The sequence below is a fragment of the Acinetobacter sp. KS-LM10 genome, assembly GCF_036896575.1.
GTDB lineage: Bacteria > Pseudomonadota > Gammaproteobacteria > Pseudomonadales > Moraxellaceae > Acinetobacter > Acinetobacter avistercoris.
In genome coordinates, this window is sequence record NZ_CP145906.1 from 634,386 (window position 1) to 749,728 (window position 115,343).

The following is a 115,343-nucleotide window of genomic DNA, read 5'->3' on the forward strand; positions in this document are numbered from 1 at the left end:
CCGCTTGTTTAAGCGCTTGGTCTAATGCATAGACTCCAGAGCCAGTGTTGATTTTTACTTGAGTGGCATCACCTTGTTTATTGACTTTAAAGGTGAATTTAATTTTTCGGTTATGCCCATTTAAATCATTGGACGTTATATTGAGCTGTGGTTGGTTTAAATAGGTAAATGCGGTTTTCTTTTGCGCTTGTTGTGCTTGCCAGACTTTAGAGTTGAAGTTCAGTGGGCAGTTTTCAGTATCTTCATTCAGTTTTAGACTAAATGTTTGATAACCAATAATTGAAAGTTCATTCCCATCTTTTTTAAAGGGTTTGGTTTTTGCTGCATAAACTGCTTTTAATAGCATTTGGTCTAATTTCTGAATGCCAGTACTTTCCTTCACTGAAGCATCGACTACTTTGCCAGACTCATTTGCTTTAATGCGGACAATCGCATAGCGATCTAGGGATTTTAAATCAGCATCTTCAAATTGTAGCTGAGGAAATTTAGTCCACTGAATTCGAGTTGTTAAATGTGCAGGTTCAGCAACCGTAGTTTGGGTGCTCAATTGCGTTGATGTTGTGCTTTCTAAGCTATAAGCCGATGTTGAAGCAAGGCACATGAGGAAAGAACAGCAGAGCAGTGGTTTCATAATGTTATGTCTTAGAAATGATCTGAAAATGAATGTCGAATAAAGCAGTGCGAGTATTTACTGTATTGAGTTTGGCTGCAAGGATTTTAGTGGCTTTATTGGTTTGATCGGGTCGAACAATGAATTTAATGTTATTGCTTTTGTTTTAATCAAAGATGCTTTAGAATACTCGCTCCCTTACCTGCAGGTCGTTTTTGCAATGGTGCAGACGTTCCGAACAGGTGTTCAAAAGAGGTTGTTATGCCTAAGATGAAAACTCGCCGTGGTGCAGCTAAACGCTTTAAAGCGACTGCTAACGGTTTTAAGCGTAAACAAGCGTTCAAACGCCACATTTTGACCAAAAAATCTGCTAAGCGTATTCGTCAATTACGCGGCTGTGTAATGGTTCACGTTAGTGACGTTGCTTCAGTTCGCCGTATGTGCCCATACATCTAAGGAGATTTATAAATGGCTCGTGTAAAACGTGGTGTTCAGGCGCATCGTCGTCATAAAAAAATTCTTGCTCGTGCTAAAGGTTACTACGGCGCTCGCTCACGTGTTTATCGCGTAGCGTTCCAGGCTGTAATCAAAGCAGGTCAATATGCTTACCGTGACCGTCGTCAAAAGAAACGTCAATTCCGCGCTTTGTGGATTGCACGTATCAATGCTGGTGCTCGTCTAAATGGTTTGTCGTACAGCCGTATGATTTCTGGCTTGAAAAAAGCTCAGATCATCATCGACCGTCGCGTTCTTGCTGACATCGCTATGCATGACGCAGTTGCGTTTGCTGCTATCGCTGAAAAAGCGAAAAGCGCATTGGCTGCATAAGTCTTTATGACTTAAAAAAGACCGCTTTTAGCGGTCTTTTTTTTAAATAATCTGTAGTTTATTTTCTTGAATAATAAATTTCATATTAGTAAGCTTTTCCAGCATAGAAACAGAAATATTTAACTCATTAGAAATTTTTTCAACAGAAATGCCATCACTGATTACAATATTAATAGCATCTTGAAGTAGTGAAGGTGTCTCAATAGGCATACTAATGTCTTCAAACTCTTGTCTTGCCTCACCATTTACTCTTAAGTGAATAGCACCAGTTTTATACTGACCATCATCAATTAAGTTGAGTTGCTTAGCTCTGTATAGAATAGCTGCTTTGCTAATTCCCCAAATTTTCTTGAATTCACTCATTTTATTCCAATCAAATCGACCACCCTTGAATAAAATTGGAAAATTTGTTCTCAGCATCGCTTGTGGTAACAATAACGCACTAGAAAATCTATGTGCTTGGGACTCAGTTAAAGTATCGCCAGTAGTAACCCCATTGTGCAGTAGCATATGGCCAACTTCATGAGCTATATCAAATCTTTGTCTACATGCACTTTTTTTACTAGTGTTTCGAACAATTATAGGTCTTTGACAAATTAATGATAAAGCATCAACTTCGCTCGAAATAGAGTCAAAGTCAGTTATAACGATGCCAATATCTTCACAGAATTCCGTTAAGTTTTCGATAGGAGCTAAATCTAAGTCAAATTGCTTCCTGAAGTCTTCGGCAATTTTCTCGATTTGATCTCCTGTTAATTGAGTGTGATCAGTCTCGATAGAACTGATTAGGTAGTCTGGTAAATCAACATTTTCTTCAATAAACCTAATTAATCTATTTAATTGTTCAGCTCTTGAAATTACCACTTGTTTTGCAAACTGTCTTGATGATTTAAGACTGCGGAAGTGAATTTGATCTTCCTGTAAAGGTGAATGAATTTGATAAAAAAAATTCTTTTTTACATCAAAAATATTACATAATTCAATTAACAGATCATCGGTTGGATAACCGAGACCCGTTTCAAGTTTATGTATATATTGTTTTGATTTACCAACTTTAACTGCTACATCTTCAAGAGATAACTCGTTGAATAATCTTAGTAGTTTAAGTTCGAGTCCATTAAAAGAATTAAACATTGTGTAACCTAATAATTGATTCAATTCTCTTCTGACTTGTCGGTATTATTGCGTTTACTTGATAAATTTCGAGTACGCTTTTTACCACTACTCTTTGGTGTAAACAAATCATCGGTTTGAATTGAAGGGGTGAAGCTAGATGAATTATATTCCCAAAGAGCAACGATATTTTCATTAATGTCGTAACTGACAAAAAGAACAGTTGCTAATGGAAACCCATCTTCATCAAGAGAATACATGAGTAAGAAATTTGAATAGCAGGGTAAACCGACTTCATTAAAGAGGCTCAATTGTTCAGTGAGAACAAATGCCCCTTTCTTTGTTGGATAAAAATAGTTTTTTTCTTCAAAAAAGCGACAAGGTGTTTGTCCCAGTTTGAAAATAAATTTGTTAGTCTTATCTAAAATTTCAATTTTATATGGACAGGCATCATTTAAGAACTCTCTTTTAAAACAATTATGAGTTCTTTTAAAGAAAACAGTACCAAAAGTATAATTGTCATCGTCTTGGTCGCGTGTATCTCTGAAACTTTTATCAAATGACTGAAGCATCAATTTTGCGATATAGGATAACTTATCATCCGTTAACTCTTTATCAAATGATGATGGGTGGGGGTATTTGGTCATATATAACGTATCCTTACTGAAAGTAATTGGAAAATCCTAAGTAGCGAAATTCCAATTTATTTCATATTTTTAATTACGTCAACCAACTTCTTTCTTTTTTTTGAATTTGTCACCCTGTGTTTTACTGAATAAATGTTTTGTTATCTAAATGCTATAATCCAAAATAGTATGCGCAAATACAAATCACCACGGTAATCACAATCAATGCAAAGACATTTGATTTAGCAGACTTATGTTCTGGCTTTATATTTGGTGCGTCGTTATTGAAAAAGCGATTTTCAGTGTGAATAGATTGCGCGTGCTCTTCCGATGGAATATTTCTTTCAACAGGAATTAAGCGAGCCGTTTTATAATGGTTCGCAACTTTGGTGACAAATTTCGCAGTTAAATCCTCAAGTTTATGTTTAAAGCGCTGAAGACTTACTCGCTCTTCATGACTTAAAGCATCTTCTTCAATGTGGGAGGTCTTAAGTTTTTGTGTGATGAATTGATCTAAAGCTTCGAGTCGAATCAAACTTTCATGTGCATACGTTGCATTATAGTCATCGGGTAATAGTGCTAAATTTAACTGATCTGCTGAACTTGTGGAGCTATGAGGTTCTGCTAAATTTTCGCGTGTATATCCATAGTAGGACTGTCCTAATAGATCAGGCGCTACAAAGCCTTGAGCGAGCGGTTGATCAAAGAGAACATTGTCTGTGTAAGTATGAATTACATCCCAGTTCGGTTGTTGCAGATCAACTTCGACTCGCTTAATCAGTTTGGAATTTAATTCATAACGCCAAAAATTTTCTATTCGTAAATCTGAACGTTGCTTTAATGGTGGCTGAAATTCATTATCACCGTTATACCACTCAGCCAGTTCTTTACCAAAAATCCATGCTGCATAAGACTTGCTGTGGTGGCTGACAATAAAGTGAGCATAAGGTAGAAGTTCAACATTTGGGTTGGGATTTTGCTCATCGAGTAATAGGCTTGAATTATGTAAGCTTATTCTGATTACCCCTTGTTTTTTGAGGCCTTCGAGCCAAACTTGGAAATGCTGTGCTAATAACTGTTGAGAAAGTAGATCACGAAAAGCGAACATATGCTGATTGAAAATCGGATGTTTTGCCCAGTGACTAAAACTCAAATTTTGGCTTAAATATTCATTGCCATAGCTGACGAGAGCAAGCTGTTGTTTCCAAATCGGGTCAAGTGCCATTGTTTATCTTCTTAGTGACAATGTGAATATCTTATACTTTTTATAAATCAAATTACTAATCTTATTGCATAACTTATCACTGTCCTGATTTTCCATCTTCTAAACTGCATACCAATGCGTAAAAACTGTTAGAATATATGGTTATATTATTTTTCTTAAATTGTTGCTTTGAGAGTTACTATGTCACTGGAAGCCCTGACCACTGAAGCGCTTGCTGCCATTGCAGCAGCAGAGGACCTTGCTACACTCGATCAAGTACGTGTGCAGTTTACGGGTAAAAAAAGCCAGCTCGCTGAACAATCGAAGTCGCTGGGCAAAATGAACCCTGAAGAACGTAAAGTTTTTGGTGCGCATATTCATGCCGTGCGTGAAGCCATTACTGGCGCATTAACTCAACGTCAAACGTTTTTGCATCAAGCGGCATTAGAACAAAAGCTCGCAAGTGAGCAAATTGATATTACTTTGCCCGGTCGTGGTCAGTTTGTCGGCAGTATTCACCCTGTAACACAAGTTCAAGATCGTATTTGCCAATTTTTTACCAGAGCTGGTTTTAACATCGCGACAGGTCCAGAAGTAGAAGACGATTATCATAACTTTGAAGCATTAAATATTCCGAGTCATCATCCGGCTCGTGCCATGCATGATACGTTTTACTTTGATGTGAATCATCTACTACGTACACATACATCTGGTGTCCAAATTCGCACGATGGAAACCTCGCAACCACCGATTCGTATTGTTTGTCCAGGTCGTGTCTATCGTTGTGATTCAGATCAAACACATTCACCGATGTTTCATCAGATCGAAGGTTTATACGTGGCTGAAAAAACCAGCTTCGCGGAACTTAAGGGTTTATTGATTAATCTTTTAAATGAGTTCTTCGAAAAAGATCTTCAAGTGCGTTTCCGCCCGTCTTATTTCCCGTTCACTGAGCCAAGCGCAGAAGTGGATATTATGGATGAGCGCGGTCGTTGGTTGGAAGTTTTGGGTTGCGGTATGGTACATCCGAATGTTCTTCAATCGGCAGGAATTGATCCTGAAAAATACACAGGCTTTGCATTTGGTCTAGGTGTGGAACGTTTTGCAATGCTTCGCTACGGTGTGAATGATTTGCGTATGTTCTTCCAAAATGATGTGCGTTTCTTACGCCAGTTTGCTTAAGACTTTTATTTAATCCTCTCTTGTGAAGCAAAGCTTCTCTTCAGCTTTATTGATTAAAAAGAATCGATTTAAAGCTGAATCTGAGTAGGGATTCTAGAGATTGAAATTACAGGTTTTTATAAATGAAAATTAGCGAAAATTGGTTACGTACATGGGTTAACCCAGCCATTGATAGCGATACACTTTCAAATCAATTGACGATGTTGGGTTTAGAAGTCGATGAGCTTTCTCCAGCTGCAAAGCCATTTACGGGTGTTGTTGTGGGTGAGGTTTTAACTGTAGAACAGCATCCTGATGCAGATCGTTTAAAAGTTACTACGGTAAATATTGGAACGGGCGAGCCTCTGCAAATTGTATGTGGCGCACCGAATGTGCGTGCAGGTATGAAAGCACCTGTTGCAACCATTGGTGCAGTATTACCAGGTGACTTTAAAATTAAAAAAGGAAAGTTACGTGGGATCGAGTCACAAGGCATGTTGTGTGGCGCATCTGAAATTGACCTTGAAGATAAACTTGATGGTCTGTTAGAGCTTCCTAGTGATGCAACTGTTGGTTTAAATATTCGTGAATATTTAGATCTTGATGATAATGTCATTGATATCAGTATCACGCCTAACCGTGGTGATTGCTTCAGTATTCGAGGGATTGCACGTGAAATTGGTGTGATCAATCAATTGCCTGTGACTGTACCGCATGTTGAAGATGTTACAGTAACTCTTGCAGATGAAAAGAACGTCATTGTGAGCACCGAAGGTTGCCCACGTTACCTCGGTCGTGTGATCAAAAACATCAATACTAAAGCAGTAACACCTGTATGGATGGAGCGCGTTTTGGCACGTTCAGGTATTCGTCAGCATAGTATTTTGGTCGATATCACCAACTATGTATTGATTGAATTGGGTCAGCCATTGCATGCATTTGACGGTGGCAAACTTCAAGGTTCAGTACAGGTTCGTCAAGCAACCGCACAAGAGAAGCTGGTGTTGTTAAACGAGCAAGAAGTTGAATTGACTGAAGATGTTATGGTCATTGCTGATGATGAAAAAGCATTAGCGATTGCAGGTATTATGGGCGGTTTGTCTTCTTCTGTGACCGATGAAACAACAGAAATTTTCTTAGAATCCGCTTTCTTTGCACCACTTGCGATTGCAGGTCGTGCGCGAAAATTTGGTCTACATACAGATGCATCGCAGCGATATGAACGTGGTGTAGATTTTGAATTGCCAATGATGGCAATGCAGCGCGCATCTCAATTGATTCAAGAGTTAGCTGGTGGTTCGTTCGGGCAAATCACGATTGCAGAAAATAAAGCATTATTACCAACACGCCAAGCGATTGAACTGAATCAAGCACAAGTCGATCAATTGTTAGGTTATCACGTTGATTCTACTTTCATTGTTGATGCATTGACTCGTTTAGATTGTAAAGTGACTGAAAAAACTGACGGGCAGTGGTCAGTAGTTCCTCCTTCACATCGCTATGACATGGCTATATACCAAGACTTAATTGAAGAAGTTGCACGTATCCATGGCTATGACAATATTCAAATTAGCTTGCCAGTGATTGAAACAAAGCTTGCGAAGTATCAAGATCAATTTGAGTTAGGTCAGTTGCGTCAAACGCTCGTCACTCTTGGATATCAAGAAGCGATTAGTTTTAGTTTTGCAGACTTGAAATTAGAGAAAATTTTAAATCCAGATGTAAATCCTTTGGCATTGGCAAACCCAATTTCAAGTGATTTAGCTGTGATGCGCTCTACTTTGTTATCTAGCTTAATCCCATGTGTTCAATACAACATTAATCGTCAACAAAGTCGTGTGCGTTTCTTTGAATTAGGTTTGCGTTTTGATTATCAAGATGCAGCCAATATTCATGAGTTGAAGCAAATCCCAACCTTGGCAATGATTGCGGTTGGTGCGAAAACCAATGAATCTTGGCATGCTAAACCTCAAGCTATGGATTTCTTTGATCTGAAAGGTGAAGTAGAAGAGGTCTTGGCCGCAGGACGTATCAATGCTGAATATGTTCGTTCTGAGCGCGTTTGGTTACACCCAGGACAATCTGCAGAGATTTTAGTGGATGGAAAATCGATTGGTTATTTAGGTCGACTACATCCATCATTAGAAGAAAAGCTTGATTTAGGTACAACTTGGGTGGCAGAACTTGATCAATTGGCTGTTTTGCAAACTTATGTATCTAATTTTACAGAATTATCACGATTTCCGTCGGTTAGACGTGATATTGCCCTTTTAATTAATGATAAGATTAATGTCAGTGAAATTCAGCAACTTATCGAAAAAGTAGGTGGTGAGTTATTAGACTCTACTTGGTTATTCGATGTGTATACGGGTCAGGGTGTTGAAGAGGGCAAACGCTCATTGGCATTTGCTATTTTATGGCAACACCCATCACGCACACTTGAAGATGCTGAAATCAAGTCCGGTATGGATAACATTATTCAAGTGTTGCAAGACACTTACCAAGCGACATTGAGGGCCTCATGACAGCATTAACAAAAGCAGAAATGGCTGATCATTTGAGTGAGCTCACGAGTTTAAATCGTCGTGAAGCTAAGCAAATGGTAGAGTTGTTTTTTGATGAAATTAGCCAAGCATTAATTGCAGGTGAACACGTCAAACTTTCAGGTTTTGGTAATTTCGAATTGCGTGACAAGCGTCAACGCCCAGGACGAAATCCTAAAACTGGGGAAGAGATTCCAATTTCCGCACGTCGCGTAGTGACATTCCGCGCAGGTCAGAAATTTAGACAACGTGTCGGTACTGAACAAGTTGACTAAGGTCGATCTTGTTTTATATCAAACCTCAAGTCTTTGTACTTGAGGTTTTTTTTAATCCAATTTTATAGAATTAAATGAATTTGAAGCTCAATCTTTTAGTTGAATCAACTAGAAACAAAAACAAGAGACGAAAAAAAAGAGAACCAAAGGTTCTCTTTTTCTGATAATAATCTAAGAGATTATTATTGAGCAGCAGAAGCAGTCGCAGTAGCGTCAGCAGCAGCATCAACAGCTACAGCAGCAGCATCAGTCGCTTCAGATGCAGCAGCATCAGCAGCAACAGCGTCAGTCGCTTCAACAGCAGCAGCATCAGCAGCTACAACAGCTTCAGATGCAGCTTCAACAGCTTCAGACGCAGCAGCGTTAGCATCAGCAGCAGCATCTTCAGTTTTTTTAGCACAGCCAACGAAAGCTAAAGTAGTAGCAACGGCAGCAGCAATAGCAATTTTTTTGAATAACATGGCATCACTCTCATTAAAATATATAGAGACAAAAAAAACCTGGTTAGCCTGTTGTGTGCTTTTATTATTCCTAACGTTAGTGAGGTTAATAACGCATGGAGCAGCCTAACTGGTATGCCAACATGCTATCACTCGGCATATTGAATTACTACTGGGTGATTTAAAATAATTGCTAAAAAAGGTTAAAAAACAGCATATTTTTAACAGATAATTACAATTGATTTTGAATTCTAAATTGGAAGAGTACAAAGTAAGTTATTAATATACCGCTATTTTTATTCACAGAAATGATATAAATCAATTAATTATATATAACTTTACATTTTTAATTGTCAATTGTGTATTTATGTAAAAAATGTCAACCATAAAAAAGACCACTATCAATAGTGGTCTTTTTTATTATTCGTGGTATTAGTTTGCAGCTTTACGCTTCATTTGATCGAAGAAATCATCATTGGTTTTGGTTTCTTTCATGCGATCCAATAAGAATTCCATTGCCGCTAACTCATCCATAGGGTGAAGAAGCTTACGAAGAATCCAAACTTTACGTAAGTTCTCTTCGCTCATTAAACGTTCTTCACGACGTGTACCAGATTTCTTGATATTCATCGCAGGGAAGACGCGTTTTTCAGCAATACGGCGATCAAGTGCAATCTCTTGGTTACCTGTACCTTTGAATTCCTCGTAAATCACTTCATCCATTTTACTGCCTGTTTCGATCAGTGCAGTAGAAATAATGGTCAGTGAACCGCCTTCTTCGATATTACGTGCTGCACCGAAGAAACGTTTTGGACGTTCTAGCGCATGTGCATCCAAACCACCTGTCAATACTTTACCAGATGATGGAATTACCGTGTTATATGCACGTGCAAGACGCGTGATTGAGTCAAGTAGAATAACGACATCTTTCTTATGTTCAACCAAACGTTTTGCTTTTTCAATGACCATTTCAGCGACTTGAACGTGACGCGCAGGCGCTTCATCGAATGTAGAAGCAATCACTTCACCGCGAACTGTACGTTCCATCTCTGTTACTTCTTCCGGACGTTCATCAATCAGAAGAACGATCAAGAAACATTCAGGATTGTTACGCACAATAGATTGAGCAATGTTTTGCAATAACATTGTTTTACCGGCTTTTGGCGGTGCAACAATGATAGAACGTTGTCCTTTACCAATCGGAGCAATAAGATCGACTACACGTGCAGTTAAATCTTCAGTTGAACCATTACCCAATTCCATCATTAACTGTTCAGTTGGGAATAATGGAGTAAGGTTTTCAAATAAAATTTTATTACGTGAGTTTTCAGGGGTGTCGTAGTTGATTTGATTTACTTTAAGTAAAGCAAAATAACGTTCGCCTTCTTTCGGAGGACGAATTGTACCTGTAATGGTATCGCCAGTACGTAAATTAAAACGACGAATTTGAGACGGGCTAATGTAGATATCATCAGGTCCTGCAAGGTAAGAACCCGCAGCAGAACGAAGGAAGCCAAAACCATCAGAAAGAATTTCAAGAACACCATCACCAAAAATTTCTTCGCCATTCATTGCATGACGTTTCAAAATGGCGAAAATGATATCTTGCTTACGGTTACGTGCCATTCCTTCAAGGCCCATAAACTCAGCAATTTTGATGAGTTCGCCTATCGGTTTTTTCTTGAGTTCAGTTAAGTTCATATATGGTCAGATTGAATATAAGATGTGTGGTGCATAATAGAAAAGAAGCAAAAGATATCCGCAGTGCAAGAAAAGAGTAGGAATTGATTTGCACAGTAACAAACTCAGAATCTAGTTAGTTCTTTCGAGGAGAAATGTGTAAAAACAATTTCTTTAGCCGAGCGGCGATCTTATGTTTTGTGTTTTGTAAGAAACGTGGAGAAGATGTCCAAGTGTTCCTTGAGCAAGCAATATAAGTCAGATTGCTTGCATTGTCAATTTAAGGATGAAAAAAGCGCCATGAAAACATGGCGCTTAAGCATCTAATCATTAAACAATGAGTTAAATGTTTTCTTCAATGAATGCAGCTAACTTAGACTTAGGTGCAGCACCTACTTGTTGACCAACCACTTCACCGTTTTTAAACATCAATAGTGCAGGAATGTTACGAATGTTATAGTTTACGGCAGTTGCTTCACAAGCAGTCACGTCCACTTTAACAATTTTCACTTTACCTTCATATTCAGTTGCAAGTACTTCAAGCACAGGTGCAATTGCTTTACAAGGCGCACACCATCCTGCCCAAAAATCAACAAGTACCGGTGTGTCAGAATTAATTACGTCAGCTTCAAAGTTAGCATCAGTTGTGTTTACAATATTAGCAGACATAAACGTTGCTCCAAATGTTTTTAAAGATGGTCTATCTATAATATAAGTATTACATAGACATCTTTAACAAAGTAGGGGGATTGTTATAATTTTCCGTGTTTATTGAGCGAATGTCCAATTGATGCTGGCGATATTGATGATCGGTGTAATACAACTGTCATATATGTTAAAAAAATAGCAGATCATCAAATTCCCTGCACAAATGGCTTTTAAATTACAGGTATGTGAATTAATCTAGGCAGAATTCTGGATATACTTGTCTAAATAATGTCTGATTTTTTAATTGATGAAGAATTACTTGCAGCCATCGATATGGGTTCCAACAGTTTCCATTTAGCAATTGCTCGTGTTGATCATGGTGAAGTAAAGAAAGTCGCTTCAATGTCTGAAAAAGTACAATTGGCTGCAGGACTAGATGAGAATAAAAATTTAACAGAAGCTGCTCAACAGCGTGGCTTAGCTTGTCTGGCTCGGTTTGTCGGGCGTTTGAGCTCAGTTCAATCCAATCGTTTACGTATTGTGGCGACCAATGCATTGCGTCAAGCCAAAAACGGACACGAATTCATTCAGAAAGCTGCTCTTATTTTACCAAAACCGATTGAAATCATTGCGGGTCGTGAAGAAGCACGTCTCATTTATTTAGGTGTTTCTCACAGCATGGAAAATAGCGGTCGTCGCTTAGTCATTGATATTGGCGGCGGTTCGACTGAATTGATCATCGGTGAAGAGTTTGAGCCTATTCACACTGAGTCAGTGCAAATGGGATGTGTGGCTTATACCAAAGCCTACTTTAGTGAAGGTGAAATCAATCAAAAAAGTATGGATAAAGCCATCGTCGCTGCTCGAAAAGAGTTGTCAGGTATTGCCAATACGTATAAGGCTGCTGGTTGGGAAACGGTGGTTGGTTCAAGTGGGACGATTAAAGCGTGTCGCCAAATTGCAGTCAATATGGGCTGGAGCGATGATAAAGAAAATCTTACTCGCGAAGGTTTAGACAAGTTAAAAGAAAAACTACTCAAATATAAACACATCTCTGAAGTAGAGTTTGATGGTTTAAAAGAAGATCGTCGAGCTGTGCTTCCTGCGGGTATCGCCATATTGCATGCGGTATTCGATGTATTAAACATTGATAAATTGGTTTATTCAGATGGTGCTTTAAGAGAAGGCGTGATGTACGACCTTTTGGGGCGCTTTCAACATGAAGATGTTCGTGATCGAAGTGTTCAAGCGTTAATGGGGCGTTATGGGGCAGATCAGAAACAAGCGGAGCGTGTGGTCGATACAGCACAGCAATTGTTTAATGGTGTATCGCTTTCTCTACAATTGAATAGTGATGACAGTGATCTGTTACGCCGAGCGGCCTATCTTCATGAAATAGGTTTGGCGATTAGTCATGGTGGTTATCATCGTCATGGTGCTTATCTATTACAGCACTCAGATATAGCAGGCTTCTCTCAAATTGATCAGAATTATTTGTCACATTTGGTCGCTCATCATCGTCGAAAATTGCGTTCAGAAGCTAAAAATGACGTTTTTAAGGTCGGTGGAAGCAAGTTAGTTTATCTATGTTTGTTGCTTCGTTTAGCAATTTTATTAAATCACAGTCGCAGTGACGAGATGCTTCCTGCCATTGAATTAACGGTTGTAGATGAGCAACAATGGCAACTTAAAGTTTCTGGTGATGCCAAGCAATGGCCTTTGTTGGTTGCAGACTTGCATGATGAGCAGGTGCAATTTAGACATTGGGATATTGAATTGAATATTCAATCAGAACTATTTATCGATTAATTGATTTTCGATAACCAGTATTTTATCAATTCACTAAATGTGGGTTAATTTAGGGATATTCATTGACTTATGAAAAATAAAGCTGCTCAGTCTAAAGCATGGAAAACGGTTCAAATTGCTCGTCATCCAGAACGTCCACAATTTTTGGACTATGTAGGTGAAATTTTTACTGAATTTGATGCATTACATGGCGACCGTCTCTATGGTGATGATGGTGCCATGGTCGGTGGTTTAGCACGATTCAACGGACAAGCGGTGATGATCGTAGGTCAGCATCGTGGTCGTAGTACACGTGAGAAATTGCAATATAATTTCGGCATGAGTAATCCAGAAGGCTATCGTAAATCACAACGTCTATTGGATATGGCGGAGCGTTTTAATCTTCCAGTATTCACCTTTATTGACACAATGGGCGCATATCCAGGTGTAGGTGCGGAAGAACGTGGTCAAGCCGAAGCGATTGCAACCAGTTTGGCGCAACTTTCTTCTTTGAAAGTGCCTGTTATAGCAACAGTTTTAGGTGAAGGCGGTTCAGGTGGAGCACTGGGTATTGGTGTGGCGGATCGCGTAATCATGCTATCTCACAGTATTTATTCAGTTATTTCACCAGAAGGTTGTGCATCAATTTTGTGGAAAACTGCTGAAAAAGCGGAACAAGCGAGTGAAGCTTTGGCCTTAACTGCAGACAAGTTAACGGCTTTGGGTATTGTTGAATATGTTGTAGATGAAGGCGAAGGTGCACATTTACAGCCAGCTGAAGTTATGGAAAAGCTTAAAGTTGTTTTACAGCAAGCTCTTGATGAATTAACTCCAATGGATGCGAGCGAGCGATGCGAAGCGCGTTACCAACGTTTAATGAAGTTTGGCAGCAACAATTCAGGTCTAGCTTCTTAAAACAAAGCTCACAATTTAGTGATCAAACCACATTCTTAATCGGATGTAGCGGCGGCATGGATTCCATGCTGTTGCTTTTTTTGCTGTCTGAAATTTATCCTGATCGTATCCGAGCAATGTATGTCAATCATCAACTGCAGCGGGTGAGTAGCGATTGGGCTGAATTTATTCAAAGCTATTGTCATCAAAAAAATATTTCCATTGTTATACAGGATGTTGAGGTTCTACAGGGCAATGTAGAAAATCAAGCGCGTGAAGCGCGTTATGATGCGTTTAAACGTCATATCCAAAAAAATGAAATTTTGCTGTTAGCACATCATCAACAAGATCAAGCTGAAACACTCATGCTTAGACTTCTTTCTGGAGCAGGGGTGCAGGGCTTATCTGCCATGAAAGTTGTGGATGAACGTGAAGATTTTTGTATTTGGCGACCTTTATTAGATTTATCGCGTGAGCAAATTTGCCAATGGGTTGATCAATTACAACTCCCCTATGTTGAAGATCCAACCAATTTAGATACCTATTATGATCGAGCATGGTGCCGACATGAGCTTTGGCATATTTTGCAAAGCCGCTTTCCAAAAATGCAGCAATCCATCAGTCGAACTGCTTACTTAATGCAAGATGCTGATGAAGTTTTATCGGAAATTCTGCAACAAGATTTATTGTTATGTGGTGATGCCAATCAAATTGATTTAGTTCAACTCAGTCAATTGTCTCAAGCGAGACAGCGACAAGTACTTTCTTCTTGGATGCGTGGAGAAAGTACGTATAGACCTGCATTTAATATGGTGCAAAGACTTCAAGATGAAGTCATTCATGCCAAGGCAGATGCAAAGGCTGCATTGCATTGGAATCAACATTATTATGTTCGTTACCAAAAGACCTTATATCGTTTAACTAAAGCTGTATATTCAGCAGAGCAAACGCTTGATGCTACAGAGCGCTCTATTGGTTTGAGACTTCATCAGCAGCTTGAATTGCCTTCTGGTGTGTTTGAAATTCAACGTGATACTTTAGGTTTAAGTATCGATTTACTCGAACAAGAATTTACATTGACGCATCGTAGAGGCGGCGAAAAAATTCATTTGTATGGTCGTGTGGGTGCTTGGCCGCTCAAAAAAGCCATTCAAGATGCACAAATTTTTCCGTGGCTGCGTCATACAATTCAAATATTGAGCATAGATAATGTTATGCTTGGCGTATTTACGCCACACGGGTTTTGGTTGGCTCAGACCGATTACTGCACAGTAGGTGGTTGGCAACCGAAGTTAATTTCTTCGTTATAAGAAATGTAGAGTTGAGTTTGATTCATGAATGCTGCTTTAAATTGTAATATATGTTTCATCGGTGGTGGTAATATGGCTCAGGCCTTGATCGGTGGATTAATCAGCCGTGGCTTACCGACGACTCGAATTACTGTTGCAGATCCAGTTGAAGCAGTAAGAGAATTATTACAAGAAAAAGATGTGCAAGTCACTGAAGATAATCGTGCGGCAATTGTTCATGCAGATGTGGTTGTCTTGGCTGTAAAACCGCAGATGTTAGCAGCAGTATTATCGCCATTACACGGATTATTTGAAGGTAAGTTGATTGTTTCGATTGTAGCTGGTGCTGAAATTGAAACGATATCGAAACTGTCTGGTAGCTCGCTTGTTGTTCGAGTGATGCCCAATACGCCTGCACTGGTTCAAACTGGTGCTCATGGTTTATATGCAAATGATATCGTTGATCAATCTAAACGTGAATTGGCAAGCCAAATATTAGCTGCTACAGGTTTAACCATTTGGGTAAACTCAGAAGCAGAAATTGATGCTGTTACTGCTGTTTCTGGTTCGGGACCTGCTTACTTTTTCTATATGATGGAAAGTATGATACGTGCAGGTAAGAACTTAGGTTTAGATGAAAAAGTCGCAACTGCATTAACTTTGCAAACTGCACTCGGCGCAGCTCAAATGGCAATCACCAGTTCCAATACGCCAGCAGAGTTACGTAAAAATGTAACGTCTCCAAATGGTACAACTCAGGCAGCATTAGAAGTGTTTGACCGCGCTCAAATTTCGCAAAATATTCAAGCGGCTTTGGCTGCTGCGCAAAAGCGTAGCCAAGAGTTAGCGCAAGAATTAAGTGAAAGTGCTAAATAATCAAATCTATTAGGAAAGTTGAAGTATGGGTGCGAGTTCTGCGCTATTTTTTGACATTATCATTAATGTTGCAATTTTATTGGTTTTCTTCCGTTTCTTAATGCAGTTGGCGGGCGTGAATCCTTATAATCCTGTCGTGCTGTCTACGACCAAAGCCACTAAAATTGTGGATGTTTTTGGACGGATTTTGCCTACCATCGCTAACGGACGAGTCAATCTCGCCGCTTTGGTGTTGGTGATACTGCTCTATTTTTTGAAAGTATTCGGATTGAAGTATTTAAATGCTCAACCTACGGGTGATGCGTTGTACTTCATTGCATCTACAGTATTGGCGATGTTACAGGCATTGATTTCGATTTTGAAATACCTGTTGTTTGGCTATATTATTTGTAGCTGGATCGTAATGTTTTCGCAATCTCGTTCGCCTTATATCGAGGCAATTCAAGAGCTTGCTGAGCCGATGCTGGCGCCGTTCCGTAAAATTATGCCGAATATGGGCATGATCGATTTATCACCTATTTTAGCGTTCCTGACACTTTATATTGCTGAAATTATGTTGAGATCAATAGGCTAAAATTTTGAAGTTATAAAAAAGGACTCGAGTGAGTCCTTTTTTATGTGCTGTAGTTTTAGGAAGGTGTTGAGTGGATGCTTCAAGATATTAAAAATTCAAGATATTAAAAATTCTAGAAATTAAAAAAAATCAAAAATCATCTACCTTCACCTTTCGATCAGAAGCTGTTTCAGCGCTTAATGTGCCTCATCCCAATTTTGTCCTTTGCCGACTTCTACCAGTAACGGGACGGATATTTGCACCACATTTTGCATCGCTTCAGCAATTTTCACTGCCAATTCATCTGCGATATCCGCATCGACTTCAAATACCAATTCATCGTGTACTTGTAAGAGTAACTTTGCTTGGTTTTTAGGTAAGATTTTATCAACGGCAATCATTGCAAGTTTAATGATTTCAGCAGCGGAACCTTGCAGAGGAGCATTAATTGCAGCACGTTCTGCAGCTTTACGAATCATCATATTGCGTGCGCCAATTTCAGGCGTATATAAACGACGACCTAAAATAGTTTCCACAAAGCCTTGTTCTAATGCCACTTGACGAGTGCGCTGCATATACTCATAAATGCCAGGGTAACGATGGAAATATTGCTTAATATAATTTTGTGATTCTTCACGACTAAAACCAAGCTGACGAATCAAACCAAATTCAGACATCCCATAAAGTAGACCGAAGTTAACCGCTTTGGCTTGACGACGCTGATCGTTGGTGATGTCTTCTAAAGGTACATTCAATACTTCAGCGGCTGTACGACGATGGACGTCCTGACCGTGATGAAAGGCATCAACCAAGGCTTCATCCTGAGAGAAATGCGCCATTAAACGCAATTCAATTTGTGAATAATCGGCTGCTAGTAACACACGTCCTTCTGGCGCAACAAATGCTTTGCGAATTTGACGACCGATTTCCTCACGTACAGGAATATTTTGTAGGTTTGGATCAGTTGATGATAAACGACCTGTTGCGGTGAGTGCTTGATGATAACTGGTATGTACTCGATGAGAACCGTCATTGGCTTGCTTAAGTAAACCATCGGTATAGGTACTTTTGAGTTTTGACAGTCCACGATATTCTAAAATTAACTCTGCAATTGGATGATCAATTTTTTCTAAAATACTTTCGCTGGTGCTGTACTGTCCAGTGGCGGTTTTTTTCCCACCTTTTAAACCCAATTTATCAAAAAGGATTTCACCGACTTGTTTTGGTGAGCTGACATTAAAAGGTTGACCTGCGATTTCAATGATCTGATTTTCAAGATTCTGAATGGTGTCTGCAAATTCACAGCCCAATTGATCCAGAAAGGTGAGATCCAACGCAATGCCATTTTCTTCCATCGAGGTTAAAACAGTCGCTGTCGGTACTTCTATGTTTTGTAAAATATCCAGTAAAGGCGGAGTTTCTTTAAGTTTGCGATGCAAAACCTCATACAAACGATAAGTAACATGCGCATCTTCAGCAGCATAGTGTGCTGCAGTTTCAATCTCAATTTGATTGAACGTTTTTTGTTTCGCACCTTTACCTGCCACTTGTTCATAGGTCGTGGTCAGGTGGCTTAAATAAACACGAGCAACATCATCCATTCCATGACGGGTTGCGACTGCGTTCAAGACATAAGAGGCGAGCATGGTATCGAAGTACCAGCCTTGTAAATGAATGCCATGATTTTCTAAAATATGTGCATCATATTTTAAATGATGGCCAATTTTCTTCACTTCAGGATTTTCAAGAATCGGTTTGATTTGTGCAATTACGTCATCACGATTGAGTTGTTCAGGCGCACCTTCATAATCATGTGCCAATGGGATGTAATAGGCATCTTTTGCATCAAAAGCGACTGAAAAACCGACCATTTCTGCGACACGATAATCTAAACTGGTGGTTTCAGTATCAAATGCAAAGCAAGTTTCAGTACTGAAACGTTTAAAGAATGTTTCCCAATCTGATAGCGTCAGTACAGTATGGTATGAGGCTTCTCCCAATTGATCATCTATGCTGGTTTGCGTTGCTTGATCTTCAATTGCGTTAGCATTAGAGTCTTGAGGTGCAGCTGATTTTTCAATGACTTTGGCACTTTGTTTATAGGCGCTATTGTTCGGATTATTGGGATGATCTAAAGACTGTAATTGATTACGAAACTCTAGTTCAGTGTATAGACGACGCAGTTCATTAACATTCGGATCAACGACTCTCAAATCTTCATAGGTCAGGTTTAATTCTAAATCACAGACAATACTTGCCAATTGATGATCTAGCGTAATCCCTTCAACGCTGTCTTTGATATTTTGACCGACTTTCCCTTTGATTTTATCGACATTTTCTAAAATGCCACCAATTGAACCGTATTCAGTCAGTAATTTTGCTGCAGTTTTTGCACCGACACCGGGCACACCCATAATGCCATCAGAAGCATCGCCCATTAGGGTTAAGTAATCGATAATTTGATTGGGCCAAACGCCAAATTTTTCAAAGACACCATTTACATCCATCGGTTTATCTTTAAAGCTGTCTTCAAGGGTCACTTTATCGGTGACCAATTGAGCCATGTCTTTATCACCCGTAGAGATGAGGACTTGATAGCCTTCTTTTTCAGCGCGTTTTGCTAAAGTGCCAATAATATCATCCGCTTCTGCACCCGGAAGCACATGCAATGGAATGCCTAAAGCACGAATCAGGTTGTGTAAATATGGAATTTGTTGAGATAACTCATCGGGCATGCTTGGACGATCACCTTTATAAATAGGTGATAACTCATGACGGAAAGTGGGTTCTGGTGTATCAAAAATCACGGCCATATGTGTAGGTTGTACACGACGCATCAGTTTTTGGATTGCAGAAATTGCGCCACGAATAGCGTTGGTCTGTAAACCTGTTGAAGTGGTTAACGGTGGGAGTGCATGATACGCACGAAATAAAAAATATGACCCATCGACCAAGACAAATGGTGGCATTGAAACTTTCCTTATCCAAATAACTCGATTATTGTACGTGATTTTTGCTCATTACGCTGACTCTAGATATGGCTTACGCTTACCGAATATCTGATGAATTAAGCAGAACAAGCTGAAGTGCTGCTGTATGATCATCTTTCAGGGAAAGAGAAATAAAATATGCTGAAACAACACAGTGAAATTCGAATGATTTGGTTGATGGTTTTAATCATTGCTGCAGTGGGAGCGTGGTTTTTAAAACTTCCGATTTTGACGTTTCTGTGTGCGATCGCATTTGTTTTGAGTGTGATGCAATACGTTGATGCAATTGAAAAACCAGTGCATGACATTGCAGCGAAATCTCAATCGGTATTTGAGCCCACTTCAAAAGTGCCCCTCTATCTATCCTCTGTGATTGCTGTGATTGGAAGCATACTGGGCTGGTACGTCTTGGTGGGTTTGGCGGCTTCAAGTTGGATTTTCTTTTTTTTACGCTGGCTTCAGAAACTAGAACGAAATTTAAATCAGATTCAAATCAATCAAAATATAATCAATACTCATGGAATTGTGTCAAACAATGAAAATTTGACGAATTTACCCATTATGGCCGCGGATCCTGTCTCTGAAAAATCTGAACTAAATTTTATTGATCAAATCAAATCATGGATTTTTTATGGTAATCCTGTTTTAAAAGTCGCCATAATTGTCTTGGTGATTGGCGTAATTTTATTATTGCGTTTTGCGACAGAGCACTGGCAATTGAGTCTATCGCTGAAGTTGGCGATCGTTGCATTGCTTAGCTTTGTCACAACTGTGTTTGGAATGACTTTTCAAAACAAGAATAGAAGTTTTGCTTTGGCGCTTGAAGGTTTGGGTTTGGCTGGATTATTCCTTACCTTATTTTTTGGCTATTACAATCAGGTAATCCCGAGTTTAGCTGTGGCAGCATTATGTTATGCCGTGATTATGTCTGGAACGTTGCTATTGAGTTTACGCCAGCAAAGTGTTGAGCTGGCATTAATGGCAATGCTGATTGCCTATATTGCTCCTTTTACGCTTCCAGTACGTGATGCCACAGCTGTTGAGTTGATCGCTTATTATTTGGTGATTAATGTAGCTATCGCGATTTTAAGTACATTGCGACCTTGGAAAATGCTTAATCAAATTGCATTTTTAGCCACGACTTTGATTGGTGGAGCCTATGCATTTATTTATGGCTATGTACAAGAACAGAAAACCTTGACTGTTTTGCTGCTTGAGCATACGGCTATTTTTATCTGGTTAGGCTTTCGTTTTAGTCAGTTATTGGCAAAAAAAGATGTCGCTCAATTGGGTTTAAAACCTGTTCTCGATGTTGCCTTGATTTTTAGTGCGCCTATCGTGGGTTATCTGTTTATTTATCTGATGTATTTTGAAGATACCGCTTGGCAAGCAGGTATGAGTTTGGGCTTTGCTGTTGTTTTTGCTGTGTTGTATCAGCTTGCAAAACGGAATCAGTCTATTGCTTTAATTTCGCAAAGTTATCTTAGTCTAAGCTTAATATTTCTGGCACTCATTCCACCAATTTTACTTTCTGAAGAGTGGAGCGTCACGGGTTGGGCCGTTGAAGGCGTCTTGATTTTCATTTTTGCACTCTATAAACGTTCAAATATCAGTCGTTATCTGGCAATGGGCTTACTCATTGTGGCGGGTTTATCCAGTACTTACTATTTGGTTGAGTCGGCTGTATTTCCAAGTACCATGTATTGGATACTCAGCTTAAGCTACTTGCTTGTAGTGGTGATTGCGAATGCTCACGCAGACTTTCGTAGACAGTTGCCATTGCCGAGTGTGATATTTCTGAGTGCTTTAAGTATCTCTGCCAGTACCATACTCATCATCTTAGGGTTAGACCTGTTTGATGGTGTATTGCAGTCCGTATTGAGTCTATTGTTGTTGAGCCTGACTTACTTCACGATCAATGAGGTGCTTCTTGCTCGAAATGCTAAGTGGACTTGGTTATTACCTAAATGGTTTGGTTTAATTCCACTGATTTTTTTTGCATTTTCGATTGTGTTGACGCATGTGGGGCAGGGTGTTTTGCAATGGGATTCAATATCTGAACGAATTATATTTGCCATATCGGGACTGGTCTTAACTGTATTGTGGTTGAGACCTGTGTTGGGCGAATCTTCAGAACGAGAATGGATCAGTTTGGGTATCTTTATCTCACTGGGTTTAACCAGTCTGACCTTATTACCCAATATGCCTTATATCAGTGTGGTTATTTTACCGCTGTTGCTCTGTATCTGGTCTCGATTTTATTCAACGCATCAAGCATCGGCATTGTTGTGGCAATCCAAAAGTACGATTGGTTTGATGGTGATTTGGATGATTTGTTCGCAACTCTTTTCCATGCAAGCTTTTCAAGGCTATTTATTACCCGTGCTCAATCCATTTGATTTGGTGAGCTTGGCGATGCTGATGCTCTTTATTGCGATGTTGTCTGTTCAACTTAAAACTGGTCTAGACCGAAGTATAGTCGCTATTCTAATGGTGTTGAGTTTGTTGTGGCTGAGTAGCTACATCATTTTGCGTAGCTTGCATATTTATTTTGCAACGCCGTATAACGATTTGCTCATTTGGGAAAATGCTTTAGTCCAACTGAGTTTAACGTTGCTTTGGGTGAGTTTGGCATTTTTCACTATGAGTTTTGCGACGCGTAAACGTATTCGTTCTATGTGGATTTTGGGGGCGAGTATCTTATTGATTGTGACGCTCAAACTGGTCTTACTTGATTTATCCCATGTGGGAACCTTGACGCGTGTTATTTCATTTTTAGGTGCTGGTTTTGTCATGTTAATAATTGCGTATATTGCGCCGATGCCAGAGACAGAAAAAGCATTGGATCATTAGATGTCTAGAATCAATTAAAATCATTGAGCAGCAATAAATGGATATATAAAAATGCCTTCTCCCTTTGGAAGAAGGCTGGAATGAAGGCGTACTGATCATGAGCTTATTGTGTCAAAATGACTTGTGAAAGTAGTCTATTAAGTTGAATCATTAAAATAAATCATGTCATTCAGTGACTGTAGTGAAAAAGTTGAGATTGAGGTCTATCTTTAGAATAAACAACTCATCTCAACGTTACGCCAGCATAGTTATTTTCATTAATCCTTAAATTTTCGGTTCACGTTTTAATTCTTGTGCATTGGCGTAGTTGTCAATTTCTTCATTGCTGAGCGCTTGTTGTGAAGGGCGATCGACAAAGCCCATTTTAGGCACAGGAATTTCAATATGATTATCGACAAATCCATTTCGAACTCTTTCCTGCATTTCATCACGAACTTTAAGGAAATTCTCTTGTTGGCACCAAACAGCAAACAAAAGCTCAATGGAGGATTCACGAAATGCAGTGACCGTTACAGCAGGTTTTGGATCTGAAAGTACCAATGGATAATTATTTGCAACGCCTAACAGTACTTCACGCACTTTAATAATATCTTCATGGAAATTAATGGCCAGCGTGATGGGAATACGTCGTATGGGGAACTTTGATAAGTTCTGTACGGGTGCGCGAATGAGCTGCTCGTTGGGTAAACGCACATAGACGTTGTCTTGAGTCAGTAATTTCACGGAAAGTAAATCAATCGAAATCACTTCACCCTCAATCGTATGACCACGAATGAGCGTAATTTGAATGGTATCTCCAATTTCAAATGAGCCCTCACCAATCAAGAATAAACCACTGATCAAGTTTGTTGCAGAGGTTTGTGATGCAAAACCTAAGGCAACGGTAAGAATACCTGCAGCACCTAAGAAAACGCTGAGCTTAAATCCAGCTTCTTTGAGACTCGCCATAACGAAAATCAAAAAAATAAAATAAAAAATACCGCGTCGCCACACCAATCGTTGATGTGCATTAAACTTACTTCCAACGGTGCGTATAAAGGTATTCGATACAATACGCGCAAAAAGAAAGCCAATAAAAGACAGCACCACAGCGATCAGAATTTCAGTCAGACGATCTGTGTCGATGTTGGTAAAAAGATTTTTAAGGCTATCAGCAACGGTTTTGGTGAGACTATCTGCCATATCGCCCTCTTAAAAGAATGAATCAAACATATTGAATAAAGCACTGCCTGGTGATCGGGCTGGATTGACATAAGTGACTTCACCCGCCAATGGTGGCGTGCGATTTTCAATCCGAATGCGTACAGGTCGATCCATCCCTTCGTGGATAACTTTAATTTGTGATGTCCAAAGACGTGTTGTACTTTCACTATAAAATAAAGGTAAAGCGGGGACAGGCACATTCATGCGGTCAAATCGAAGCTGATGACTGCTCACATTGTGAAAGTCTATAGGGGTTACCGCACGAAAAGCACGAGGTCGGAGCTGCTTTAACTCAGTACGACCATCAACAGACGTGGCATAGCACATTTCTCCACTTTGATGGTCTGGACCAAACCAAGTGTCTTTCGGGTGAATTATAGGAATATCAAATAAAGGACTTTTTTGACCAATGATATATCCTGAAATCCAAAGTGGCGTGCTGATATATAAGGTGCCTCGTTGGCCCGCGGGTATATAGATCGGGTCAATTGGACGGATGACGACAGAGCGATCAGCCAAACGTGGCAAGAGTTGTATGGTCGGTGTCGTTTCACGAAACATATAGCGTTCAACGTGAATGGGTTGGGGAAAACGGAAGCTGTCATCCTCAATGAAGTGCCATGATTGTTCATAATCATATTGCACCTGAGGACGATGATATTCCAAACGCCACTCTTGTATGCCACGTGTAAGCCTGAATAACAATGAGCCAAACTGCCATGCTTTAGACTGATTTAACTCAAATTTTTGTTCGCCCCACCATTTTAAACTTTCGATTTCTGACACTGAAAATTCCTTTGAAGCAATTCTACGTACCCATTAAACAATTTCATGAAAAACAGACTTCACGCTGTCATTTGCTTAGAGTACACTCATTTTAATTCTAATCATCATTATAAGCTGTAATGCAAGTACTTAAACAATTACAAATACCCTATAGTTTTGCAAAAAAGCACGGTGTCCTTTTACGTTATGAAGGGGATCAGGTTTTTATTGTCCGACGTCAAGATGCTTCCTTAATTGCGTTACAAGAAGCTCGTCGCTACGTCGGGCGTATAGCACAATATCAATTAAGCACTGAAAAAGATTTTAATCAACTCCTGAGTTCAAGTTATGCAGGGGAAACTGGAGAATCGCAACAAGTCGCAGCAGGACTTGAGGATCATCCAGATTTACTTAGTCTTGCAGATCAAGTGCCTGAAACTGAAGATTTGATGGATCAAGAAGATGATGCGCCGATTGTAAGATTGATCAATGCCCTATTATCTGAAGCAATCCGAGTCGGCGCTTCCGATATTCATATTGAAGCCTTTGAAAAAAAGCTCTCTGTCCGTTTAAGAGTTGATGGACAGTTACGTGAAATTGTACAGCCTCGTCGTGAGCTTGCACCACTATTGGTATCGCGTATTAAAGTCATGGCAAAATTAGATATTGCTGAAAAACGTATTCCGCAAGATGGTCGTATTTCATTGCGTCTTGCAGGACGTGAAGTAGATGTCCGTGTTTCAACTTTGCCATCATCACATGGTGAGCGTGTCGTGATGCGTTTGCTTGATAAGCAAGCCGGTCGTCTCAATATGGTTCATTTGGGTTTAATTCAAACAGATTACGATCGTTTGACACAATTGGTTCATCGACCGCATGGAATTATCTTGGTTACTGGGCCGACAGGTTCGGGTAAAACTACGACACTCTATGCAGCATTGTCTGACTTAAATGATGGCTCAAAGAATATTCTTACAGCTGAAGATCCAATTGAGTATCAACTCGAAGGGATTGGTCAGACTCAGGTCAATACCAAAGTGGATATGACGTTTGCACGTGCATTAAAAGCCATGCTTCGACAAGATCCGGATGTGGTCATGGTCGGTGAGATTCGTGATTTAGAAACAGCAGAAATTGCAGTTCAGGCCTCATTAACGGGTCACTTGGTATTGTCTACACTACATACCAATACGGCCATAGGCGCCGTAACTCGATTGAAAGACATGGGGATAGAACCTTTTCTTTTGGCCAGCTCTTTAATTGGTGTGATTGCGCAAAGACTTGTACGAACCTTATGTTCACACTGCCATACTTGGAGAGAGGCAGATCATTTTGAACAAGATTTTTTTAAACATGTAAGTCAAGAAACTGCTATTAAACTTCCTCAACCGAAAGGGTGTGAGCACTGTTCGCATACGGGTTTTAGTGGTCGAACTGCTATTTATGAGATTGCACCTGTCGATGATCAAATGCGCCGTTTGATTCATGGTAATGCTGCTGAGTTTGAATTGGAAAATTACGTCAGAAAACAATCTGGCTCAATTCGAGATGATGGACTACGTAAAGTTTTACTGGGTAAAACCACTTTGGAAGAAGTTTTACGTGTGACCAATGAGACGGTAGAGTGATCGGAGTTTCTTCTTAAAACGTTTTTTTAGACGGGGAATGATTAAGAACGCCTACTTAATTTTTAAAACAATAATTAAAGAATAAGTGTGAAACGGTAAGATTTAATAAAAATAGCCTAAACAGAGATGTTTGGGCTATTAAACTTTAAATAAATTTTTATATTTCAATGGTGTATATCATTTTTTGCATAATATGTATTATGTTAAATAGATCTAATATTTGATGAAATTTTAAACAATAGTGTCTGATTACATTTTTAAATTTTTCTTCACTTTTTCTTTTGTTACTATTCATTTATTAATATGCACTGGATCTAGCATGACTAGCCCTATTTTTTTACATGAACTGCCAGAAGAGCAGCTAAAAAAACTTTCTCAAGACGATATTCAAAAGATTAACCACGCAGAACAACTCTATTGGAATCATAAACCTTATACCAAATTCTATATTGCATTTAATGGAGCTAAAACTCGTGATGGTGGCTTGATAAGAGCCTCTACCGACACGTATAAAGTCAAAGGTATTTCTTTAGCTTTAGTTGGTGATGAAGCCATATATGCTGATGGTTCAACTGCGAAAATTATCTCTGGCGCTGGTAATGCTATCATTGTTCATGATCGATCCGCAGCACTCGTTGGGTCGCCACTAGAAAATGGTGATGAAATTATCGATAGTCCGATCACATCCCATGTTTTACGCTTATATCATGACGCAATTATCCCAGAAGGGTTTATGAGTCCTAATCGTGGAGATTTAAAAAATGTCTAAAGGTTTTGGTATTCATGGTTCAACCACTGACCATGGTGGGATAGTAATTTCAACTCAGTCACGTAGCTCACAAATGGGAAATCTATTTCTTCGTGCTGGTGATGGTTTTGCTTGTCCAAAATGTAAAACTTGGTCCACTTTGATAAAGAGTAATGACCATGTGATTTTTGATGGTAAAGCAGTGGCTTATGTCGGTGATAAGTTTACTTGTGGGGCTACTTTGATGCCTAAGCAAGTCCATGTCATTGGTGCCAGTAGTGGAGCTAACTCAGTTTCTTCTCTGTCTACAAAAACTACATCTATTACAAGTAACCTCGTTGAAGATACGCTGGAAGAAATACATAAAATTCAGTTCAAGATTATAGATGAGGATTCTGAGGAATTGCTTTCAAATATGTTGTATGAACTCTATAGTAAAGAATCAGGAGAATTATTAGTTCAAGGTTATACAGATGAAAATGGTATGACTGCTATTTATGAGAGCGAATACCGACCAGAAGCTATTGAGCTTATAACTATTGATTTGTCGAAGACATTAGAACCCTTATAAATAATAGTAGGAAAAAAAATGAGCGATACTGGTCGTTTAATATATCACAGCAATTACGATAAAACTCCTATTCAAGCTCAAGCAGCAGAACGAATTGACTTGAAAGGTACAGTCAACATGTGCAGAGCTGATGATGGCTTTCTTACAGCGTGTGAAGGTTGGCAAAACTTGATTAAAGTAAAGCAGATAGTACCTTATACATTTTGTATTCCGCAGCATCTTTGGGATCATATAAAGAGACGACAACCCTTCGAATATGATATGGCTTTAAGATTTGGTTTAGAGTTTGATTTAAGACAAATTGAAAAAGATACACCAGGATTTATTTACACTGAATATTTCCACACAATGATGTATCTTAAATTTGCCACATATATTGTTAGGGTTAGTAAAGACAAAGCGTTAATAGCAGCCACTGAGTTATTACAAGATACCTTTAAAATTCGAGTTGCTGCACATTATAGAAATAAAGAAGATATTATTCAGCTTACACCAGCTGGTTATGGTATGTTCTCAAAAGCAGAATATGTAGGTAAAGCTGGTCAAACTCTAAAAAATGGTGGTCCTTTTATGATTAGTGAAAAGTTGTATACAATGATTTTTGGAAAAAAATGGAACAAACAGGCATATAATTTCGCTATTTCAGAAGGGTATAAAACTCCCAGAAAAGAAGAATTTGAAAAATTTGATGGAACATACTATTAATGAAAAAAATCTTCCCTCTATTAATTTGTTCTATTTTTCTTTCTTCTTGCTCTAATGCTAAAAAAGATGCGATTTATGAAAATGAGTTAGATAAACAAATAGTACAAACTAAAATCATGGCTATTTCAAGCAGTTTAGAATCTGCAAGCTTTGTATATCGAGCTGCATATAAGAAGGCAGAGAAAACTTCTGAAATTAATGATCATTTGTATCTATATGCTTTGGGTGAAATGGAATCACTTTTTAATAGTTATGATATGGGTAGTTTGGATTACCAAAAAGAGATTACAAGTTATAGATTAGTATCAGGAGATGCTATTGATTCAATGTGTATTATTAATAAATTTTTGAAAAAATATCAAAGTAAATTGGAAAGGAAAGAGCTAGCCAAACGATATAATACAACTTTGAATAAAACTTTCATGTTGCAGAGCGAATACCTTAATATTTTAAAAAATAATCCAGATTTAATTAATGGATCCCAATGTTTAAAGTTAAATTAATACAATACACGTTATGCTAAATACACATAAAGGGTATTTCAAGTAATCACTTTACATTTATCTCTTATCAGAAATTTAAATTTATTATTCTTACAGAAAAAAGAGCTGATATGCAGAAACATATCAGCTCTTTTTATCGATTCAGTGAATATGTGAATACCAATAAACAGAAGATATGAAAAATCAAACAATCACATTCAGCGTCACATCTATATTGCCACGGGTTGCATTAGAGTATGGACAAACAATATGAGCGGCATCAACTAACTTTTGCGCTTCATCTTTTTCAAGACCTTCTAAATGAATATTCAATTGAACAGCCAAGCCAAAACCCGTTGGAATAGGCCCAATACTGACTTCACCTTCTATAAAAGCATCTTTAGAAATATTCAATTTATCTCGGTTTGCAACAAACTTCATCGCACCTAAAAAACAAGCTGAATATCCTGCTGCAAAAAGTTGTTCAGGATTTGTACCACCCCCTGGTCCGCCCATTTCTTTTGGAACTGCAAGTTGAACATCTAAAATTTGATCAGAGGAAGTCGCTCGGCCATCACGTCCCCCTGTGGCTTTTGCTTGAGCGGTATATGCGATTTTTTCTAAAGACATGACACAATCCTAGTTATCTTGACGAACTTAGATCGTGGCTGATTTTTATACATAAATATTCAGTGAAATTGTAAATTCGAGAGTATTTATGTATTGGGTTGAATATGCAAAGTTAAAGTGTGATTAATTTGCGATGTTGCATCAAAGGCATCGATTCACGAATTTTGGTTTGTTCATCTAAATCAAAAGCAACCGTAATCAGTTGAGCGCCTTCAGCATTGACCATGTTGAGCAATTGCCCACGACTATTGGTTGCACCAGAGTGTCCCCATGTTTGACGTTTAGTGCCATGCCAGCCTTGTTGTGCTGCACCTAAAACCTGACACTGACTATCCATTGCGCGAGCTTGCAGCAGCAATTGCCAATGCGTTTGGCCTGTTGTATACGTAAATGCAGAGGGTGCAGTCAATATATTGGCGCCCTGTTGTCTTAATTTTAAAGCCAGTTCAGGAAAACGTAAGTCATAGCAGACCATCAAACCAATATGACCAAAAGGTGTCTTTGCCACAACAACTTCGGAACCAGGTTCAAAATTTAACGACTCTTGATACCCACCGACACCATCACCAACCTGTACATCGAACAAATGGATTTTGTCATAACGCGCTTCTGTTTTTTCAGGGCTAATACACAAACTTGTGGTACGAACCCGGCCATCAGGTACGATGATGCCATCTGGACGATATGGGCAGGGTAAAGTACCTGCAACGATCCAAATTTGATGATTAAAAGCTAAGGTTTCTAGACGATTTTGAATTTCTTCAAAGCGTTCCGCTGTTTCACGTTGTTTACCCGCAGCAAAGCAGACAAAATTTTCAGGAAATACAATAAGCGAAGCGCCCTGAGCTTTGCTTTCTATAACGAATGATTCAATGGTATTGAAGTTTTCTTCAATATCATTTTGTGAGTTCATTTGAGCGATAGAAACTAAAGCCATGGCGCTATCCTGATATTTATAAGTGTTTTATTTAGATACTGTGATCCATTGTATCTTGTTGCTGTTCAAGCTGTTTTACAAGCGGCTCAAACATATTTTGATTGTTCTGATTCAATTTCATTAATGTCTTATGCGCATCTAAAACCGTAGAGAGCATGGCATTATGAGTGATGTGGTCATCGAGTAATTCACGTGTGCAAACGTTCGGGTCACCACAATAGTTAAGGATGACAAAAACCTGCCCCAGTCCCATACTGTTGGCAAGCGTCGTAATATCTGGATTGGTTGATAACATGACCGCTTGGATATTATGGATTTGCTTCAGTTTTAAACCTAGCTTTGCCAAAATACCTAAAACAGTACTGTCTATAAATGTGGTTTGAGTTAAATCAACAATTGCGCCAATGACGTTACTTTGTTGCTCAATTCGAGACAGAAGTTTGTCTAAACTAATACAAGACTGGGCTCGTACTTCACCAATAAGTTTGAAGATATGCGTGCCATCTAAGCTTGCATATTCAACATGACCTGTTGACATATAAATGCCATTTGCAGAAAAGAATAATAAAATTATCCCATAGCGCAACTTTATACTCAAGAGGGGGGATGCCGTGCTCATGAGTAATAGTTGATAGGGTATTGATTATAAACTTAATTCATTCTGATGAAGCTAAGGATTGCGATGTCATCTGCAACGTGTTCAGGGGCTTCGAATGATTGATTTTGCAAGTGGAAGACCAATTGTGTGAATTGTTCATTCAATCCACCATCAAAAGGTTCAAGTGCACCATCGGAGCAAATGATAAAACGAGCCTGTCGATTTAATACGCACTCTTGCTCTTCTATATCGAAGTCAGCGGTGAGTCCCAGTGGGAAACTGCTGGTGTTTAAAATGATCGGCGGTTGATTGGGTTCAAAGATAATCGCGGGAGGATAATGCCCAGCACTTGCCCATTTTAATTGATGGGTTTCTAGATTAAGCACACCCGCGATCATGGTGATATGTTTTTCAATATTCTCTTGGACCAGCATTCCATTGAGTTTCTTTAATAACTCGCGAGGTGTTTTAGAGCGACCGTGGAATGCAGCCATCCATGACGTGAGTAAAGAGCTTGTAACGCCATGCCCAGAAACATCAGCGAGATAAAAAATAACTTCTTTATCACTGATTTTCCAATAATCATACCAATCTCCAGACAAATAAGCTGAAGGTTGAAATAAGGTTTCGACTTTATAATTCTGTAATTCGATAGGATTAGGTAAAAGTTTTTTTTGCAGTTCAGCAGCTGAAGGTAGATCACGACTGTCTTGATTGCGCTTATATTGCGCATCAATTTTTGCTAGAGACTTTTCTGGCGTTTCTGGAAGATGAGACCATAACCATCCAGCTAAAGCGCCTTTTCCCCAAGCACGAGAAAGTTCTGCGCCTTCATGTTCATGCGCAATTACAATAGTCGGTAAAGACCATTTATATTCTAAAAAATCATTAACGTCTGCAATGGCGATAATCGTCGGATCATATAAATGTATATCTTCTATATTAATCATTTGCAGACTCGGAAGCTGATCTAGAACTTGCTCTAAATTGGCTATGGTACGCGTGGGCTGAATGAAATACATAGAATTGAGAAATGATCCGATGGATAAAGGGTTAGGCTTATCTTAGACCAAGTACAATGCTTATCCAAGTGTTGAGAGGGAACACATGGCGAATTCCCTCATTATTCATAGAAAAAAATCAACACATTGAGATTTCTATTTTTTGAAATCTATCGATTATTTGGTGGAATTATTTTTAGGAGCATCGTTTTCAGTAAAATCTTCATCTGCAATATCATCGATAAAAAGATCGGCACTTTGCTCACCGCCTTTTTTCTGTGCGATCTCAAAGTTTTTACGTTGTAAATAAATATCGCGAAGTGCTGCATATTTATCGCCCTGTAAAACTTCATCTACATCTAAGAGTTGAGAGCGGGCATCAACGCCTCTCAAGAATTGCTCTGAATAGTAAAGACGATCATGGCCATCTAAAATGTATTTTTGCGGACGTGTTTGGCTGTCGACAATCATGCCTAGACCATCACGGAAAGTGCTCGGCCCCATAAACGGAAGCATTATATAAGGTCCAGAAGGAACACCATAATAGCCTAGTGTTGTACCGAAAGACTCATCCTCAGTGTTTAAGCCTAAGCGACGTGCTGGATCTGCAAAGCCAAGACTAGTTACTGTATTAATAGTAAAGCGACCTAATGTTTTTGCAGCACGGCTAAATTTACCTTGAGCAATTTGATTTACAGCATTCCACGGTTCGCCCAGATTTTTGCGGAACTGTCTAGAAGAACCGCGAACTTCATTGGGTACTTTTTCTGTGTATTGAACTGCCAAAGGACGTACGACATTTCGATCAAGGACGTCGTTTAGTTCATAAATCTGGCGGTTTAAGGGTTGAAGCGGATCTTTCACTTTATCTGATTGTGCTGCTGTGGCATTTACTTTCAAATCATCTATTTTAATATTTTTTAATTCTTTTAATGATTCTATGCGTGGATGATTTGCAAAAGTATATTTATGTTTAGTGGTGGATTCAGAGCTATCGGTTGCATGAGCAGAAGCGGCACTACTATTGGCAACAGTCGGTGCAACAGAATCAGTAGTTGATGAATCTTGTGCTAAAGCAGTTTGAGTCAACCCGAAAGTGAGCACACTTGCCCATAAAAGAGGAGAGCAATGCATAGAGGTTCCTAGAAATTAAAAATAATGTAGATTTTATTTGTTGAGATCGCCTGAAAACATTCTAACAGGTCTTTATCAAGATGTATTAGCCTAAAATTGCTCAAATCGTGTCTAAAGTTACTCAAATGTTGTCTATTAAAAGAGAAAAAGCGCCTATTTTGAAGAAAAAATAAACAGTTAAGCGTATTTTTGAGAAATAAATAAAAAAAGGGGTTGTGTGGTGAAGAAAATGCTGTAGAATGCACATCCATCGGCGGTGATGTTGATTAAAACTTGTTGAGAAACAAGGATTTAGCTGAAAGGTTTAAATCTTTAATGTTTTGAAGGAGTTTAAAATTAATGAACAAAACCTGTTGACTATTCTCTGAAAGAGAGTAGTATAGCCGACCTAGCTTGCTGGTGACGAATCAGCAAGAAGATCATTAAGAGATTATGAAGAACAACTTGTGTGGATTTTTACTGGTTGATTGATCGAAATTATTTTCATTGATTGATGGTAGAAATTACTCGAAGTTTATTTGAGAAATATTTGTCAGAAAATTGATGAGCCAAGATTGGTGCCCTTTAAGGCACTAAGCAATATTAAACTGAAGAGTTTGATCATGGCTCAGATTGAACGCTGGCGGCAGGCTTAACACATGCAAGTCGAGCGGGGAAAAGTAGCTTGCTACTTGACCTAGCGGCGGACGGGTGAGTAATACTTAGGAATCTGCCCATTAATGGGGGACAACAGTTGGAAACGACTGCTAATACCGCATACGCCCTACGGGGGAAAGCAGGGGATCTTCGGACCTTGCGTTAATGGATGAGCCTAAGTCGGATTAGCTAGTTGGTGGGGTAAAGGCCTACCAAGGCGACGATCTGTAGCGGGTCTGAGAGGATGATCCGCCACACTGGGACTGAGACACGGCCCAGACTCCTACGGGAGGCAGCAGTGGGGAATATTGGACAATGGGGGGAACCCTGATCCAGCCATGCCGCGTGTGTGAAGAAGGCCTTTTGGTTGTAAAGCACTTTAAGCGAGGAGGAGGCTACTTAGATTAATACTCTGAGATAGTGGACGTTACTCGCAGAATAAGCACCGGCTAACTCTGTGCCAGCAGCCGCGGTAATACAGAGGGTGCGAGCGTTAATCGGATTTACTGGGCGTAAAGCGTGCGTAGGTGGCCAATTAAGTCAAATGTGAAATCCCTGAGCTTAACTTAGGAATTGCATTCGATACTGGTTGGCTAGAGTATGGGAGAGGATGGTAGAATTCCAGGTGTAGCGGTGAAATGCGTAGAGATCTGGAGGAATACCGATGGCGAAGGCAGCCATCTGGCCTAATACTGACACTGAGGTACGAAAGCATGGGGAGCAAACAGGATTAGATACCCTGGTAGTCCATGCCGTAAACGATGTCTACTAGCCGTTGGGGTCTTTGAGACTTTAGTGGCGCAGCTAACGCGATAAGTAGACCGCCTGGGGAGTACGGTCGCAAGACTAAAACTCAAATGAATTGACGGGGGCCCGCACAAGCGGTGGAGCATGTGGTTTAATTCGATGCAACGCGAAGAACCTTACCTGGTCTTGACATACAGAGAACTTTCCAGAGATGGATTGGTGCCTTCGGGAACTCTGATACAGGTGCTGCATGGCTGTCGTCAGCTCGTGTCGTGAGATGTTGGGTTAAGTCCCGCAACGAGCGCAACCCTTTTCCTTATTTGCCAGCGGGTTAAGCCGGGAACTTTAAGGATACTGCCAGTGACAAACTGGAGGAAGGCGGGGACGACGTCAAGTCATCATGGCCCTTACGACCAGGGCTACACACGTGCTACAATGGTCGGTACAAAGGGTTGCTACCTAGCGATAGGATGCTAATCTCAAAAAGCCGATCGTAGTCCGGATTGGAGTCTGCAACTCGACTCCATGAAGTCGGAATCGCTAGTAATCGCGGATCAGAATGCCGCGGTGAATACGTTCCCGGGCCTTGTACACACCGCCCGTCACACCATGGGAGTTTGTTGCACCAGAAGTAGGTAGTCTAACCGCAAGGAGGACGCTTACCACGGTGTGGCCGATGACTGGGGTGAAGTCGTAACAAGGTAGCCGTAGGGGAACCTGCGGCTGGATCACCTCCTTAACGAAAGATTGACGATCGGTAAGAATCCACAACAAGTTGTTCTTCATGAAGATGTATCTGAGGGTCTGTAGCTCAGTTGGTTAGAGCACACGCTTGATAAGCGTGGGGTCACAAGTTCAAGTCTTGTCAGACCCACCACTCTGCGAACTTTACAGATAAAAAGATACATCGATCTATATGATAAGCTGGGGACTTAGCTTAGTTGGTAGAGCGCCTGCTTTGCACGCAGGAGGTCAACGGTTCGACTCCGTTAGTCTCCACCATTCACTTTAAGTGAATAAGCTGAGAAATTATAGAACTTAGTGAATATCAACCATTGATTGGTTTGAGTTTATTAAGTTCTGTGATTTATCACAGTTTCTAGACCTGACGAAGGCTAGAAAAATCATTAACAGAATATATTTGAGTTGAAATAAATTGTTTAAGGCTCAACATTAAATTGACATTTAAATGTGACACGCAAGTGACATGTTTGTATTGAGATAGAATGTTGAGAAACTAGCGATTAACTGAATCAAGCGTTTTGGTATATGAATTAGATTGAAGCTGTACGGTGATTAAATTCACAGTGCGTCAAACTGTAATGTTGAATGTTCTGCTTGTAAGAACAATCGACTGTTTGGGGTTGTATAGTCAAGTAATTAAGTGCATGTGGTGGATGCCTTGGCAGTCAGAGGCGATGAAAGACGTAATAGCCTGCGATAAGCTCCGGGGAGGCGGCAAATATCCTGTGATCCGGAGATTTCTGAATGGGGAAACCCACTTACCATAAGGTAGGTATTGCATGATGAATACATAGTCATGCAAGGCGAACGAGGGGAAGTGAAACATCTCAGTACCCTTAGGAAAAGAAATCAATTGAGATTCCCTTAGTAGCGGCGAGCGAACGGGGAAAAGCCCATTAAGTCATATAAGTTCTAGTGGAATGCTCTGGGAAGTGCAACCGTAGTGGGTGATAGTCCTGTACACGAAAGGGCTTATATGATGATGTCGAGTAGGGCGGGGCACGTGAAACCTTGTCTGAATATGGGGGGACCATCCTCCAAGGCTAAATACTCCTGACTGACCGATAGTGAACCAGTACCGTGAGGGAAAGGCGAAAAGAACCCCTGTGAGGGGAGTGAAATAGATCCTGAAACCGCATGCATACAAGCAGTGGGAGCCGGCATTGAGTCCGGTGACTGCGTACCTTTTGTATAATGGGTCAGCGACTTACATTCAGTAGCAAGGTTAACCGAATAGGGGAGCCGTAGAGAAATCGAGTCTTAATAGGGCGTTTAGTTGCTGGGTGTAGACCCGAAACCAGGCGATCTATCCATGAGCAGGTTGAAGGTTGGGTAACACTAACTGGAGGACCGAACCCACTGTCGTTGAAAAGCCAGGGGATGACTTGTGGATAGGGGTGAAAGGCTAATCAAGCCTGGTGATAGCTGGTTCTCCCCGAAAGCTATTTAGGTAGCGCCTCGGACGAATACCATTGGGGGTAGAGCACTGTTTCGGCTAGGGGGTCATCCCGACTTACCAAACCGATGCAAACTCCGAATACCAATGAGTACTATCCGGGAGACAGACTGCGGGTGCTAACGTCCGTAGTCAAGAGGAAAACAATCCAGACCGCCAGCTAAGGCCCCAAAATTATAGTTAAGTGGGAAACGATGTGGGAAGGCATAGACAGCTAGGAGGTTGGCTTAGAAGCAGCCATCCTTTAAAGAAAGCGTAATAGCTCACTAGTCGAGTCGGCCTGCGCGGAAGATGTAACGGGGCTAAAACTATATGCCGAAGCTGCGGATTTGCAATTTATTGCAAGTGGTAGGGGAGCGTTCTGTAAGCCGATGAAGGTGGATTGAGAAGTCTGCTGGAGGTATCAGAAGTGCGAATGCTGACGTGAGTAACGACAAAACGAGTGAAAAACTCGTTCGCTGAAAGACCAAGGGTTCCAGTCCAACGTTAATCGGGGCTGGGTGAGTCGACCCCTAAGGCGAGGCCGAGAGGCGTAGTCGATGGGAAATTGGTTAATATTCCAATACTTCTGTGTAATGCGATGAGAGGACGGAGAAGGTTAAGTCAGCCTGGCGTTGGTTGTCCAGGTGAAAGGTTGTAGGCATGCATCTTAGGCAAATCCGGGGTGCTCTATGCTGAGAGCTGATAGCAAGCTAGTTTACTAGCGAAGTGGCTGATACCATACTTCCAGGAAAAGTCTCTAAGCTTCAGTTACACAGGAATCGTACCCGAAACCGACACAGGTGGTCAGGTCGAGTAGACCAAAGCGCTTGAGAGAACTCTGCTGAAGGAACTAGGCAAAATGGTACCGTAACTTCGGGAGAAGGTACGCTGTCGACGGTGATAACCCTTGCGGTTTGAGCGGTTGACAGCCACAGAAACCAGGCCCCTGCAACTGTTTATTAAAAACATAGCACTCTGCAAACACGAAAGTGGACGTATAGGGTGTGATGCCTGCCCGGTGCTGGAAGGTTAATTGATGGGGTTAGCGTAAGCGAAGCTCTTGATCGAAGCCCCAGTAAACGGCGGCCGTAACTATAACGGTCCTAAGGTAGCGAAATTCCTTGTCGGGTAAGTTCCGACCTGCACGAATGGCATAATGATGGGGGCGCTGTCTCCAGCAGAGACTCAGTGAAATCGAATTCGCCGTGAAGATGCGGTGTACCCGCGGCTAGACGGAAAGACCCCGTGAACCTTTACTGCAGCTTGACATTGAACTTTGATCTTACTTGTGTAGGATAGGTGGGAGGCTTTGAAGTCGCGACGCTAGTTGCGATGGAGCCAATCTTGAAATACCACCCTGGTAATATTGAGGTTCTAACTCTGCTCCATTATCTGGAGCGAGGACCATGTCTGGTGGGTAGTTTGACTGGGGCGGTCTCCTCCTAAAGAGTAACGGAGGAGTACGAAGGTGCGCTCAGCGTGGTCGGAAATCACGCGTAGAGTATAAAGGCAAAAGCGCGCTTAACTGCGAGACCCACAAGTCGAGCAGGTACGAAAGTAGGTCTTAGTGATCCGGTGGTTCTGTATGGAAGGGCCATCGCTCAACGGATAAAAGGTACTCTGGGGATAACAGGCTGATACCGCCCAAGAGTTCATATCGACGGCGGTGTTTGGCACCTCGATGTCGGCTCATCTCATCCTGGGGCTGAAGCAGGTCCCAAGGGTATGGCTGTTCGCCATTTAAAGAGGTACGCGAGCTGGGTTTAGAACGTCGTGAGACAGTTCGGTCCCTATCTACCGTGGGCGTTGGAAATTTGAGAGGATCTGCTCCTAGTACGAGAGGACCAGAGTGGACGAACCTCTGGTGTACCGGTTGTGACGCCAGTCGCATCGCCGGGTAGCTATGTTCGGAAGGGATAACCGCTGAAAGCATCTAAGCGGGAAGCCTACCTCAAGATTAGATTTCCCTAGGACTATATGTCCTCTAAAGAGCCGTTGAAGACTACAACGTTGATAGGTTGGATGTGGAAGCATAGTGATATGTGAAGCTGACCAATACTAATTACTCGTGAGGCTTGACTATACAACACCCAAACAGTTGGTGTTGTTGATCTAATTGATACAAAAACCTTGATTTAGTGAAAGCTAGTCCTTAAACTGCAACTCAAATATAGTTCTGTTAATAACTCTTTTGGTAGAAAGCTTTGGCATCTAAATAAGACCAATGCAAGTATCCATAAACAGTTGTGCTGGCGACAATAGCAAGAGTGAACCACCTGATCCCTTCCCGAACTCAGAAGTGAAACCTCTTCGCGCTGATGGTAGTGTGGGGTTACCCATGTGAGAGTAAGTCATCGCCAGCTCATTAATTCTAAAACACCCCCAACCCAAATAGCGTTGCTATGAGAGTTGGGGGTGTTTTTTTATGCGCGATTTAAAGAAAAGAAAAGAAAAGGAAAAAAGAAATAGAAAGAAAAGAATCTGCTGATCTATAGATTTCGTTGTTTAATTTAAAGATAAAAAGAAATTGATAAAAGCACTTAGCTTATTTTGATCCATTTATTAATACACATTTAAAATTAGAAAAATAATAAATTTATCAATTCAGGAAATGAATATATTAAATAAATTATTTTATGGCACCTTTTGATAAGAAAATCATTCAATGATATTTCTTTTGTTTATTTATGCCAAAAAATTGATGATTCTTGCAATTAAAAAAACAGCAATAACTGTCAGTATAAAATAGATGAAATATCAAACTATTAGGGAAGAATTTGATGCAATATAATCCAATTTATTACACAGAAGAGCATTTTGCTTTTGCTAATGCTGTGAAAAAATTTGTAGAAAAAGAAATTACACCTTTTGTAAATGAATGGGACGAAGCGGAAACCTTTCCTAGAGAACTTTATAAAAAAGCGGCCGAAGTTGGATTAATGGCAGCGGGTTTTGATGAGAAATACGGCGGTACATTAGAAACAGATGCATTTTATACTTTACTGGGTTGTGTCGAGTTGGCAAAGGCCGCATCGGGTGGCTTGGTGGCATCATTGTTGTCCCATATGATCGGTGCACCTCCCATTCATAGTTTTGCAAGTGATGAAGTTAAAGACCGTGTTTTACCAGAAATTTTATCCGGTGAGAAAATTTCAGCTTTAGCGATTACTGAGCCAGGTGGTGGTTCAGATGTAGCAGCCCTACAAACAAAAGCGGTAAAGGAAGGCGATTACTACTTGGTAACAGGTGAAAAAACCTTTATCACCTCAGGAATTCGAGCAGATTATTATACTGTTGCTGTACGAACTGATCCTGAGGGAAAAGGTCCGAATGGTATTTCAATGTTACTGATTGATGCGCATACACCAGGCATCACCAAAACCAAGCTTGATAAAATGGGCTGGTGGGCATCTGATACTGCACATCTACATTTTGATCAAGTAAAAGTGCCAGTCGGTAATTTGATTGGACCTGAAAATATGGGCTTTTTCGTGATCATGAATAACTTCAATATGGAGCGTTTCTTTTTAGCTGCGAGTAGTTATGGTTATGCGCAAGTATGTTATGAAGAGGCTCTAGATTGGGCGCAGCAGCGTAAAACATTTGGTAAGCGTTTGGTCGATCATCAAGTAGTTCGTCATAAATTGGTCGATATGGCGACACGCCTACAAACGACGCGAGCTTTACTTGAAGATACTGCTTATAAGATGGGACGTCCTGAGCTTCAAGGGAATGAAATGATTGCACAAATTTGTATGTTGAAAAATGTGGCAACACAAACTATGCAGTTCTGTGCTGATGCAGCAGTTCAAACTTTAGGTGGTATGGGTTTTATGCGCGGAATGAAATCTGAACGTATTTACCGTGAAGTCAAAGTGAATATGATTGGTGGTGGCGCGGAAGAAATTATGAAAGATTTGGCGAGTCGCCAACTGGGTTTCTAATCACTGTAATAAAATTGATGTAATGAATAGGTGGCTTTCTTAGTCACCTATTTTTTATTCAATCTTTGAAGCGGGATTCATGGTCATATCCCAAACAATATTCGTGAGTTCATCCAATGAAACTTTGCCTTCTGGATTAAACCAAGTCACAGTCCAAGCAATAGAACCACCAATCAGACGACGCCAAATAAAAGGATCATGCTTAATTTTTCCTTGATCATGTAAATTTTGAATGACCTTGAGCCAAATGCCTTCATAGTCATTTCTCAATTTGAGGAGTTTTTTCTGATTTTCAGGAGAAAGGGCAAACCATTCGTAAACTAACACAGCCATGGCAGAACCTGTATCACCAGAAATTGCTTCAAGTTCAGCTTTTATTAATTCTTTAAGTTGTTGCTCTGGCTGATCAGATTTCGCAATCGCATGTTGCATACAGATATTATTGTAAATGATCGTTTGTTCCATCACATTTGCCAAAATATCATCTTTGGTTTTGAAATGATGAAATAAGCTACCCGATTGAATACCAATAAATTGAGCTAACTCTCTCACGGTGGTTTTTGCATAACCTTGTTTATGAAATAAATAGGCTGCCCCAAGAAGAAGGCGGCCTTTTGCACTGTCATCAAAACATGCAATCGGTTGAATTTGTTCAATTGAAGAAGCGATCATTTTATTATTTTATCCTGCTTAAAAGTGTAGAAGGCTTGTGGCGTCTGCATTTAAATCTTTTTGGTATCTAGTAAAAATTTAATTTAAGCACATTTGCCAAGAATAATAACATTTTGCACTTTACAAACCAAGCGCTTGCTTGGTAAATTGAGTATAAATTCTATACAGAATAATGAGAAGGCAAATGACAAATATTCAGGATGATCAAAAAGTCGTAAAAATTGGCTGTGCATCTGGTTTCTGGGGAGATACCAATACTGCTGCATTTCAGATGGTGCATATGTCTGATATTAATTATTTAGTTTTTGATTATTTATCAGAAATCACCATGTCGATTATGGCAAAAGCTAAAATGAAAGAGCCTTCTCATGGCTATGCACTTGATTTTGTAAGTCGTGTTATGACGCCTTTAATTAAAAAAATCGCTGATAAAAAAATTAAAGTGGTGAGTAATGCTGGTGGTGTGAATCCATTGGCATGTCGTGATGCTTTACAAAAAGTAATTGAAGATGCAGGACTTGATTTGAAGGTGGCTGTAGTTTTGGGCGACGACTTATTGGATCAACACGCGCATCTACAAAAACAGAATATTAAGGAAATGTTTAGTGGTGAGGACTTACCTGCACATGTGGCAAGTAGTAATGCTTACTTAGGTGCTGTGGCAATTCGTGATGCTTTAGATCTTGGTGCGGATATCGTGATTACAGGACGTGTTGTCGATTCGGCTGTAGTGCTCGGGCCATTACTTCATGAATATAAATGGTCTCTCGATGATTATGACAAGCTTTCTCAGGGGTCACTCGCAGGTCATGTGATTGAGTGCGGTGCACAATGTACGGGTGGGAATTTTACCGATTGGCGTTTGGTTGAAGGTTTTGACAACATGGGATTCCCAATTGTTGAAGTCAATGCTGATGGTTCCTTCATTGTCACGAAACCTGCGGGCACGGGTGGACTAGTTTCAATTGGGACTGTCGCAGAACAAATCGTCTATGAAATTGGTCATCCACAAGCGTATTTACTCCCTGATGTTACTGCTGATTTTAGCCAAGTTAAATTGGAGCAAGTCGGGGAACATCGTGTCAAAGTATCTGGCGCTTTAGGTAGTGCACCGACTGCGCAATATAAAGTAAGCACGACTTTTCCAGATGGAAACCGCGTTTTGGTGAGCTTCTTACTGGCTGGTCAAGATGCTGAAGAAAAAGCCTTGGCTGTGTCTAACGCCATTTTAACCAAAGTAGAGCGTGTCCTTGCGTTGAGGTCAGTCCCTCCTTTTAGTGAAAAGTCTGTCGAAATTTTAGGGACTGAGACAACGTATGGGGCCAACCGTCGTATTCATGGAAATCGTGAGGTTGTGGTTAAAATTGCAGTTAAACACATGTTTAAAGAAGCATGTATGTTCTTTGCATCTGAAATTGCACAAGCATCTACGGGTATGGCACCCGCACTGACGGGCATAGTGGGTGGTCGTCCTAAACCATCACCAGTGATTAAACTTTTCTCATTCTTGGTGGATAAGTCGACTTTAAATGTAGAAGTTGATTTCAATGGTCAGCGTCATAAAGTTGAAATACCAACAGGTTCAAATCTGAGTACGCAAACACTGCCAGCGGGTGAAGTGGCTCAGTTTAATGGTGATGAGATTGAAGTTCCTTTGGTCAAGGTTGCGCATGCTCGTAGTGGTGATAAAGGCAATTACAGCAATATTGGTGTCGTAGCCCGTAAAGCAGAATTCTTGCCTTGGATCCGCGCTTCATTGACTGAAGCGAATGTAGCTGAATATATGAAACATGTATTTGACGACCTTAAGGAAGATGATACAGAAGATCAAGTGAACCGAGTTCAACGTTATGAAATTCCTGGTTTTAATGCACTGAATTTCTTACTCATCGATGCATTAGGCGGGGGTGGTATCGCAAGTCTACGCATTGATCCACAAGGTAAGGCCTTTGCTCAACAACTCCTAGATATGCCAGTAAAAGTACCTGCATCACTATTAAATCAATGATGTCGCAGCAAAATGTTTAAAAAGATTGAATGAAAAAAATTGTAAAAAATAAGCATGAATAAATAAAGGAAGAAGATCAGGATGAGTTATCGCTCGATATTTAGACCCGATGCATTTGCTGAAAAAGTCGTGATTGTGACTGGCGGCGGTTCAGGGATTGGACGTTGTACCGCACACGAACTTGCAGCACTGGGTGCACAAGTGGTGATTACCGGTCGTAAGATTGAAAAACTTGAACATGTCCAGAATGAAATTACGGAAGATGGCGGCAAAGTTCACATCATCGTATGTGATAACCGTGAAGAACAACAAGTCAAAGACATGATTGCTGAAGTGATTGAAAAGTTCGGCAGAATTGATGGCTTGGTGAATAATGCAGGCGGTCAATTTCCTGCGACATTAGAAAGTATTTCTGCCAATGGTTTTGATGCAGTAATTCGCAATAACCTGCATGCAACTTTCTTTTTAATGCGTGAAGCTTACAACCAGTGGATGGAAAAAAATGGCGGTAGCATCGTTAATATGACTGCTGATATGTGGGGCGGTATGCCAGGTATGGGACATTCAGGGGCAGCACGTTCAGGTGTTGATAATCTCACCAAAACTGCATCTGTGGAATGGGGTAAGTCTGGAGTACGTGTCAATGCAGTTGCACCGGGGTGGATTTTATCATCAGGAATGGACACTTATTCGGGCGTTTTTGCAGAAGTTATTATTCCAAGTTTATCGAATAATGTTCCTGTTCAACGTATGGGAACTGAGTCAGAAGTATCCTCTGCGATCGTCTATTTACTCTCTGAAGCTGCTGGATTTGTATCGGGTGTAACCTTAAGAATAGATGGGGCAGCATCACAAGGTACACGGATGTATCCATTATCAGATGCGAAAAACAGTGAGTCTTATAACGGCTTTCACCGCGCATTTATTCCTGATGTTATTAAAAAAAGAAATAATCAATCTTAAGGAGAGAAGTCATGCCGATACTCCAATCTGAAGTTGCCGTAGGCAGTGAAATATTTGAAACCAATAAAGCATCTTTACTGGCACAGCTAGAAGAAGTACGTGCAGTTCAACAAAAAGGTGTTGATAAGTCTTATGCGGCCAAAGCCAAATTTGAAAAAAAAGGGAAAATTTTACCCTATGAGCGCGTCCGCTTGTTACTCGATGCAGACTCTCCATTTGTAGAGTTGTGTGGTCTGGTGGGCTACAACATGCATGATGATAAAGATGGTTCGGATGCTGGTGGTGGAATTATTGCTGGAATTGGTTTTATTAATGGTGTGCGTAGTTTAGTGACCGCCAGTAATAGTGCCATCAAAGGCGGCACGATGGCACCTATGGGTGTGCATAAAACCTTGCGCTTACAACAGATCGCCATGAAACAAAAATTGCCTATCGTGACTTTGGCAGAAAGTGGGGGTGCGAATCTAAACTATGCTGCCGAAGTATTTACTGCAGGCGGAACGACATTTGCCAATCAGGCGCGAATGTCTGCACAAGGTATTCCTCAAATTTCAGTGGTACATGGTAACGCAACCGCAGGTGGTGCTTATCAGCCGGGTTTATCTGATTATGTGATTACAGTACGTAAGCAAACAGAAATGCTACTTGCAGGACCACCACTATTGCTTGCTGCTACAGGTGAAGTCGCGACTGCTGAAGAGTTAGGTGGTGCAGAAATGCATGCACAAGTGGCAGGTACAGCAGAATTTTTGGCAGAAAATGATGCGGATGGTATTCGTATTGCGCGTGAAATTTGTGGACATTTAAATTGGAAGGAACAAACGAAAAAATTAAATGTGGATTATAAAGAACCACGTTATGACGCTGAGGAGTTGTTGGGCATTATTCCAGCAGATCCAAAACAACCTTTAGATATGAAAGAAATTATCGCACGCTTAGTCGATGATTCTGATTTCTTTGAGTTTAAGTCTGAATATGACGCGCATACAGTGTGTGGTTGGTCAAAAATTGGTGGTCTTCATATCGGTATCATTACCAATAATGGTCCTATTACCCCTCAAGGTGCAGCCAAAGCCGCGCAGTTTATTCATCTTTGTGAACAAACACGTCGTCCTCTTTTATTCTTACATAACACCACAGGCTTTATGGTGGGAACGGATGCAGAGCAAAATGGCATTATCAAGCACGGATCAAAACTGATTCAAGCCGTTGCCAACTGTACTGTGCCGAAAATTTCAATTATTGCGCATGGTTCATATGGTGCAGGTAACTATGCCATGTGTGGTCGTCCACTGGGTCCAGACTTTATTTTTGCATGGCCAAATTCACATGTTGCCGTGATGGGTTCAGCACAAGCAGGTAAGGTGCTTCGTATCGTTGCGGAAAGTAAACAACGCGCATCAGGGATGGAACCCAATGAACAAATGTTGGATTTCTTAGAACAAAGTACGGCAGTGAAATTGGAATCTCAATCGACGGCTTTGTTCAATACAGCCATGTTGCATGATGACGGTATTATTGATCCGCGGGATACACGTAAAGTACTGATCTTTTTGCTAGAAACGATTTATGAGTCGGAAAATCGTGACTTGAATTCAACGCGATTTGGTGTTTCACGTTTTTAAGATGAACCATTCCTAATACGCTTCTAAAAGGTCAGAAAATGCTGAGAAGCTCCTCTCTTTATTCAAGATAGGTTAGGCGGAAATACGAATTTAACAGACAAGCAAAATTAAAATTTAGGGAATGAAAAATGAAATTTACAGCAGAGCATGAAGCACTACGTCGTACAACACGTCAATTTATCGAAACTGAAATCAATCCATTTACAGCTGAATGGGAAGTTGCTGGTCAGTTCCCGATTCATGAAGTCTTCAAAAAAATGGGTGACTTAGGCCTACTTGGAATTTGTAAGCCTGAAGAAAATGGGGGACTTGGTTTAGATTATTCATACAATTTAGTTGTTGCTGAAGAACTTGGTCGGATTAACTGTGGTGGTGTACCACTGGCAATGGGTGTGCAAACGGATATGGCAACACCAGCGATTGCACGCTTTGGTAGTAAAGAACTTCGTGATGAATTTTTAACCCCTGCGATCACGGGTGAATATGTTGCTTCGATCGCAGTTTCTGAAGTTCAAGCGGGTTCTGACGTTGCAGCACTCAAAACCACGGCAGTAAAAGATGGTGATGACTACATCATCAATGGTCATAAAATGTGGATCACCAATTCACTCCAAGCTGATTTCTTTTGTTTATTGGCAAATACATCTGATGGTAAGCCGCACTTTAATAAATCGATGATTATTGTTCCAGCAAAAACACCAGGCATTAGTTTTTCTGAACCTTTAGATAAACTGGGAATGCGCTCAAGTACGACTGCACAAGTGTTCTTTGATAATGTTCGAGTGCCACAACGTAACTTGGTGGGTACTGAAGGCATGGGCTTTATGATGCAGATGCTGCAATTCCAAGAGGAGCGGATGTGGGGTGCCGCAAATGCCATGGGCGGAATGTTGAATTGTATTGAAAAGACGATTCAATATACGAGAGAGCGCACCACGTTTGGCCAACCTCTGATCAATAATCAATATATTCATTTCCGTTTTGCAGAGCTGATGACTGAAGTAGAAGCGCTTAAAGCATTGAATTACCGTGCATGTGACTTACATATTCAAGGCGAAGATGTCACACAAATCGCATCTATGGCGAAACTCAAAGCAGGTCGCTTAACGCGTGAAGTCGCAGATAGCTGTCTACAATTCTGGGGTGGAAATGGCTTTATGGCCGACAACCCTGCGGCACAATTCTTCCGTGATGGTCGTTTGGTGTCAATCGGTGGCGGTGCAGATGAGATCATGCTGGGCATTATTTGCAAACTCATGGATACCCTACCGGGTAAACGTAAATAAGGAGATCGATTATGTCTTATTCACATCCACTCAATAGCATCTTGGAAGATGACAGTATCCAGTTAGAGCAACACGGCTCAATTTTGAAAATTTGGTTGAACCGACCAGACAGTCGTAATGCCATGAGCTTAAAGATGGTCAAATCGATTATGAATGTCTTTAAAGCAATTGCAGATGATCACTCAGTTCGTGCGGTTGTTTTCCGCGGTCATGGTCGTCATTTTTGCGCAGGCGGGGATATTAAAGATATGGCTGGCATTCGTGCGGAAGCCATGAATGTGGGCAATAACAAGCCTTACATCGACTTTAATCGTCAATTTGGTGCCATGATTGAAATGGTTGATCAAGCGCCACAAACAGTGGTGGCGATTTTAGAAGGGGCAGTTCTGGGCGGTGGTTTTGGATTGGCTTGTGTTTCTGATATTGCCATCAGTCTTGCAGATGCTCAATTTGGTTTGCCTGAAACAGGGCTTGGAATTTTACCCGCTCAAATTGCACCTTTTGTGGTGAAGCGTGTCGGTTTAACCCAAGCACGTCGTCTTGCACTTCTAGGTGGTCGTTTCAGTGGTGACAAAGCCCTGCAATTCGGTGTTGTACATGAAGTTGCGGATACGAGCATGGCGCTTGAACAAATGATTGAAACCACACTTGAGCAAATTAAACGCACTGCACCACTGGCATCACGGGCAACCAAAGCTTTGTTACATCGTGCATCAACTCAAGAAGCCTTAACGACGTTATTGGATGATGCCGCGGTTCAATTCGCAGATGCAGTCAATAGTGCGGAAGGTATGGAAGGAACCATGGCCTTTATCCAAAAAAGAAAACCGACTTGGGCAGATGAATAGAGGCTGGACTCTATTGCCTAACCCAATATAAAGAATGAGATCACCTCCTTGAATAAAGGCGGTCAGATAAGAATAGTGGTGATGATATGGCGTTTTCTAAAGTTTTAGTGGCAAATCGTGGTGAAATTGCTGTGCGGGTAATGCAAACTGCAAAAGCAATGGGGTACAAAACAGTTGCAGTATATTCAGATGCAGACCAACATGCCCGTCATGTTCAAGTGGCAGATGAAGCGGTATATATCGGCGCTTCAAAAGTATCTGAATCCTATTTATCGATTTCCAATATTATTGAAGCCTGTAAAAAGACGGGTGCAAATGCCGTGCATCCAGGCTATGGCTTCTTGTCAGAAAATACGGATTTTGCACAAGCGTGTATTGAAAATGGCATTACTTTTATCGGCCCGACGGCACATGCGATTGAGCTGATGGGCAGTAAACGTCTATCTAAAATTGCCATGATTCAAGCGGGTGTACCTTGTGTCCCTGGTTATGAAGGTGATAATCAAGATATTCATTTCCTTGCTGAGCAAGCACGTAAAGTTGGCTTCCCTTTGATGGTCAAAGCATCTGCAGGCGGTGGCGGACGTGGAATGCGTTTGGTTCATCAAGAGTCTGAATTGCTAGAAGCACTCAATACAGCCCGTTCTGAAGCTGAAAATGCTTTTGGATCGGGGGAGTTGATTATAGAAAAAGCAGTGATTGCACCTCGTCATGTCGAGATACAGGTTTTCGGTGATACGCATGGCAATTATGTCTATCTATTCGAACGCGATTGTTCGATTCAGCGACGACATCAAAAAGTTGTGGAAGAAGCGCCATGCCCAGTGATGACACCAGATTTGCGTCAACGTATGGGTGAGGCAGCTGTTGCGGCTGCTAAATCATGTGATTACGTTGGAGCAGGAACGGTTGAATTTTTACTTGATGCATCGGGTGAATTTTACTTCTTAGAGATGAATACTCGACTTCAAGTAGAGCATCCAGTCACAGAAATGATTACTGGGCTTGATTTGGTAGAGTGGCAATTGAGAGTTGCCAATGGTGAGAAGTTGCCATTACAACAATCCGAGTTGACGCTGAAAGGACATGCGATTGAGGTCCGATTATATGCAGAAGATCCACGCCTAGATTTTTTACCACAAACTGGAAAAATTTTACGTTGGAAACCTGTTGAGTCTGCCAATGTCCGTATTGACCATGGCATGTTAGCCCAAGGCGAAATCAGTCCTTTTTATGATCCTATGGTTGCAAAAGTGATTGCCTATGGTGAAAACCGTAATGATGCGATTCGTATTTTAGCGGCGGCTGTTGAAGAGAGTGTGCTATTAGGTGTGAATAGTAATAAAGAGTTCTTAGTGAATTTACTACGTCATCCTGTGGTTGTAGCAGGGGATACCAATACTGCATTTATTCAAGAACACTTCCAAAATGATGTCAGTTTAAATAAACAAAGCCTAACGCTTGAAAGTTTGGCCATCATAGCCGCACTGTTTTCGAGTGCATCCATGCAAAGTAGTTGGAACACAGGAATTGCATTATCCTTACCACTTAAACTTCGCTACGATGATCAAAAACTGGAATTGATTGTGAAACGGGATGCATTAAAAGTTACCGTTGAAATTTGTGGTGAAAGCCAAACGATCGATATTGTTGAACAAAATACTGAACAGCTGATATATATGATCAACGGTGTGCGCCGTAAAGTCAGTTATGTACTTGTGGATGATCAAGTGTATTTAGACACAGCCAACGGTAATGTGAGTGTTGAAAATATTACTTACTTACCACCTGAAACTGCGGAAGTAATGGGTGATGGTAAAATTCGTGCGCCGATGGATGGATCTATTATCAATGTGGTCGTGAATGTGGGTGATACAGTCAGCAAAGGACAGACTTTACTTATTTTAGAGGCAATGAAGATTCAGCAGCAGATTAAATCTGATGTAGATGGAGTTGTCGGTGAAATTGTAGGTCAGGTTGGACAACAAGTAAAAAAACGTCAAATTTTATTGAATGTTGATCTTTAAATACGATTTTAAATATATAAGGAACGAACAAGATAAAAAAAAGCGACCATGAGGTCGCTTTTTTTTGGATTTAGCAAAATTAAGCAAATACACTTTGTAAGGCGCAATACAACAGTGCAAGGAAAAAAACTGCAACAGCAGGTTCTACAAGCTTTGACCATGTTGGAACAGGAAGAGCGACAGGTTCAGCCACTTCATGAGTATCTGCGTGTTGATTGTTGACCATGTGATTAAATTCCTTCATCGTTTGGTCTAATGATAGCTCTTCTTGCTCGACAGGTTGAGAGCCAATCAACTCAGTTAGCTCGTTTGTTGACCAAACCCAATCTTTAGCATTGCCAGATAGATGCTCAATCTGTCCAAGTAGCAACTCACGCATGCCATGCGCTTTATATTGACCTGTAACATCAAGCTGTTTGAGCTCATTGATCTGCAATGTGAGAATTTCACTGGTGGTTGCTTCAAGTTCAGCTTTTGTGAGTGTCGACTGATTATGTTTTGACGTGGTCAGGTGTCTAGCAAGATCTTGAATATAAAGTTGATCTTGAGAATGAATTTCTTGATAAATTTTATCTTCATCTTGACGCCATAAACTAATCAATTTACCTAAACTTAAGGTATTGATTTCATTTAAATGCTCACAACGCTCTTCAGAGGGGTAATGGCGAAGAAGCTGAGGCTTTTGAATCTTGATCTGCTCAGCAAAATATTGTACTAAATCAAAAGCCATCCATTTCTCCTACTGTATTTAATCTAAAATTCTTAAACTTGGTTTTTTCTTAGGTGTTTCTGTTTCTAATACTTCTGGCTTATTTGATTCTAAAGCATTTTGCTCTGTTTGTGCATTTGCATATTCATCTGGGTCAAAAAATAAGCCCTGACCATTCTCTTTTGCATATATACCCAAAATTGCAGCCATAGGAACATAGATATCTTTAGAAGCACCACCAAAACGTGCAGAAAAGGTAATGGCATCATTGCTCATATTGAGCTTATGCACTGCATGCGGCACGATATTCAGTACAATTTGACCATCTTGAATAAACTGAGTAGGAACATCTGTGTACGGTTTTGTGGCATCGACCAACAAATATGGCGTTAGATTGTTATCACAGATCCATTCGTAAATTCCACGTGCTAAATAGGGACGTGTCGGGGTTAAATTTAATTCTTGATCAGACATTGTAAATAACTCTTTTAAAAACGAACTATTGATTGGCTAAAACGTTGCTAAAGCGACTTTTTTCTTGAACAGTCATCGACTTGATAAATGCAGGACGACTAAAAATTCTTTGGCAATAGAGATGAATTGGACGGCATTGCTGTTTAGGCAATTCAATGCCCATTGCATTTAACCGTATAAAAATTGGCGCTAACATGCAATCTAAAATTGTAAATTGCTCGGACATAAAATACGGATAATGCTGGAATAATGGCGTAAGTGAAATTAAAGTATCGCGTAATTTTTTTTGTGCTTTTAATAGATCTGGTTTATTGAGCGTATCAGGATGACGCAAAATAATATCGGCAAGGTTCAACCAATCTTGCTCAAAACGCCAAATGTACTGACGCTGTTCTGCACGTGGTGCGGGTGCATCTGCATAAAGTTTATTTTGACGATATCGATCATCTAAATACTCAGAAATAATAGCGGTATTGAAAAGCTTGAGTTCATTTTCAATCATCATCGGTAAGCGATTATAAGGATTGAGGCTGGCAATATCCTCATCGTGCTCCTCGACCAAAATAAGATGATGTTTGATTTGTTTTTCTGCAAGAAGAAAGCGAATCCAATGAGAGCGGAAGTCATCTGTATGGCTATAAAGTGTAATTCCTTGAAGCGGAGCGTTCTCAATAGACATATATACAAACTAAGCAAAGTGAATTAGATAGGATACTAAAAATAGGCAACAAAATCACGGATACTTTTAGATCATCTACTATTCAGCATGATTAAAACGAATAAATGATGACTCAAATGAAAATAAAAATTGAGCGGATGATTTTAATGAAATTGCTGGGCTTCAGTGTGTAGATAACGATAAATTTAAAGTGCAGTAAAATTGCAAACGAGTCGTGCTTTTCTTAATGTGAGAGGTATGTGTCTATACAATAAAATAATCAATCATCACGATGCCTTAATGGTCGCTTTCTTAAAAAAATTAAATTGATGGCTCAGATATTTCATAGATTATTTTTTATATTGTTTCATAAGACTTCTTTCAAAAGTCATTATTCATACAACACACTGATCATGAGTGTTTCCTCATCCTAAATCTCTCCCAAGTGGAGCAGGAATTTTTACCTATTAATTTATGGCCACTCAATGATTATTTTTCGGCTTATTTTAAAGATCTATAGATATCGAGATATAACAGTGAAATAAGTTTTATATCTATTTCTAGAGATGTGATCATTCAAAAGCCTATCATCAGAATGATGAAGCACAGCTAAACTCAAGATTTATACGTTTCCAATAGCAATGTGTATAGATAAACCAGAATCTATACCTAAAGCGTTTTTTTAAAATATTTCCCTGCTAATCATCTTAGTATTAAGAATAATCCGTTCAAACATATGCAATCGATTTAATTTATCTAAGAACATGAGATTCAGAGCGAATTTTACTTGTCAGGAGTATTTTTTATTATTGTTTTGAATCTTTTAACGCATTCAAATCGGCTCTATTGCTAAAGCTTTATATGTATAAAATCATAAAATAAATTGATCAGTTTTTATGTTATAAGCAAAATAAACTTAATAAGTAAAAATCATCGCTATCACTTAAGTTCATAGTCCTAGTTGCTGAGTAGCGATTTCAACTTGTATTCAGACATAAAAAAACCTCGGCAAAAGCCGAGGTTTTTTGTCCGAGTTCGTAAACGAATTAACGTTTAGAGAACTGAGGACGTTTACGTGCTTTACGTAAACCAAGTTTCTTACGTTCAACTTCACGAGCATCACGAGTAACGAAACCAGCTTGACGAAGAGCAGGCTTTAATGTTTCGTCAGAAGCGATCAATGCACGAGTAATACCGTGACGGATAGCGCCAGCTTGACCACCGATACCACCACCAGATACAGTGATGTAAAGGTCAAACTTTTCAGAAACTTCAAGAAGTTCTAAAGGTTGACGAACAACCATACGAGCAGTTTCGCGACCGAAATATTGCTCTATTGTACGGTTGTTAATAACAAGTTTACCTGTACCAGCTGACAAGAAAACACGTGCAGTTGCGGTCTTACGGCGACCTGTACCATAATTAGTAGCCATGTGCTGTTATCCCTTAGATGTCCAAAACTTGTGGCTGTTGAGCAGCGTGTGGATGCTCAGTACCTGCATACACTTTCATTTTCTTGATCATTGCATAACCAAGAGGACCTTTTGGTAGCATACCTTTAACAGCTTTTTCTAAAACTGTTTCAGGTTTATGAGCAATTAACTTCTCGAAGTTAGTCTCACGGATACCACCAGGGAAGCCAGTGTGGCGATAGTATTTCTTATCTTGCGCTTTCTTACCAGTAACGGTAATTTCTTCAGCATTAATAACAACGATGTAATCGCCTGTATCAACGTGAGGAGTATAAGACGTTTTATGCTTACCGCGTAAACGACGAGCGATTTCAGTCGCAAGGCGACCTAAAGTTTTGCCAGAAGCATCAACAACATACCAGTCGTGTTGAACTTCAGCAGGCTTAGCGCTGAGAGTTTTCATTAACCACTACCTATTATAGTTGGTTTGGACGGTGGAGTCTGTCCAAACAAAAAGGAGAGCGAATTCTATCTGAAAAGCGATAGATTCACAATCGAAATATATAAATTTCAAGGGCTACATTATATAGAGAAAAAATGGATCTGGATAGTATTTATCCATTTTAATTCAAAAGATTAAAGAACAGGTTGGTGAGTTGAAATCCAATTCATTAAGTTGATTATAAATAGCCACTTAACAGATTTAGTGAGCAGATTTTAAAGTGTGTTTGTACACAATATGATGATACTTTTTAATCTGAAATAATGGTATTCACCTATAAATACTGATTTTTAAACACACGAATTGATCAAAACCAATAGTGGCATTATTATTTGAAAAGTATTTTATTTAATCTCTGTTGCACTTCATTTAAGAATTTAAGAATCAAAAAATATGATTGAGTGCTCATAAATTAATTTTTAAAAATTCTATCTCCTTGTTTAAGAGGACTCGGATGAGGGAATCATTGTTGTGAGTATGAAAATGCCTTATGGAATCAATTTATTCTCATGATATTTTGTTAGTCAATATGTTGATCTTCAATTTCACTTTTTAATAAATGATTTTAAATAACTGATTTTAAATAACGGATAGGCTATTTAGACTTTAACGTCTTTTAGATTGAACAAGATCTGTAAATTCGACTCGATTTCGCTGAATTGCCGAAAGATACTGACATGTAAATCAGTTTTAATCATCAAGATAAAAATGATCTTTTATCAAGTTAACACTGAAGTTTTGCTCAAGACATTTTATAATGATTCATCAGCGGGTTAGGATGTGTTTGTAATGTTGCCTTTATATGTAACCAGTGGTGAACCTGCTGGGATTGGTCCTGATGTTTGTTTGAGTTTGGCTGAACGATTGGATGAACGTCCTGTTGTTGTTTTAATTGATAAAACATTGTTACAACAACGTGCTGAGATTTTAAATCAAAAGATTGTCTTCACTGACTTTGTGGGACAAACCCATGCATCAGCTCAAGGTGAGCTTTATGTAGAGCATGTGCCACTTGCCGAACATGTCGTCAGTGGTCAACTCAATGCACATAATGCAACTTATGTATTAGAACAACTTCGTCGTTCCGCAGATTATGCGTTATCTGGACTCAGTGTCGGTGTGGCAACAGCACCAGTTCAAAAATCGGTAATCAATGAAGCGGGTATTCATTTTAGTGGTCATACAGAATATTACCAAGAGTTTGCAGGCGTCGATCGTGTTGTCATGATGCTGGCGACTAAGTCCTTACGTGTCGCACTTGCCACGACACATTTACCTTTACGTGATGTGCCAGATGCCATTACGAAACAGCGCTTACATCAAGTGATCGATATTTTAATTCATGATTTAAAGACCAAATTTAAAATTGATCATCCTCGTATTTTGGTGTGTGGATTAAATCCACATGCGGGCGAAGACGGATATTTAGGTCGTGAAGAAATTGAAGTGATTAATCCTGTACTTGAAAGCTATCGTGCACAGGGGATTCAGATGAGTTTAAGTCTGCCTGCAGATACGCTATTTACACCAGAAAATTTAAAAGATGCGGATGCTGTGCTTGCGATGTATCACGATCAAGGTTTACCTGTGTTAAAATCTCAAGGATTTGGTGAAGCCATCAATATTACTTTGGGCTTACCTTTTATTCGCACATCTGTAGATCATGGTACGGCACTCTCCCTAGCGGGTTCGGGACTTGCAAAAAGTTCGAGCTTGCATGTTGCTGTAGACTTAGCGCTTGATCTTGCACGTCACTAATTCCTTATTTACTCACGTTGGAAATGTTTTATGTATCAAATTAATGCCTTAAACCCAAAACAAGAAGGGCACCAGGCTCGTAAACGATTTGGTCAAAACTTTTTGCATGACCAACGTGTGATTTCTAAAATTGTCCGCTCTGTTAATCCACGTCCGGGGCAGAATATTGTCGAAATTGGTCCTGGTTTAGCAGCGTTAACTTCACCACTCATTGGCGAATGTGATGCGCTGACGGTAATCGAACTTGACCGTGATTTGGCTGCTGGTTTGCCCGGGCGTGTTCCACATCCTGAGCGTTTAACGATTATTGAAGCCGATGCGCTGAAATTTGATTACAGCACATTATTTAAAGAAGATCGTCCTTTGCGTGTTGTAGGTAACTTACCCTACAACATCTCTACGCCATTGTTATTCCATCTCTTGGAATTTGGCGGCAAAGTCAAAGACATGCACTTCATGCTACAAAAAGAAGTGGTTGACCGTATTACCGCTGAACCTAGCACCAAAGAATATGGTCGTTTGTCGGTAATGATTCAATATTACTGTAAGCCGACTTATTTATTTGAAGTACCACCGGGTTCATTTAATCCGCCACCTAAAGTAACATCTGCAGTGTTTCGTTTAGAGCCTTATGCGACTAAACCGATTATTGCAAAAAATGAGAAAGCGCTCGCTCGTTTGGTGTCGCATGTTTTTACCCAGCGTCGTAAAACGCTACGTAATAGTTTAAAAGGTATGCTTGCTGAGGATGGTTTTGAGAAGGCTGGCGTAGACCCAATGGCACGTCCTGAAACTTTAACACTCGCTCAATTTGTTGCATTGTCAGATAACGTGGTGGCTTAAATGGCGCAAGATCAAATCCGTTATAACTATGTGATTGGTGATATTCAAGGTTGTTTTGAAGCACTGAAAGCCTTGTTGAAAGAAATTAAATTTGATCCAGATCAAGATTTTATTTGGTTTTCAGGGGATTTGGTTGCACGTGGGGAAAACTCGATTGGCGCATTAAGGTTCGTGAAAAAGCTGGTTGATCAAGGCGTGGCTGCAACAGTATTGGGTAATCATGATTTGACCTTACTCGCTGGAGCGCGAGGTCTCAAAGAAATTAAAGATAAGGACAATACGCGTGATGTGATTGATGCGATTGATTCAGATGATTTAATTGACTGGTTACGTAAGCAGCCTTTATGTTTATTTCCCAATGAACAGACGATTTTAACCCACGCAGGTATTCCTCTGAATTGGACTGCAGAACAAACAGCACAATTCGCGAATGAAGTTGAAAATATCATTGCGCATGACGACTTTAGTGTTGTGGACGAGTTCCTGAAAGAGATGTACGGTAAAGAACCGACCTTATGGTCAGATGATTTAACAGGTCATGCGCGTTTACGTTGTATCGTAAATTATCTCACCCGTATGCGTTTAACCGATGCTGAAGGTCGTCTTGAGTTTAGCTTTAAAGATGCTTTAGATGATCCAATGCCTGAAGGTTTTCTACCGTGGTTTGAGTACCCATCTCAGGCGGCTGAAACCCATCAATTGATTTTTGGACATTGGGCTGCTTTACAAGGACGAACTGTTTCAGCAAATATTCAGAACGTTGATGGCGGCTGTGTTTGGGGCAATCAACTGATGGCATATCGTTTAGAAGATAAACAAATGTTTTCAGTGGATAATCCAGTGATGTAAAACGGATTGAAGAATAAAAAGGCCACCTTTTGAGGTGGCTTTTTTCATTGAAAGATGATGGATTTGTGAAAAATTCTATGCAAAAGTTTAAAAAATTAAGGTTTAAAAAATTTAATGCAAAAGTTTTATATAACAAGCAAGATGCATTCAAAAGAAGTCAGAGCTTATTTAAAAATAAAATAAAACTCGGCAACCAAATCGCCGTAAATACCGCATTCACCGCCATTCCAAAAGCGGCATAGCGACCAGCGATACTGCCACGTTGCCATGCTTGTGCTGTTCCAATAGCATGTGCAGCTAGACCTAGTGCCAAGCCCGACGCACGTTCATCATTTATATGACGCAAAATAAGTGGTGAAAATGCAGCACCAATCACACCTGAAAGAATCACAATAAGAATAGCCAAACTGATTGGTGCATCGAGTAAGGTTGCGATATTGATGGCAATCGGTGTTGTTACAGCACGAGTCGCAAATGCCAGAATGGTGGAATCAGTCATATGCAGCAAATAAGCCAAACTCATCGGCAGGGCAACAGCGCTTATACTGGCAAAAATCAAAATTCCGACGATTCCTTTTAACGGTAAATCATCATATCTCATTGCTGCTAAAGGAATTGCAAGTGCAACAGTGACGTAACCCAATAAATGATTAAACAGGGGATTAACCTCTGACATATAGGACTCGTAGGGAATACCGAACAGCACTAAGAATCCGATGACAAAGAACATTGCAAAAACAAGAGCTGGAATTTGAGGGATCTTTTTATTAAAAGGTTTGGCAACTAAATAAGCAATCAGGGTCAACACAAAACCATAAAATACTGTGAGCATGATGTTCTCCCTATAACCAGCGTTTAGCCATTTTGGCGTAAATCCATAAAGGAATTAGCGTACTGAGGGTGAGGACGACCAGAAAAAGCGGAATCTCCTTTCCCATATGCACAAGCATCACCAATGAACCTGCGCTAATCGGTAGAAATGCAAACGCACTTTCTTTCATGACTTTATTGTTAACATCGACAAGACGCGTGGGTAAACTTTTAAAATGACGCCAAATAAAAAGCACGGCAAGCAGGCTAAGTAAGCCGACCAAATTACCCAATTCGGGGCGATTCAGCTGAGTCATAGACCAAACTGAAGCTTCCCGAAATCCGATCACCAGTATGAGAACGCCAATCCATGCTGGCCAATCAATTGTTTTAATCCATTGCATAGTTTTTAAACTTTTAATTGTACTTATCACGTTTTAACGTATTTAGTCTCTCAATTCAAATTCTTCTAACAGCCTTTTGAATTGCTCCGCTTTTTTTCCAAGAATTTCATCAATGGGTAAATGCGCTTGCTTAATCAATTGCTCTAATTTATGAGGTGCCATATTGACTCGTAAATTCAGATTTCCTTCGTCGTCATAACTTTCAGCTTGAATCACATTCAGCTCATATAGTTGTGTCCGGATTTTTCCATAAGCGGGTTTCAGTACGACATCAAAACTTTGGATCTGCCCCATAAGACATTCTTGAACAGCTTGTTTAAGTAAGTTTAAACCTTGGCTTGAATGTGCTGAAACATAGACACGATCAGGTAAATGGGGCTTAGCGTAAATGATTTTTGGCTCTTCACCAGAACGATCAATTTTATTATAAACCCGAAGAATAGGTACATCTGTACCAATTTCCTTCAGAACTTTTTCGACTGCTTCAATTTGCTCTTGAATTTCTGGACTGCTTGAATCAATGACATGCAAGAGTAAATTTGCTTCTAATGTTTCCTCTAAAGTCGCCTTAAAGGAATCAACCAATGCATGGGCTAGATTTCTGACAAATCCTACGGTGTCTGCAAGTACCAGAGCGCCAATTCCATCCCAATCTAAACGACGTAAGGTCGGGTCAAGAGTTGCAAACAGTTGGTCAGCTGCGTACACATCACTTTCAGCTAAAATGTTAAATAAGGTGGATTTACCCGCATTGGTATAGCCAACCAGTGAAACTGTTGGAATTGCTGCTTTTTGACGTGCAGCACGTCCTTGCATACGCGTTAATCGAACTTTTTCTAATTTTTCTTTCAATTGACTGATACGTAAACGTAGTAATCGACGATCGGTTTCAAGTTGCGTTTCACCAGGACCACGTAATCCGATCCCGCCTTTTTGCCCATCAAAGCCCATTCTACCGCCTACCAGGCGTGAAGAAAGATGATCAAGCTGTGCAAGTTCAACCTGTAATTTACCTTCGTGAGTACGAGCACGTTGAGCAAAAATATCTAAAATTAAACGAGTACGATCAATCACACGACACTGAATAACACGCTCTAAATTACGCTCTTGAGACGGGGTTAATGAATGATCGAAAATGACAATATCGGCTTCGTTGGCTTTGACCAGTTCAGCAATTTCTTCCGCTTTCCCAGAACCAATAAAATATTTAGGGTCTGGCTTAACGCGTTGAGCTTGAACATGTTCAAGAATTTCAGCACCTGCAGATTTTGCCAATAATCGAAATTCTTCTTGATCAAGATCGTCTAGTATATTGACTGAAACACTGACTAAAACTGCGCGCTCACTTCCTTGACGTTGCTCAAAATCTTCCATTCAGGCCAAACTCCACTATAAAACTTCATTTTAGAGTAAAAGAGGCATTGAAAGTAAATTAGATGATGTTTGATGGTTTTTGATAATGTTAGAGCATTAAACTTTGAAATAATTGCGCATAAAGATACATGCTTACACCTAAAGCCAGAACAGAAGCAAAGACATAGATCAGAGCGCTGCTATACGAATTTTCGACAGATTGATCTAATTGATCTAAATATTCATTGTTTTGCATTTATTTTAACCATTAGTTTATTCGATTTAATTATCATATTTGATTTATTAATTAGATTGAAATTGAATCTTTTAATGTTCATAGTCGGTTTTTTAAATCAATGCATGTTGATTAGGAAACGTATAGAATATTCTCAAATAAAGAATGAAAAAGCTGTAAAACTTTTACCTAGTGATTACTCTATGATTCAAACGATGCCTAAAAAACTCAATATTTTTTCAAAAACGCTGCTCTATACTCAAAAAATAGTCTCTGGTACAGCGGCAGTCAGTGAAGGCTTTTACTTGATTTTTAGACATCAAATGCATAAGCATCCGAATAACCCCGAAAATACTCGTTATGTTCAGCATTTTTGCCGTCGTCTATGTTTAGTGTTTAATATGGATGTAAAAGTGCATGGTGAAATTCCTCGCCATCCTGCACTCTGGGTAAGTAATCACATTTCTTGGTTAGATATTCCTGTTCTCGGATCGGGCGCTCGCGTTTTTTTCTTGGCTAAAGCCGAAATTGAACATTGGCCTGTATTGGGAAAATTAGCCAAAGGTGGGGGGACGCTGTTCATCAAACGTGGTTCAGGTGACTCGATTCGAATTACAGAACAAATCACCTCATTCCTCAAACAAAATATTCCTGTATTGTTTTTTCCTGAAGCGACCACGACAGATGGTTCTACCGTCAAAAAAGTTCATGGCCGAATTCTATCTGCTGCAATCGAAGCAAATAAACCTGTTCAAGTGTGCTTGATTTGCTATGTTAATAAACAGGGGCAACTCGATACAGTCGCACCCTATATTGGAAATATTAGTTTCGCTGATCATGTGAAAGCCGTGTTGGAAATGCCTAAAGTCGTCGCGCATTTACAAGCATTACCTGCGATTGAAACCACAGGGCATACTGTTGAAAGTTTGACTAAACACGTTCAGACCATGATGCGAGAAGGTTTGGCTGAGTTGCATCAAAATGCACTGTTAAAAACCTAATGTCCATTTCTTGTATCAATTGAAGTTTTATGACTTACATAAATCCTTCAATGGGCAACCAAGAGATCATTTTGACACCAACACGTTGCCACCATTTCATTTTAGGCTCTTTGGTTAGTACTCGTATGCCATTGGGTGTGGCTTGTTTCCAGTTAATATTATTTTTGGAATCAAGCACCAACTTATAAGCATATTTTTTGAGATTCTCATCCATGGTTCGATGTACAGCATTGGCCAAAGGTTTGCTATTGAGAATGACCCCAATTTCAGTGTTGAGATTGGCAGAGCGCGGATCGAAATTAAAAGAACCAATAAACACTTGTTTATCGTCTAAGGCCATCATTTTGGCATGTAAACTTGAACGGCTCAGTCCTTTTATGCTGACTTTAGATTCCTTGGAAATTTTAATATTATTTTTATTTTGGAACTCTTCAGGCAGTGCAGGTAAGAACTCATACAGCTGTACGCCATTTTTGAGTAAGTCTTTACGATATTTTGCATAGAATGCATGCACAAGCGCGACATCATTGGCTTTGAAAGAGTTGGTTAATACACGGACTTCTACGCCTGATTGTGCCAACGCACTTAATCGTTCTTCACCCAACTTCTCAGGGACAAAATACGCAGAAATAATATCAACACTTGATTCAGGTTTTTCTAAACGTTCAACCATCTGGAAATTAAGGTGTTGTTCTTTCTTTGCTTTGGCATTAATTTTCTCTGGTGAGTCTTTGATGACTTCCGCTTTGACCCAGTCCAGTTGAATGTCATTTTTTAACCAACGGTCAAAATCATGTGTACGATTACTCAGATCTAAATAATTTTGTACGGTGATTTCTTGATAATGATCTTCCAGCTGCCGTTTTAAGTCATGATAACGTAGCGTGTATTGCTGATGATTGACGATGTTTTTAACAGGATATGCAAAGCTATGGTTCCAGTACTCGTCAAAGGAGTGCGTAATATCATCAACGGCTTGACCGACGAGCATCACATCCACATCTGAAAACTGATAATTATCACTGACATTATAATATTGATTGCTCATATTACGTCCACCAATCAGGGTCATTTGATTGTCTGATGTAAACGTTTTATTGTGCATGCGACGATTAATGCGTTTTAAATCTAAGACCATATCTACAGGTCTAAAGCGTCTAAATTTGTATGGATTGAATAGTTTGACATCAATGTTTTGATGTTGGTCTAAAGCCAAATAGATACTTTCCATGGCTGCTGCATTGTTATCATCCATTAACAGTCGAACTTTTACGCCACGATCCGCTGCTTGAATAATCTTATACAGTGCCAGCGCACCAATTTTGTCGTTATCCCAAATATAGTATTGTAGATCTAAGGTTTTTTCGGCCTTTTCAATCAGTTGAATTCGAGCAGCAATCGCTTCAAGAGGGTCAAATAAAATATGGTAACCCGTTAATTCTGGATATTGAATTTTGAGTGGTGCCACAATTTTTGCTAAAGTGGTCTGATCCGTATCTATATCATAGGCGTATTGTGGAGTTACAGGGACTTGTTTAGGTAGGGTCGAACATGCAGATAAACCTAAGATCAAAGATGAACTTAAAATGAAGACTGCTTTACGAGATGTCTTCTTTCTGTGAGCCAATTGAGTGAATTGGTTCGTTGTATTGTGCATGTCTTGCATATCTATTCTGTGAACTCGCTAAGCTAGAGTATAATTGTCTACAGTGCAAAGATAAATAAAGAAACTTAATCGTTCGTCGCCTTAGAGATTGAATATGCCAACAGTCAACACCATCCTTACTGGATTTTATATCAGTTTTGCCATAATCGCCGTTTGGGGAGTATGGCAGGCATGGTTGAGTCAATCTCGAACTGAAACCATACATCCTTTTAAAGCTTTCATCCATTTATTGGCATTTTACTTATCTTATCTCTTAATTCCGTTGTTCTTTTTTAGCATTTTTGCAGGATGGATCGGTTATTTCTCCATTCACCAAAGTGTATTTATTTTCTTGTTGTCCAGTTTATTAATTTATGCGCGTTTTATTGAGCCGCATTTGATTAAGATCAATCCTATTCAGTATAAATTAAGTGCTGAAAATGAGACGTTTACACGATCGATCAAAGTGGCATTAATTGCAGATCTGCACATTGGTCTTTTTTCTGGTCATGAACGTCAATTACGCTTGATTGTAGAAAAAATTAATCAGCAAGAGGTTGATTTTGTAGTCGTTGCAGGGGATTGGACTTATGAACCTGAAAATAAATTGGTTGAAGAGCTGGCGATTTTAAAACAGATTAAAGTTCCTGTGTATTCGGTGAATGGTAATCATGATGAGCAGTATCCTGGACCGCCGATTCAAGAATTGCTTAAACACGCTCTTGAAGTGAATGATGTCATGGATATAGAAGGGAAGATGGTTGAATTTGATGAATTTCGTTTAATCGGTGTTGGTGATTTATGGGCTGGAAAAGCCGATATGCGTTATATGCCAGAACTTCCACAAGATAAACCTTGGCTGATTTTATCGCATAATCCAGATACTGTGGATATGGTTCCACAACTCCCGACGAAACCACTGATGCTTTCTGGTCATACTCATGGTGGACAGGTTGAGCTGCCGTGGTTGACCAATTATGTGATGAAAAAAGTATCGATTTTAGGACATAAGCGTGGATTGTATCAGCATGATCATGCCAATGTTTTTGTCTCTGTAGGCACGGGAATGGTCGGCGTTCCCTTTCGTTTTCGCGTTCCGCCGATGATTGATATTATTGAATTGAGTTAATGTCAGAATCTTAATATTAATGCGTTAATAAGTGGATTGATAATACGAATCTTTGAGAGTTGTATGAGAGTTGAGCCGCATAAATGCTGATTGTATTTATGTAGATCACTCTAAGAATGCACGCACCTCTTTTTACATATCTAAAGAATCCAAACAAAATAGATCGCTTATAAAATAGATCTCTTTCATGAGTCAGAGAACTATAACGAATTTACAAACAGTAATCCCTCATCCTCACCATTTTCTCAAATGGAGAAGGCATTTTTATGTATCAATTTATAACTGCCCTATAATTGTTTTGATTTATGATAAATATCCAATAAATAATTAGATTGTCCGAATAAACGCGCCATTCTGAACTGCGGACCTATTAAAAAGCCGGCGAATGAGCCGGCTTTTCAAATGTTAAAAACACTTAGATTTGATTGTTTACATCTTCATGTTTGGTTTCACGAATCATTAAGAATGCAATCAGTGACAGAATAGATGCAGCTGATAAGTAATAACCCACTGCAAATAAACCATATTCAGTTGCTAACTTGGTCGCGATTAAAGGCGCGAACGATGCACCGAAGATACCTGCCATGTTGAAGGTTAATGCAGAACCAGTATAACGAACTGACGTCGGGAAAATTTCAGACAGTACAGTGCCGATAGGACCGTAGGTTAAACCCATGATCGCCAAGCCGATACACAAGAATAAGAAGACTACAAATGTATTACCCGATTCGAGTAAGTCTGCAAAGAAAAGACCGAAAATTGCAGAAACAACACATACACCAATAGACGTCGCGCGACGACCAAATTTCTCTGCAAAGACCGCAGACAATGGAATAAATGCTGCGAAACAGAGGGTTGCCACTAACTGAAGTTTTAGAAACTCTTCACGGCTATAGCCTAATTTTGTCGTACCCCACTGCAACGCAAAGACGGTGGTCAAGTAGAACACTACAAACGTACAGATGGCTGCGATCGTGCCCAATACCAGCATGCGAGAATGTTTTTGAAAGACTTGAATGAAAGGAATGTTCACTTCTTTTTGTTTGTCTAACACATTTTGGAATGCAGGCGTTTCATGTAGTTTTAAACGAATCCAAAGACCAACGATCACCAGTAAGGCACTCGAAATGAATGGAATACGCCAGCCCCATTGCATAAAGTCTGCTTCAGACATAAACGCACCTAGGGTAAGGAATGAACCCGTCGCAAGAATGAAACCAATCGGTGCACCCAACTGAGGGAACATACCATACCAAGCACGTTTTCCTTCAGGCGCATTTTCTGTAGCCAAAAGTACTGCACCACTCCATTCACCGCCTAGACCTAAGCCTTGACCTAAACGACAGAGTGCCAGTAATAAAGGTGCAAAAATACCAATTTGAGCGTATGTCGGTAATAGACCGATACACACTGTTGAAATCCCCATGGTGAGAAGCGCAGCAACTAAGGTTGCTTTACGCCCTATACGATCTCCCAAATGTCCAAATAGTGCAGCACCAATCGGGCGCGCGATAAAGGCAATGGCAAATGTGGCTAAAGACTGAAGTGTTGCTGCCATTGGATCACTACTTGCTGCGAAGAACAAATAAGGGAAAATAATGACTGCTGCTGTTGCATAAATATAAAAATCGAAGAATTCGATCGTCGTACCGACTAGGCTTGCTGTCAGTACACGCGTTTTTGAGTTAGCAGGTTGGGCAACCGCTGTATTTGAATTTAATGACGCCATGATGGACCTTACACTTACTAAAAATAAAAGAAATTAGTTTTAAAAGCGTAATTTTTTTAAAAAAAGGCGTAATTCTTTAAAAAAACACGAAATCCCAAGTTGCGCCACGGTTTCAGGGTTGCCAAAGCATGTGGACAAAATGAGCTATATTACGTAAAGATAAATTGCGAAGAAATGTGATCCCGCACCGATCAGTACAAAAATATGCCAGATAGCGTGTGTGTATCTTACATTCTTTAATGCATAAAACAATGCGCCAATGGTATAAGCGAGCCCGCCAATGATGAGAAGGGTTAAACTTTGAGCGCTTAAAAATTGTTTCATATCATCCATGACCAAGAGCGCAAGCCAACCCATCGCCAAATAAGCAATCAGTGAAACTTTTTGAAAACGATGAATAAAAACCAACTTAAATAATGTCCCTATGCCTGCAATTACCCAAAGTGCGATTAATAAATAATCTGCTTTGGCAGTAGGAATGGCAATAGACAGAAAAGGGGTATAAGTACCGGCGATTAAATAATAAATAGCAGTATGATCGAGTTTTTTATAAAACTGACGTCGAGACTCAACTTTGGCAAAGTGATAAAGCGTTGAACTGCTAAACAGTAAAATCATACTCAGGCCATATACCCATAAACCGATATATTGACCTGTAGCTAAGTCGCTGCCTTTTACAAGCATGAAAATAGTGGCAATCAAAGCAAGAACTGCACCGACAGCATGACTGATCGCATTGATGTGTTCCTCACGAGGATCATAACTCTGAAGGATTGCTGAGCTCATAGCGGTTTAATTCGTGAAAAGTACAAAATCATCATAATCAAGTTTTACCTTTAAAGTAAGACGCTTTAAAATACATTCCTAGATTGATTTGAGTTTTATATATGTCACAGCTGGCTTCTTTGTTTCCGCAGGAACAACAATTTTTGGATGCTGTAGAGCAAGCCATTGAAACGAAAAAAATTGATCGACTGATTCTGAGTCAATATCGTGGTGATATTAAAGATTTAGAAAAAATAACGTTTCGTGTCATTCAATTACAAAATGAATTGGTTCTCAGTTGTCTATATCGTTATAAAACTCAAGATGTGACCAAGAATTATCCTTTAAATGAAGCAAAAGCTTTAATTACTGAATTATCGTTGGCATGCAAACAAGCCAATTTATTTACCCATGATGAAGAACTGCAGCTGAAGAAAAATAAGAAAAAAGCATTACTCACCAGAACGGTACAAACATCGAAGCAAACAGAATCGGCTCAGCAAGGACATGATCGGATTAAACATCGTTATGTTGATCAAGATCGAATATTTTTACAACACCTTGGGATCACTGATCAAAAAGCACAGATCATTCCCAGCATGGCGAAAAAATGGAAACAAATTAATAAATTTGTAGAAATTTTTGCAGGTGCTTTAGGACACATTGAGCAAAAAAAGCAAGCACTGAAAGTGGTCGATTTCGGTTCAGGAAAGGGTTATTTGACTTGTGCGTTATATGACTATTTAGATCAAAACTTGCAAACGCCGTTTGTGACGGGTGTTGAGCTCAATCTCAAAATGGTTGAGTTTTGCCAAAATGTGGCCAAAGCTTCGAATTATCAACAGTTGGATTTTTTTCAAGGTGATGTTCGAACGTATGCACCAGAACATTTAGATGTCATGATCGCTTTACATGCATGTGATGTTGCTACTGATTTCGCAATTCACACGGGAATCCGTTTAAACGCACAAATGATTATGTGCGCACCCTGCTGTCATAAAGAATTGCGTCCACAAATGCAAAGCCCACAAGTTTTAAAACCGATGCTGCAATTTGGGATCCATGCAGGGCAGCAAGCAGAAATGCTGACCGATACGATTCGCGCACTGTTGCTCAAAGCTTATGGGTACGAAACTAAAGTCTTTGAATTTGTGGCTTTAGAGCACACCAGTAAAAACAAAATGATTTTGGCAACCAAACGCAAGGATTATGAAGCGCCAGATGCAGAGGTCTTGGCACAGATTGTAGCGTTGAAACAAATGTATGGTATTCAAAAACACTCTTTGGAACTGCTGTTGAATGATCAATGGGATCAACAGAAAATCGGTGAAAAGTGTTAATTTGAATGCTCAAGAGCAGTCATAGGCTGCTCTTTTTTTTAAGGAAATATGATGTCCAAATTCGATATTGTTTCAGGTGCTTGGTCGACTTTAAAACAAGATGCGCAATATATTCGTGAGTGCGTATTCATTCAAGAGCAGAACATCGATGAAGCAGATGAATGGGATGAACAGGATCCAATCTCATTACATTTTGTGGTTTACGATCATTTGAAGCCCATAGCAACTGCAAGATTATTGGAAAATAACAGCATTGGCCGAGTGGCTGTTTTGAAAGCATATCGTGGACAGGGCATCGGGAAGTTATTGATGTTAGAGATCATAGAGCAGGCAAAAATTGAAAAAAGAGAGACGCTAAAATTATCGTCTCAAGTGCATGCAATCACATTCTATGCGCGTTTAGGCTTTGAAGTGAAAGGTGAGCAATACTTGGATTGTGGTATTCCACATAGAGATATGCATTTAACCTTTTAGATGATCTTATAAAGTGAGTGAAGATGGCCAAAAATAAAAACATCCATGCTGTGATCTTTGATTTAGATCAAACGCTGTTAGATCGAGAAACATCTTTAGAAAAATTTTTAGATTGGCAAATTGATTTTTTTAAAATGGTGCCTGAACAACAGAAGGTAGAGTTTAAAAACATGTTTATTGAACTCGATAATCATGGTTCAGTCTGGAAAGATATCGTTTATGCAAAATTAATCGAAGCGTTTTCTCTAGCGTATTCAGTTGATACTTTGCTCCAAAGTTATATTCACGATTTTAATCAGTTTTCAACTGCTTTTGATGGTGTTACTCAAGTGATCAAGAGCTTACACAGCCAAGGTTATCGTTTAGGATTAATTTCGAATGGTAAATCACCTTTCCAAGAAAATAACTTTAAGGCTTTAGGATTAAATGAGTTTTTTGATAGCGTGTTGGTATCTGAGGCTATAGCTATAAGAAAACCAGATTCAGCAATTTTTAATCTGTCATGTTTGCAACTTAAAACAACAGCAGAATATTGTGTTTTTATTGGAGATAATGAAATTGCAGATATTCATGGTGCAAAAAAAGCTGGGATGAAAACTATTTTTTTTCATCCAGATCCGAGCAAAGTGTCTCAATTATCAAATGAAAATTTGCATCATTTTCAAGATTTGGATCGCATCATTTCAAACTTATAAAAATGAAATCATGTTCAAATGATTTCACTGTTCCAGCGCTCAATGGCTTGAGCACCTGTTTCTAACCCGATCTGATAAGTGTATTGCAGCTTGTTTTTATCTTTACACAAACGACCTGCAAGTTTCTTATCATTTGGCGGACAGATTTCGAGAATGCGTTGAGCGGACGTATTCTGAATAGATTGACGAACAAAACTGACGGCTTCATTGTAACGCGTACAACGATTTTTTAAGCTTGAAGCAAAACCTTGATGCTTTTTTACGAAATATTTAGCGAGAAACTGATCGCCTTTTGAGCTGGCTTTGAAATAGCTTTGAGGACGAGTCCGCAACACCAAAAGGTTTTTTACATTGCTTTGTTGAGCTGCCCATTGCACAGGCAAAGCATCTGCAACGCCACCATCAAAATAGGGTTCACCCAGAATATTAACTGCCTGACGCGTCAAGATCGGAATAGAGCTTGATGCACGTAAAGCCTCGATTAAAGTCTCTTGACTCGCGCGTAAATATTCAGCATATCCTGTTTGTGCATGGGTGAGCACGGTATAGAAATCGGGATTATTACTAAATAAAGCCTGTTGATCTAGTGGGTTTTCGCGCTCAACCACATCCCACATCCACCTCATATCTAAGAGATCACCGCCTTTAAAAAAGCGACCATAACGAATGAATTCGGGACGTAGAGAGTGATCTAGATACAACTCGATATTGCGACCCTGTTGACCTGCCAAATAATTGGCAACATTGGTCGAGCCAGAGGACACACCAACATAAAGATCAAAAGGATTAAAGTTATGCTCCAAGAATGAATCAAGCACGCCGCAGGTAAAAGCCCCACGCATGCCACCACCTTCAACCACTAAAGCATTACGATGCACATTTGACATCAGTATTAATTACTGTGCGCCGCATCATGTGTGGATTCAGCATGATCTTTTGACATTGTGGCATGTTCATCTGCACTCATATGATGTTCTTGAGCAGTAACGCCAGATGGCGTTGCAGTATTGGCTTCACGTGCGAGCTTTTGCTTCTCAGCTTCTGCTAATGCTTCCTGTGACATTACTGGAGAGTTTTTAAAAGCGTGGTGTTGACTGGTCTCTTTATTTTTTTGACTTGGCATATAGTCGGGTTCGTTCGTAATTGCAGCATAAAAAATAATCATAAAAATGATACTTAAAATGATCGCAATAATTAAGGCTTTCCAACCCCAAGGTGATTTTTCAGGAGTAGATAGATCAGTCATAGGTATATACCAAACAGTTAAATTGCATCTTTAATAGTGTAACTTTATAGCACATTATGGCGATAAAACCGATTAAAAAGACATAGCCCTAATTTTATTAAGGATTTTATTTTTTGAATTTTCTGCCTGTATTTCGTTTTGAATTGTGGTGTGCATAAAAGTCGTATTTAAAAGAATCATTTTAAAAATTACTTTAAAGAACTGTTTAAAAATAAGTAATAAATTGGTTCACCATCAGTTGAGTGGCTAACGAGAACATGACCAATGAAATCGACTTTAAAAAAATAGATTGGTATTTTTTTGTACTCAAAAGATTTTTCATTTGAAAGGCTGAGCGAATATAAAAACCACCGACGATCAATAAAGTGCTGATGGTGAGTATAGCTAAGATGAACAATGCTGAAGGAGATAACCTTAAGCTTGGACCAAAAATGCTCGGAACCAATGCAAGGTAAAAAGTCATGGTTTTAGGATTGCTCAGTGTAAGACTAAATCCATTCAAATAATTTGAAAATAATACTTGATGACCTTGAGAATGATTTCTTGATTCCGATGTATTCAATAAATCTTCTTTGTAGGTCCATAATTTGAAGGCGATATAGTACAAGTACGCACACGCGCAGCAGATGAATAGAAAACCAAGGGTCGGGTTAATCAGATTGACGATTGAGTTAAGGCCGAAAAGCGCAATGGCTAAATAACAGAGATCGCCTGTGATCAGCCCAAGCAGCATAAAGAAGCCATTTTTATATTGACCGCTGATGGTGGTAAAAATGAGCGCAGTCATACCTGGCCCAGGAATGAGTGCCGCGATAGCTAAAGTCACGATATATAAACCGAGAGTTGTTAGATTAAGCATTTTGATTTCTCTTCAAATTTTTATGATTTTCAATCAAAACGCAGGGTGAAAATAATCTATTATTTCCCTTTATTTATAAATTTGGGGTATAAAAATAATAATAATATTTAAATTGGGGTTAAAAATTTCAAAAATGAAAATAGATCGCGTTGACGAAAAAATTTTAAAAGTTCTACAGCAAGATTCAAGAACGACCAATCAACAATTATCTGAGCAGATAGGCGTGTCTGCATCACCATGTTGGCGGCGGGTAAAGCGACTAGAGGAAGAGAAAATTATCAAAGGCTATGGCGTCTTATTGGATCGTCGAAAACTAAATTTAGGCGTCATGGTTTTTATTCGGGTTTCTATAGACAGCCATAGTGAGGTTGAGGCTAAAAAATTCGAAGAAAAAGTATTGGAACTTGAGAATGTAGTGGCGTGTTACAGCATAGGCGGAGATGCTGATTTTTTATTGCAAGTCGTATCCACTGATTTAGATACTTATGCAGATTTTTCGATGTCGATTATTCGACGCTTACCGGGGATAAAGGAAATGCAAAGTATGTTTATACTCAAGGAAATTAAACCATTCAAAGGATTTCCCATTGGTCAAACATTTAATTCTTAATCAATAGCCTTCTTTCAAAAGTCATTATTCATATAACAGACTCATCATGAGTTTTCCCCCATCCTAACCTTCTTCCAAAGGGAGAAGGGATTTTAAGGTATAAATTTATGGTCACTCAATCATCATTTTTCGAATTATGAAAGTGATCTAATAATCTCAGGCGAATAATACATTTGAATATTCATTTAGAACTTAATGAATCTAAGAATAAAAAAAACCTCTCATCTTGAGAGGTTTTTTTATTTAAGAGGATTTATAAAATGAAAAAATTAAATTTTTTCGCCAGATTGAGCCTTACTCAGTAAAAGCTGCGGTGCTTTGAAACGGACACCATATTTTGCTTCTAAAGCATTGGCACGGGTTGCTGCTTTGCTTAAACCATATTGATTCAGGAACTGCAAAGCACCTCCTGTCCAAGGCGCAAAACCAATACCAAAAATAGAGCCAACATTACCGTCAATGACAGATTCGAGCACGCCTTCTTCCAGACAACGCAACGTATCTAAAGACTGCACAAACAATAAACGATCGATGATTTCTTGTTCGGATATCTCATTGTCTTTTTTCCAGTGGCTTAAACCTTCCCATAATTGCTTTTTCCCATCTTGAGGATAGTCATAAAATCCTGATCCAGCAGCTTTACCTTTACGGTTAAATTGATGGATCATGGTTTCAATGACATCATCTGCACCTGAGCGCGGCAAATCTTTACCTTCTGCTTGTAGCGCTTTACGTGTCTCAGTTGCAACATGTTCAGATAAGGTTAATGACACTTCATCTTGAATCGCAAGTGGCCCGATAGGCATGCCTGCTTTTAAAGCTGCCATCTCAATTTTGGCTGGGTGAACGCCTTCAGAAAGTAAGCGTAAACCTTCTTGAACAAAGGTGCCAAATACGCGACTGGTAAAGAAGCCACGACTATCATTCACTACAATTGGGGTTTTACCAATCTGTTGAACATAGTCATAAGCTTTGGCTAAAGTCTCCGCAGACGTTTCTTTGCCTTTAATAATTTCGACCAATTGCATTTTGTCGACAGGGCTAAAGAAATGTAGACCAATAAAGTTTTTTGCATCTTTACTGGCTTGCGCTAATCCGGTGATTGGTAAGGTTGATGTATTCGAAGCCATCACTCCACCGCTAACCAAGAAACTTTCGGCTTCTTGGGTGACTTTGGCTTTAAGTTCTTGATTTTCAAATACGGCTTCAATAATCAGATCACAATTTTTTAAATCTTCAGCAGAAGCCGTCGCCGTAATAAGTGATAAAACTTGGTCACGTTTTTCAGCCGTCATACGACCTTGAGAAACACGTTTATCGAGTAGTTTTTGACTATAGTTTTTACCTTTATCCGCCGCTTCTTGTGATACATCCTTAAGTACCACTTGAATACCTTTGATTGCAGTTGAATAGGCGATTCCTGCACCCATCATTCCTGCACCCAAAACTCCCACTTTAGTCGCTTGCCATTTTTCTACATTTTGCGGGCGACTCGCACCTGACTTGATCGCATTTAGACCGTGCCAGAAAGTACCAATCATGTTTTTAGCGACTTGACCTGTTGCAAGGTAAGTGAAATAGCGCGATTCAATGGTGAGTGCTGTATCAACATCCACTTGCGCACCTTCAACCGCAGCTGCCATGATTGCTTCAGGTGCTGGATAGCAGCCTTTGGTTTTGTCACGCAGCATCGCTGGTGCAATCGCCAAAACTTGTGCAACTTGTGGAGAAGATGGGGTGCCGCCTGGAATTTTATAGCCTTTGACATCGAAAGGTTGTTGCGATTTAGGGTTGGCTTTAACCCATGCAATCGCTTTGTCCATCAATTCTTCTGCTGTCTCAGCTGTATCTTGAATTAAACCAAGTGATTTGGCTTTATCCACACCAAATTGCTTTCCTTCCATAAGGAATGGAAACGCATTTTGTAGGCCAAGCAAACGTACCATACGTACGATACCACCACCACCTGGCAGTAGTCCGAGAGAAACTTCTGGTAGACCAAATTTAGCTTTTGGATCATTTAAAGCGATACGTGCGTGACAGCCTAGAGCAATTTCCCAACCACCGCCTAGAGCCGTACCATTTAATGCAGCAACCACAGGTACGCCCAAAGTTTCAATATAACGAAATTCAGCTTTCATTTTTTGAATCATGCCGAAAAATTCAGGCGCCTGTTCAGGTTGGGCTTGAATCAGCTCATCAAGGTCACCGCCTGCAAAAAATGTTTTTTTCGCAGATTTAAAAATGATTCCTGTGATTCCAGATTCATTTTTAAGTGTATTGACGGTGTCTTCCAAAGCGATTCGGAAATCCGAATTCATTGTATTTGCAGATTGGTTTGGAGAGTCTAAGGTCAGAATCACAATGCCATCAGCATTTTTTTCAAATTGAATTGCACTCATTATTCTTCTCCTTAAACCAACTCAATAATGGTCGCGATACCCATACCACCACCTACACATAAGGTTGCTAAACCACGCTTTTTGCCTTGACGTTCAAGTTCGTCGAGTAGAATGCCCAAAATCATGGCACCTGTTGCACCTAAAGGATGCCCCATAGCAATTGAGCCGCCATTTACATTGACTTTAGCTGGATCAACATTGAGTTCTGTAATGAAACGCATCACCACAGCTGCAAATGCTTCATTGACCTCAAAAAGATCAATATCATCAATCGTTAAACCTGCTTTTTGTAAAGCTTTACGAGCAGCAGGAGCAGGGCCGGTCAACATAATGGTTGGGTCAGTACCCACCAGTGCTGTTGATAATATTTTGGCACGTGGTTTTAGACCTTGTTCTTTGACTGCTTTTTCAGAAGCAATTAAGACCACCGCAGCACCATCAACAATACCTGATGAGTTTCCAGCATGATGTACATGATTAATTTTTTGCGCTTCAGGATATTTCTGTAATGCCACGGCATCGAAGCCCATGCCACCCATCATTTCAAAACTGGCATTGAGCTTAGCTAAACCTTCAGCAGTCGTTGTCGGTTTGATAAATTCATCTTTATCTAAAATCGTTACACCTGCTTTGTCTTTTACAGGCACGATTGATTTATCGAAGTGACCTGCAGCTTGTGCAGCAGCTGCTTTTTGTTGAGATTTTGCAGCAAAGGCATCGACATCGGCACGGGTATAACCATCAAGAGTCGCAATTAAATCTGCGCCAATACCTTGCGGAACAAATGTCGATTTTAAATTGGTTTCTGGGTCGAGTGCCCAAGGGCCACCATCGGAACCCATTGGAATACGTGACATAGATTCAACGCCACCAGCAACCACAATATCTTCCCAGCCTGAGCGAACTTTCTGAGCCGCTAAATTAACAGCTTCGAGTCCTGAGGCACAGAAACGGTTGATCTGAACACCGGCAACATCATCATTCCAACCCGCTGCTATCGCTGCTGTCTTTGCGATATCTGAGCCTTGATCACCAATAGGAGTCACACAGCCCAATACGATATCATCGACCTTTGATGTGTCGAGTTGATGGCGTTGTTGGAGTTCATTTAATAATGTGGTTAATAAAGTAATCGGTTTAACTTCATAGAGTGAACCATCTTTTTTCCCTTTTCCGCGTGGTGTGCGAATGGCATCAATGATATAGGCCTCGCTCATATGCATTCCCTTTTTATAAATTAAAAATTGTTATGGTGCTTTGGAGTGTAATTGATCTTATGTATTGTGCAATGACAAGAACGAATCAGGTCAATGGAGATTTCTGCCAATATGGATTATCGTGTTGCTCAAGAAAGCATTTTTTCTGACGACCTAAAGTGCTATGAAATTTAACGATTCAAATGAGGGGATAACCACACAGGACTGAAGAGATGCATACTAAAATCCAATGCATTACATCTGCTCTTCATCTAAAGTCATTTTAAGATTCGTTAAAGTTTTAGAAATTACATTGTGGATTATGCTGACAATCTTGTTTTTCATATTTTGTTTGATATGTTTTTAAAGTTATATGATTTATGGGCATCATCCTTAATTAGGATGAATAGATGAGTAATGAAATTCCTGTTTTATTAATTATTGTTAGTCGTGGGGGATTTCTGAGAAATTCGGCAATTTAAAAAGATGTATAGAAATCTAAAATTGCAAATAACAAAAACCATTATGATATTTTGTCAAATAAAAAAGCCGAACAAGTCGGCTTTTTTATCACTATAAGACCAAAATCAGATTTTGGCCTTCACAGTTTGTATTCTTTAGATTGCAACTATGTTTACAGCATTTGGGCCTTTTTGACCTTGAGCAACGCTGAATTCAACTTGCTGACCTTCAAGCAAAGTTTTGAAACCAGAGCTAGCGATTTCGCTGAAATGAGCAAAAACGTCAGGACCATTTTCTTGTTGAATGAAACCAAAACCTTTAGTTTCGTTGAACCACTTAACAGTACCTTTAACAACAGCTGAGTTTGACATAATAAATCCTATAGATTTTTAATAATTTTAAGTCTTCTTACAGACCAATGATAACTTTGAAAATAATAAAGAATGGAACTTAAAATCTAAAAAAACGAAGGATTATGACTAAAACTGCGATACTTATATAAGATTTACCGAAACAAAACTTTTTTTCTAGTTAATTTAATCCTACACCTTTTTAATAATTATTCAAGCTATTTATAATGAATATTTATTATATTTATATTTCTGATGGTGATAAGCCAAGAAAAATTTAAAAAAACGCTGCAAATTAAGTTCAATCTTGAGCGAGTTTTTAGCTAAATTGAGTTTTGGTTTGAAAATATTAGATCTATTCGATCAAGCTTAAGTTTTCAATACATGATTTTATAAAATCGTGGATTTATAAAAAATACGGTACGACTTCTGCCGTACCGCTTATTCTTTTTTGCGCATAATAATTTGAATGATTACAGCCTATTCGTTCTGCTCTATTTGATGCAATCTTTACTCAAATCAACCGTTAGTCAATCAATAAAACTTGAACTTTAGATTCCGCGATGCTTTGAATGCAACGCGGAGAGTAGAATACGAATAGGTAGATCACGAATAGATTGTAATTCGCGATCAATAGCTCAGCTACTTAGCGATAACCATGAAGTTAATGACACCCATGAAGTTAGTGATAACCATGAAGTTGGCGATACAAACCTGGGGTAACACCTGTCCATTTTTTAAATGCACGATGGAAAGTACTGGTTTCACTAAAACCGACTTGCTGTGCGACATCTTCAAGGCTTAAAGACGGATTCAATAATAAATGAATTGCAGCATCTCGGCGTAATGCATCCTTAACCCCTTGATAGCTTTTTCCTTCAGCTGCCAAACGACGGCGTAAAGTTTGAGGGGACAAATAAAGCATCGCGGCAACGTCATTCAAAGTTGGCATTTCTTCGCCAATTTGGCTCTTCAACACTTCACGAATACGGGAAGTGAGTGAATTGGTATTCTTAAATTTCACCAATAATTTAGCTGGTGCACCTTTTAAGAATTCTTCAAGCGTATTTTCATCTTGGCGAATCGGTAAATCTAAATAATCAGCAGCAAAGGTAATTTCTGTACGTGCTGAATCAAATTGAATCACTGGAGCAAAGAATAAAGCATCATATTCGTCTGCATGTTGCGGACGTGGATAAGCAAAGTGTACACGTTCTAATGGAATACGACGTTCAATTAACCAAGACGATAAACCATGCCAAATCATCAACATACTTTCAGTGATGAAATGATCCGGATCCATAGTTCTCGGGATAATTGGAACAAGTCTAGCTTCATGTTTGTCACGTTCTAGGCTTACTGACCATTCATCGCCAAATAATTTATAAAATTGAGACGAAAGTTCTAAGGCATCACCCAATGTTTTGGCATGAATGATGAGCTGACTCATGATTGCAAACGTACCTAAACGACGGGGTTGAATATCAAAGCCAACGTGTTCGTCTTGGGTCACCATCCATAGCATTTTAACAAAGCGTGTATATTGCTCAGGTGAGATACGTGCTTTAGGCTGACGAAGTAATTCAGCTTCAATGCCCACATGGGAAAGTAGTGTATCCACATCCATCCCTAGACGTTTAACACCCGTTAGTGCCGCATTTACGAAATGGATACTGATCGTATCACGGCTCATGTTAAATCCTTCAGTCTCTTTGATGTTCACTTTTTCTTGACCTAAATGACGCTAGTAATAATAGATAGTTAGCAATTTACACTAGAGTAATTGCTCTTTTACATCATAAATTGCCGAAACTATCAAGGTAAATGGCTGAACATGACATTGTATGGATAGATTTATATTCCTATCATAAACGAAAAATCAATAGAATTTGAGTATTAAGTATCATGACAACAGCATTAGAAGGTTTAAAAGTCCTCGATTTTTCAACATTATTACCTGGTCCTTTCGCAACGCTTTATTTGGCAGACTTAGGTGCTGATGTCGTTCATATAGAGTCTCCAATACGACCAGATCTAGTTCGTATTTTACCGCCTTATTCTCAAGGTCAGTCGACTGCACATAACTATTTAAACCGTAATAAACAATCTGTTACTTTAGATTTGAAAGATCCTAAAAGTATAGAAATGATCAAACAAAAAATTTCTGAATATGATGTTTTGATCGAACAGTTTCGTCCAGACGTCATGTTACGTCTCGGTCTAGATTATAAAACGCTGGCAGAGATCAATCCTCGGTTAATTTATTGCTCAATTACCGGCTATGGACAAGATGGATCCTATAAAGACAAAGCAGGTCACGATATTAATTATGTGGCATTGTCGGGTATAGCGGGACATTCTGGACGCGCTGACAGTGGGCCACCTCCTATGGGTATACAAATCGCTGATGTGGCTGGTGGTTCTCTCCATGCAGTGATTGGCATATTAACTGCGGTGATCGAAAGACAGCGTAGTGGCTTGGGACAATATATTGATATTTCGATGACGGATTGTGCTGTGGGTCTAAACAATATGGCTGCCGCTGCCGTTTTAGCAGGGTCTCAAAAACAACAGGCCGAAAAAGAACATTTAAATGGCGGAACTTTTTACGATTATTATAAAACGCTTGATGGCCGATATTTGGCGATTGGTAGCTTAGAACCTCAGTTTATGACTGGATTGTCTGCGACCTTAGATTTACCGATCATTATGCAAAAAGGCGCCTCTTTTGATGTGGAGGATCGCTTAGCGGTTAAACAGGCAATTCAAACTAAAATTTCAGAAAAGACTTTTGAGCAATGGCGTGAGATCTTCGCTGTTTTAGATTATTGCGTAGAACCTGTGTTGAGTTTAGATGAAGCTTTGACATCAAATTTGGCGAAACAACGCGGCTGGGTGGTTGATGTGCCTGTGCATGCTGGTGCAAACGAAACAGAACCTCAATTGGCGTGTCCGATTAAATTATCACGTTCTCAACCACGCTATGAGTTTATCGGTCAGGCTTTGGGCGCGGGTGAATGGTAGGGCGTGAAGGGTAGACGTATGCGATAAAGTAGGTTCACAGCATCATTAGAATGATATTTTTGTTTCAAATTTTATGAAGTTAAGACCAGTCCAAGACTGGTCTTCTTCAGGGTTTTTCTGTTATAACTTTTTCTGTTATAAATTTTCCCGTTATAACAATGAATAAGAATATTGGTACATCGTGCGGTTTAAGAAAAATCTAAAATAGATGATACTCTTAACACTCGACACTTTAGTCTAACTTTATTCATGGATGGATATTGGCATGGATGGATACTGGAAAAACTACGAATGGATTTGATTCAAGTTAATGGACAACCACGTTATGGTCGTTTCGATGTACCCCCCAGCGCAATTTCAATCGGACGCTATGTCTATAAAACACCTTATGGAAAAACTTTAAAAAGTTGGCGTAAGAAGCTTAAATATAAGAAATTTAAATTTTGCAGTATTCAACATGAGCAATACAGCATAGGTATTGCTATCGTCGATATCGCATGGGCAGGTCATGGTTTTATTTATATTTTTGATCATGAAACACAGCAAGTGCAGGAATGGAATGCAATTAATGTTTTGGCGCACCACACGGTTTTAGATGAACAGCCTTTATTTAATCATAGCCATTTCACCAGTGCGCCCTTTAATTTAGATATCCAACAAGCCAATGGTGTTCGGTATATCTCTGTAACAAAACATGGGGAACATGTTCTCAAAGCTCGTATTTTTTGTGCAGGAACTGATCCGCTCAGTATGTGTAGTCCCACGGGTATCAATGGATGGACCTATACACATAAGTTGACGACTTTGGCTGTTGAAGGCTTTTTTATTAATAAACAAAAACAAAAAATAGAATTTAATGCGCGTACTTTTGCTTCTCTTGACGATACATGTGGTTTTTTAAGACCTGAAACAGCGTGGTTTTGGCTGTCGTGTAATTTTTGGGACAAAGAGGATAATCGTATTGGATTAAATTTGGCATCAGGTGTGAACGAAAGTTTCGGTAATGAAAATTGCTTATGGATCAATGGACATTTATTTGCACTATCGGATGTGTTATTTGAGATGAAATCAAAGACAGAATGGTGCATCCGCTCCATTGACGATAAGCTCAATTTAACGGTGGAAACTGGTTGGCGTCGTTATGAAAATCTGAATTTACGTATGGTGGGAAGTCAGTTCAGTCAGTGGCAGTCTAAAATTACAGGCAGCATCGTCTGCGACGACGGTCGAAAGATTCATTTTGAGAAAGAATTAGGCTTACTTGAACAGCATTACGCCAAATGGTAATACTGTTCTCTCACATGATTTTCTAGAAAACTTGATCAGCGTATTTTAGACTTCTAAGCCAGCTTGCCAAAATGCCTCACCCGCTAAAATAGGGTCGCCAGTTTCCTCTAAGTGATCAATCCATGTTTGATATTGGCGGATGATTGGATGCTGACTCGGATGGAAATCTTTTTTAAACCAGTCTAAGTACTGAGATTTCATTTTGGTGAGCATGCCATCACGTCCGATGAACCAAGGTATGCCATTCCATGTGAGCTTAAGACGCTCAATGCGACTAAAGCCGTCATATTTCAGCATAACGTTGGCCCGATACAGGGTAAAGTTGAGCATCATAAAAGTCGTTAAAGCCAAAGTAAATTTACGGGTCAGCTCAGGGACCTCTCCAACCTGCTTCATCACATCAAAAGCGACATCACGATGCTCCATTTCCTCAATGGCATGCCAAGCCAACAATGCTCGGACATAGGGATGTGCTTCACGCAGCGTTTTTTTGTGGCTATAAAAAGTTTCAGCCATCAGTGCGGTTAAATGTTCAGCCGCCGCGGTCATTGCAATATTGTATTGCGGTGAACGATTCTTTAATTCGAATTTAAAGATTTTATTAAGTATACGAATGAATTGATCCACAGGCATGCCTTGATCACGCATCACTTGGTTCATTTTGTCATGTGCCATGCCATGCTGTGCTTCTTGACGGATAAAATCAGTCACCCGAAGTTGTAAATCTGGATCTTTAATTTTGTCTCTAAATAAACGCACCGATTCGATAAAATAACGTTCGCCGTCTGGAAAGGTCAGACTCAAAGCATCAAACATACGAGTTTTAAATGGATCACCACCAAACCAAAAGCGTGGAATTTCATCCAATTTAAAATTGAGATCTTTACGAACCACGGGTTGAACTGAGTATTGAGTGAAAGCATTCATTTTATTTTACTTGAATCACTTATGATGCATTCAGTATGGCGGGCATTCATCACTTTGTTTTGACAGTTCTTGCCATTTTTTATACATTTTACGTCAAATGAAAATATGCAATGTCAAAATTAAAATGAAAAAGGAGCGCTCAGGTGAAGGATATCAAAATTCCAAATGGATATTTTCAACTTTGGCATACCTATATACATGATCAAGTCATGGTAGATGATATATATCCGCGACTTGATCAAGACGAACTGCATCAGCTTAAAATGATTTTGGCATTACCGATGACTGAGCAATCCTCATATGGCTTTTTTTTAAAGCTAATCACCTTTACACAGTCCATTGCACCAGCAAATTTTATTTTTGAAATGGCAAGATCGGTAAAGCCTGAGCATTTTGGTGTTTTAGGATATATGGCATCGAGAAGTGGCAGTGTCGCTGAAGCATTAAATTATATTTTAAGATTTAGTCGTTTAGTGATTGATGGTGATGAGATTGTTCCGATGCAAATGCATCAACACGGTCAATTTTTATTGCTCAATTGGCCTTTTATCAGTGAACAATTCAATCTGATTAATGAAATCACCAATGCCATGATGATCCAGTTGGCAAGGCAAATCTTACCGCATGATCAATTTCCATTACATAAAGTTTTTTTCGCTCATGACGCGTTAATTTCAACCTACCATTATCAAAAATTTTATGCCTGTGAAGTGGTGTTTAATCACAATGACTATGGGCTCATGATTCAAATTGATAGTTTAGAATTAAAACCGCATCAAGCTGACCCATCATTGATTCAACTGCTGGTCCAGCAAGCAGAAGATGCAATTGCCTCAAAACCACGGCAAGCATCGATTGATCAAAAAATACATTTGATCGTGGCTGAGTATTTAAGATTAAAACAAGATGTACCAAAAATTGAGGATCTCGCAGATGAGCTCTATTTGTCTGTGAGAACTTTACAAAGACAATTAAAAAGTGTGAATAGCTCATTTAAACAAATTGTTGAAATAGAGCGAATGAAGCGATGTGAAAAATTATTAACTGACCAAATCAGTTTGTCCGAAATTGCTGTACAACTTGGCTATTCAGATCAGTCTGCTTTGGCAAGAGCATATAAAAAATTCAAGGGTCAGACGCTATTACAACGAAAGAAAGAGATGCAAGATAATTAAAGAGAATGATTTAAAATGACAAGGAGTGAAAGCGAGTAAGTGCGAAAATAAAGTGTATTGGTCAATAGAGGTTTTGATAATCGAAGTTCAGTGAATAGAATTTCAGCGAATTGAAGTTCAGTGAAAGGTTAAGCTTAATAAAAAAGGTAAGCCGAAACTTACCTTTTAAAATCTCAAATCACTTAAGTCGACTGTATCCGTGGATAGCGGAATAGAATCGCTAAAATCGCCATAATTGCTAGAATCCAACAATAATAAACTGTGCCAATCAGTTCGATAGGTGAAAGTTGCGCAATTGAACAAGCCAAAAGCAACTGAGCACCAAATGGAATAAGTCCTTGCACAACACAAGAAAAAATATCCAGTAGGGCGGCCGCACGTTTAGGATTTACGCCGTATTCTTTCGCCACTTCACGGGCCATATCACCCGATAAAATAATCGCAACGGTATTATTTGCCACAAAAAAGTTTGAGAAAACCACCAAGCAACTTATGCCAATTTCGCCTGCGCGTTCAGATCCAACTTTAAGTAAACGCGTAAGGCTATAAATCCGTTGAATCAGCCAATTTAGACCACCCTCTTTTTGCATGATGGCAGAAATCCCTCCTAAAAAGAGGGATAAAAGTGCAACTTCAAACATCCCCAAGAAACCATCATAGATCTTATTGTTAAGTTCGAGTAAACCAAAATCAGCTTGGACCACGATGCCGACTAAACCTGAAAAAACGATACCGACAGTTAACACAGCCAACACATGCAGGCGAGTAAATGCCAATACAAAGACTGCGATATACGGAAGAATGAGCCAAAAATTATAACTTTGGTATTCCACTACTTGAGCAGCGTGATTAAACATCATATAGACAATGAGCGTGATGATTGCTGCTGGAACGGCAATCCAAACATTGACTTTGAACTTATCTCTTAATTCCACATTTTGACTGCGTGTCGCCGCAATGGTGGTATCAGAGATCATGGAAAGATTATCACCAAACATCGCACCACCAACGACTGCGCCAATCGCCAGTGCGGTATCAATATCCGTTACTTGGGTAAAACCAAAAGCGATAGGAGCGCAAGCGGCAATGGTTCCCATTGATGTACCCATTGCAGTGGCAATAAATGCTGAGATGAAAAACAGCATGGGAAAGACGAATTCTGGAGGAATAATTGAAAGCCCAAATTGAACCGTGGCATCGACGCTGCCAATGGCACTACTGACACTCGCAAACGCACCAGCAAGCATAAACACCATAAACATTAATATCAGGTTGGGATGGCTGGCCCCTTTAAAAAATGCGTCTATTCCTGCATTTAATTTTCCTCTGTACATGAGGACAGCAAGAATGATAGCCGGTAGAGCTGCGATCGGTGCTTTGATTTGGTAAAAGGCAAGTTCAGTGCCAATCACGGTGTGGTAAATCCCACTGCCTAAAAAAATGGCTAAAAAAACAATAAGGGGGAGAAGGGCAAGCGCTCTGATCGGAGCGTTACCTTGGGAGTGTGTGGTCATAACAAAAGTAATAAATAAGTAAGCGCGGCTAGTATAGAACAGCTTTGGTTAATTAAGAAAAATTAAAATGTAAACTCTAACTCACTTTTTTTTAAAAGTTTTTCTGCAATAAAACCCAGTTATTCTTAAGATTCAGCATTTTAAAATACACAGAAAATCGAGCTATTTGATCATTGTGAAATAAATCAAAACATTGATAAATATGCACTTGGGTTATTGAATGAATATGAGACTACTTTGTAGACGCTTCAACTCTGTTCAATGGGTAAAAAATAGCGTTACAATGGGCTGTCTTGTGTTCATACAAAACAAACTCCTCAATTTTATACAATTCAAGGAAAGTGCAACCCTATGTCACGTTTAGCCACACGATTTGCAAAGCTTAAATCTCAACAACGCAAGGCTCTTGTTTCTTATGTCATGGCGGGTGACCCTCAACCACAAGTAACCGTTCCGCTGTTACATAACATGGTTGCGGCTGGGGTGGATGTAATTGAACTTGGATTACCATTTTCAGATCCGATGGCCGATGGTCCAGTGATTGCTTTAGCCGCGGAGCGTGCTTTAGCTGCTGGAACCAATACCTTAGATGCTTTGAATATGGTTAAGCAATTCCGTGAAAAAGACACAGAAACACCGGTCGTGTTAATGGGTTATTTGAATCCTGTTGAAGTGATCGGTTATGAGCGTTTTGTGTCAATTGCGCATGAAAGCGGTGTCGATGGTGTTCTTTTGGTGGATTTACCACCAGAAGAGTCTGATGATTTAAATGCTGTATTGAAAAAATATGACATGGATCAAATCTTCTTACTGGCGCCGACGTCTACGGATGAGCGTATTCAACACGTTGCAAATCAAGCCAGTGGCTTTATTTACTACGTTTCATTGAAAGGTGTGACTGGTGCTGCAACGATTGATGTAGAAGATGCGGCTAATCGTATTCAAAAAATCAAAGCAATGACCAATGTGCCAGTGGGTGTCGGATTTGGGATTAGTGACGCTGCTTCTGCGAAAGCAATGGGTAGCGTTGCAGATGCTGTGATTGTCGGAAGTGCTTTTGTCAAACCATTTGCCAACATTGCACCTGAACAAGCTGCTGAGCAAGCGGTCAACAAAGTCAAGGAGCTTCGAGCTGCGCTCGATGAGTAAGTATGAATCAAGAAGTGAAACCAGGGAAAATTTTAAGTCCAGTGACACCATGGACTGACCGCTCAGTGCCAGGTATTCATGTACCTGATGAACAACAAGCATTAAAAGCAACATTTACAGAGCCAACGATTGAATGCCCAGAATGTCATGCTTTAGTGACACGTACGGCAATGTCTTTCAATGCCTATGTTTGTCCACAGTGCGATGAACATTTGAAAATGAAAGCACGTGATCGTTTGAATTGGTTCTTTGACCAGACTACAGGTGAGTTAGGTCAAGAATTTGTAGCGAAAGATCTGCTTAAGTTTACAGATTCAAAACCTTATCCAGTGCGTATGAAAGAAGCACAGGATAAAACAGGTGAAACTGAAGCTTTGGTGGTGATGGAAGGTCAAATTAAAGGACTTTCTTTAATCGCATGTGCATTTGAATTCGACTTTATGGGCGGTTCAATGGGCACTGTTGTAGGTGACCGTTTCGTGCAAGCCGCGGAAAAAGCAATCGCTACCAAACAACCGATGATTTGTTTTGCCGCTTCAGGAGGTGCTCGTATGCAAGAAGGCATGTTGTCTTTAATGCAAATGGCACGTACTTCAGCTGCGATTCAAAAAATGAAAGATGAGCGTATTCCATATATCGTTGTACTGACTCATCCTGTATATGGTGGTGTAACGGCATCATTGGCAATGTTGGGTGATGTGCATATTGCTGAACCGAAAGCGATGATTGGTTTTGCGGGTAAACGTGTGATTGAGCAGACTGTTCGTGAAAAATTGGAAGAACCGTTCCAACGTGCAGAGTTTTTGCTTGATCATGGCGTAATCGACCAGATTGTTCATCGTCATGCATTACGTGATACTGTATATCGAATCGTATCGAAGTTGATGAATTTGCCTTGAAGCTCACTGCTCCATTAGAAACAGATGATTTAAAAACATGGCTCGATTATTGGAGCCATGTTCACGTTACAGGGATTGATTTAGGTTTAGAGCGAGTCATTCCTGTGGCGGAAAAATTGGGTGTAACGACACCGGATGCAAAGGTGATTACCGTTGCTGGAACCAATGGTAAAGGTTCAACCAGTACGACTTTAGCGGCCATTTTAAATGCGCAAGGCTATCAGGTTGGACTGTACCAATCTCCCCATATATATCGTTTTAATGAGCGAGTTAAACTTGCTGGCATTGAAGTAGATGATCAAAGCCTGATTCAAGCCTTTGCTAAAGTGGATCAAGCACGCCGAGAATGTAATCTAAGTTTATCTTTTTTTGAAGCAACCACTTTGGCTGCTTTTACAATATTTAAAAATAATAAATGTGATGTTTGGGTACTTGAAGTTGGCTTAGGCGGTCGTTTAGATGTGGTGAATGTCGTAAATCCCAACGTTGCCGTGATTACCAATATTGGGCTTGACCATACCGATTGGTTGGGCGATACCATCGAAAAAATAGCGTTTGAAAAAGCAGGTATTATCCGTCCTAATATTCCTGTGATTTTTGGTGGTCAGCAAAAGATTCCTCAAGCCATACAAAACAAAGCACGTGAATGTCATGCGCCGCTTTATGCTTTGAATCGTGATTACTTTTATGAAGAAGCTGATGATGGGAAAACGTGGAATTTTGCATCCTCTGGCACCACGCTCAAATTACCAAAAGGCGCCTTAGCAGTTGATAATATTTCAACGGCAGTGGCTGCGATTTTACTCAGTGGGCTGAAGGTTGAACAGGCTTCAATGGCTCAAGGGATAAAAGATGCACGTCTATCTGGTCGATTTGAAATTCGAAAAATAGCGGATAAAACTGTGATTTTCGATGCAGGACATAATCCACATGGTGTTGATTTTTTGTTAAAGCAATTGCGAAAATTCATGGAATACAATAAACAGTACACAGAAGTTGTGGCTGTTTTCTCAATGCTTGCAGACAAAGATATAAATTCAGTTGTTAAGTTATTGAAAAAAAATGTAATGAAGTGGAAAATTGCAGAGATGAATGTGCCAAGAGCGGCATCTTTGCAACAATTAGAGTCTGCGCTTCAAGGTTTAACAGTACAACATTATCAACATGTACAAGCAGCATTTCAATCAGCGCTTGAAGAATCCAAAAATAATCAGCTGATTTTGGTGTGTGGTTCGTTCCATACCTTAGAAGCGGTCTGGGAGTATTTAGACAATGTCAATGAATAACAAACAACGATGGATGGGTGGCGTCGTTTTATTAGGAGGAGGTGTTTTATTGGCCGCACTTCTACTAAAAGGCAAAGAAGAAATTCATCAAAATCAGGTGCCTGTACAACCGATTGAAAATGTAAGACAGAGTGATACAGCACCTGAAACGGTGCAGCTACAACCATTGACTGTGGATATTGATACGGAAAAACGCCTGCTTGAAGAACAGCGCCGGTCACGTGAAAAGGCAGTTGCAGAACAAGAAGCTCAGGCGGCTGATTTTTTAAGAAATCAGCAACAGGTCGAAGCCGAGGCTGGCCGACGCGCAGCTGAAGAATATGCAGCGATGAACGCACAGCGTCAAGCTTCACAGCGAAGTTCAGATAGTATTCCACCTGAACTTATTGAAGATGACAACGTTAAAGCGCAACGATTGGCGCAAGAAAAGCAAGCTGAACAAAAAAAACTTGCTGATCAAAAGAAATTAACAGAGCAAAAAGCGAAATCTGAGCAAGACGTTGCAGAGGAAAAGCGTAAAGCTGCTGCTGAAAAGCTAGCTTCTGAAAAGAAAGCAGCAGAGAAAAAAGCGGCTGAAACTAAATTAAAAGCTGAAAAAGCGGCTGCTGATAAAAAATTAGCAGATGAGAAAAAAGCGGCAGATGAGAAAAAGCGTAAAGCTGAAGAAACCAAAAAGAAAGCAGAAGCTGAGAAAGCCCGAGAACTACTTGAAAATGGTGAAAAGCAGTGGATGGTTCAAGTTGCTTTGGCTGCCAATGAGGCGAATGCTGATGCAGTGGCTGCAAAGTTACGTGCTAAAGGCTATAAGGTGACGAAGAGTCCAACCTCAAAAGGGATTCGGATCATGGTTGGGCCATCGAAAGATCGTGAGTCCGCAGATGCTGAACGTAAGAAAATTAACAGTGATGAAAGCTTAAATATGAAATCTGCTTGGGTGATCGACTGGGTTCCTTTAGATCGCAGATAATTTTAAATTTGTTTTCAATCATCATGTTTAGAGTTGTTTAAAAAGGGTTCGAGCTTTGCTTTCGAACCCTTTTTATGTTTTAGGATCAAAACGCTTTTCTATTTTTTGATTGGTATCACTTTAGATCTTCGATTATTGATATTTTCTTAAATCCTCTGGATCGTGTGCGCATATGATTTCAATACTGGGTTGAGTCATTGATAAGTTTTGTATTTGTTTTAAGCTCTGAATGCGTTGTAGATTGTCAGTGGCAAATAAACGCTCAGTGAGTTCTAAAGCGGGGAGTTTCACTTTCGGGTTCAGTTGTCGATGCGAATAATAGGCGTCACCGCAGAATAATAACCAATTATTTTTTTGCTTAATCGCAATCCCGCAATGGCCTTCTGTATGCCCAAGAAGTGGAATCATTAAAATCTCATCTTTAAAAAGTTTAAAACCTTGTACTCTAGCTAAGTTATACCAAGGCTCACCAAACTCAGGTTCAATAAAATTCCAGTAACGGTGCTGTTTAAATTGTTCAGATTTATAGCGAATTTTATTTTTATAGTTAAAGTTTTGTGTGGCATTAAATTCACTTGAAAGAATATGAACTGTAGCCTGTGGGAAATCCGAAATTCCGCCAGCATGATCAAAATCTAAATGCGTGACCAGAATATGTTTGACATCAGAAGGCTTAAAACCTAATTTTTGAATCTGTGAAATTGCGGTCAAATTGATATTGTTTTGAAAGTTGCCAAATTTTGCAATGATAGAACCTAAACGTAGCTGAGTATGTAAATAATCCTGCATTCCCAAACCTGTATCAATCAACACCAAACCTTGATCTGTCTCAAGTAACAGGCAATGACAGACCAGTTCTGCTTTGAGTCCGCGCTGTCCAAAAAGAGGAGCGCAGTAGAGGCAGAAACTTCCGCAATTTAAGTGATGTACTTGATGAATCATGATCAAATTTTTTAAGTCGTTTAAAATGTTATAGCTGAATTTTGCAGTAGCAACAAATTGAAATTTGAAAATGCTTAAATACACGCATATCAATAATGCAGATATCAATAAACAATGAAGATATCAATAAACAAGCAACCATAAAAAAACCTGTCCGAAGACAGGCGTTGTAAATTTAAGACGGCTCGTCAAAGGAGTCTTAAATGTATAAAAAATATCAGTACTTCACTTTATTTTTTCTCTATACATGACTATTAAGTTTTCAGCTTATTTCGGTTGCGCTGTTAAGCGTAAATAAGGCGTCACTGCTTTATAGCCTGTTGGAAAGCGTTGCTGTATTTCAGCTTCATCTTTCAGAGATGGCACAATAACGACATCATCACCTTGTTGCCAATTGGCTGGAGTCGCGACTTTATAATGATCTGTGAGTTGTAAAGAATCTACCACCCTTAAAATTTCATGAAAATTACGTCCAGTAGATGCAGGGTAGGTAATGATTAAGCGAACTTTTTTAATGGGATCAATAATGACTAATGAGCGTACTGTTAAAGTTTCACTGGCATTCGGATGGATAAAATCATATAAAGTCGAAACTTTACGATCTTTGTCGGCAATGATTGGGAAATTTACCTCAGTGCCTTGCGTATTATTAATATCTTTAATCCAACCATGATGTGATTCGACATCATCGACTGAAAGCGCAATAACTTTAACGCCACGTTTTTCAAATTCATCTTTTAATTTTGCGGTATATCCAAGTTCAGTAGTACACACTGGGGTGTAATCGGCTGGATGTGAAAACAGGATTCCCCAACTATCTCCTAGGAAATCATGAAAATGGATGGTTCCTTCACTTGATTCTTGTTCAAAGTCGGGAGCAATATCACCTAGATGCAAACTCATCTCTATATTCCTTTTTTAGTTTTGTGTATTCGCTTCACTATTACGCATAATCTTTATAATTAAAAATAGTGTTTTTAGATTTTATTATGAAAATAATAGATAAGAAAGGCTTAAGTATTAAAAATTGTATGCAAATAATCGGATTCACCTATACTTAAGTCTGTCGATTTTGCTACATTAATGCGCCGTAACTCATACGTCGTAGATATTTGATCGGATTTTTTTTGAATGCTTTTGTTTAAAACTCTTGTACTTCAAATTTCTAGCACCATAATAACGTCTGAGAAAAATTTATTTTGATAAGCAAGTTTTAGAGAGTTTATACATGTTGGCAAGTCTGATCGGAGGTATCTTCGGTACTAAAAACGAGCGCGAACTGAAGCGTATGCGTAAAATTGTCGAGAAGATCAATACGCTCGAGCCGACGATATCTGCACTAAGTGACGCGGATTTATCTGCAAAAACCGAAGAATTTAAACAACGTTATACTAAAGGCGAAAATTTAGATCGTCTATTACCTGAAGCTTTTGCGGTTTGCCGTGAAGCTGGTAAAAGAATTATGGGGATGCGTCATTATGACGTTCAGCTCATCGGTGGTATTACCTTACATGAAGGTAAGATTGCTGAGATGCGTACTGGTGAAGGTAAAACCCTGATGGGTACTTTGGCTGTGTATCTCAATGCGATTAGCGAACAAGGCGTTCACGTGATTACCGTGAACGACTATTTGGCGCAACGTGATGCTGAGCTGAACCGACCACTCTATGAATTTTTAGGTTTGAGCGTAGGGGTAATTTACTCTATGCAAAATCCGATTGAAAAATCAGAAGCCTATCGCGCTGATATTACGTATGGTACCAATAACGAATTCGGCTTTGACTATCTTCGCGATAACATGGTGTTTTCTCTCGCTGAGAAAAAACAACGTGGTTTGAGCTATGCCATTATTGATGAGGTCGATTCAATCCTGATTGATGAAGCGCGTACACCATTGATCATTTCAGGACAGAGTGAAGATTCATCTCAGCTTTATGCTGCGATTAATGCGATTCCACCGAAATTAAAAGCGCAAAAAGAAGAAAAAGTAGCCGATGGTGGTCACTTCTGGATTGATGAAAAGCAACGCTCTGTAGAAATGACAGAAGTCGGCTATGAAGCTGTTGAATCAGAACTGATTGAAATGGGATTATTGGCAGAAGGCGAAAGCTTATATTCAGCAGCAAATTTGAACTTGGTTCATCATGTGACTGCAGCGATTCGTGCGCATTATCTCTACCAACGTAATGTTCAATATATTATTAATGATGGCGAAGTCATTATTGTCGATGAAAATACAGGTCGTACGATGCCTGGTCGTCGATGGTCTGAAGGTCTACATCAAGCGGTTGAGGCAAAAGAAGGTTTAGAAATTCAACCTGAAAACCAAACGCTTGCAACGACAACATTCCAGAACTATTTCCGTTTATATAAAAAGCTTTCAGGTATGACAGGTACTGCTGATACTGAAGCAGCGGAAATGAAAGAAATTTATGGTTTAGATGTGGTGTTAATTCCAACACATCGTCCAATGATTCGTAATGATCAAAATGATTTAATTTATTTAAATCGAAATGGTAAATACAACGCGATCATTGAAGAAATTAAAAAAATTCATGAAGCAGGTGTCGCACCAATTTTGATTGGTACGGCAACGATTGAAGCTTCAGAAATTCTTTCAGATAAGTTGAAAGAAGCGGGTATTACTCATGAAGTATTAAACGCTAAACAACATGAGCGTGAAGCCGATATTATTGCGCAAGCAGGTTCACCTCGTGCGGTAACCATTGCCACCAATATGGCCGGTCGTGGTACCGATATTTTATTGGGTGGTAACTGGAAAGCGAAACTCGAAAAAATCGAAAACTATTCTGCTGAAGACTCGGTGCGTCTTAAAGAAGAATGGGAAAAAAACAACCAAATGGTATTGGACTCTGGTGGTCTACATATTATTGGTTCAGAGCGCCATGAATCACGTCGTATCGACAATCAGCTTCGTGGTCGTTCAGGTCGTCAGGGGGACCCAGGTGTTTCACGTTTCTTCTTGTCCTTAGAAGATGATTTGATGCGTATTTTTGCTGGTGACCGTGTGGTTGGCATGATGCGTGCCATGGGCTTGCAAGAAGATGAAGCGATTGAACATAAAATGGTGTCGCGTTCAATTGAAAATGCCCAACGTAAAGTTGAAGCCCGAAACTTTGATATTCGTAAAAACTTGCTGAAATACGATGACGTCAATAATGAACAACGTAAGATTATTTATTCTCAACGTGATGAAATTTTAGCAGAAAGTACACTTCAAGATTATATTGAAGAAATGCATCGTGAAGTGATTAAAGGTGTCATCGGAACATATATTCCATCTGAATCAATCCATGATCAATGGGATATTCCTGGTTTAGAATATGCTTTACTCAATGATTTAGGGATTAACTTACCTGTTCAGCAATGGTTAGATCAAGATCGTCGTTTGGATGAGGAAGCATTGGTTGAACGTATCACTGATGCTGTGATCGAACGTTATCGCGGTCGTCGTGCACAAATGGGTGATGAGTCAGCGGCTGTATTAGAACGTAACTTCATGTTGAGTTCTTTAGATCGTCATTGGAAAGATCACCTTGCAGCAATGGATTATTTGCGTCAAGGGATTCATTTACGTGGTTATGCGCAAAAAAATCCAGAGCAAGAATACAAAAAAGAAGCATTTAATTTGTTTGTGAGTATGCTTGCCGTGATTAAATCTGATGTTGTTACTGACTTATCATTGGTGCGTTTACCAACGCCTGAAGAACTTGCAGAGATGGAAGCACAACAACAGGCTCAAGCTGAAGCAATGCAGTTGTCTTTGTCTCATGCAGAAGTCGATGGTCTGACAGGTGAAGAAATGCCAAGTCAGGATGATGTTGATTTGTCGAATGTGGTGATCACACCACCGGAAAGCCGTAATGCTCCTTGCCCATGTGGTTCAGGACTAAAATATAAGCAATGTCACGGTAAAATCTAATCCGGACATATCTTTGAAACAAAAAAAGCAGAACCAAGTGTTCTGCTTTTTTTATGACTGATTTGATGTTTAACTTTTTTATGAAGTGAATTGGTGACTAGATGTGAATAAGGATTGCCAAATAAACAGGTTAATGTTATTTACTTGTTATGTTTGAGAGATTTGGATATAAAATGAAAACAATACTAAAATGTGTTGCTGTTGCTCTTTTTGCTTTACCTACCTTGGCTATCGCAAATACTGTTCCGCAGACAACAACTTTAGAAAAAGTACAAGCTGCACAAGGCGTAACAACGGCACAAACTGAAGTAAAAAATGACTCTACAACTGTAATTAGCCCGCGTACTGGTATTCGTTATACCTTAGGTAATACAGCAGGACGTCCAATTATCTTGCAAACAGCTGCTGTTGCTGCTGTTACTCCTGCAACAGTGAATCGTATCGTCGCGACTAATCCTGCTTTGTCAGCATCAAGTCAAGAAAAAGCGAAACAAGCTTTACTGGCTCAAGTGACAGAATAAAATTTAAAAATTAACAAACGTATAGAAAAACCAGTACCTTACTGGTTTTTTTGTTTTTGCAGATTCATGAAGCATTTTTCTAGATCCATAAAGCATGGGCATTCAGGAATCCAATCATGATGGATGTTTATTCTCTCGATTTTTAACTGAATTTCTACTAAGCTTAATTTTCAATTTTATATGTTGGACAATTTAAAATGGCGGTGGGTGACGTAGCAATGCCACAGATGCACGTGGTAAAAGGTGTAAAAATTGGAACTGCGGAAGCGTATGTACGTTATCCAAACCGACGTGATGTGGTCGTATTTGAGTTCGCTCAAGGAACCAATGTTGCAGGCGTATTCACTCAGAATGCGTTCTGTGCTGCGCCTGTGCATGTTTCTAAGGCGCATTTAGCTGAAACAAACCCACGTTATTTGGTGATCAATACGGGCAATGCTAACGCTGGTACAGGTTTATTGGGCATGCAGAATGCAGAAATGACCTGTGCTGAGTTTGCGAAAGTCGCAAACGTAAATAGCAATGAAGTTTTACTCTTCTCAACAGGCGTTATTGGTGAGCAATTGCCTATGGAGCGTCTCACTTTAGGGCTTAAACCTGCATTTGAAGATCTAAAAGAACAGGCGTGGGCAGAGGCTGCTTCAGGCATTATGACCACAGACACTTTACCCAAAGGTGCATCTGAGCAATTTGAAATCGATGGGATTGTTTATACCATGACTGGTATTTCAAAAGGTGCAGGCATGATTCGTCCAAATATGGCGACCATGTTGGGTTTTGTAGCCACAGACGCCCCGATTTCAAAAGTATTGGTACAACAGTTATTGAAAACGACAGTCGAACAGTCTTTTAATCGGATTACCGTTGATGGTGATACCTCGACCAATGACTCTTGTATTTTTGCTGCGACAGGGCAAGCAGGAGGCCTAGAAATTACATCTGAACACGATCAGCGCTATGAAACCGTCTTAACAGTGCTTACACGTGTCATGAAGCGCCTAGCGCAGCTTATCATTCGTGATGGTGAGGGTGCGACTAAATTCATTACTGTTGCCGTTCAAGGTGGTGCAAACATTCAAGAGTGTTGTGATATTGCCTATAGCATTGCTCATTCACCTTTGGTTAAAACGGCATTTTTTGCATCTGATCCAAACTGGGGGCGTATTTTGGCAGCCATCGGTTATGCTGGAGTTCCAGATTTAAATGTTGAAAAAATTCAAGTTTGGTTAGATGATGTACAAATCTGTAAAGATGGCGGTGCTGCAGAAGACTATACTGAAGAAGCTGGCGCTAAAGTCATGAACCAAGCTGAAATCACCATTCGTGTTGATTTGGGTCGTGGTCAGGCTAAAGATACGGTCTATACCTGTGATCTGTCATATGATTATGTCAAGATTAACGCAGATTATCGTTCTTGATTTAAAAGCCTCCATTGTGAGGCTTTTTTATGGTCGATTTAAACGATGGGTAAAGAGTTCATAAAGAACATCAATAAGCATATAATTGCTTGATAACAAGCACTTTGGGTAGAGAAATTTAGAATGAATGATGCAACCAATTTAATTGCTAATGAAGCAAAAACGATTGTCCAGGCACATTTAGATCTTCTGGGTGAAGCTAAAACACATGTTTTAAGCCCAGAATTGAAACAACAAAAATTTGAGGAAATACAATTTGAATTAAAAAAACGCAATGCTGTATTGGTTGCTCACTACTACTGCGATCCAGAGGTTCAGGAACTTGCAGAATTGACTGGTGGTTGTGTCTCTGACTCATTGGAAATGGCACGTTTTGGTCGCGATCATGAAGCCACGACACTGGTTGTTGCTGGTGTTAAATTCATGGGAGAAACATCAAAAATCTTATCGCCCAATAAAACGATACTTATGCCAACATTAGAGGCAACTTGCTCGTTGGACTTGGGTTGTCCTGAAGATGAATTCGGCGCATTTTGCGATGCACATCCTGACCATACTGTCGTGGTTTATGCAAATACCTCAGCAGCCGTTAAAGCTCGTGCAGATTGGGTTGTAACTTCGAGTTGTGCAGTTGAAATTATTGAGTATATTGACAGCTTGGGTGAGAAAATCATTTGGGCACCAGATCAACATTTGGGTCGCTATATTCAAAAGAAAACTGGTGCAGAGATGTTGTTGTGGGACGGTTCATGCATCGTGCACGAAGAGTTTCGAGCGCGTGGCATTGAACAAATGAAAACACTGTACCCCAATGCTGCAGTACTGGTACATCCAGAATCACCAGAATCGGTAATAGCGGTGGCGGATGCTGTAGGAAGTACATCTCAGTTGATTCAAGCGGCACAGGATTTACCGCATGACACCATGATCGTGGCAACGGATCGAGGAATTTTTTATAAAATGCAGCAGATGGTGCCAAACAAGACATTAATCGCGGCGCCAACAGCGGGCGAGGGTGCTACTTGTCGTTCATGCGCTCATTGTCCTTGGATGGCAATGAACGAACTGGAAGGAATTCTTCAGGTTTTACGTCATGCAGATCAAGAAATTCATGTTGACCCAGAACTTGCAAGACGCGCGAAGCTTCCCTTAGATCGAATGTTAGACTTTAGCGCCTCATTAAAGCGTTAAAAATAGCCAAAATGTTTGATAAATATACACTTGAAGCGTTTTTTCATTTTTTTTTGAATATAGGTGTTGACGTGAAACAACGTCACGCCTAGAATGCACACCGTACCGAACGATAGATCACACGAGAAGTTGAACGGTACAAAAAGCTGAGATGAATCGGAGCATGGCGCAGTTTGGTAGCGCACCTGGTTTGGGACCAGGGGGTCGTAGGTTCGAATCCTACTGCTCCGACCAATTCTTCAAGGCAAAGGTTTTCCAGTGGTATCAGTATCATCGGTAATGCGCCTGTAGCTCAGTTGGATAGAGCATCCGCCTTCTAAGCGGATGGTCACAGGTTCGAATCCTGTCAGGCGCGCCATCGGTCGCTTGATATTATAGAGCCAAAATGATGTAATGGTGGATGTAGCTCAGTTGGTAGAGCCCCGGATTGTGATTCCGGTTGTCGCGGGTTCGAATCCCGTCATTCACCCCAACTCTTGTAGTTGAAAATCGGAGCATGGCGCAGTTTGGTAGCGCACCTGGTTTGGGACCAGGGGGTCGTAGGTTCGAATCCTACTGCTCCGACCATTTTTAAAGTGTTTAAATGTTTAAGTAAATAATCCGCTTAATTGCGGTATTTTTTTGTCTAAAATTTGATGTTATTTTTTTTTAGATTAAAACATTTAGTTTTAATAAATACGTGGTGCAAAAAAAGATCTCTTGGGAGATCTTTTTTATTGGGTTTTTAAGAAGTGATTTTTAAGGGGTAATAATAACAGTGACTCGTCTGTTTTCAGCGCGTGCACGATCAGAATCATTTGTGTTGAGCGGTTGGCTTGAGCCGCGTCCAACCACCACGATATTATGTGGGAGAAACTGATTATTTAGAAAAATTTGAGCAACACTTTGAGCACGTTTTTGCGAAAGTGTCAGATTGTATGTTGGATTACCAACATTATCTGTATGACCGATGATGCTGAGTTTATTTAAATTATACTTTTTAAGTTGTATTGCTAATGTGCTGAGTAGGGTTTCATTTTTGGATGAAATTTCAGCTTCATCAAACTCAAATAACAATTGCTCTGGTAAACCTAAGCTCCATCCCTCTTCAGTTAAAACAAAACCTTGCTTCTTCAACATTTTAACTTGTTTATAGTTGAGTGAGCCAAAACTCAAACATCCTGATAATGCGAGACAAGCTAGCCCGAGTAGTAGAAGTTTTATTTTGCTGTTGAACATAGATATAACCTACTGGTGTTAATGTTGGTAGATAAACCAATGGTGCTTAAGCGTTTTTGCTTTGTACATTGCTTGGTCAGCCTGTGAAATAAAATCTTCAGGACTTTGTGCATCTTTGGCAATGGCAATGCCTAAACTAAAACTAAAGTAAATATCTTGACCTTTGTAATGCAGTGGAGCTTCACAACATTTGATTAAATTTTCCGCGATAGAAATCAGATGTTCGATTTGAGTCACTGATTTTATGATAATCGCAAATTCATCCCCGCTCAAACGTGCGACAAAATCATTTTGACGAGTACTTTGTTTTAAACGCACAGCCATCTCTTGTAAAACGGCATCCCCAATTGGATGGCCATACTTGTCATTGATGGCTTTAAAGTTATCATTATCAATGAAAATTAAGGCTGTTTGATTACGCGTCGCTTCATTATCATACACATTACAAAGCATTTGATAAAAATAATTACGATTTGGAAGTTGGGTTAAATCATCATGTTGTACTTGATATGAAAGTTTCAAATTTTCCTTTTCTAAGCGAGTATGCCAAGATTGAATTTCACCTAGTAATTGATTAAAAACGAAATTTAAGTGATCAAACTCTCTAATTTTACTTTGAGGAAAACGTAAGTTATAAGCTTTTTGAGTGCTGACTAATTTTGCAATGTGAATGATGGGTGAAATTGACCGCATAATATGTTGGTATGTCGTGTTTACTGACCACCATAGGGCAAAAATTATAAAAACCATCCCTAGAAATAGTGCACACAAAATTTTAACGATAAAGATGATAATTTCTGTAGAGCTGCCATACAGTATAACTTCACCCACATTTTGGCCATTATGAGTGACATTCACTTTAATCGGTTCTTTAAAAAAGATTTGATCAAAGGCATTTTGTAAAGTCGAGTTATGGGATATGACCTTAACACTCTTGGCTATTTGTTGGCCATTTTTCGCCTTCACTTCGATTAAGCGTACAGAGTGTTGGACGGTATATTCATTGATAATTTCGGATAATGTAAGCTGATCGTGAAATACGAGAGCAGGTTGTACCCTTTCTGATATCGTACGACTAATCAGTTCTAAATTCTGTTTAGCATAGGATTTAACAGTCAAAACTGAGATTGATGCAAATATTAATGTGCAGATTAAGAATGTAATCCCAAAAATAATAAATTGAGATCTACGAAAGAGTGATTGTAGAGAGCTGAGTGCAAAATATTTATTCAACATGGCTTACTCCGAACTCTGGGCTAAGAGTAAGACTCGAGGATCTACATGTATTTTTGCTTTAGCTAAACTATCTAAATTCACTTTGAATTGAGTATTGCCGCTTTTAGTACTATATAAACAGAAGGCACTGCCGATTTCACATTCGATATTGTTGTTGCTAAAAGAAAGTAAGGGTGGTGTTGACGCTGATATGAGCTTTTGTTCATTAACAGGTGTGGTATTGCTAAAAAAGATTGCATCACACTCTTTTATACTTGGATCTTTAGATTTGACCGAATTGGTTTTGATCGGGCTGCTTTGCTGCTTAATCGTGCGGCTAAAGTTCTCCAGCATATTTGGATTATCTACAATACAGAGTGAGGGGGTGGATGTGTTCCACTTGACGTAGCTCATTATAGATAAAGTCATCATATATATATTATGTGAAGAATTGGCATGCAGAAGGCTACTTAAGCTGAGTAACGCCCCTAAACATAAAATTTTTTTAAAATTAAAAAATGCCATTTCTATAATAAATATTCTAATAAATATGATTTGGTCTATTCTAAACAAAATCTAGCAATATATATAGCTTAAAAAACAGCACAATTTTGATAAGTATTTGCATTTTTGCGTAATAAATCGACATTTGGTCATAAAATTTGAAAATAACTTAAAAAAGGGGTTGTGTGGTGAAGAAAATGCTGTAGAATGCACATCCATCGGCGGTGATGTTGATTAAAACTTGTTGAGAAACAAGGATTTAGCTGAAAGGTTTAAATCTTTAATGTTTTGAAGGAGTTTAAAATTAATGAACAAAACCTGTTGACTATTCTCTGAAAGAGAGTAGTATAGCCGACCTAGCTTGCTGGTGACGAATCAGCAAGAAGATCATTAAGAGATTATGAAGAACAACTTGTGTGGATTTTTACTGGTTGATTGATCGAAATTATTTTCATTGATTGATGGTAGAAATTACTCGAAGTTTATTTGAGAAATATTTGTCAGAAAATTGATGAGCCAAGATTGGTGCCCTTTAAGGCACTAAGCAATATTAAACTGAAGAGTTTGATCATGGCTCAGATTGAACGCTGGCGGCAGGCTTAACACATGCAAGTCGAGCGGGGAAAAGTAGCTTGCTACTTGACCTAGCGGCGGACGGGTGAGTAATACTTAGGAATCTGCCCATTAATGGGGGACAACAGTTGGAAACGACTGCTAATACCGCATACGCCCTACGGGGGAAAGCAGGGGATCTTCGGACCTTGCGTTAATGGATGAGCCTAAGTCGGATTAGCTAGTTGGTGGGGTAAAGGCCTACCAAGGCGACGATCTGTAGCGGGTCTGAGAGGATGATCCGCCACACTGGGACTGAGACACGGCCCAGACTCCTACGGGAGGCAGCAGTGGGGAATATTGGACAATGGGGGGAACCCTGATCCAGCCATGCCGCGTGTGTGAAGAAGGCCTTTTGGTTGTAAAGCACTTTAAGCGAGGAGGAGGCTACTTAGATTAATACTCTGAGATAGTGGACGTTACTCGCAGAATAAGCACCGGCTAACTCTGTGCCAGCAGCCGCGGTAATACAGAGGGTGCGAGCGTTAATCGGATTTACTGGGCGTAAAGCGTGCGTAGGTGGCCAATTAAGTCAAATGTGAAATCCCTGAGCTTAACTTAGGAATTGCATTCGATACTGGTTGGCTAGAGTATGGGAGAGGATGGTAGAATTCCAGGTGTAGCGGTGAAATGCGTAGAGATCTGGAGGAATACCGATGGCGAAGGCAGCCATCTGGCCTAATACTGACACTGAGGTACGAAAGCATGGGGAGCAAACAGGATTAGATACCCTGGTAGTCCATGCCGTAAACGATGTCTACTAGCCGTTGGGGTCTTTGAGACTTTAGTGGCGCAGCTAACGCGATAAGTAGACCGCCTGGGGAGTACGGTCGCAAGACTAAAACTCAAATGAATTGACGGGGGCCCGCACAAGCGGTGGAGCATGTGGTTTAATTCGATGCAACGCGAAGAACCTTACCTGGTCTTGACATACAGAGAACTTTCCAGAGATGGATTGGTGCCTTCGGGAACTCTGATACAGGTGCTGCATGGCTGTCGTCAGCTCGTGTCGTGAGATGTTGGGTTAAGTCCCGCAACGAGCGCAACCCTTTTCCTTATTTGCCAGCGGGTTAAGCCGGGAACTTTAAGGATACTGCCAGTGACAAACTGGAGGAAGGCGGGGACGACGTCAAGTCATCATGGCCCTTACGACCAGGGCTACACACGTGCTACAATGGTCGGTACAAAGGGTTGCTACCTAGCGATAGGATGCTAATCTCAAAAAGCCGATCGTAGTCCGGATTGGAGTCTGCAACTCGACTCCATGAAGTCGGAATCGCTAGTAATCGCGGATCAGAATGCCGCGGTGAATACGTTCCCGGGCCTTGTACACACCGCCCGTCACACCATGGGAGTTTGTTGCACCAGAAGTAGGTAGTCTAACCGCAAGGAGGACGCTTACCACGGTGTGGCCGATGACTGGGGTGAAGTCGTAACAAGGTAGCCGTAGGGGAACCTGCGGCTGGATCACCTCCTTAACGAAAGATTGACGATCGGTAAGAATCCACAACAAGTTGTTCTTCATGAAGATGTATCTGAGGGTCTGTAGCTCAGTTGGTTAGAGCACACGCTTGATAAGCGTGGGGTCACAAGTTCAAGTCTTGTCAGACCCACCACTCTGCGAACTTTACAGATAAAAAGATACATCGATCTATATGATAAGCTGGGGACTTAGCTTAGTTGGTAGAGCGCCTGCTTTGCACGCAGGAGGTCAACGGTTCGACTCCGTTAGTCTCCACCATTCACTTTAAGTGAATAAGCTGAGAAATTATAGAACTTAGTGAATATCAACCATTGATTGGTTTGAGTTTATTAAGTTCTGTGATTTATCACAGTTTCTAGACCTGACGAAGGCTAGAAAAATCATTAACAGAATATATTTGAGTTGAAATAAATTGTTTAAGGCTCAACATTAAATTGACATTTAAATGTGACACGCAAGTGACATGTTTGTATTGAGATAGAATGTTGAGAAACTAGCGATTAACTGAATCAAGCGTTTTGGTATATGAATTAGATTGAAGCTGTACGGTGATTAAATTCACAGTGCGTCAAACTGTAATGTTGAATGTTCTGCTTGTAAGAACAATCGACTGTTTGGGGTTGTATAGTCAAGTAATTAAGTGCATGTGGTGGATGCCTTGGCAGTCAGAGGCGATGAAAGACGTAATAGCCTGCGATAAGCTCCGGGGAGGCGGCAAATATCCTGTGATCCGGAGATTTCTGAATGGGGAAACCCACTTACCATAAGGTAGGTATTGCATGATGAATACATAGTCATGCAAGGCGAACGAGGGGAAGTGAAACATCTCAGTACCCTTAGGAAAAGAAATCAATTGAGATTCCCTTAGTAGCGGCGAGCGAACGGGGAAAAGCCCATTAAGTCATATAAGTTCTAGTGGAATGCTCTGGGAAGTGCAACCGTAGTGGGTGATAGTCCTGTACACGAAAGGGCTTATATGATGATGTCGAGTAGGGCGGGGCACGTGAAACCTTGTCTGAATATGGGGGGACCATCCTCCAAGGCTAAATACTCCTGACTGACCGATAGTGAACCAGTACCGTGAGGGAAAGGCGAAAAGAACCCCTGTGAGGGGAGTGAAATAGATCCTGAAACCGCATGCATACAAGCAGTGGGAGCCGGCATTGAGTCCGGTGACTGCGTACCTTTTGTATAATGGGTCAGCGACTTACATTCAGTAGCAAGGTTAACCGAATAGGGGAGCCGTAGAGAAATCGAGTCTTAATAGGGCGTTTAGTTGCTGGGTGTAGACCCGAAACCAGGCGATCTATCCATGAGCAGGTTGAAGGTTGGGTAACACTAACTGGAGGACCGAACCCACTGTCGTTGAAAAGCCAGGGGATGACTTGTGGATAGGGGTGAAAGGCTAATCAAGCCTGGTGATAGCTGGTTCTCCCCGAAAGCTATTTAGGTAGCGCCTCGGACGAATACCATTGGGGGTAGAGCACTGTTTCGGCTAGGGGGTCATCCCGACTTACCAAACCGATGCAAACTCCGAATACCAATGAGTACTATCCGGGAGACAGACTGCGGGTGCTAACGTCCGTAGTCAAGAGGAAAACAATCCAGACCGCCAGCTAAGGCCCCAAAATTATAGTTAAGTGGGAAACGATGTGGGAAGGCATAGACAGCTAGGAGGTTGGCTTAGAAGCAGCCATCCTTTAAAGAAAGCGTAATAGCTCACTAGTCGAGTCGGCCTGCGCGGAAGATGTAACGGGGCTAAAACTATATGCCGAAGCTGCGGATTTGCAATTTATTGCAAGTGGTAGGGGAGCGTTCTGTAAGCCGATGAAGGTGGATTGAGAAGTCTGCTGGAGGTATCAGAAGTGCGAATGCTGACGTGAGTAACGACAAAACGAGTGAAAAACTCGTTCGCTGAAAGACCAAGGGTTCCAGTCCAACGTTAATCGGGGCTGGGTGAGTCGACCCCTAAGGCGAGGCCGAGAGGCGTAGTCGATGGGAAATTGGTTAATATTCCAATACTTCTGTGTAATGCGATGAGAGGACGGAGAAGGTTAAGTCAGCCTGGCGTTGGTTGTCCAGGTGAAAGGCTGTAGGCATGCATCTTAGGCAAATCCGGGGTGCTCTATGCTGAGAGCTGATAGCAAGCTAGTTTACTAGCGAAGTGGCTGATACCATACTTCCAGGAAAAGTCTCTAAGCTTCAGTTACACAGGAATCGTACCCGAAACCGACACAGGTGGTCAGGTCGAGTAGACCAAAGCGCTTGAGAGAACTCTGCTGAAGGAACTAGGCAAAATGGTACCGTAACTTCGGGAGAAGGTACGCTGTCGACGGTGATAACCCTTGCGGTTTGAGCGGTTGACAGCCACAGAAACCAGGCCCCTGCAACTGTTTATTAAAAACATAGCACTCTGCAAACACGAAAGTGGACGTATAGGGTGTGATGCCTGCCCGGTGCTGGAAGGTTAATTGATGGGGTTAGCGTAAGCGAAGCTCTTGATCGAAGCCCCAGTAAACGGCGGCCGTAACTATAACGGTCCTAAGGTAGCGAAATTCCTTGTCGGGTAAGTTCCGACCTGCACGAATGGCATAATGATGGGGGCGCTGTCTCCAGCAGAGACTCAGTGAAATCGAATTCGCCGTGAAGATGCGGTGTACCCGCGGCTAGACGGAAAGACCCCGTGAACCTTTACTGCAGCTTGACATTGAACTTTGATCTTACTTGTGTAGGATAGGTGGGAGGCTTTGAAGTCGCGACGCTAGTTGCGATGGAGCCAATCTTGAAATACCACCCTGGTAATATTGAGGTTCTAACTCTGCTCCATTATCTGGAGCGAGGACCATGTCTGGTGGGTAGTTTGACTGGGGCGGTCTCCTCCTAAAGAGTAACGGAGGAGTACGAAGGTGCGCTCAGCGTGGTCGGAAATCACGCGTAGAGTATAAAGGCAAAAGCGCGCTTAACTGCGAGACCCACAAGTCGAGCAGGTACGAAAGTAGGTCTTAGTGATCCGGTGGTTCTGTATGGAAGGGCCATCGCTCAACGGATAAAAGGTACTCTGGGGATAACAGGCTGATACCGCCCAAGAGTTCATATCGACGGCGGTGTTTGGCACCTCGATGTCGGCTCATCTCATCCTGGGGCTGAAGCAGGTCCCAAGGGTATGGCTGTTCGCCATTTAAAGAGGTACGCGAGCTGGGTTTAGAACGTCGTGAGACAGTTCGGTCCCTATCTACCGTGGGCGTTGGAAATTTGAGAGGATCTGCTCCTAGTACGAGAGGACCAGAGTGGACGAACCTCTGGTGTACCGGTTGTGACGCCAGTCGCATCGCCGGGTAGCTATGTTCGGAAGGGATAACCGCTGAAAGCATCTAAGCGGGAAGCCTACCTCAAGATTAGATTTCCCTAGGACTATATGTCCTCTAAAGAGCCGTTGAAGACTACAACGTTGATAGGTTGGATGTGGAAGCATAGTGATATGTGAAGCTGACCAATACTAATTACTCGTGAGGCTTGACTATACAACACCCAAACAGTTGGTGTTGTTGATCTAATTGATACAAAAACCTTGATTTAGTGAAAGCTAGTCCTTAAACTGCAACTCAAATATAGTTCTGTTAATAACTCTTTTGGTAGAAAGCTTTGGCATCTAAATAAGACCAATGCGAGTATCCATAAACAGTTGTGCTGGCGACAATAGCAAGAGTGAACCACCTGATCCCTTCCCGAACTCAGAAGTGAAACCTCTTCGCGCTGATGGTAGTGTGGGGTTACCCATGTGAGAGTAAGTCATCGCCAGCTCATTAATTCTAAAACACCCCCAACCCGAATAGCCTTGCTATGAGAGTTGGGGGTGTTTTTTTATGCGCAAAATAAAGAAATAAAATAGGAGAAAAAAGGAAAAAGAAAAGCTTCTAAAGTGATACGGGTTTTTTATTTAATGGGCTAATTTTATTCATATGCTTTAGAGATGTCATTATTAATTTTAAATCAAAAAAAAGCTTGAAAATTACTATAATATTGAACATATTAAAATCTTAAATATTATAAAAAGGGATTTATAGTGAACAAAAAATTAGACTTCGCGGTTCAATCTTTTTCAAGAGTTGCAATTTTAGGAATTACGTCCCTATTCATCGCTCAAAATATATATGCCATTTCATCAGATGAGTTAAAAAAAGTGGTTGTTGAGGACCAAGCTGCTTATTTGAATACATTGAAAGAATTGGTGCATATTGAATCAGGGAGTAAAGATCTTCAAGGCTTAAATCAAATGGCTAAGGTGGTCAGTGATAAACTTAAATTGCAGGGTGGATTAGTAGAAATTATCCCTACGAATGATATTTATCGAATGGATGATACGCCCGAAAAAGTTGGTCCAATGGTAAAAGCTGTATTTAAAGGAAAAGGTAAATCTAAGGTTATGCTCATTGGGCATATGGATACAGTTTATCAAAAAGGTATGTTAGAAAATCAACCATTTAGAGTTGAAGGTGAAAAAGCCTATGGTTTAGGAATTCTTGATGATAAACAAGGTATTGCTGCAGGACTACATATTGTTAATATTTTTAAGAAAATCAATTATCAAGACTATGGTACTTTAACCATTTTATTTAATTCTGATGAAGAAATTAGTTCTCCAGGTTCACGAAAAACCATTACTGAAATTGCACAAAATCAAGATATTGTTTTGTCATTTGAGGGGGGTGGTAAGGATGGTAATTTACGCTTAGCAACCAGTGGTATTGGTGCGGCATATTTAGACATTAAGGGTAAAGCTTCACATGCAGGTGTCAAGCCAGAAGAGGGGGTGAATGCGCTGACGGAGCTTGCTCATCAAATTGGGCAGTTGCAAGATTTAAGTCAATCAAAAACAGGTCTAAAGCTGAATTGGACTGTTGCGAATGCAGGAAAAACACGTAATGTAATTCCTGATCAAGCTACGGCACAAGCTGATGTACGTGCTTTGAAAGTTGAAGATTTTGAAAATGTTGAAAAGACTCTTCTGGAGAAAGTAAAAAATAAAAAATTAGCAGATAGTCAGGTTGCTGTAAAATTTGAAATTCGACGACCACCACTAGTGGCTAATGATAATTCGCATAAATTAGCTGAGCTGGCCCAAAAAATTTATAAAGATGAATTAGGGTTGAATTTAAAAGTCTCCACAACGCCCACAGGCGGTGGAACAGATGCTGCATTTGCTGGTTTAAAATCTAAAGCAGCAGTTATTGAAGGAATGGGTTTATCAGGTGATGGAGCACATTCTGATACGGCAGAGTATATTCTCATTGATAGTATTGTGCCTAGACTTTATTTGGCGACACGTTTAATTATGGAAGCATCAAAATAATTTTCTTGAATTAAAGAAGCCCCAATAGTGGGGCTTCTTTTGTTTAATGTACGACAGAAATTTTTTCTAAGAAGTGCTTAGTACGTTCATGGCGATCTTCAGGTTTATTAAAGAAATCATCTGTTGCACAATCTTCAAGAATCTTTCCTTCATCCATGAAAATAATACGGCTGGATACTTTACGTGCAAAACCCATTTCATGAGTTACACACATCATCGTCATACCTTCTTTGGCCAGTTGCGTCATCACTTCGAGCACTTCTCCCACCATTTCTGGATCAAGAGCAGATGTTGGCTCATCGAATAACATACAGACTGGATCCATACATAAGCCACGCGCAATCGCGACACGCTGCTGCTGGCCACCAGAGAGTTGACCGGGAAATTTATCCTTATGAACAGTTAAGCCGACACGTTCTAAATATTGAAGCGCCTTTTTTCGTGCCTCATCCTTAGAGCGATCGAGTACTTTCATTTGACCTATCGTCAGGTTTTCCAAAACAGTCATATGAGGGAATAATTCAAAATGTTGAAATACCATTCCCACACGTGAGCGGAATTTGGCTAAATCCGTTTTGGAATCTTTCAGAGGTGTTCCATCAACAATGATATTTCCTTGCTGAAAAGGTTCTAAAGCATTTACCGTTTTAATGAGGGTTGATTTTCCAGAACCTGAGGGACCACAAACCACAACCACTTCACCTTTTTCGATGGCAGTAGAACAGTCCGTTAAGACTTGAAAATCACCATACCATTTTGAGACATCTTGTATTTCTATCATTGGCATTTTGATTCTCCTTATCGAATGATGGCTATTTTTTGATGTAAACGCTTCACCAAACGTGACAGCGCAAAGGAAATAACGAAGTAAATTACAGCGACCAGTAAGTAGAATACTGCCTTGGTTTCAGAACCGTAAGTATTGGCCAGTGTGTTTGCATTACCCAAGAAATCTGGTGCACTAATGACATAGACCAATGAAACGTCTTGGAAAAGGACAATGGACTGGGTCAAAATGATCGGCAACATATTGCGAAAAGCTTGCGGCAGCACCACAAATGACATCGTTTGTCGGTATGTAAAACCAAGCGCATAACCTGCATTGACCTGTCCTTTAGACACAGATTGAATGCCTGAACGTACAATTTCTGAAAAGAATGCTGCTTCAAAAATGGCAAAGGTCACCACACTTGAAAATAATGGTCCATAATAGGTGTGATATTGAAAGTCAAAAAACTTAGGCAGTAAAAAGTAAAAGATAAATATGACTTGAATCAGTGGTACTCCACGGAAAAAGTCGACATAAAACTTGGCAAATCCACTGGCGATTTTACTGTTTGATAATCGCATCATGGCAAGTGGAGTACCAATCAAAATACCACCGATAATCGATAAAACAGTGACGGTAATGGTAAATTTGAAGCCTGCCAGAAGGGTAGCAATGACATCTTCATTTTGTAAAATACTAAAATCCATGCTTATTTACCTCCTGAGCCAAGACCTGGTACAGCCATCCGTCTTTCCACCCAAGCCATTAAATATTTAATGCAATAGGTAATAATCAGATACACAGGTGTAGAAAGAATCAGAATCACAATGTCTTGTGAAGTTTCTTCACGCATTGTTTTGGTATAAGCAAAGAAATTCAGCACGCTTAAAGCAAATAAAACGGCCGAATTTTTAAAGACGTTCATGGCTTCGGATGTTAGCGTTGGCCATACGATTCGATAGGCCACAGGTAAAATTACATAGCGGTAGCTTTGGTTTTGAGATAAACCAATGGCAAATGCTGCATTTTTTTGACCTTGAGATACGGTATTGATACCTGCACGAACTTGCTCAGCGATACGAGCAGCAGTATATAAGCCGAGCGCAAACACCCCAATAATTGCTGGATTATCATTGAGAATATTTTGCCACCACCCACCAGCAACCATTTCACCACTGCCTGTGCTCAGGCTCAGCGGTAGTAATTGAGGGAATACAAATGCCCAGAAAAACAGTTGAACGATAAGTGGAATATTACGAAAAAGTTCGACATAACATGTGCCGATAAATGAAAGCGGTTTATTCGGTAGTGTTCGCATGATTCCAATCAAGGAACCCAGAACAAATGCAATAATAAATGCAGCAAAGGCGGTCCAGAGCATTGTCCATACGCCAGAACCTAAGATTTGCAGCCAAGTGGGCGCATCGGCAATAGGGGAATAGCTTTCCCCGCCAATTGCTTTACAAATTGATTCTGCCCAAGTGGCTTTATCTTCACCGTATTCATTAGATGCTAAACAATAAGCAGTCCAATTAAGTGAGCCAACTGACATGTGTGCTCCTAGAATAAATTATTTTTTATCATGAAAGAAACCAAAGCATTTGAGATGCTTTGGTTTGATTATTGAATAAATCGTTATTTTTAATTAATACCTGTGTCATTTGGAGCAGCTTTAAGTTTGTTATAAGAGCTACTCATTGGCATATTTAGATTAATGTTTTTAGGCGCTATAGGGGACTGGAACCATTTTTTATAAAGAGCGACCATTTGTCCATTTTTCCACATCCCTGTTACAACTCGATCAGCAATCGCTTTGTACTTAGGATCATCTTTAGGCAGCATGATGCCATATGGCTCAGATGATAAAACAGGGCCGACGATTTTAAAATCTTTAGGCGTAGATGATTTTGCAATGAGGCCAGCTAGAATATTGTCATCCATTACAAATGCGGCTGCACGACCTGAGGCAACCATGGCAAATGAGTCGGAGTGATCTTTACCATACACGTTGGTGACTTTGACTTGTTCACCTTTGGCACCCATTTTAATGTACTTATCTGAGGTTGTGCCCTGAGTCGTTGCTACTGCTTTGCCGTTCAAATCCCCTAAATCTTTCACTGTGGAATTCGCTTTTACGACCATGCGAACTTCAGTTGCATAATAGTTTGTAGAGAAGCTTACTTGTTGTTGACGTTGAATCGAGTTGGTGGTTGTTCCGCATTCCATATCGATATTGCCGGCCAGCATTTCTGGAATACGTGTAGAGGAGGTGACTGCTTTAAATTCAACTTTGAGTGCTGGAAGTTTAAGTTCTTTCTTCAGCTCATTGGCAAAATTATTACAGATATCGATGGCATAACCGAGTGGTTTTCCAGCGACAATATATGAAATTGGGTCGGATGATTCACGATATCCAATCACCACTTTGCCTGAAGCTTTGATCTTAGCAAGTGTATCGGCGGCTTGAACCTGAGAAAAAGCACCGCCAGCAAGAATAACGCCCAATGCTGATGCCAGTACTTTTGTTGTTAGCTTTTTCATCACGAAATCTCCATTTCTAATTTTGATATTTGACCGAATTTTTAATTCGTTAATCTACTTATTTGGTTATTCAAAATTCATACCACATTTCCGTGTGAATGATTAATAGATACCCTATCAATATTTTATACGCTAGACCAAGATAAGTAAAGGGCAAAAAAAGATATCTTCTGAATACCGTATTTGAAGTCATCATTACATTGATTAAGTTTTATTGTATTGAAAACAGACAATTTGCATAGTGCTTTGAGCATTTATTTGATGGATATACTTTGTAAGCCTATTTATATAATTGATATCCCTACCTGAGAAAAATATAACTTATCCAAACAGTTATTGGGTTTAAAAAAACACTTGTGAATAGTTCTTATATTAATCTCTCTGATTTAATAGCGTTTATTATGTTTTAAATCAGATGTTGATCTTGAAATAAGCTTTCCAATATGAGAAATGTTGTGTTATAAAATTATTAGGCATGATTTTTGCTTAAATATTAGAATAAGGAGGGATGTGGTTATGAAGTTATCATTAGGACTTAAAGTATCAAATTCTTTGTCCTTGACCCCTCAATTACAGCAAGCGATTCGATTATTACAATTGTCCAGTTTGGAGTTAGAGCAAGAAGTTCAACTGCAATTGGATAGCAATCCATTATTGGAAAAAATTGAAGAAGAAAATCTCAACCAGAGCTTGGAAGAACTGCATCAAGAACAGGCGGTAACGGACTTAAGTCACGAACTTAACGCAGATCATTTGCCCAAAGATCTTCCAGTGGATACCGAATGGGATGATGTGTATACCCATCAATCTTCAGCGATGGAAATGCCAGAATTTGAAGAAAGAGAAGATAATCATCATATTCAGAACAGTTTAAAAGATCATATTTTAGAGCAAGTCAATTTACTGCATTTTTCTAAAATTGACCGTTTAATTGCTTATTGTATTGTTGATGGTTTGGATGAAAAAGGCTTTCTTGATGAGTCTATAGAAGAAATTTTAGCTGCAGTTCAGCGCCTTTTAAGTCAAATGGAAATTCAAGAAGACATTGAACTTGATGAAGTAGTCGTTGTGTTAAAACACATACAGCGTTTAGAACCAGTGGGGGTGGGCGCGCGAACTTTAGTTGAGAGCCTATATGTTCAACTGGATGTATTGCCAATTCAGACAGAATTAAGAAAAGAAGCGTTACTATTATTAAAATATCATCAACTTTTAATCGCTAATGATTTGAATAAATTGATTAAGCAAACAGGGCTGAGCATTGAACAACTCAAAGGTGGAATTGAGCTTTTAAAATCTTTGCAACCTTATCCTGGACTTGCTTTTGAGAATAATAGTTTGGAATATCAAGTGCCTGATGTGGTGGTTTCTAAGAAAAATGACACATGGTTTGTTCAATTAAATCCAGATGTATTGCCTAAGCTTCGTGTTAATTCGTTCTATGCCAACATGATTAAACGAGCAGATCAAAGTGTGGATAATCAGTATTTGAGAAATCAAATGTTAGATGCGAAAAACTTTATTAAAAGTGTGGATGAACGCCATAAAACACTTTTGAAAGTTGCATCCTGTATTGTACGTCATCAACGAGAATTTTTAGAAATTGGTGCTGAGGGAATGAAACCTTTGGTTTTACGTGATGTAGCAGAAGAGGTTGAGCTGCACGAATCAACAGTTTCACGTGTGACCACCAATAAGTTTTTATTAACGCCACGGGGATTATTCGAGCTTAAATATTTCTTTTCGAGCCATGTAGGCACTTCAACAGGTGGAGAGGCATCTTCTACTGCTATTCGTGCCAAGCTTAAAAAATTAATTGCTGACGAGAATCCAAGAAAACCTTTATCAGATAATTCATTGGCAAAAATGTTGAATGAAGATGGTATTGAGGTCGCAAGAAGAACGGTCGCAAAATATCGCGAATCGTTACATATTCCTTCATCTTCAGATCGAAAAGTCTTGATCTAAAATTCGAAGTGTGAGTATTCTAGAGATTCATTATGACAAAATAATGAATCTCTTTTTATTTAGATGAGGCGTAGTTAATATTGGTTACATGAATGATTTTATAGAATTATTTTATATATTCTGTCATGCGATTTTTGACTATGACTGACTCACATTATGAAAAAGGCGAGGGATGGAATTATGCAAATAACAATTCGTGGACATCATTTAAGTATCACACCAGCGATTGAAGAGAATATTCGCTGTAAATTCACTGAAATGACGAAACATCTCGATCAGGTAAATAGTTTACAGGTGAAACTCAGTAAAGATCACCAAGTGACTAAACGCTCTAAAAAAGGCAGTTCAAATCATATTGCTGAAGCCATAGTACGTTTACCCGGTGTTGAGTTTTTTGCTCAAGCGACGGGGGATGATATGTATGCTTCAATAAAAAAACTGACTGAGAAAATAAAAAAGCAATTATTACGTTATCGTAAAATGCAAATGAACTTCCAACCATTGGTCCTAGAGGCATAATTGTTGTAAAGTTTGAAAAAGAGGTTGAATAACCTCTTTTTTTTATAGATTAATTGTATGTGCTGCTGAATTAATCTGATCACTTATAGTAAAATATATGGTTTTTACACTATCGATCGTCCCATGAGAGGTCTTTGCAATGAATAGTGATCAGCTCACTGATATTTTGAAAGCTGCTTTTCCTACTGCTGATATTGCTGTAAGTGGACAAGGCGGTAAGTTTGACCTCCGTATTGTAGATGATCAATTTGAAGGTAAAAGACCTGTTGCCCGTCAGCAAGCTGTGTATGCTCCGTTAAATACCCATATAACCAGCGGTGAAGTTCATGCCGTTACAATTCGCGCAATGACAAAAGAAGAATGGCGCAAAGCTAGTCTTTTCGGAGCTTAAAGATACATGGATAAGTTTTTAATTACGGGTGGAGTAAAACTTGAGGGTGAGGTGCGCATTTCTGGAGCAAAGAATGCGGCATTGCCTTTATTGGCTGCCATGATATTGGCAGACTCTCCAATTACCTTGACCAATGTACCCAATTTGAAAGATGTAAATACATTGGTCAAATTGATTAGCGGTTTGGGCGTTACTATTTATTATGAAGGCGAAACAGTTGTTGCTGATGTTTCGACATTAGATAACCAGTTTGCACCTTATGAGCTGGTGAAAACAATGCGTGCATCTATTTTGGTGCTTGGGCCATTATTGGCGCGCTATGGTAGTGCAAAAGTTTCTTTGCCGGGTGGGTGTGCAATTGGTTCACGTCCTGTAGATCAACATTTGAAGGCATTAGAAGCTCTAGGTGCACAAATTGAAGTTGAAAATGGTTATGTACTTGCCAAAGTAGATGGTCGTTTAAAAGGTGGTGAAGTCATCTTTGATATGGTGACAGTTGGTGGTACAGAAAATATCCTAACTGCGGCAGTGTTGGCAGAAGGCGTAACCACGATCCGCAATGCAGCTCGTGAACCTGAAATTACAGACCTTGCCAATATGCTCATTAAAATGGGTGCGAAAATTGAAGGTTTGGATACGGATACACTAGTTGTAACCGGTGTTGAAAGCCTACATGGTTGTGAATATGCAGTGGTTGCGGATCGAATTGAAACAGGTTCGTACCTTGCAGCAGCAGCCATTACAGGTGGTAAAGTTAAAACAACACATACAGATCCATTATTAATGGAAGCTGTTCTTGAAAAATTCGAAGAAATGGGCGCTGAAGTGACCCGTGGTGAAGACTGGATCGAATTAGATATGATGGGGAAACGTCCTAAAGCGGTGAGCTTTCAGACCTTGCCACACCCTGATTTCCCAACAGATATGCAAGCTCAGCTAATGGCGGTTAATACCATTGGTCGTGGTTTTGCAACGATTTCAGAAACCATATTTGAAAACCGTTTTATGCATGTACCTGAATTGTCACGTATGGGCGCAAATATTCAGGTTGAAGGTAATGATGCTGTAGTTACTGGGGTAGATAAACTCTCTGCTGCACCCGTGATGGCGACAGATTTACGTGCTTCTTTCTCTTTAGTATTGGCCGCCTTGGCTGCTGAAGGCGAAACTTTAATTGACCGCATTTATCATATTGATCGCGGTTATGAAAATATTGAAGCTAAATTACAAAGTTTAGGCGCCCAAATTAAGCGAGTAAATTAATGAGCGATATGAGAAACGATGATCCAAACTTTGACGTAATGGGCAATTTTGATCATGGTTTAACTTTAGCATTGAGTAAGGGCCGTATTTTAAAAGAAACGCTTCCTTTACTTGAAACGGCAGGGATTAACTTACTAGAAGATCCTGATAAATCGCGTAAGTTAATTTTTCCAACGACTCATAAACATGTACGTATTTTAATTTTACGTGCCTCTGATGTACCGACCTATGTTGAAAATGGTGCAGCAGATATTGGTGTCGCGGGTAAAGATGTATTGATGGAGCATGGTGCGCAGAACGTCTATGAGCCCTTAGATTTGAAAATTGCAGTGTGTAAATTGATGACAGCAGGTAAGGTTGGCATGCAACGTCCGAAAGGTCGTCTGAAAATTGCCACCAAATATGTCAATTTAACGCGTCAATACTATGCAAGTTTAGGTGAGCAAGTCGACGTCATTAAGCTTTATGGTTCTATGGAGCTTGCACCGTTGGTTGGTTTAGGTCATTACATCGTAGACGTTGTTGATACAGGCAATACATTGCGTGCCAATGGTTTAGAGCCACTCGAAGAAATCTGCAAAGTGTCATCACGCTTAATCGTCAACAAAGCCAGCTTTAAGCGTAAGCAAACCTTGCTTAATCCAATTCTTGCGCAGCTCGAAAAAGCAGTTGAAGACCGTGAATTATTGAAAAATAAATAAAAGGTTGAATGCTTTTTTAATAAAAGACCGTTACTCATGAGTGGCGGTTTTTTTATGTGCTCTGATCCGCAAGGATGTTTCTAGTGAATACGATATATGATATAAAAAAAATCTATCAAAGTACTTGATTTAGGGCAGCATAGATAACCACAACGACGGCGAAAACGGGTAAACTAAAGCTTCCTATTTATTTTTTGTGGATAAATTGATGCGACGTTTATCGACTCAAGATCAAAGCTTTAAACAAACTTTTGCAGATTTGTTAGCTTTTGAGACTGTGAGTGACCCTGAGCTTTTAAAAACCGTAGATCAAATCATTGCAGACGTTCGTCAGCATGGTGATGCTCATGTTCTTAAACTTACACAGCAGTTCGATCGACATCCCGCACATCAATTTTCCGATTTAGAATTAACGCAAGCACAGCTGAAAGCAGCATTTGAAGGCTTAAGTTCAGAAGTCCGTGAAGCTTTAGAGTTGGCGGCAGAGCGAATTCGTGAGTTCCATCAAGCGCAAAAGCAAGACGGTTGGACGTATGTTGATGCATTGGGAAATACGTTAGGTCAAAAAGTTACGCCTTTAGATCGTGTCGGTATCTATGTGCCGGGTGGTTTAGCGTCATATCCATCTTCTGTATTAATGAATGCGATTCCAGCACATGTTGCAGGCGTGCCAGAGATTATTATGGTGGTTCCTGCACCAAATGGTGATTTGAATCCTTTGGTTTTGGCTGCCGCACATCTAGCTGGCGTGCATCGTGTATTTACTGTCGGTGGTGCGCAGGCTGTTGCAGCATTGGCTTATGGTACTGAATCGATTCCCTCTGTAGATAAGATTACAGGGCCAGGAAATCGTTTCGTGGCTGCTGCAAAACGTGCTGTTTTTGGACAAGTTGGCATTGATATGATCGCAGGGCCTTCAGAGATTCTTGTCTATGCAGAAGGTGA

96 protein-coding genes, 8 tRNA genes and 6 rRNA genes (2 of these 110 cut by a window edge) are annotated in these 115,343 nt (G+C 39.9%); 64 read left to right on the top strand and 46 right to left on the bottom strand.

Annotated features, from left to right (window positions below; genetic code table 11):
- Positions 1 to 631 carry the 5' portion of an energy transducer TonB family protein gene (locus V5M36_RS02860; RefSeq protein WP_338561826.1) on the bottom strand. The gene continues 107 nt to the left of window position 1, outside the view, so 631 of the gene's 738 nt are visible here — the first part of the coding sequence; its start codon is at positions 629 to 631; its stop codon lies off the left edge, out of view.
- A gap of 240 nt (positions 632 to 871) precedes the next feature.
- On the opposite strand from V5M36_RS02860, the gene rpmI reads away from it, so the two are divergent.
- Both rpmI and rplT read left to right on the top strand, forming a co-directional pair.
- Positions 872 to 1,066, top strand: coding sequence for a 50S ribosomal protein L35 (gene rpmI, locus V5M36_RS02865; protein WP_004278281.1), 195 nt, complete (start codon positions 872 to 874; stop codon positions 1,064 to 1,066).
- Between the two features lie 12 nt (positions 1,067 to 1,078).
- Positions 1,079 to 1,438 carry a 50S ribosomal protein L20 gene (gene rplT / locus V5M36_RS02870; RefSeq protein ID WP_086189120.1) on the top strand — a complete coding sequence of 120 codons (360 nt, stop codon included), beginning with the start codon at positions 1,079 to 1,081 and terminating at the stop codon, positions 1,436 to 1,438.
- A gap of 42 nt (positions 1,439 to 1,480) precedes the next feature.
- On the opposite strand, the gene V5M36_RS02875 is transcribed toward rplT, so the two are convergent.
- From V5M36_RS02875 to V5M36_RS02885, 3 genes are all read right to left on the bottom strand, one after another.
- Complete coding sequence (locus V5M36_RS02875) at positions 1,481 to 2,572, bottom strand: helix-turn-helix domain-containing protein (RefSeq protein ID WP_338561832.1); 1,092 nt, start codon at positions 2,570 to 2,572, stop codon at positions 1,481 to 1,483.
- Between the two features lie 20 nt (positions 2,573 to 2,592).
- Entirely contained in the window at positions 2,593 to 3,198 is a 606-nt protein-coding gene (locus V5M36_RS02880; protein WP_338561834.1) for a hypothetical protein, read from the bottom strand.
- 151 nt (positions 3,199 to 3,349) lie between these two features.
- Positions 3,350 to 4,402 carry a hypothetical protein gene (locus V5M36_RS02885; RefSeq protein WP_338561836.1) on the bottom strand — a complete coding sequence of 351 codons (1,053 nt, stop codon included), beginning with the start codon at positions 4,400 to 4,402 and terminating at the stop codon, positions 3,350 to 3,352.
- A 180-nt stretch (positions 4,403 to 4,582) separates the two neighbouring features.
- Here V5M36_RS02885 and pheS point away from each other — a divergent pair, with 180 nt between their 5' ends.
- The 3 genes from pheS (at position 4,583) to V5M36_RS02900 (ending at position 8,360) form a co-directional block, all read left to right on the top strand.
- The gene (gene pheS, locus V5M36_RS02890; RefSeq protein ID WP_338561838.1) at positions 4,583 to 5,563 is read left to right on the top strand and encodes a phenylalanine--tRNA ligase subunit alpha; all 981 of its coding nucleotides are present in this window, start codon (positions 4,583 to 4,585) and stop codon (positions 5,561 to 5,563) included.
- A gap of 122 nt (positions 5,564 to 5,685) precedes the next feature.
- On the top strand, positions 5,686 to 8,067 hold the full coding sequence (pheT, locus tag V5M36_RS02895; protein WP_338561840.1) for a phenylalanine--tRNA ligase subunit beta: 2,382 nt from the start codon (positions 5,686 to 5,688) through the stop codon (positions 8,065 to 8,067).
- Positions 8,064 to 8,360: an integration host factor subunit alpha gene (locus tag V5M36_RS02900; RefSeq protein WP_035265376.1), complete on the top strand. Its 297-nt coding sequence runs from the start codon at positions 8,064 to 8,066 to the stop codon at positions 8,358 to 8,360. Before pheT ends, V5M36_RS02900 begins: the two co-directional genes overlap by 4 nt.
- A 182-nt stretch (positions 8,361 to 8,542) precedes the next feature.
- On the opposite strand, the gene V5M36_RS02905 is transcribed toward V5M36_RS02900, so the two are convergent.
- The 3 genes from V5M36_RS02905 to trxA all read right to left on the bottom strand — a co-directional run bounded on the left by V5M36_RS02905 (position 8,543) and on the right by trxA (position 11,149).
- On the bottom strand, positions 8,543 to 8,821 hold the full coding sequence (locus V5M36_RS02905) for a hypothetical protein (protein WP_338561844.1): 279 nt from the start codon (positions 8,819 to 8,821) through the stop codon (positions 8,543 to 8,545).
- 411 nt (positions 8,822 to 9,232) lie between these two features.
- A complete protein-coding gene (gene rho / locus V5M36_RS02910) occupies positions 9,233 to 10,501 on the bottom strand; it encodes a transcription termination factor Rho (RefSeq protein WP_338561846.1) in 1,269 nt (422 codons plus the stop codon).
- A 321-nt stretch (positions 10,502 to 10,822) separates the two neighbouring features.
- Positions 10,823 to 11,149 carry a thioredoxin gene (gene trxA / locus V5M36_RS02915; RefSeq protein WP_338561848.1) on the bottom strand — a complete coding sequence of 109 codons (327 nt, stop codon included), beginning with the start codon at positions 11,147 to 11,149 and terminating at the stop codon, positions 10,823 to 10,825.
- 267 nt (positions 11,150 to 11,416) lie between these two features.
- On the opposite strand from trxA, the gene ppx reads away from it, so the two are divergent.
- The 5 genes from ppx to V5M36_RS02940 all read left to right on the top strand — a co-directional run bounded on the left by ppx (position 11,417) and on the right by V5M36_RS02940 (position 16,549).
- Positions 11,417 to 12,937, top strand: coding sequence for an exopolyphosphatase (gene ppx, locus V5M36_RS02920; RefSeq protein WP_338561850.1), 1,521 nt, complete (start codon positions 11,417 to 11,419; stop codon positions 12,935 to 12,937).
- A gap of 69 nt (positions 12,938 to 13,006) precedes the next feature.
- Positions 13,007 to 13,831 carry an acetyl-CoA carboxylase carboxyltransferase subunit alpha gene (locus V5M36_RS02925; protein ID WP_338561853.1) on the top strand — a complete coding sequence of 275 codons (825 nt, stop codon included), beginning with the start codon at positions 13,007 to 13,009 and terminating at the stop codon, positions 13,829 to 13,831.
- The gene (gene tilS / locus V5M36_RS02930; protein ID WP_338561856.1) at positions 13,768 to 15,120 is read left to right on the top strand and encodes a tRNA lysidine(34) synthetase TilS; all 1,353 of its coding nucleotides are present in this window, start codon (positions 13,768 to 13,770) and stop codon (positions 15,118 to 15,120) included. The genes V5M36_RS02925 and tilS overlap by 64 nt, the downstream gene beginning before the upstream one ends.
- A gap of 24 nt (positions 15,121 to 15,144) precedes the next feature.
- Positions 15,145 to 15,975, top strand: a complete 831-nt coding sequence (proC, locus tag V5M36_RS02935) for a pyrroline-5-carboxylate reductase (protein WP_338561859.1) — start codon at positions 15,145 to 15,147, stop codon at positions 15,973 to 15,975.
- Positions 15,976 to 16,000: 25 nt separating this feature from the next.
- Positions 16,001 to 16,549 (top strand): YggT family protein, encoded by a 549-nt coding sequence (locus V5M36_RS02940; protein WP_338561861.1) that lies wholly within the window; start codon positions 16,001 to 16,003, stop codon positions 16,547 to 16,549.
- A gap of 176 nt (positions 16,550 to 16,725) precedes the next feature.
- Here the strand turns inward: V5M36_RS02940 and polA are convergent, their stop codons facing one another.
- A complete protein-coding gene (gene polA, locus V5M36_RS02945; RefSeq protein WP_338561863.1) occupies positions 16,726 to 19,497 on the bottom strand; it encodes a DNA polymerase I in 2,772 nt (923 codons plus the stop codon).
- 159 nt (positions 19,498 to 19,656) lie between these two features.
- On the opposite strand from polA, the gene V5M36_RS02950 reads away from it, so the two are divergent.
- Positions 19,657 to 22,371, top strand: a complete 2,715-nt coding sequence (locus tag V5M36_RS02950; protein WP_338561865.1) for a DUF2339 domain-containing protein — start codon at positions 19,657 to 19,659, stop codon at positions 22,369 to 22,371.
- A gap of 264 nt (positions 22,372 to 22,635) precedes the next feature.
- Here the strand turns inward: V5M36_RS02950 and V5M36_RS02955 are convergent, their stop codons facing one another.
- Together V5M36_RS02955 and V5M36_RS02960 are read right to left on the bottom strand one after the other, a co-directional pair.
- Positions 22,636 to 23,553 (bottom strand): mechanosensitive ion channel family protein, encoded by a 918-nt coding sequence (locus tag V5M36_RS02955; protein WP_338561867.1) that lies wholly within the window; start codon positions 23,551 to 23,553, stop codon positions 22,636 to 22,638.
- A 9-nt stretch (positions 23,554 to 23,562) separates the two neighbouring features.
- A complete protein-coding gene (locus V5M36_RS02960; protein WP_445206303.1) occupies positions 23,563 to 24,360 on the bottom strand; it encodes a hypothetical protein in 798 nt (265 codons plus the stop codon).
- A gap of 119 nt (positions 24,361 to 24,479) precedes the next feature.
- On the opposite strand from V5M36_RS02960, the gene gspE reads away from it, so the two are divergent.
- From gspE to V5M36_RS02985, 5 genes are all read left to right on the top strand, one after another.
- On the top strand, positions 24,480 to 25,967 hold the full coding sequence (gspE, locus tag V5M36_RS02965) for a type II secretion system ATPase GspE (protein WP_338561869.1): 1,488 nt from the start codon (positions 24,480 to 24,482) through the stop codon (positions 25,965 to 25,967).
- Between the two features lie 319 nt (positions 25,968 to 26,286).
- The gene (locus V5M36_RS02970; protein ID WP_338561871.1) at positions 26,287 to 26,736 is read left to right on the top strand and encodes a PAAR domain-containing protein; all 450 of its coding nucleotides are present in this window, start codon (positions 26,287 to 26,289) and stop codon (positions 26,734 to 26,736) included.
- The gene (locus tag V5M36_RS02975; protein WP_338561873.1) at positions 26,729 to 27,286 is read left to right on the top strand and encodes a PAAR domain-containing protein; all 558 of its coding nucleotides are present in this window, start codon (positions 26,729 to 26,731) and stop codon (positions 27,284 to 27,286) included. Before V5M36_RS02970 ends, V5M36_RS02975 begins: the two co-directional genes overlap by 8 nt.
- A gap of 18 nt (positions 27,287 to 27,304) precedes the next feature.
- On the top strand, positions 27,305 to 27,991 hold the full coding sequence (locus V5M36_RS02980; protein WP_338561875.1) for a hypothetical protein: 687 nt from the start codon (positions 27,305 to 27,307) through the stop codon (positions 27,989 to 27,991).
- Positions 27,991 to 28,494 (top strand): hypothetical protein, encoded by a 504-nt coding sequence (locus V5M36_RS02985; RefSeq protein WP_338561877.1) that lies wholly within the window; start codon positions 27,991 to 27,993, stop codon positions 28,492 to 28,494. The genes V5M36_RS02980 and V5M36_RS02985 overlap by 1 nt, the downstream gene beginning before the upstream one ends.
- 183 nt (positions 28,495 to 28,677) lie before the next feature.
- Here the strand turns inward: V5M36_RS02985 and V5M36_RS02990 are convergent, their stop codons facing one another.
- From V5M36_RS02990 to V5M36_RS03010, 5 genes are all read right to left on the bottom strand, one after another.
- Entirely contained in the window at positions 28,678 to 29,103 is a 426-nt protein-coding gene (locus V5M36_RS02990) for an organic hydroperoxide resistance protein (protein WP_338561879.1), read from the bottom strand.
- Between the two features lie 112 nt (positions 29,104 to 29,215).
- Positions 29,216 to 30,040, bottom strand: coding sequence for a carbon-nitrogen hydrolase family protein (locus tag V5M36_RS02995; RefSeq protein WP_338561881.1), 825 nt, complete (start codon positions 30,038 to 30,040; stop codon positions 29,216 to 29,218).
- Positions 30,041 to 30,071: 31 nt separating this feature from the next.
- Positions 30,072 to 30,578 carry an anti-anti-sigma factor GigB gene (gigB, locus tag V5M36_RS03000; RefSeq protein ID WP_338561884.1) on the bottom strand — a complete coding sequence of 169 codons (507 nt, stop codon included), beginning with the start codon at positions 30,576 to 30,578 and terminating at the stop codon, positions 30,072 to 30,074.
- Between the two features lie 113 nt (positions 30,579 to 30,691).
- Complete coding sequence (gigA, locus tag V5M36_RS03005; protein WP_338561886.1) at positions 30,692 to 31,660, bottom strand: RsbU family protein phosphatase GigA; 969 nt, start codon at positions 31,658 to 31,660, stop codon at positions 30,692 to 30,694.
- Positions 31,661 to 31,816: 156 nt separating this feature from the next.
- The gene (locus V5M36_RS03010) at positions 31,817 to 32,773 is read right to left on the bottom strand and encodes an MlaA family lipoprotein (RefSeq protein ID WP_338561888.1); all 957 of its coding nucleotides are present in this window, start codon (positions 32,771 to 32,773) and stop codon (positions 31,817 to 31,819) included.
- Between the two features lie 584 nt (positions 32,774 to 33,357).
- On the opposite strand from V5M36_RS03010, the gene V5M36_RS03015 reads away from it, so the two are divergent.
- The 6 genes from V5M36_RS03015 (at position 33,358) to V5M36_RS03040 (ending at position 40,282) form a co-directional block, all read left to right on the top strand.
- Positions 33,358 to 34,895: ribosomal RNA gene (locus V5M36_RS03015) — 16S ribosomal RNA — on the top strand.
- Positions 34,896 to 34,956: 61 nt separating this feature from the next.
- A tRNA-Ile gene (locus V5M36_RS03020) sits at positions 34,957 to 35,033 on the top strand.
- A gap of 49 nt (positions 35,034 to 35,082) precedes the next feature.
- Positions 35,083 to 35,158: transfer RNA gene (locus V5M36_RS03025), tRNA-Ala, on the top strand.
- 368 nt (positions 35,159 to 35,526) lie between these two features.
- Positions 35,527 to 38,421 (top strand): 23S ribosomal RNA (locus V5M36_RS03030).
- A 165-nt stretch (positions 38,422 to 38,586) separates the two neighbouring features.
- Positions 38,587 to 38,701: ribosomal RNA gene (rrf, locus tag V5M36_RS03035) — 5S ribosomal RNA — on the top strand.
- The 16S, 23S and 5S rRNA genes sit together here with 2 tRNA genes alongside, the layout of an rRNA operon.
- A 417-nt stretch (positions 38,702 to 39,118) precedes the next feature.
- Positions 39,119 to 40,282 carry an acyl-CoA dehydrogenase family protein gene (locus V5M36_RS03040; RefSeq protein ID WP_338561890.1) on the top strand — a complete coding sequence of 388 codons (1,164 nt, stop codon included), beginning with the start codon at positions 39,119 to 39,121 and terminating at the stop codon, positions 40,280 to 40,282.
- A 54-nt stretch (positions 40,283 to 40,336) separates the two neighbouring features.
- Here V5M36_RS03040 and V5M36_RS03045 read toward each other — a convergent pair whose 3' ends face one another.
- Entirely contained in the window at positions 40,337 to 40,954 is a 618-nt protein-coding gene (locus V5M36_RS03045) for a TetR/AcrR family transcriptional regulator (protein WP_338561892.1), read from the bottom strand.
- Between the two features lie 184 nt (positions 40,955 to 41,138).
- On the opposite strand from V5M36_RS03045, the gene V5M36_RS03050 reads away from it, so the two are divergent.
- The 6 genes from V5M36_RS03050 to V5M36_RS03075 all read left to right on the top strand — a co-directional run bounded on the left by V5M36_RS03050 (position 41,139) and on the right by V5M36_RS03075 (position 49,711).
- Positions 41,139 to 42,962 (top strand): acyclic terpene utilization AtuA family protein, encoded by a 1,824-nt coding sequence (locus tag V5M36_RS03050; RefSeq protein WP_338561894.1) that lies wholly within the window; start codon positions 41,139 to 41,141, stop codon positions 42,960 to 42,962.
- A gap of 81 nt (positions 42,963 to 43,043) precedes the next feature.
- Positions 43,044 to 43,925 (top strand): SDR family oxidoreductase, encoded by an 882-nt coding sequence (locus tag V5M36_RS03055; protein WP_338561896.1) that lies wholly within the window; start codon positions 43,044 to 43,046, stop codon positions 43,923 to 43,925.
- An 11-nt stretch (positions 43,926 to 43,936) separates the two neighbouring features.
- Positions 43,937 to 45,550, top strand: a complete 1,614-nt coding sequence (locus V5M36_RS03060) for an acyl-CoA carboxylase subunit beta (RefSeq protein ID WP_338561898.1) — start codon at positions 43,937 to 43,939, stop codon at positions 45,548 to 45,550.
- 128 nt (positions 45,551 to 45,678) lie between these two features.
- Positions 45,679 to 46,836, top strand: a complete 1,158-nt coding sequence (locus V5M36_RS03065) for an acyl-CoA dehydrogenase family protein (RefSeq protein ID WP_338561900.1) — start codon at positions 45,679 to 45,681, stop codon at positions 46,834 to 46,836.
- 11 nt (positions 46,837 to 46,847) lie between these two features.
- Positions 46,848 to 47,684 (top strand): enoyl-CoA hydratase/isomerase family protein, encoded by an 837-nt coding sequence (locus tag V5M36_RS03070; protein WP_338561902.1) that lies wholly within the window; start codon positions 46,848 to 46,850, stop codon positions 47,682 to 47,684.
- A gap of 86 nt (positions 47,685 to 47,770) precedes the next feature.
- Positions 47,771 to 49,711 carry an acetyl/propionyl/methylcrotonyl-CoA carboxylase subunit alpha gene (locus V5M36_RS03075; protein ID WP_338561904.1) on the top strand — a complete coding sequence of 647 codons (1,941 nt, stop codon included), beginning with the start codon at positions 47,771 to 47,773 and terminating at the stop codon, positions 49,709 to 49,711.
- Positions 49,712 to 49,790: 79 nt separating this feature from the next.
- Here V5M36_RS03075 and V5M36_RS03080 read toward each other — a convergent pair whose 3' ends face one another.
- The 5 genes from V5M36_RS03080 to rplM all read right to left on the bottom strand — a co-directional run bounded on the left by V5M36_RS03080 (position 49,791) and on the right by rplM (position 53,427).
- Complete coding sequence (locus tag V5M36_RS03080) at positions 49,791 to 50,441, bottom strand: hypothetical protein (RefSeq protein ID WP_338561907.1); 651 nt, start codon at positions 50,439 to 50,441, stop codon at positions 49,791 to 49,793.
- Between the two features lie 18 nt (positions 50,442 to 50,459).
- Positions 50,460 to 50,894, bottom strand: coding sequence for a ClpXP protease specificity-enhancing factor (locus V5M36_RS03085; protein ID WP_338561909.1), 435 nt, complete (start codon positions 50,892 to 50,894; stop codon positions 50,460 to 50,462).
- 25 nt (positions 50,895 to 50,919) lie between these two features.
- Positions 50,920 to 51,573 (bottom strand): glutathione S-transferase N-terminal domain-containing protein, encoded by a 654-nt coding sequence (locus V5M36_RS03090; RefSeq protein WP_338561911.1) that lies wholly within the window; start codon positions 51,571 to 51,573, stop codon positions 50,920 to 50,922.
- Between the two features lie 1,025 nt (positions 51,574 to 52,598).
- Positions 52,599 to 52,985, bottom strand: a complete 387-nt coding sequence (rpsI, locus tag V5M36_RS03095) for a 30S ribosomal protein S9 (protein ID WP_338561914.1) — start codon at positions 52,983 to 52,985, stop codon at positions 52,599 to 52,601.
- 13 nt (positions 52,986 to 52,998) lie between these two features.
- The gene (gene rplM / locus V5M36_RS03100; protein ID WP_068886067.1) at positions 52,999 to 53,427 is read right to left on the bottom strand and encodes a 50S ribosomal protein L13; all 429 of its coding nucleotides are present in this window, start codon (positions 53,425 to 53,427) and stop codon (positions 52,999 to 53,001) included.
- 828 nt (positions 53,428 to 54,255) lie between these two features.
- Between rplM and pdxA the strand changes: the two genes are divergently transcribed.
- From pdxA to V5M36_RS03115, 3 genes are read left to right on the top strand one after another with little or no spacing between them, the layout of a single operon-like run.
- The gene (pdxA, locus tag V5M36_RS03105; protein WP_338561917.1) at positions 54,256 to 55,224 is read left to right on the top strand and encodes a 4-hydroxythreonine-4-phosphate dehydrogenase PdxA; all 969 of its coding nucleotides are present in this window, start codon (positions 54,256 to 54,258) and stop codon (positions 55,222 to 55,224) included.
- Positions 55,225 to 55,254: 30 nt separating this feature from the next.
- Complete coding sequence (rsmA, locus tag V5M36_RS03110) at positions 55,255 to 56,067, top strand: 16S rRNA (adenine(1518)-N(6)/adenine(1519)-N(6))-dimethyltransferase RsmA (RefSeq protein ID WP_338561920.1); 813 nt, start codon at positions 55,255 to 55,257, stop codon at positions 56,065 to 56,067.
- Entirely contained in the window at positions 56,068 to 56,916 is an 849-nt protein-coding gene (locus V5M36_RS03115) for a symmetrical bis(5'-nucleosyl)-tetraphosphatase (RefSeq protein WP_338561922.1), read from the top strand. It abuts the gene before it with no gap.
- Positions 56,917 to 57,073: 157 nt separating this feature from the next.
- On the opposite strand, the gene V5M36_RS03120 is transcribed toward V5M36_RS03115, so the two are convergent.
- The 4 genes from V5M36_RS03120 to V5M36_RS03135 form a co-directional block, all read right to left on the bottom strand.
- Positions 57,074 to 57,748, bottom strand: coding sequence for an LrgB family protein (locus tag V5M36_RS03120; protein WP_338561925.1), 675 nt, complete (start codon positions 57,746 to 57,748; stop codon positions 57,074 to 57,076).
- A gap of 10 nt (positions 57,749 to 57,758) precedes the next feature.
- Entirely contained in the window at positions 57,759 to 58,130 is a 372-nt protein-coding gene (locus V5M36_RS03125) for a hypothetical protein (RefSeq protein WP_338561927.1), read from the bottom strand.
- Positions 58,131 to 58,172: 42 nt separating this feature from the next.
- The gene (gene hflX, locus V5M36_RS03130; protein WP_338561929.1) at positions 58,173 to 59,504 is read right to left on the bottom strand and encodes a ribosome rescue GTPase HflX; all 1,332 of its coding nucleotides are present in this window, start codon (positions 59,502 to 59,504) and stop codon (positions 58,173 to 58,175) included.
- A gap of 88 nt (positions 59,505 to 59,592) precedes the next feature.
- Positions 59,593 to 59,739, bottom strand: coding sequence for a hypothetical protein (locus V5M36_RS03135; RefSeq protein ID WP_338561931.1), 147 nt, complete (start codon positions 59,737 to 59,739; stop codon positions 59,593 to 59,595).
- Positions 59,740 to 59,933: 194 nt separating this feature from the next.
- Between V5M36_RS03135 and V5M36_RS03140 the strand changes: the two genes are divergently transcribed.
- Positions 59,934 to 60,719 carry a lysophospholipid acyltransferase family protein gene (locus V5M36_RS03140; RefSeq protein ID WP_338561933.1) on the top strand — a complete coding sequence of 262 codons (786 nt, stop codon included), beginning with the start codon at positions 59,934 to 59,936 and terminating at the stop codon, positions 60,717 to 60,719.
- A 34-nt stretch (positions 60,720 to 60,753) separates the two neighbouring features.
- Here V5M36_RS03140 and V5M36_RS03145 read toward each other — a convergent pair whose 3' ends face one another.
- On the bottom strand, positions 60,754 to 62,385 hold the full coding sequence (locus V5M36_RS03145; protein WP_445206304.1) for a phospholipase D family protein: 1,632 nt from the start codon (positions 62,383 to 62,385) through the stop codon (positions 60,754 to 60,756).
- Between the two features lie 94 nt (positions 62,386 to 62,479).
- Here V5M36_RS03145 and V5M36_RS03150 point away from each other — a divergent pair, with 94 nt between their 5' ends.
- On the top strand, positions 62,480 to 63,493 hold the full coding sequence (locus V5M36_RS03150) for a metallophosphoesterase (RefSeq protein WP_338561937.1): 1,014 nt from the start codon (positions 62,480 to 62,482) through the stop codon (positions 63,491 to 63,493).
- Positions 63,494 to 63,908: 415 nt separating this feature from the next.
- Here the strand turns inward: V5M36_RS03150 and V5M36_RS03155 are convergent, their stop codons facing one another.
- Positions 63,909 to 65,222: an MFS transporter gene (locus V5M36_RS03155; RefSeq protein WP_338561939.1), complete on the bottom strand. Its 1,314-nt coding sequence runs from the start codon at positions 65,220 to 65,222 to the stop codon at positions 63,909 to 63,911.
- Positions 65,223 to 65,366: 144 nt separating this feature from the next.
- The gene (trhA, locus tag V5M36_RS03160; protein WP_338561941.1) at positions 65,367 to 66,008 is read right to left on the bottom strand and encodes a PAQR family membrane homeostasis protein TrhA; all 642 of its coding nucleotides are present in this window, start codon (positions 66,006 to 66,008) and stop codon (positions 65,367 to 65,369) included.
- A gap of 101 nt (positions 66,009 to 66,109) precedes the next feature.
- Between trhA and V5M36_RS03165 the strand changes: the two genes are divergently transcribed.
- Genes V5M36_RS03165 through V5M36_RS03175 form a run of 3 tightly spaced genes read left to right on the top strand, consistent with a single transcriptional unit; the run spans position 66,110 to position 68,496 of the window.
- The gene (locus tag V5M36_RS03165) at positions 66,110 to 67,327 is read left to right on the top strand and encodes a class I SAM-dependent methyltransferase (RefSeq protein WP_338561943.1); all 1,218 of its coding nucleotides are present in this window, start codon (positions 66,110 to 66,112) and stop codon (positions 67,325 to 67,327) included.
- Positions 67,328 to 67,378: 51 nt separating this feature from the next.
- Positions 67,379 to 67,801: a GNAT family N-acetyltransferase gene (locus V5M36_RS03170; protein ID WP_338561945.1), complete on the top strand. Its 423-nt coding sequence runs from the start codon at positions 67,379 to 67,381 to the stop codon at positions 67,799 to 67,801.
- Positions 67,802 to 67,824: 23 nt separating this feature from the next.
- The gene (locus V5M36_RS03175; protein WP_338561948.1) at positions 67,825 to 68,496 is read left to right on the top strand and encodes an HAD family hydrolase; all 672 of its coding nucleotides are present in this window, start codon (positions 67,825 to 67,827) and stop codon (positions 68,494 to 68,496) included.
- Positions 68,497 to 68,510: 14 nt separating this feature from the next.
- Here V5M36_RS03175 and V5M36_RS03180 read toward each other — a convergent pair whose 3' ends face one another.
- From V5M36_RS03180 to V5M36_RS03190, 3 genes are all read right to left on the bottom strand, one after another.
- Entirely contained in the window at positions 68,511 to 69,383 is an 873-nt protein-coding gene (locus V5M36_RS03180; RefSeq protein ID WP_338561952.1) for a patatin-like phospholipase family protein, read from the bottom strand.
- A 5-nt stretch (positions 69,384 to 69,388) separates the two neighbouring features.
- Entirely contained in the window at positions 69,389 to 69,742 is a 354-nt protein-coding gene (locus V5M36_RS03185; protein ID WP_338561954.1) for a hypothetical protein, read from the bottom strand.
- Positions 69,743 to 69,947: 205 nt separating this feature from the next.
- Positions 69,948 to 70,601, bottom strand: a complete 654-nt coding sequence (locus V5M36_RS03190) for a LysE family translocator (RefSeq protein ID WP_338561956.1) — start codon at positions 70,599 to 70,601, stop codon at positions 69,948 to 69,950.
- A gap of 133 nt (positions 70,602 to 70,734) precedes the next feature.
- On the opposite strand from V5M36_RS03190, the gene V5M36_RS03195 reads away from it, so the two are divergent.
- Entirely contained in the window at positions 70,735 to 71,211 is a 477-nt protein-coding gene (locus V5M36_RS03195) for an Lrp/AsnC family transcriptional regulator (protein WP_338561958.1), read from the top strand.
- Between the two features lie 269 nt (positions 71,212 to 71,480).
- Here V5M36_RS03195 and V5M36_RS03200 read toward each other — a convergent pair whose 3' ends face one another.
- The 4 genes from V5M36_RS03200 to V5M36_RS03215 form a co-directional block, all read right to left on the bottom strand.
- A complete protein-coding gene (locus V5M36_RS03200; protein WP_338561960.1) occupies positions 71,481 to 73,613 on the bottom strand; it encodes a 3-hydroxyacyl-CoA dehydrogenase NAD-binding domain-containing protein in 2,133 nt (710 codons plus the stop codon).
- An 11-nt stretch (positions 73,614 to 73,624) separates the two neighbouring features.
- On the bottom strand, positions 73,625 to 74,830 hold the full coding sequence (locus V5M36_RS03205; RefSeq protein WP_338561962.1) for an acetyl-CoA C-acetyltransferase: 1,206 nt from the start codon (positions 74,828 to 74,830) through the stop codon (positions 73,625 to 73,627).
- A gap of 596 nt (positions 74,831 to 75,426) precedes the next feature.
- A complete protein-coding gene (locus tag V5M36_RS03210) occupies positions 75,427 to 75,642 on the bottom strand; it encodes a cold-shock protein (RefSeq protein ID WP_338561963.1) in 216 nt (71 codons plus the stop codon).
- Positions 75,643 to 76,303: 661 nt separating this feature from the next.
- Entirely contained in the window at positions 76,304 to 77,314 is a 1,011-nt protein-coding gene (locus V5M36_RS03215) for an AraC family transcriptional regulator (protein WP_338561967.1), read from the bottom strand.
- A 212-nt stretch (positions 77,315 to 77,526) separates the two neighbouring features.
- On the opposite strand from V5M36_RS03215, the gene V5M36_RS03220 reads away from it, so the two are divergent.
- Both V5M36_RS03220 and V5M36_RS03225 read left to right on the top strand, forming a co-directional pair.
- On the top strand, positions 77,527 to 78,645 hold the full coding sequence (locus V5M36_RS03220) for a CaiB/BaiF CoA transferase family protein (protein ID WP_338561969.1): 1,119 nt from the start codon (positions 77,527 to 77,529) through the stop codon (positions 78,643 to 78,645).
- Between the two features lie 291 nt (positions 78,646 to 78,936).
- Positions 78,937 to 79,932 (top strand): DUF2804 domain-containing protein, encoded by a 996-nt coding sequence (locus V5M36_RS03225; RefSeq protein WP_338561971.1) that lies wholly within the window; start codon positions 78,937 to 78,939, stop codon positions 79,930 to 79,932.
- A gap of 45 nt (positions 79,933 to 79,977) precedes the next feature.
- On the opposite strand, the gene V5M36_RS03230 is transcribed toward V5M36_RS03225, so the two are convergent.
- Entirely contained in the window at positions 79,978 to 80,859 is an 882-nt protein-coding gene (locus V5M36_RS03230; protein ID WP_338561974.1) for a metal-dependent hydrolase, read from the bottom strand.
- A 143-nt stretch (positions 80,860 to 81,002) separates the two neighbouring features.
- Here V5M36_RS03230 and V5M36_RS03235 point away from each other — a divergent pair, with 143 nt between their 5' ends.
- Complete coding sequence (locus tag V5M36_RS03235; protein WP_338561976.1) at positions 81,003 to 82,034, top strand: helix-turn-helix domain-containing protein; 1,032 nt, start codon at positions 81,003 to 81,005, stop codon at positions 82,032 to 82,034.
- 182 nt (positions 82,035 to 82,216) lie between these two features.
- Here the strand turns inward: V5M36_RS03235 and V5M36_RS03240 are convergent, their stop codons facing one another.
- Positions 82,217 to 83,548 (bottom strand): Na+/H+ antiporter NhaC family protein, encoded by a 1,332-nt coding sequence (locus V5M36_RS03240; RefSeq protein ID WP_338561978.1) that lies wholly within the window; start codon positions 83,546 to 83,548, stop codon positions 82,217 to 82,219.
- Between the two features lie 351 nt (positions 83,549 to 83,899).
- On the opposite strand from V5M36_RS03240, the gene trpA reads away from it, so the two are divergent.
- Genes trpA through V5M36_RS03260 form a run of 4 tightly spaced genes read left to right on the top strand, consistent with a single transcriptional unit; the run spans position 83,900 to position 87,849 of the window.
- Positions 83,900 to 84,697, top strand: coding sequence for a tryptophan synthase subunit alpha (gene trpA, locus V5M36_RS03245; protein ID WP_338561980.1), 798 nt, complete (start codon positions 83,900 to 83,902; stop codon positions 84,695 to 84,697).
- A 2-nt stretch (positions 84,698 to 84,699) separates the two neighbouring features.
- Positions 84,700 to 85,596 (top strand): acetyl-CoA carboxylase, carboxyltransferase subunit beta, encoded by an 897-nt coding sequence (gene accD, locus V5M36_RS03250; protein ID WP_338561982.1) that lies wholly within the window; start codon positions 84,700 to 84,702, stop codon positions 85,594 to 85,596.
- Entirely contained in the window at positions 85,593 to 86,882 is a 1,290-nt protein-coding gene (folC, locus tag V5M36_RS03255) for a bifunctional tetrahydrofolate synthase/dihydrofolate synthase (RefSeq protein ID WP_338561984.1), read from the top strand. Before accD ends, folC begins: the two co-directional genes overlap by 4 nt.
- Positions 86,869 to 87,849: an SPOR domain-containing protein gene (locus V5M36_RS03260; protein ID WP_338561986.1), complete on the top strand. Its 981-nt coding sequence runs from the start codon at positions 86,869 to 86,871 to the stop codon at positions 87,847 to 87,849. Before folC ends, V5M36_RS03260 begins: the two co-directional genes overlap by 14 nt.
- A 132-nt stretch (positions 87,850 to 87,981) precedes the next feature.
- Here V5M36_RS03260 and V5M36_RS03265 read toward each other — a convergent pair whose 3' ends face one another.
- Both V5M36_RS03265 and V5M36_RS03270 read right to left on the bottom strand, forming a co-directional pair.
- Positions 87,982 to 88,791 (bottom strand): MBL fold metallo-hydrolase, encoded by an 810-nt coding sequence (locus tag V5M36_RS03265; protein ID WP_338561989.1) that lies wholly within the window; start codon positions 88,789 to 88,791, stop codon positions 87,982 to 87,984.
- Positions 88,792 to 89,058: 267 nt separating this feature from the next.
- Complete coding sequence (locus V5M36_RS03270; protein WP_338561991.1) at positions 89,059 to 89,694, bottom strand: peroxiredoxin; 636 nt, start codon at positions 89,692 to 89,694, stop codon at positions 89,059 to 89,061.
- Between the two features lie 325 nt (positions 89,695 to 90,019).
- Between V5M36_RS03270 and secA the strand changes: the two genes are divergently transcribed.
- The 8 genes from secA (at position 90,020) to V5M36_RS03310 (ending at position 96,431) form a co-directional block, all read left to right on the top strand.
- A complete protein-coding gene (gene secA, locus V5M36_RS03275) occupies positions 90,020 to 92,734 on the top strand; it encodes a preprotein translocase subunit SecA (RefSeq protein ID WP_338561993.1) in 2,715 nt (904 codons plus the stop codon).
- Between the two features lie 173 nt (positions 92,735 to 92,907).
- Positions 92,908 to 93,255: a hypothetical protein gene (locus V5M36_RS03280; RefSeq protein WP_338561995.1), complete on the top strand. Its 348-nt coding sequence runs from the start codon at positions 92,908 to 92,910 to the stop codon at positions 93,253 to 93,255.
- A 197-nt stretch (positions 93,256 to 93,452) separates the two neighbouring features.
- Positions 93,453 to 94,673 carry a bifunctional glutamate N-acetyltransferase/amino-acid acetyltransferase ArgJ gene (gene argJ / locus V5M36_RS03285; protein WP_338561997.1) on the top strand — a complete coding sequence of 407 codons (1,221 nt, stop codon included), beginning with the start codon at positions 93,453 to 93,455 and terminating at the stop codon, positions 94,671 to 94,673.
- A 123-nt stretch (positions 94,674 to 94,796) separates the two neighbouring features.
- Entirely contained in the window at positions 94,797 to 95,864 is a 1,068-nt protein-coding gene (gene nadA, locus V5M36_RS03290) for a quinolinate synthase NadA (RefSeq protein WP_338561999.1), read from the top strand.
- Between the two features lie 157 nt (positions 95,865 to 96,021).
- Positions 96,022 to 96,098: transfer RNA gene (locus tag V5M36_RS03295), tRNA-Pro, on the top strand.
- Positions 96,099 to 96,145: 47 nt separating this feature from the next.
- Positions 96,146 to 96,222: transfer RNA gene (locus V5M36_RS03300), tRNA-Arg, on the top strand.
- 38 nt (positions 96,223 to 96,260) lie between these two features.
- A tRNA-His gene (locus V5M36_RS03305) sits at positions 96,261 to 96,336 on the top strand.
- A gap of 18 nt (positions 96,337 to 96,354) precedes the next feature.
- A tRNA-Pro gene (locus V5M36_RS03310) sits at positions 96,355 to 96,431 on the top strand.
- A 171-nt stretch (positions 96,432 to 96,602) separates the two neighbouring features.
- Here the strand turns inward: V5M36_RS03310 and V5M36_RS03315 are convergent.
- Genes V5M36_RS03315 through V5M36_RS03325 form a run of 3 tightly spaced genes read right to left on the bottom strand, consistent with a single transcriptional unit; the run spans position 96,603 to position 98,711 of the window.
- Positions 96,603 to 97,082: an OmpA family protein gene (locus V5M36_RS03315; RefSeq protein WP_338562001.1), complete on the bottom strand. Its 480-nt coding sequence runs from the start codon at positions 97,080 to 97,082 to the stop codon at positions 96,603 to 96,605.
- Positions 97,083 to 97,100: 18 nt separating this feature from the next.
- Positions 97,101 to 98,318: a diguanylate cyclase domain-containing protein gene (locus tag V5M36_RS03320; RefSeq protein ID WP_338562003.1), complete on the bottom strand. Its 1,218-nt coding sequence runs from the start codon at positions 98,316 to 98,318 to the stop codon at positions 97,101 to 97,103.
- A gap of 3 nt (positions 98,319 to 98,321) precedes the next feature.
- Positions 98,322 to 98,711: a YfiR family protein gene (locus V5M36_RS03325; RefSeq protein WP_445206305.1), complete on the bottom strand. Its 390-nt coding sequence runs from the start codon at positions 98,709 to 98,711 to the stop codon at positions 98,322 to 98,324.
- Positions 98,712 to 99,353: 642 nt separating this feature from the next.
- On the opposite strand from V5M36_RS03325, the gene V5M36_RS03330 reads away from it, so the two are divergent.
- The 6 genes from V5M36_RS03330 to V5M36_RS03355 all read left to right on the top strand — a co-directional run bounded on the left by V5M36_RS03330 (position 99,354) and on the right by V5M36_RS03355 (position 106,246).
- Positions 99,354 to 100,891, top strand: a 16S ribosomal RNA gene (locus V5M36_RS03330).
- Between the two features lie 61 nt (positions 100,892 to 100,952).
- Positions 100,953 to 101,029 (top strand) — tRNA-Ile (locus tag V5M36_RS03335).
- A gap of 49 nt (positions 101,030 to 101,078) precedes the next feature.
- Positions 101,079 to 101,154 (top strand) — tRNA-Ala (locus V5M36_RS03340).
- A 368-nt stretch (positions 101,155 to 101,522) separates the two neighbouring features.
- A 23S ribosomal RNA gene (locus V5M36_RS03345) occupies positions 101,523 to 104,417 on the top strand.
- Between the two features lie 165 nt (positions 104,418 to 104,582).
- Positions 104,583 to 104,697 (top strand): 5S ribosomal RNA (gene rrf / locus V5M36_RS03350).
- Positions 104,698 to 105,016: 319 nt separating this feature from the next.
- A complete protein-coding gene (locus tag V5M36_RS03355; protein ID WP_445206323.1) occupies positions 105,017 to 106,246 on the top strand; it encodes a glutamate carboxypeptidase in 1,230 nt (409 codons plus the stop codon).
- 43 nt (positions 106,247 to 106,289) lie between these two features.
- On the opposite strand, the gene V5M36_RS03360 is transcribed toward V5M36_RS03355, so the two are convergent.
- The 4 genes from V5M36_RS03360 to V5M36_RS03375 all read right to left on the bottom strand — a co-directional run bounded on the left by V5M36_RS03360 (position 106,290) and on the right by V5M36_RS03375 (position 109,556).
- The gene (locus tag V5M36_RS03360; protein WP_338562006.1) at positions 106,290 to 107,033 is read right to left on the bottom strand and encodes an amino acid ABC transporter ATP-binding protein; all 744 of its coding nucleotides are present in this window, start codon (positions 107,031 to 107,033) and stop codon (positions 106,290 to 106,292) included.
- An 11-nt stretch (positions 107,034 to 107,044) separates the two neighbouring features.
- Positions 107,045 to 107,722 carry an amino acid ABC transporter permease gene (locus V5M36_RS03365; RefSeq protein ID WP_338562008.1) on the bottom strand — a complete coding sequence of 226 codons (678 nt, stop codon included), beginning with the start codon at positions 107,720 to 107,722 and terminating at the stop codon, positions 107,045 to 107,047.
- Between the two features lie 2 nt (positions 107,723 to 107,724).
- A complete protein-coding gene (locus tag V5M36_RS03370; protein ID WP_338562011.1) occupies positions 107,725 to 108,567 on the bottom strand; it encodes an amino acid ABC transporter permease in 843 nt (280 codons plus the stop codon).
- 89 nt (positions 108,568 to 108,656) lie between these two features.
- Positions 108,657 to 109,556, bottom strand: a complete 900-nt coding sequence (locus V5M36_RS03375; RefSeq protein WP_338562013.1) for an amino acid ABC transporter substrate-binding protein — start codon at positions 109,554 to 109,556, stop codon at positions 108,657 to 108,659.
- A 516-nt stretch (positions 109,557 to 110,072) separates the two neighbouring features.
- Here V5M36_RS03375 and V5M36_RS03380 point away from each other — a divergent pair.
- The 6 genes from V5M36_RS03380 to hisD all read left to right on the top strand — a co-directional run.
- The gene (locus V5M36_RS03380) at positions 110,073 to 111,524 is read left to right on the top strand and encodes an RNA polymerase factor sigma-54 (RefSeq protein WP_338562015.1); all 1,452 of its coding nucleotides are present in this window, start codon (positions 110,073 to 110,075) and stop codon (positions 111,522 to 111,524) included.
- Positions 111,525 to 111,704: 180 nt separating this feature from the next.
- Positions 111,705 to 112,043, top strand: coding sequence for a ribosome hibernation-promoting factor, HPF/YfiA family (gene hpf, locus V5M36_RS03385; protein WP_338562018.1), 339 nt, complete (start codon positions 111,705 to 111,707; stop codon positions 112,041 to 112,043).
- A 139-nt stretch (positions 112,044 to 112,182) separates the two neighbouring features.
- Positions 112,183 to 112,434 carry a BolA family iron metabolism protein IbaG gene (gene ibaG, locus V5M36_RS03390; protein WP_338562020.1) on the top strand — a complete coding sequence of 84 codons (252 nt, stop codon included), beginning with the start codon at positions 112,183 to 112,185 and terminating at the stop codon, positions 112,432 to 112,434.
- A 6-nt stretch (positions 112,435 to 112,440) separates the two neighbouring features.
- On the top strand, positions 112,441 to 113,697 hold the full coding sequence (gene murA, locus V5M36_RS03395) for a UDP-N-acetylglucosamine 1-carboxyvinyltransferase (protein WP_338562022.1): 1,257 nt from the start codon (positions 112,441 to 112,443) through the stop codon (positions 113,695 to 113,697).
- Complete coding sequence (gene hisG, locus V5M36_RS03400) at positions 113,697 to 114,398, top strand: ATP phosphoribosyltransferase (protein ID WP_338562024.1); 702 nt, start codon at positions 113,697 to 113,699, stop codon at positions 114,396 to 114,398. Before murA ends, hisG begins: the two co-directional genes overlap by 1 nt.
- A 196-nt stretch (positions 114,399 to 114,594) precedes the next feature.
- On the top strand, positions 114,595 to 115,343 hold the 5' portion of the coding sequence (gene hisD / locus V5M36_RS03405; protein WP_338562026.1) for a histidinol dehydrogenase. 553 nt of this gene lie beyond the right edge of the window; the window shows 749 of its 1,302 coding nt (coding positions 1-749); the start codon lies at positions 114,595 to 114,597; the stop codon falls past the right edge of the window.

Excerpts from the sequence above, each read along its gene's own strand:
- rpmI (WP_004278281.1), top strand. The coding sequence starts at position 872 with ATGCCTAAGATGAAAACTCGCCGTGGTGCAGCTAAACGCTTTAAAGCG.
- rplT (WP_086189120.1), top strand. The coding sequence starts at position 1,079 with ATGGCTCGTGTAAAACGTGGTGTTCAGGCGCATCGTCGTCATAAAAAA.
- V5M36_RS02875 (WP_338561832.1), bottom strand. The coding sequence starts at position 2,572 with ATGTTTAATTCTTTTAATGGACTCGAACTTAAACTACTAAGATTATTC.
- V5M36_RS02880 (WP_338561834.1), bottom strand. The coding sequence starts at position 3,198 with ATGACCAAATACCCCCACCCATCATCATTTGATAAAGAGTTAACGGAT.
- V5M36_RS02885 (WP_338561836.1), bottom strand. The coding sequence starts at position 4,402 with ATGGCACTTGACCCGATTTGGAAACAACAGCTTGCTCTCGTCAGCTAT.
- pheS (WP_338561838.1), top strand. The coding sequence starts at position 4,583 with ATGTCACTGGAAGCCCTGACCACTGAAGCGCTTGCTGCCATTGCAGCA.
- pheT (WP_338561840.1), top strand. The coding sequence starts at position 5,686 with ATGAAAATTAGCGAAAATTGGTTACGTACATGGGTTAACCCAGCCATT.
- V5M36_RS02900 (WP_035265376.1), top strand. The coding sequence starts at position 8,064 with ATGACAGCATTAACAAAAGCAGAAATGGCTGATCATTTGAGTGAGCTC.
- V5M36_RS02905 (WP_338561844.1), bottom strand. The coding sequence starts at position 8,821 with ATGTTATTCAAAAAAATTGCTATTGCTGCTGCCGTTGCTACTACTTTA.
- rho (WP_338561846.1), bottom strand. The coding sequence starts at position 10,501 with ATGAACTTAACTGAACTCAAGAAAAAACCGATAGGCGAACTCATCAAA.
- trxA (WP_338561848.1), bottom strand. The coding sequence starts at position 11,149 with ATGTCTGCTAATATTGTAAACACAACTGATGCTAACTTTGAAGCTGAC.
- ppx (WP_338561850.1), top strand. The coding sequence starts at position 11,417 with ATGTCTGATTTTTTAATTGATGAAGAATTACTTGCAGCCATCGATATG.
- V5M36_RS02925 (WP_338561853.1), top strand. The coding sequence starts at position 13,007 with ATGAAAAATAAAGCTGCTCAGTCTAAAGCATGGAAAACGGTTCAAATT.
- tilS (WP_338561856.1), top strand. The coding sequence starts at position 13,768 with ATGCGAAGCGCGTTACCAACGTTTAATGAAGTTTGGCAGCAACAATTC.
- proC (WP_338561859.1), top strand. The coding sequence starts at position 15,145 with ATGAATGCTGCTTTAAATTGTAATATATGTTTCATCGGTGGTGGTAAT.
- V5M36_RS02940 (WP_338561861.1), top strand. The coding sequence starts at position 16,001 with ATGGGTGCGAGTTCTGCGCTATTTTTTGACATTATCATTAATGTTGCA.
- polA (WP_338561863.1), bottom strand. The coding sequence starts at position 19,497 with ATGCCACCATTTGTCTTGGTCGATGGGTCATATTTTTTATTTCGTGCG.
- V5M36_RS02950 (WP_338561865.1), top strand. The coding sequence starts at position 19,657 with ATGCTGAAACAACACAGTGAAATTCGAATGATTTGGTTGATGGTTTTA.
- V5M36_RS02955 (WP_338561867.1), bottom strand. The coding sequence starts at position 23,553 with ATGGCAGATAGTCTCACCAAAACCGTTGCTGATAGCCTTAAAAATCTT.
- gspE (WP_338561869.1), top strand. The coding sequence starts at position 24,480 with ATGCAAGTACTTAAACAATTACAAATACCCTATAGTTTTGCAAAAAAG.
- V5M36_RS02970 (WP_338561871.1), top strand. The coding sequence starts at position 26,287 with ATGACTAGCCCTATTTTTTTACATGAACTGCCAGAAGAGCAGCTAAAA.
- V5M36_RS02975 (WP_338561873.1), top strand. The coding sequence starts at position 26,729 with ATGTCTAAAGGTTTTGGTATTCATGGTTCAACCACTGACCATGGTGGG.
- V5M36_RS02980 (WP_338561875.1), top strand. The coding sequence starts at position 27,305 with ATGAGCGATACTGGTCGTTTAATATATCACAGCAATTACGATAAAACT.
- V5M36_RS02985 (WP_338561877.1), top strand. The coding sequence starts at position 27,991 with ATGAAAAAAATCTTCCCTCTATTAATTTGTTCTATTTTTCTTTCTTCT.
- V5M36_RS02990 (WP_338561879.1), bottom strand. The coding sequence starts at position 29,103 with ATGTCTTTAGAAAAAATCGCATATACCGCTCAAGCAAAAGCCACAGGG.
- V5M36_RS02995 (WP_338561881.1), bottom strand. The coding sequence starts at position 30,040 with ATGGCTTTAGTTTCTATCGCTCAAATGAACTCACAAAATGATATTGAA.
- gigB (WP_338561884.1), bottom strand. The coding sequence starts at position 30,578 with ATGTCAACAGGTCATGTTGAATATGCAAGCTTAGATGGCACGCATATC.
- gigA (WP_338561886.1), bottom strand. The coding sequence starts at position 31,660 with ATGTATTTCATTCAGCCCACGCGTACCATAGCCAATTTAGAGCAAGTT.
- V5M36_RS03010 (WP_338561888.1), bottom strand. The coding sequence starts at position 32,773 with ATGCATTGCTCTCCTCTTTTATGGGCAAGTGTGCTCACTTTCGGGTTG.
- V5M36_RS03040 (WP_338561890.1), top strand. The coding sequence starts at position 39,119 with ATGCAATATAATCCAATTTATTACACAGAAGAGCATTTTGCTTTTGCT.
- V5M36_RS03045 (WP_338561892.1), bottom strand. The coding sequence starts at position 40,954 with ATGATCGCTTCTTCAATTGAACAAATTCAACCGATTGCATGTTTTGAT.
- V5M36_RS03050 (WP_338561894.1), top strand. The coding sequence starts at position 41,139 with ATGACAAATATTCAGGATGATCAAAAAGTCGTAAAAATTGGCTGTGCA.
- V5M36_RS03055 (WP_338561896.1), top strand. The coding sequence starts at position 43,044 with ATGAGTTATCGCTCGATATTTAGACCCGATGCATTTGCTGAAAAAGTC.
- V5M36_RS03060 (WP_338561898.1), top strand. The coding sequence starts at position 43,937 with ATGCCGATACTCCAATCTGAAGTTGCCGTAGGCAGTGAAATATTTGAA.
- V5M36_RS03065 (WP_338561900.1), top strand. The coding sequence starts at position 45,679 with ATGAAATTTACAGCAGAGCATGAAGCACTACGTCGTACAACACGTCAA.
- V5M36_RS03070 (WP_338561902.1), top strand. The coding sequence starts at position 46,848 with ATGTCTTATTCACATCCACTCAATAGCATCTTGGAAGATGACAGTATC.
- V5M36_RS03075 (WP_338561904.1), top strand. The coding sequence starts at position 47,771 with ATGGCGTTTTCTAAAGTTTTAGTGGCAAATCGTGGTGAAATTGCTGTG.
- V5M36_RS03080 (WP_338561907.1), bottom strand. The coding sequence starts at position 50,441 with ATGGCTTTTGATTTAGTACAATATTTTGCTGAGCAGATCAAGATTCAA.
- V5M36_RS03085 (WP_338561909.1), bottom strand. The coding sequence starts at position 50,894 with ATGTCTGATCAAGAATTAAATTTAACCCCGACACGTCCCTATTTAGCA.
- V5M36_RS03090 (WP_338561911.1), bottom strand. The coding sequence starts at position 51,573 with ATGTCTATTGAGAACGCTCCGCTTCAAGGAATTACACTTTATAGCCAT.
- rpsI (WP_338561914.1), bottom strand. The coding sequence starts at position 52,985 with ATGGCTACTAATTATGGTACAGGTCGCCGTAAGACCGCAACTGCACGT.
- rplM (WP_068886067.1), bottom strand. The coding sequence starts at position 53,427 with ATGAAAACTCTCAGCGCTAAGCCTGCTGAAGTTCAACACGACTGGTAT.
- pdxA (WP_338561917.1), top strand. The coding sequence starts at position 54,256 with ATGTTGCCTTTATATGTAACCAGTGGTGAACCTGCTGGGATTGGTCCT.
- rsmA (WP_338561920.1), top strand. The coding sequence starts at position 55,255 with ATGTATCAAATTAATGCCTTAAACCCAAAACAAGAAGGGCACCAGGCT.
- V5M36_RS03115 (WP_338561922.1), top strand. The coding sequence starts at position 56,068 with ATGGCGCAAGATCAAATCCGTTATAACTATGTGATTGGTGATATTCAA.
- V5M36_RS03120 (WP_338561925.1), bottom strand. The coding sequence starts at position 57,748 with ATGCTCACAGTATTTTATGGTTTTGTGTTGACCCTGATTGCTTATTTA.
- V5M36_RS03125 (WP_338561927.1), bottom strand. The coding sequence starts at position 58,130 with ATGCAATGGATTAAAACAATTGATTGGCCAGCATGGATTGGCGTTCTC.
- hflX (WP_338561929.1), bottom strand. The coding sequence starts at position 59,504 with ATGGAAGATTTTGAGCAACGTCAAGGAAGTGAGCGCGCAGTTTTAGTC.
- V5M36_RS03135 (WP_338561931.1), bottom strand. The coding sequence starts at position 59,739 with ATGCAAAACAATGAATATTTAGATCAATTAGATCAATCTGTCGAAAAT.
- V5M36_RS03140 (WP_338561933.1), top strand. The coding sequence starts at position 59,934 with ATGCCTAAAAAACTCAATATTTTTTCAAAAACGCTGCTCTATACTCAA.
- V5M36_RS03145 (WP_445206304.1), bottom strand. The coding sequence starts at position 62,385 with ATGCAAGACATGCACAATACAACGAACCAATTCACTCAATTGGCTCAC.
- V5M36_RS03150 (WP_338561937.1), top strand. The coding sequence starts at position 62,480 with ATGCCAACAGTCAACACCATCCTTACTGGATTTTATATCAGTTTTGCC.
- V5M36_RS03155 (WP_338561939.1), bottom strand. The coding sequence starts at position 65,222 with ATGGCGTCATTAAATTCAAATACAGCGGTTGCCCAACCTGCTAACTCA.
- trhA (WP_338561941.1), bottom strand. The coding sequence starts at position 66,008 with ATGAGCTCAGCAATCCTTCAGAGTTATGATCCTCGTGAGGAACACATC.
- V5M36_RS03165 (WP_338561943.1), top strand. The coding sequence starts at position 66,110 with ATGTCACAGCTGGCTTCTTTGTTTCCGCAGGAACAACAATTTTTGGAT.
- V5M36_RS03170 (WP_338561945.1), top strand. The coding sequence starts at position 67,379 with ATGTCCAAATTCGATATTGTTTCAGGTGCTTGGTCGACTTTAAAACAA.
- V5M36_RS03175 (WP_338561948.1), top strand. The coding sequence starts at position 67,825 with ATGGCCAAAAATAAAAACATCCATGCTGTGATCTTTGATTTAGATCAA.
- V5M36_RS03180 (WP_338561952.1), bottom strand. The coding sequence starts at position 69,383 with ATGTCAAATGTGCATCGTAATGCTTTAGTGGTTGAAGGTGGTGGCATG.
- V5M36_RS03185 (WP_338561954.1), bottom strand. The coding sequence starts at position 69,742 with ATGACTGATCTATCTACTCCTGAAAAATCACCTTGGGGTTGGAAAGCC.
- V5M36_RS03190 (WP_338561956.1), bottom strand. The coding sequence starts at position 70,601 with ATGCTTAATCTAACAACTCTCGGTTTATATATCGTGACTTTAGCTATC.
- V5M36_RS03195 (WP_338561958.1), top strand. The coding sequence starts at position 70,735 with ATGAAAATAGATCGCGTTGACGAAAAAATTTTAAAAGTTCTACAGCAA.
- V5M36_RS03200 (WP_338561960.1), bottom strand. The coding sequence starts at position 73,613 with ATGAGTGCAATTCAATTTGAAAAAAATGCTGATGGCATTGTGATTCTG.
- V5M36_RS03205 (WP_338561962.1), bottom strand. The coding sequence starts at position 74,830 with ATGAGCGAGGCCTATATCATTGATGCCATTCGCACACCACGCGGAAAA.
- V5M36_RS03210 (WP_338561963.1), bottom strand. The coding sequence starts at position 75,642 with ATGTCAAACTCAGCTGTTGTTAAAGGTACTGTTAAGTGGTTCAACGAA.
- V5M36_RS03215 (WP_338561967.1), bottom strand. The coding sequence starts at position 77,314 with ATGAGCCGTGATACGATCAGTATCCATTTCGTAAATGCGGCACTAACG.
- V5M36_RS03220 (WP_338561969.1), top strand. The coding sequence starts at position 77,527 with ATGACAACAGCATTAGAAGGTTTAAAAGTCCTCGATTTTTCAACATTA.
- V5M36_RS03225 (WP_338561971.1), top strand. The coding sequence starts at position 78,937 with ATGGATTTGATTCAAGTTAATGGACAACCACGTTATGGTCGTTTCGAT.
- V5M36_RS03230 (WP_338561974.1), bottom strand. The coding sequence starts at position 80,859 with ATGAATGCTTTCACTCAATACTCAGTTCAACCCGTGGTTCGTAAAGAT.
- V5M36_RS03240 (WP_338561978.1), bottom strand. The coding sequence starts at position 83,548 with ATGACCACACACTCCCAAGGTAACGCTCCGATCAGAGCGCTTGCCCTT.
- trpA (WP_338561980.1), top strand. The coding sequence starts at position 83,900 with ATGTCACGTTTAGCCACACGATTTGCAAAGCTTAAATCTCAACAACGC.
- accD (WP_338561982.1), top strand. The coding sequence starts at position 84,700 with ATGAATCAAGAAGTGAAACCAGGGAAAATTTTAAGTCCAGTGACACCA.
- V5M36_RS03260 (WP_338561986.1), top strand. The coding sequence starts at position 86,869 with ATGTCAATGAATAACAAACAACGATGGATGGGTGGCGTCGTTTTATTA.
- V5M36_RS03265 (WP_338561989.1), bottom strand. The coding sequence starts at position 88,791 with ATGATTCATCAAGTACATCACTTAAATTGCGGAAGTTTCTGCCTCTAC.
- V5M36_RS03270 (WP_338561991.1), bottom strand. The coding sequence starts at position 89,694 with ATGAGTTTGCATCTAGGTGATATTGCTCCCGACTTTGAACAAGAATCA.
- secA (WP_338561993.1), top strand. The coding sequence starts at position 90,020 with ATGTTGGCAAGTCTGATCGGAGGTATCTTCGGTACTAAAAACGAGCGC.
- V5M36_RS03280 (WP_338561995.1), top strand. The coding sequence starts at position 92,908 with ATGAAAACAATACTAAAATGTGTTGCTGTTGCTCTTTTTGCTTTACCT.
- argJ (WP_338561997.1), top strand. The coding sequence starts at position 93,453 with ATGGCGGTGGGTGACGTAGCAATGCCACAGATGCACGTGGTAAAAGGT.
- nadA (WP_338561999.1), top strand. The coding sequence starts at position 94,797 with ATGAATGATGCAACCAATTTAATTGCTAATGAAGCAAAAACGATTGTC.
- V5M36_RS03315 (WP_338562001.1), bottom strand. The coding sequence starts at position 97,082 with ATGTTCAACAGCAAAATAAAACTTCTACTACTCGGGCTAGCTTGTCTC.
- V5M36_RS03320 (WP_338562003.1), bottom strand. The coding sequence starts at position 98,318 with ATGTTGAATAAATATTTTGCACTCAGCTCTCTACAATCACTCTTTCGT.
- V5M36_RS03325 (WP_445206305.1), bottom strand. The coding sequence starts at position 98,711 with ATGAGCTACGTCAAGTGGAACACATCCACCCCCTCACTCTGTATTGTA.
- V5M36_RS03360 (WP_338562006.1), bottom strand. The coding sequence starts at position 107,033 with ATGCCAATGATAGAAATACAAGATGTCTCAAAATGGTATGGTGATTTT.
- V5M36_RS03365 (WP_338562008.1), bottom strand. The coding sequence starts at position 107,722 with ATGGATTTTAGTATTTTACAAAATGAAGATGTCATTGCTACCCTTCTG.
- V5M36_RS03370 (WP_338562011.1), bottom strand. The coding sequence starts at position 108,567 with ATGTCAGTTGGCTCACTTAATTGGACTGCTTATTGTTTAGCATCTAAT.
- V5M36_RS03375 (WP_338562013.1), bottom strand. The coding sequence starts at position 109,556 with ATGAAAAAGCTAACAACAAAAGTACTGGCATCAGCATTGGGCGTTATT.
- V5M36_RS03380 (WP_338562015.1), top strand. The coding sequence starts at position 110,073 with ATGAAGTTATCATTAGGACTTAAAGTATCAAATTCTTTGTCCTTGACC.
- hpf (WP_338562018.1), top strand. The coding sequence starts at position 111,705 with ATGCAAATAACAATTCGTGGACATCATTTAAGTATCACACCAGCGATT.
- ibaG (WP_338562020.1), top strand. The coding sequence starts at position 112,183 with ATGAATAGTGATCAGCTCACTGATATTTTGAAAGCTGCTTTTCCTACT.
- murA (WP_338562022.1), top strand. The coding sequence starts at position 112,441 with ATGGATAAGTTTTTAATTACGGGTGGAGTAAAACTTGAGGGTGAGGTG.
- hisG (WP_338562024.1), top strand. The coding sequence starts at position 113,697 with ATGAGCGATATGAGAAACGATGATCCAAACTTTGACGTAATGGGCAAT.